This is a genomic window from Acidovorax sp. LjRoot74 (genome assembly GCF_964254355.1).
Taxonomy (GTDB): domain Bacteria; phylum Pseudomonadota; class Gammaproteobacteria; order Burkholderiales; family Burkholderiaceae_C; genus Acidovorax.
On sequence record NZ_CAXUTI020000001.1, the window covers coordinates 5501497 to 5615010 of the forward strand.

Annotated in this window: 99 protein-coding genes (2 of these 99 cut by a window edge); 56 read left to right on the plus strand and 43 right to left on the minus strand. The window is 66.5% G+C overall.

The genetic code is table 11. The features are described 5' to 3' along the window. From ACSQ3O_RS26080 to ACSQ3O_RS26090, 3 genes are all read left to right on the plus strand, one after another. On the plus strand, nucleotides 1-771 hold the end of the coding sequence (locus ACSQ3O_RS26080) for a ParB/RepB/Spo0J family partition protein (protein WP_004883050.1). Its footprint begins 1296 nt before the window's first position; the window shows 771 of its 2067 coding nt (coding positions 1297-2067); the start codon falls outside the window, past its left edge; the stop codon is at nucleotides 769-771. A gap of 810 nt (nucleotides 772-1581) precedes the next feature. Beyond that, a complete protein-coding gene (locus tag ACSQ3O_RS26085; protein WP_004883051.1) occupies nucleotides 1582-1896 on the plus strand; it encodes a DUF736 domain-containing protein in 315 nt (104 codons plus the stop codon). An 87-nt stretch (nucleotides 1897-1983) separates the two neighbouring features. Continuing rightward, nucleotides 1984-2202 carry a hypothetical protein gene (locus tag ACSQ3O_RS26090; RefSeq protein WP_103790875.1) on the plus strand — a complete coding sequence of 73 codons (219 nt, stop codon included), beginning with the start codon at nucleotides 1984-1986 and terminating at the stop codon, nucleotides 2200-2202. On the opposite strand, the gene ACSQ3O_RS26095 is transcribed toward ACSQ3O_RS26090, so the two are convergent. After that, nucleotides 2199-2492, minus strand: a complete 294-nt coding sequence (locus ACSQ3O_RS26095; protein WP_064717570.1) for a helix-turn-helix domain-containing protein — start codon at nucleotides 2490-2492, stop codon at nucleotides 2199-2201. The two genes, ACSQ3O_RS26090 and ACSQ3O_RS26095, sit on opposite strands and share 4 nt — an antisense overlap. A gap of 319 nt (nucleotides 2493-2811) precedes the next feature. Here ACSQ3O_RS26095 and ACSQ3O_RS26100 point away from each other — a divergent pair, with 319 nt between their 5' ends. The 9 genes from ACSQ3O_RS26100 to ACSQ3O_RS26140 all read left to right on the plus strand — a co-directional run bounded on the left by ACSQ3O_RS26100 (nucleotide 2812) and on the right by ACSQ3O_RS26140 (nucleotide 10272). After that, a complete protein-coding gene (locus ACSQ3O_RS26100) occupies nucleotides 2812-3162 on the plus strand; it encodes a DUF2958 domain-containing protein (protein ID WP_028699139.1) in 351 nt (116 codons plus the stop codon). Nucleotides 3163-3505: 343 nt separating this feature from the next. Next, nucleotides 3506-4273: a DUF2285 domain-containing protein gene (locus ACSQ3O_RS26105; protein ID WP_004883055.1), complete on the plus strand. Its 768-nt coding sequence runs from the start codon at nucleotides 3506-3508 to the stop codon at nucleotides 4271-4273. A 112-nt stretch (nucleotides 4274-4385) separates the two neighbouring features. Beyond that, entirely contained in the window at nucleotides 4386-4670 is a 285-nt protein-coding gene (locus ACSQ3O_RS26110; protein ID WP_004883058.1) for a helix-turn-helix transcriptional regulator, read from the plus strand. 26 nt (nucleotides 4671-4696) lie between these two features. Beyond that, on the plus strand, nucleotides 4697-5539 hold the full coding sequence (locus ACSQ3O_RS26115; protein WP_004883059.1) for a replication initiator protein A: 843 nt from the start codon (nucleotides 4697-4699) through the stop codon (nucleotides 5537-5539). Between the two features lie 265 nt (nucleotides 5540-5804). After that, complete coding sequence (gene parA / locus ACSQ3O_RS26120; protein WP_004883061.1) at nucleotides 5805-6443, plus strand: ParA family partition ATPase; 639 nt, start codon at nucleotides 5805-5807, stop codon at nucleotides 6441-6443. After that, nucleotides 6440-6715 (plus strand): hypothetical protein, encoded by a 276-nt coding sequence (locus ACSQ3O_RS26125; RefSeq protein WP_004883063.1) that lies wholly within the window; start codon nucleotides 6440-6442, stop codon nucleotides 6713-6715. Before parA ends, ACSQ3O_RS26125 begins: the two co-directional genes overlap by 4 nt. Further along, nucleotides 6712-7257, plus strand: coding sequence for a DUF2840 domain-containing protein (locus ACSQ3O_RS26130; protein ID WP_004883064.1), 546 nt, complete (start codon nucleotides 6712-6714; stop codon nucleotides 7255-7257). Before ACSQ3O_RS26125 ends, ACSQ3O_RS26130 begins: the two co-directional genes overlap by 4 nt. After that, nucleotides 7254-7853 carry a S26 family signal peptidase gene (locus ACSQ3O_RS26135; RefSeq protein WP_004883067.1) on the plus strand — a complete coding sequence of 200 codons (600 nt, stop codon included), beginning with the start codon at nucleotides 7254-7256 and terminating at the stop codon, nucleotides 7851-7853. The genes ACSQ3O_RS26130 and ACSQ3O_RS26135 overlap by 4 nt, the downstream gene beginning before the upstream one ends. Nucleotides 7854-8289: 436 nt before the next feature. Then, nucleotides 8290-10272 (plus strand): relaxase/mobilization nuclease domain-containing protein, encoded by a 1983-nt coding sequence (locus ACSQ3O_RS26140; protein ID WP_004883068.1) that lies wholly within the window; start codon nucleotides 8290-8292, stop codon nucleotides 10270-10272. On the opposite strand, the gene ACSQ3O_RS26145 is transcribed toward ACSQ3O_RS26140, so the two are convergent. The 4 genes from ACSQ3O_RS26145 to ACSQ3O_RS26160 form a co-directional block, all read right to left on the minus strand. Continuing rightward, complete coding sequence (locus ACSQ3O_RS26145) at nucleotides 10265-11575, minus strand: patatin-like phospholipase family protein (protein WP_023123864.1); 1311 nt, start codon at nucleotides 11573-11575, stop codon at nucleotides 10265-10267. The genes ACSQ3O_RS26140 and ACSQ3O_RS26145 overlap by 8 nt on opposite strands. A gap of 299 nt (nucleotides 11576-11874) precedes the next feature. Continuing rightward, entirely contained in the window at nucleotides 11875-12492 is a 618-nt protein-coding gene (locus tag ACSQ3O_RS26150) for a DUF3313 family protein (protein ID WP_004883071.1), read from the minus strand. A gap of 12 nt (nucleotides 12493-12504) precedes the next feature. Continuing rightward, a complete protein-coding gene (locus tag ACSQ3O_RS26155; RefSeq protein ID WP_004883073.1) occupies nucleotides 12505-12840 on the minus strand; it encodes a DMT family transporter in 336 nt (111 codons plus the stop codon). Between the two features lie 190 nt (nucleotides 12841-13030). Then, on the minus strand, nucleotides 13031-16120 hold the full coding sequence (locus tag ACSQ3O_RS26160) for an efflux RND transporter permease subunit (protein WP_436140962.1): 3090 nt from the start codon (nucleotides 16118-16120) through the stop codon (nucleotides 13031-13033). 82 nt (nucleotides 16121-16202) lie between these two features. On the opposite strand from ACSQ3O_RS26160, the gene istA reads away from it, so the two are divergent. Together istA and istB are read left to right on the plus strand one after the other, a co-directional pair. Beyond that, a complete protein-coding gene (gene istA / locus ACSQ3O_RS26165; RefSeq protein WP_374258795.1) occupies nucleotides 16203-17849 on the plus strand; it encodes an IS21 family transposase in 1647 nt (548 codons plus the stop codon). A 5-nt stretch (nucleotides 17850-17854) separates the two neighbouring features. Then, nucleotides 17855-18619, plus strand: a complete 765-nt coding sequence (istB, locus tag ACSQ3O_RS26170; protein ID WP_374258801.1) for an IS21-like element helper ATPase IstB — start codon at nucleotides 17855-17857, stop codon at nucleotides 18617-18619. On the opposite strand, the gene ACSQ3O_RS26175 is transcribed toward istB, so the two are convergent. From ACSQ3O_RS26175 to ACSQ3O_RS26185, 3 genes are read right to left on the minus strand one after another with little or no spacing between them, the layout of a single operon-like run. Further along, a complete protein-coding gene (locus ACSQ3O_RS26175; RefSeq protein WP_436140963.1) occupies nucleotides 18620-18793 on the minus strand; it encodes a hypothetical protein in 174 nt (57 codons plus the stop codon). A 22-nt stretch (nucleotides 18794-18815) separates the two neighbouring features. Further along, entirely contained in the window at nucleotides 18816-19982 is a 1167-nt protein-coding gene (locus tag ACSQ3O_RS26180) for an efflux RND transporter periplasmic adaptor subunit (protein WP_023123862.1), read from the minus strand. After that, nucleotides 19982-20617: a TetR/AcrR family transcriptional regulator gene (locus tag ACSQ3O_RS26185; RefSeq protein ID WP_022652140.1), complete on the minus strand. Its 636-nt coding sequence runs from the start codon at nucleotides 20615-20617 to the stop codon at nucleotides 19982-19984. Before ACSQ3O_RS26185 ends, ACSQ3O_RS26180 begins: the two co-directional genes overlap by 1 nt. Before the next feature lie 109 nt (nucleotides 20618-20726). Between ACSQ3O_RS26185 and ACSQ3O_RS26190 the strand changes: the two genes are divergently transcribed. The 20 genes from ACSQ3O_RS26190 (at nucleotide 20727) to ACSQ3O_RS26285 (ending at nucleotide 40328) form a co-directional block, all read left to right on the plus strand. Beyond that, nucleotides 20727-22151: an efflux transporter outer membrane subunit gene (locus ACSQ3O_RS26190; RefSeq protein ID WP_028699135.1), complete on the plus strand. Its 1425-nt coding sequence runs from the start codon at nucleotides 20727-20729 to the stop codon at nucleotides 22149-22151. Between the two features lie 74 nt (nucleotides 22152-22225). Further along, complete coding sequence (locus ACSQ3O_RS26195; protein WP_004883081.1) at nucleotides 22226-23170, plus strand: LysR family transcriptional regulator; 945 nt, start codon at nucleotides 22226-22228, stop codon at nucleotides 23168-23170. Continuing rightward, nucleotides 23167-23442 carry an EexN family lipoprotein gene (locus ACSQ3O_RS26200; RefSeq protein WP_004883082.1) on the plus strand — a complete coding sequence of 92 codons (276 nt, stop codon included), beginning with the start codon at nucleotides 23167-23169 and terminating at the stop codon, nucleotides 23440-23442. The genes ACSQ3O_RS26195 and ACSQ3O_RS26200 overlap by 4 nt, the downstream gene beginning before the upstream one ends. A gap of 282 nt (nucleotides 23443-23724) precedes the next feature. Next, a complete protein-coding gene (locus ACSQ3O_RS26205) occupies nucleotides 23725-25740 on the plus strand; it encodes a conjugal transfer protein TraG (RefSeq protein WP_004883083.1) in 2016 nt (671 codons plus the stop codon). Continuing rightward, entirely contained in the window at nucleotides 25737-26201 is a 465-nt protein-coding gene (locus tag ACSQ3O_RS26210) for a ribbon-helix-helix protein, CopG family (protein WP_004883086.1), read from the plus strand. Before ACSQ3O_RS26205 ends, ACSQ3O_RS26210 begins: the two co-directional genes overlap by 4 nt. Beyond that, nucleotides 26198-27265, plus strand: coding sequence for a P-type conjugative transfer ATPase TrbB (gene trbB / locus ACSQ3O_RS26215; protein WP_004883088.1), 1068 nt, complete (start codon nucleotides 26198-26200; stop codon nucleotides 27263-27265). The genes ACSQ3O_RS26210 and trbB overlap by 4 nt, the downstream gene beginning before the upstream one ends. After that, entirely contained in the window at nucleotides 27262-27645 is a 384-nt protein-coding gene (locus ACSQ3O_RS26220) for a TrbC/VirB2 family protein (protein ID WP_004883090.1), read from the plus strand. The genes trbB and ACSQ3O_RS26220 overlap by 4 nt, the downstream gene beginning before the upstream one ends. After that, a complete protein-coding gene (locus ACSQ3O_RS26225) occupies nucleotides 27642-27914 on the plus strand; it encodes a VirB3 family type IV secretion system protein (RefSeq protein ID WP_004883097.1) in 273 nt (90 codons plus the stop codon). The genes ACSQ3O_RS26220 and ACSQ3O_RS26225 overlap by 4 nt, the downstream gene beginning before the upstream one ends. Before the next feature lie 11 nt (nucleotides 27915-27925). Beyond that, nucleotides 27926-30376 (plus strand): conjugal transfer protein TrbE, encoded by a 2451-nt coding sequence (gene trbE / locus ACSQ3O_RS26230; RefSeq protein ID WP_004883099.1) that lies wholly within the window; start codon nucleotides 27926-27928, stop codon nucleotides 30374-30376. Continuing rightward, on the plus strand, nucleotides 30373-31110 hold the full coding sequence (gene trbJ, locus ACSQ3O_RS26235) for a P-type conjugative transfer protein TrbJ (RefSeq protein WP_004883101.1): 738 nt from the start codon (nucleotides 30373-30375) through the stop codon (nucleotides 31108-31110). The genes trbE and trbJ overlap by 4 nt, the downstream gene beginning before the upstream one ends. Before the next feature lie 12 nt (nucleotides 31111-31122). Further along, a complete protein-coding gene (locus tag ACSQ3O_RS26240; RefSeq protein ID WP_004883103.1) occupies nucleotides 31123-31449 on the plus strand; it encodes a hypothetical protein in 327 nt (108 codons plus the stop codon). Then, complete coding sequence (gene trbL / locus ACSQ3O_RS26245) at nucleotides 31446-32810, plus strand: P-type conjugative transfer protein TrbL (RefSeq protein WP_004883106.1); 1365 nt, start codon at nucleotides 31446-31448, stop codon at nucleotides 32808-32810. Before ACSQ3O_RS26240 ends, trbL begins: the two co-directional genes overlap by 4 nt. A gap of 29 nt (nucleotides 32811-32839) precedes the next feature. Further along, the gene (gene trbF / locus ACSQ3O_RS26250) at nucleotides 32840-33544 is read left to right on the plus strand and encodes a conjugal transfer protein TrbF (RefSeq protein ID WP_004883108.1); all 705 of its coding nucleotides are present in this window, start codon (nucleotides 32840-32842) and stop codon (nucleotides 33542-33544) included. Continuing rightward, nucleotides 33541-34533 (plus strand): P-type conjugative transfer protein TrbG, encoded by a 993-nt coding sequence (gene trbG / locus ACSQ3O_RS26255; protein WP_004883112.1) that lies wholly within the window; start codon nucleotides 33541-33543, stop codon nucleotides 34531-34533. Before trbF ends, trbG begins: the two co-directional genes overlap by 4 nt. A 2-nt stretch (nucleotides 34534-34535) precedes the next feature. Further along, nucleotides 34536-35816 (plus strand): TrbI/VirB10 family protein, encoded by a 1281-nt coding sequence (locus tag ACSQ3O_RS26260; RefSeq protein ID WP_004883119.1) that lies wholly within the window; start codon nucleotides 34536-34538, stop codon nucleotides 35814-35816. Further along, nucleotides 35813-36055, plus strand: a complete 243-nt coding sequence (locus ACSQ3O_RS26265) for a DUF2274 domain-containing protein (RefSeq protein ID WP_004883121.1) — start codon at nucleotides 35813-35815, stop codon at nucleotides 36053-36055. Before ACSQ3O_RS26260 ends, ACSQ3O_RS26265 begins: the two co-directional genes overlap by 4 nt. A 386-nt stretch (nucleotides 36056-36441) precedes the next feature. After that, nucleotides 36442-37269, plus strand: coding sequence for an orotidine-5'-phosphate decarboxylase (gene pyrF, locus ACSQ3O_RS26270; RefSeq protein ID WP_436140964.1), 828 nt, complete (start codon nucleotides 36442-36444; stop codon nucleotides 37267-37269). A gap of 48 nt (nucleotides 37270-37317) precedes the next feature. Then, a complete protein-coding gene (locus ACSQ3O_RS26275; protein ID WP_252658008.1) occupies nucleotides 37318-38214 on the plus strand; it encodes a LysR family transcriptional regulator in 897 nt (298 codons plus the stop codon). 150 nt (nucleotides 38215-38364) lie between these two features. After that, complete coding sequence (locus ACSQ3O_RS26280; protein WP_436140965.1) at nucleotides 38365-39339, plus strand: Bug family tripartite tricarboxylate transporter substrate binding protein; 975 nt, start codon at nucleotides 38365-38367, stop codon at nucleotides 39337-39339. Further along, entirely contained in the window at nucleotides 39336-40328 is a 993-nt protein-coding gene (locus ACSQ3O_RS26285) for a succinylglutamate desuccinylase (protein ID WP_436140966.1), read from the plus strand. The genes ACSQ3O_RS26280 and ACSQ3O_RS26285 overlap by 4 nt, the downstream gene beginning before the upstream one ends. Nucleotides 40329-40376: 48 nt before the next feature. Here ACSQ3O_RS26285 and ACSQ3O_RS26290 read toward each other — a convergent pair whose 3' ends face one another. Next, complete coding sequence (locus ACSQ3O_RS26290) at nucleotides 40377-41348, minus strand: EamA family transporter (RefSeq protein ID WP_436140967.1); 972 nt, start codon at nucleotides 41346-41348, stop codon at nucleotides 40377-40379. Beyond that, complete coding sequence (locus ACSQ3O_RS26295) at nucleotides 41345-41785, minus strand: acyl-CoA thioesterase (protein WP_436140968.1); 441 nt, start codon at nucleotides 41783-41785, stop codon at nucleotides 41345-41347. The genes ACSQ3O_RS26290 and ACSQ3O_RS26295 overlap by 4 nt, the downstream gene beginning before the upstream one ends. 321 nt (nucleotides 41786-42106) lie before the next feature. On the opposite strand from ACSQ3O_RS26295, the gene ACSQ3O_RS26300 reads away from it, so the two are divergent. Further along, a complete protein-coding gene (locus ACSQ3O_RS26300; protein ID WP_436140969.1) occupies nucleotides 42107-44086 on the plus strand; it encodes a methyl-accepting chemotaxis protein in 1980 nt (659 codons plus the stop codon). Nucleotides 44087-44136: 50 nt separating this feature from the next. Here the strand turns inward: ACSQ3O_RS26300 and ACSQ3O_RS26305 are convergent, their stop codons facing one another. Together ACSQ3O_RS26305 and exaC are read right to left on the minus strand one after the other, a co-directional pair. Continuing rightward, entirely contained in the window at nucleotides 44137-44511 is a 375-nt protein-coding gene (locus ACSQ3O_RS26305) for a DUF779 domain-containing protein (protein WP_436140970.1), read from the minus strand. A gap of 186 nt (nucleotides 44512-44697) precedes the next feature. Further along, complete coding sequence (gene exaC / locus ACSQ3O_RS26310; RefSeq protein ID WP_436140971.1) at nucleotides 44698-46221, minus strand: acetaldehyde dehydrogenase ExaC; 1524 nt, start codon at nucleotides 46219-46221, stop codon at nucleotides 44698-44700. Between the two features lie 313 nt (nucleotides 46222-46534). Here exaC and ACSQ3O_RS26315 point away from each other — a divergent pair, with 313 nt between their 5' ends. Continuing rightward, nucleotides 46535-48484: a sigma-54-dependent Fis family transcriptional regulator gene (locus tag ACSQ3O_RS26315; RefSeq protein WP_436140972.1), complete on the plus strand. Its 1950-nt coding sequence runs from the start codon at nucleotides 46535-46537 to the stop codon at nucleotides 48482-48484. 47 nt (nucleotides 48485-48531) lie between these two features. Here ACSQ3O_RS26315 and ACSQ3O_RS26320 read toward each other — a convergent pair whose 3' ends face one another. Both ACSQ3O_RS26320 and ompR read right to left on the minus strand, forming a co-directional pair. Then, nucleotides 48532-49929: an ATP-binding protein gene (locus ACSQ3O_RS26320; protein WP_436140973.1), complete on the minus strand. Its 1398-nt coding sequence runs from the start codon at nucleotides 49927-49929 to the stop codon at nucleotides 48532-48534. Then, nucleotides 49926-50669 carry an osmolarity response regulator transcription factor OmpR gene (ompR, locus tag ACSQ3O_RS26325; RefSeq protein WP_436140974.1) on the minus strand — a complete coding sequence of 248 codons (744 nt, stop codon included), beginning with the start codon at nucleotides 50667-50669 and terminating at the stop codon, nucleotides 49926-49928. The genes ACSQ3O_RS26320 and ompR overlap by 4 nt, the downstream gene beginning before the upstream one ends. 244 nt (nucleotides 50670-50913) lie before the next feature. Here ompR and ACSQ3O_RS26330 point away from each other — a divergent pair, with 244 nt between their 5' ends. Next, nucleotides 50914-51888, plus strand: a complete 975-nt coding sequence (locus tag ACSQ3O_RS26330; RefSeq protein ID WP_436140975.1) for an alpha/beta hydrolase — start codon at nucleotides 50914-50916, stop codon at nucleotides 51886-51888. A gap of 67 nt (nucleotides 51889-51955) precedes the next feature. Here the strand turns inward: ACSQ3O_RS26330 and uvrA are convergent, their stop codons facing one another. Continuing rightward, nucleotides 51956-55045, minus strand: a complete 3090-nt coding sequence (gene uvrA, locus ACSQ3O_RS26335) for an excinuclease ABC subunit UvrA (protein ID WP_436140976.1) — start codon at nucleotides 55043-55045, stop codon at nucleotides 51956-51958. Between the two features lie 48 nt (nucleotides 55046-55093). On the opposite strand from uvrA, the gene ACSQ3O_RS26340 reads away from it, so the two are divergent. The 7 genes from ACSQ3O_RS26340 to ACSQ3O_RS26370 all read left to right on the plus strand — a co-directional run bounded on the left by ACSQ3O_RS26340 (nucleotide 55094) and on the right by ACSQ3O_RS26370 (nucleotide 62460). Then, entirely contained in the window at nucleotides 55094-56161 is a 1068-nt protein-coding gene (locus tag ACSQ3O_RS26340) for a helix-turn-helix domain-containing protein (RefSeq protein ID WP_436140977.1), read from the plus strand. A gap of 128 nt (nucleotides 56162-56289) precedes the next feature. Next, the gene (locus ACSQ3O_RS26345) at nucleotides 56290-56688 is read left to right on the plus strand and encodes a hypothetical protein (RefSeq protein WP_436140978.1); all 399 of its coding nucleotides are present in this window, start codon (nucleotides 56290-56292) and stop codon (nucleotides 56686-56688) included. Nucleotides 56689-56842: 154 nt separating this feature from the next. Then, a complete protein-coding gene (locus tag ACSQ3O_RS26350) occupies nucleotides 56843-58021 on the plus strand; it encodes an MFS transporter (protein ID WP_436140979.1) in 1179 nt (392 codons plus the stop codon). 127 nt (nucleotides 58022-58148) lie between these two features. Beyond that, nucleotides 58149-58691: a single-stranded DNA-binding protein gene (gene ssb, locus ACSQ3O_RS26355; protein ID WP_436140980.1), complete on the plus strand. Its 543-nt coding sequence runs from the start codon at nucleotides 58149-58151 to the stop codon at nucleotides 58689-58691. Between the two features lie 352 nt (nucleotides 58692-59043). Continuing rightward, entirely contained in the window at nucleotides 59044-59619 is a 576-nt protein-coding gene (locus tag ACSQ3O_RS26360) for a hypothetical protein (protein WP_137749402.1), read from the plus strand. Between the two features lie 96 nt (nucleotides 59620-59715). Then, nucleotides 59716-60429 (plus strand): Bax inhibitor-1/YccA family protein, encoded by a 714-nt coding sequence (locus ACSQ3O_RS26365; RefSeq protein ID WP_137749403.1) that lies wholly within the window; start codon nucleotides 59716-59718, stop codon nucleotides 60427-60429. Nucleotides 60430-60816: 387 nt separating this feature from the next. Beyond that, complete coding sequence (locus tag ACSQ3O_RS26370) at nucleotides 60817-62460, plus strand: hypothetical protein (RefSeq protein WP_249368358.1); 1644 nt, start codon at nucleotides 60817-60819, stop codon at nucleotides 62458-62460. 119 nt (nucleotides 62461-62579) lie between these two features. On the opposite strand, the gene ACSQ3O_RS26375 is transcribed toward ACSQ3O_RS26370, so the two are convergent. From ACSQ3O_RS26375 to ACSQ3O_RS26410, 8 genes are all read right to left on the minus strand, one after another. Then, entirely contained in the window at nucleotides 62580-66893 is a 4314-nt protein-coding gene (locus ACSQ3O_RS26375) for a cellulose synthase subunit BcsC-related outer membrane protein (RefSeq protein ID WP_436140981.1), read from the minus strand. 87 nt (nucleotides 66894-66980) lie between these two features. Then, nucleotides 66981-69299, minus strand: a complete 2319-nt coding sequence (bcsB, locus tag ACSQ3O_RS26380) for a cellulose biosynthesis cyclic di-GMP-binding regulatory protein BcsB (RefSeq protein WP_436140982.1) — start codon at nucleotides 69297-69299, stop codon at nucleotides 66981-66983. A 65-nt stretch (nucleotides 69300-69364) separates the two neighbouring features. Next, nucleotides 69365-71551: a UDP-forming cellulose synthase catalytic subunit gene (gene bcsA / locus ACSQ3O_RS26385; RefSeq protein WP_137749405.1), complete on the minus strand. Its 2187-nt coding sequence runs from the start codon at nucleotides 71549-71551 to the stop codon at nucleotides 69365-69367. Beyond that, complete coding sequence (gene bcsQ / locus ACSQ3O_RS26390) at nucleotides 71548-72330, minus strand: cellulose biosynthesis protein BcsQ (RefSeq protein ID WP_436140983.1); 783 nt, start codon at nucleotides 72328-72330, stop codon at nucleotides 71548-71550. The genes bcsA and bcsQ overlap by 4 nt, the downstream gene beginning before the upstream one ends. After that, a complete protein-coding gene (gene bcsP, locus ACSQ3O_RS26395; protein WP_436140984.1) occupies nucleotides 72327-72887 on the minus strand; it encodes a cellulose biosynthesis protein BcsP in 561 nt (186 codons plus the stop codon). The genes bcsQ and bcsP overlap by 4 nt, the downstream gene beginning before the upstream one ends. 45 nt (nucleotides 72888-72932) lie before the next feature. Beyond that, nucleotides 72933-73409 carry a cellulose biosynthesis protein BcsD gene (gene bcsD / locus ACSQ3O_RS26400; RefSeq protein ID WP_436140985.1) on the minus strand — a complete coding sequence of 159 codons (477 nt, stop codon included), beginning with the start codon at nucleotides 73407-73409 and terminating at the stop codon, nucleotides 72933-72935. Between the two features lie 339 nt (nucleotides 73410-73748). Next, nucleotides 73749-74870: a tRNA 2-thiouridine(34) synthase MnmA gene (gene mnmA, locus ACSQ3O_RS26405; RefSeq protein WP_436140986.1), complete on the minus strand. Its 1122-nt coding sequence runs from the start codon at nucleotides 74868-74870 to the stop codon at nucleotides 73749-73751. 17 nt (nucleotides 74871-74887) lie between these two features. Further along, entirely contained in the window at nucleotides 74888-75808 is a 921-nt protein-coding gene (locus ACSQ3O_RS26410; RefSeq protein WP_436140987.1) for a LysR family transcriptional regulator, read from the minus strand. A gap of 190 nt (nucleotides 75809-75998) precedes the next feature. Between ACSQ3O_RS26410 and ACSQ3O_RS26415 the strand changes: the two genes are divergently transcribed. The 7 genes from ACSQ3O_RS26415 to ACSQ3O_RS26445 all read left to right on the plus strand — a co-directional run bounded on the left by ACSQ3O_RS26415 (nucleotide 75999) and on the right by ACSQ3O_RS26445 (nucleotide 84145). Next, nucleotides 75999-77090, plus strand: coding sequence for a 4-oxalomesaconate tautomerase (locus tag ACSQ3O_RS26415; protein ID WP_137749410.1), 1092 nt, complete (start codon nucleotides 75999-76001; stop codon nucleotides 77088-77090). A gap of 87 nt (nucleotides 77091-77177) precedes the next feature. After that, nucleotides 77178-78176, plus strand: coding sequence for a Bug family tripartite tricarboxylate transporter substrate binding protein (locus tag ACSQ3O_RS26420; RefSeq protein WP_137749411.1), 999 nt, complete (start codon nucleotides 77178-77180; stop codon nucleotides 78174-78176). A gap of 80 nt (nucleotides 78177-78256) precedes the next feature. After that, a complete protein-coding gene (locus tag ACSQ3O_RS26425) occupies nucleotides 78257-79321 on the plus strand; it encodes a porin (RefSeq protein WP_436140988.1) in 1065 nt (354 codons plus the stop codon). 57 nt (nucleotides 79322-79378) lie between these two features. Beyond that, nucleotides 79379-80329, plus strand: a complete 951-nt coding sequence (locus ACSQ3O_RS26430; protein WP_298455649.1) for a LysR family transcriptional regulator — start codon at nucleotides 79379-79381, stop codon at nucleotides 80327-80329. A gap of 137 nt (nucleotides 80330-80466) precedes the next feature. Next, on the plus strand, nucleotides 80467-81960 hold the full coding sequence (gene tcuA, locus ACSQ3O_RS26435) for an FAD-dependent tricarballylate dehydrogenase TcuA (RefSeq protein ID WP_436141177.1): 1494 nt from the start codon (nucleotides 80467-80469) through the stop codon (nucleotides 81958-81960). Then, a complete protein-coding gene (tcuB, locus tag ACSQ3O_RS26440; protein ID WP_436140989.1) occupies nucleotides 81947-83128 on the plus strand; it encodes a tricarballylate utilization 4Fe-4S protein TcuB in 1182 nt (393 codons plus the stop codon). Before tcuA ends, tcuB begins: the two co-directional genes overlap by 14 nt. Nucleotides 83129-83164: 36 nt before the next feature. Further along, a complete protein-coding gene (locus ACSQ3O_RS26445) occupies nucleotides 83165-84145 on the plus strand; it encodes a Bug family tripartite tricarboxylate transporter substrate binding protein (RefSeq protein WP_436140990.1) in 981 nt (326 codons plus the stop codon). Between the two features lie 33 nt (nucleotides 84146-84178). Here ACSQ3O_RS26445 and bufB read toward each other — a convergent pair whose 3' ends face one another. From bufB to ACSQ3O_RS26465, 4 genes are all read right to left on the minus strand, one after another. Next, entirely contained in the window at nucleotides 84179-85840 is a 1662-nt protein-coding gene (bufB, locus tag ACSQ3O_RS26450; RefSeq protein WP_436140991.1) for an MNIO family bufferin maturase, read from the minus strand. 144 nt (nucleotides 85841-85984) lie between these two features. Beyond that, nucleotides 85985-86278: a BufA2 family periplasmic bufferin-type metallophore gene (gene bufA2 / locus ACSQ3O_RS26455; protein ID WP_171012387.1), complete on the minus strand. Its 294-nt coding sequence runs from the start codon at nucleotides 86276-86278 to the stop codon at nucleotides 85985-85987. A gap of 142 nt (nucleotides 86279-86420) precedes the next feature. Next, on the minus strand, nucleotides 86421-86909 hold the full coding sequence (locus tag ACSQ3O_RS26460) for an NUDIX hydrolase (protein ID WP_137749417.1): 489 nt from the start codon (nucleotides 86907-86909) through the stop codon (nucleotides 86421-86423). 107 nt (nucleotides 86910-87016) lie between these two features. After that, on the minus strand, nucleotides 87017-87940 hold the full coding sequence (locus ACSQ3O_RS26465) for a DMT family transporter (protein ID WP_436140992.1): 924 nt from the start codon (nucleotides 87938-87940) through the stop codon (nucleotides 87017-87019). 131 nt (nucleotides 87941-88071) lie between these two features. Here ACSQ3O_RS26465 and ACSQ3O_RS26470 point away from each other — a divergent pair, with 131 nt between their 5' ends. Further along, entirely contained in the window at nucleotides 88072-88965 is an 894-nt protein-coding gene (locus tag ACSQ3O_RS26470; RefSeq protein ID WP_436140993.1) for a LysR substrate-binding domain-containing protein, read from the plus strand. A 3-nt stretch (nucleotides 88966-88968) separates the two neighbouring features. Here the strand turns inward: ACSQ3O_RS26470 and ACSQ3O_RS26475 are convergent, their stop codons facing one another. From ACSQ3O_RS26475 to ACSQ3O_RS26530, 12 genes are all read right to left on the minus strand, one after another. After that, on the minus strand, nucleotides 88969-89481 hold the full coding sequence (locus ACSQ3O_RS26475; RefSeq protein ID WP_436140994.1) for a GNAT family N-acetyltransferase: 513 nt from the start codon (nucleotides 89479-89481) through the stop codon (nucleotides 88969-88971). A gap of 17 nt (nucleotides 89482-89498) precedes the next feature. Beyond that, nucleotides 89499-90203 carry a riboflavin synthase subunit alpha gene (locus tag ACSQ3O_RS26480; RefSeq protein ID WP_094289742.1) on the minus strand — a complete coding sequence of 235 codons (705 nt, stop codon included), beginning with the start codon at nucleotides 90201-90203 and terminating at the stop codon, nucleotides 89499-89501. A gap of 257 nt (nucleotides 90204-90460) precedes the next feature. Beyond that, on the minus strand, nucleotides 90461-91819 hold the full coding sequence (locus ACSQ3O_RS26485) for an esterase-like activity of phytase family protein (RefSeq protein ID WP_436140995.1): 1359 nt from the start codon (nucleotides 91817-91819) through the stop codon (nucleotides 90461-90463). A 155-nt stretch (nucleotides 91820-91974) separates the two neighbouring features. Then, nucleotides 91975-93345 (minus strand): MATE family efflux transporter, encoded by a 1371-nt coding sequence (locus ACSQ3O_RS26490; RefSeq protein ID WP_436140996.1) that lies wholly within the window; start codon nucleotides 93343-93345, stop codon nucleotides 91975-91977. After that, nucleotides 93342-93863 carry a L,D-transpeptidase family protein gene (locus ACSQ3O_RS26495; protein ID WP_436140997.1) on the minus strand — a complete coding sequence of 174 codons (522 nt, stop codon included), beginning with the start codon at nucleotides 93861-93863 and terminating at the stop codon, nucleotides 93342-93344. The genes ACSQ3O_RS26490 and ACSQ3O_RS26495 overlap by 4 nt, the downstream gene beginning before the upstream one ends. Before the next feature lie 15 nt (nucleotides 93864-93878). Then, nucleotides 93879-95582, minus strand: coding sequence for an FAD-dependent oxidoreductase (locus tag ACSQ3O_RS26500; RefSeq protein WP_436140998.1), 1704 nt, complete (start codon nucleotides 95580-95582; stop codon nucleotides 93879-93881). Nucleotides 95583-95825: 243 nt separating this feature from the next. Next, nucleotides 95826-96818 carry a response regulator gene (locus ACSQ3O_RS26505; RefSeq protein WP_436140999.1) on the minus strand — a complete coding sequence of 331 codons (993 nt, stop codon included), beginning with the start codon at nucleotides 96816-96818 and terminating at the stop codon, nucleotides 95826-95828. Then, complete coding sequence (locus ACSQ3O_RS26510) at nucleotides 96815-100576, minus strand: PAS domain S-box protein (protein ID WP_436141000.1); 3762 nt, start codon at nucleotides 100574-100576, stop codon at nucleotides 96815-96817. The genes ACSQ3O_RS26505 and ACSQ3O_RS26510 overlap by 4 nt, the downstream gene beginning before the upstream one ends. 136 nt (nucleotides 100577-100712) lie before the next feature. Next, complete coding sequence (locus tag ACSQ3O_RS26515; RefSeq protein WP_436141001.1) at nucleotides 100713-102278, minus strand: polyamine aminopropyltransferase; 1566 nt, start codon at nucleotides 102276-102278, stop codon at nucleotides 100713-100715. A gap of 67 nt (nucleotides 102279-102345) precedes the next feature. Continuing rightward, nucleotides 102346-102564, minus strand: a complete 219-nt coding sequence (locus ACSQ3O_RS26520; RefSeq protein ID WP_171012392.1) for a DUF350 domain-containing protein — start codon at nucleotides 102562-102564, stop codon at nucleotides 102346-102348. Between the two features lie 94 nt (nucleotides 102565-102658). Then, nucleotides 102659-104170, minus strand: coding sequence for a DUF4178 domain-containing protein (locus ACSQ3O_RS26525; protein ID WP_436141002.1), 1512 nt, complete (start codon nucleotides 104168-104170; stop codon nucleotides 102659-102661). Nucleotides 104171-104298: 128 nt separating this feature from the next. Continuing rightward, complete coding sequence (locus ACSQ3O_RS26530) at nucleotides 104299-105339, minus strand: SPFH domain-containing protein (RefSeq protein WP_436141003.1); 1041 nt, start codon at nucleotides 105337-105339, stop codon at nucleotides 104299-104301. Nucleotides 105340-105611: 272 nt separating this feature from the next. Here ACSQ3O_RS26530 and ACSQ3O_RS26535 point away from each other — a divergent pair, with 272 nt between their 5' ends. Beyond that, nucleotides 105612-105884, plus strand: a complete 273-nt coding sequence (locus ACSQ3O_RS26535) for a DUF2061 domain-containing protein (RefSeq protein ID WP_298455696.1) — start codon at nucleotides 105612-105614, stop codon at nucleotides 105882-105884. Nucleotides 105885-106121: 237 nt separating this feature from the next. Here ACSQ3O_RS26535 and ACSQ3O_RS26540 read toward each other — a convergent pair whose 3' ends face one another. Both ACSQ3O_RS26540 and ACSQ3O_RS26545 read right to left on the minus strand, forming a co-directional pair. After that, nucleotides 106122-106427: a flagellar basal body protein gene (locus ACSQ3O_RS26540; RefSeq protein WP_436141004.1), complete on the minus strand. Its 306-nt coding sequence runs from the start codon at nucleotides 106425-106427 to the stop codon at nucleotides 106122-106124. Nucleotides 106428-106521: 94 nt separating this feature from the next. Further along, nucleotides 106522-107412, minus strand: a complete 891-nt coding sequence (locus tag ACSQ3O_RS26545; RefSeq protein ID WP_137749459.1) for a LysR family transcriptional regulator — start codon at nucleotides 107410-107412, stop codon at nucleotides 106522-106524. A 230-nt stretch (nucleotides 107413-107642) separates the two neighbouring features. Between ACSQ3O_RS26545 and ACSQ3O_RS26550 the strand changes: the two genes are divergently transcribed. From ACSQ3O_RS26550 to ACSQ3O_RS26560, 3 genes are all read left to right on the plus strand, one after another. Beyond that, nucleotides 107643-109004 (plus strand): aspartate aminotransferase family protein, encoded by a 1362-nt coding sequence (locus ACSQ3O_RS26550; protein WP_137749432.1) that lies wholly within the window; start codon nucleotides 107643-107645, stop codon nucleotides 109002-109004. 29 nt (nucleotides 109005-109033) lie between these two features. Beyond that, nucleotides 109034-109672 carry a DJ-1/PfpI family protein gene (locus tag ACSQ3O_RS26555; RefSeq protein ID WP_137749433.1) on the plus strand — a complete coding sequence of 213 codons (639 nt, stop codon included), beginning with the start codon at nucleotides 109034-109036 and terminating at the stop codon, nucleotides 109670-109672. A 78-nt stretch (nucleotides 109673-109750) separates the two neighbouring features. Then, nucleotides 109751-111268 (plus strand): CoA-acylating methylmalonate-semialdehyde dehydrogenase, encoded by a 1518-nt coding sequence (locus ACSQ3O_RS26560; RefSeq protein ID WP_436141005.1) that lies wholly within the window; start codon nucleotides 109751-109753, stop codon nucleotides 111266-111268. Between the two features lie 111 nt (nucleotides 111269-111379). Here the strand turns inward: ACSQ3O_RS26560 and ACSQ3O_RS26565 are convergent, their stop codons facing one another. Further along, complete coding sequence (locus ACSQ3O_RS26565; RefSeq protein WP_436141006.1) at nucleotides 111380-112651, minus strand: TolC family outer membrane protein; 1272 nt, start codon at nucleotides 112649-112651, stop codon at nucleotides 111380-111382. Between the two features lie 89 nt (nucleotides 112652-112740). Then, a protein-coding gene (locus tag ACSQ3O_RS26570; protein WP_137749436.1) for an HlyD family type I secretion periplasmic adaptor subunit crosses the window boundary here: on the minus strand, nucleotides 112741-113514 show its 3' portion. Its footprint extends 585 nt past the window's final position; only the last 774 of its 1359 coding nucleotides appear in the window; the start codon falls outside the window, past its right edge — the gene reads right to left on this strand; it ends in the stop codon at nucleotides 112741-112743.

Genomic DNA, 113514 nt, shown 5'->3' on the forward strand with positions numbered 1-113514 from the left:
GACGAAGGCGAGGACGACGAGCAGCCCAAGACCGCCGCCATGTCCGACAAGCTGGCGCAGCGGTTGAGCGCCCACCGCACCGCCGCGCTGCAAATCGAAGTCGCCCGGCATCCGCAAGTGGCGCTGGCCGCGCTGGTGCATGGCATGGTGCAGACCGTCTTGCAGGGCAGCCACTACGGCCACGACTTGCCGCTGGGCGTGAGCCTGAAAGCGCAAGACCGGCTGGAAGGCATCGCCCCGGATATACCGGATTCGCCCGCCGCCGTGGCGCTGCGCGAGTTGCAGCAGGTAGCAGGCGAAGGCTTGCCGGAGGACAGCGCCGAACTGTTCGCCGTGCTGCTAGCGAAGTCGCAAGATGAACTGGTGCGGCTGCTGGCGATATCCGTGGCCGTCACGGTGGACGTGGTGACACCCCGCGCCACGCCGCAGCAACCGGGCGCGGAACTGGCGCAGGCTGTCGGCTTGGACATGGCCGCATGGTGGAAGCCCACCAATGAGGGTTATTTCCGGCATGTGCCGAAGGCCGCGATTCTGGAAGCCGTGGAGCAGTACGCCCCGGCGCACGTCACCCGGCTGGCGAAGTTGAAGAAGGCCGACATTGCCAGCGAAGCCGAGCGGCTGGCCGATGGCACCGGCTGGATGCCTGCCATCTTCAAGGCCGAAGGCACCGACGACACCACGGCGCAGGATGCGCCGCAGGCGGTGACGAACGACGAGCCGGAAGCCATCGACAACGACGACGAGCAGCAGGCCCACGCACTCGCCGCCTGACCTTCACCACCACCGAGCGCCCCGGTTTCGGCCGGGGCGCTTCGCTGTTCCATCAGCATCGGCCCCAGGCCGTTCCGCCCTGGTGCCGATGGTCAAAAATCCGGGCGCGGCGGTGGCCGCGCCCGGTTTCCAAGCCCAAAGCCAGAACGCCCCTTCGCCGCCTTCGGGCGGACGGCGAAGGGGCGGCGCACAAGTGACCTTGTGCGCGGGAAACCCTCGAAGCCCATAAGTGCGTCGGCGCACAGCGCCGACGACATTCCGAACGCGCCCCACCGCAATGGACGGGCGTGTGGGGCTACGCCCCGGCTTGCTGCCGCAGGTTGCACGAAAGCGTGCCGTCCTCGACGCTGGCGGTTCGTCGCCTGTACGTCACGAAGGACGGTTCACCGACACGCCGCCCGGCCTTGCAATGGAGCTTCCACGCCACGCCTCACGCAAAGGGCCGCAAGCAGCAGTAGGGACGCTTTCACCTTGTCGCTGGGCATTGTCCTTGCCCGTGTCAGGGCGCAGGCCGGTGAAGCCGTCGCGCGGGGATGCCGAGTCGGCCATGCCTCCATTCGGGAGCGGGCGGCCAGTACGTCCTTGTGTTGTTGTGAATCCTGGCGGTGGCTGGGCTTCATGGCCGCAACCTTCCAGCGAAAACAATTCCCCCTGCGCTGCGCGCATTCCTCGCGGGACAAATTCTTTTCGCTTCCAGGTTCTCCACGGTGTTGCGACCGCTGCGCGGTGCGGCCAGCCCATCCCCCGCCGGACGGATCACAACAAGGACGCACTGGCGCGACCTTGTTCAACCCGAAAGGAGAAATCATCATGGCTAACATCGGCACCTTCACCGCAGAGAAAGACGGCTTCACCGGCCAGCTCCGCACCCTGACCCTCAACTTCAAGGTCAAGCTGGTTCCCAACGACAAGGGCGAGAACGAAAGCGCCCCGGACTTCCGCCTGCAAGCGGCCGGCCACGACTTCGGCGCGGCGTGGAAGAAAACCAGCGAGGCCGGGCGGGATTACCTGTCGGTGGCCATCGACGATCCTTCATTCCCGGCGACGGTCTATGCCCGCCTGATCGAAGGCGAGAATGACACGCACGACCTCATCTGGTCGCGCAGCAAGCCCAAGGCGGCCTGACGGCCGCCCACCGCGCCCCGCCCATTGCGGCGGGGCGCGGTGCTGCTGATCGCAGCATCGCACGCACAGGGTTTCGGCAGTTGCCCCATGTCCCGCATGTCCAAGGCCAGCATTGCATTGGTGATGGTCGAATGGCTCGAAGCCCGTGGCAGTAGGAACAGCATGGCGTGTCGGCGCATTGCGCCGCCGGGCTTTCGGGCTGCGCCCCATGCCGCCAATGGCGTCATGTCCATTCGGCTTCAATCCCTCACGCCTTCGCGCCTGGCGGCGCTGCGCGCTCCGCTTGCGGGCATTCAGACGCGCTAGGGCGCGTCGCGCTCTTTCAGCACGGCCTCGAACTCCTGGCGCACCCGCGCCAGCAGTTCGTCGGCCTTGTGCGTGTCGTCGCCGGCGTAGGCCAGCGTCAACAGCGTCAGCGGATGCACTTCCATGACCTCGCACAGCTCGGTCAGCTTGTGCAGGGTCGGACTTTTCAAGTCGCGCTCCAGCGTACTCATATAGGTGCGGCTGGACACGTCGGAGAACGCTTCCTGGCTCAAGCCTCGCGCCTTCCTGACTGTCCGTATTGCCGTTGCCAATGAGTGTTTCGCTGTCACTAACTTGGTTTCCCCATAAAAACCAAGATGACAGCCCATTGCGCCCTATAGGGCTACAATCTATAGTGTTCATTCATGGCTGAAAGGCCCGCTTTCGTGCTTTTACGGAAATCCGCAGATGCGGATTCCGACAGAACCGGGGAATCGCATCCGTGTCTTTCCGGCTTCCGACAATTCCGCTTCGGCGCTTCTGTTCTTCTACGGATGCGATGGCTTGCACATCGGTGCTTCCACACGAATGCACGGATGCGTTTCGGCAGTTCTGCGCTTCGGCACCAAAGCGCATTCGCGCATCGTCGGTTTCGTGGAGAAGCTGCCCATGACCCTGCCGCTTGTCACCGCTGATGAACGCGCCCGGCTGCTGGCCCACGGCGCGGCGCTCGCCGCTGGTCAGCGGCTCGACCCGCTGCCCGTGGTGCGCTTGTTCACCCCGGACGCGCATGTGACCTGGCTGCTGGTGTCGCTCGACCCGGCGGATGGCGACACGGCCTACGGCCTGATCGACCTCGGTATCGGTATGCCTGAGCTCGGGATGGTCAAGCTGTCCGACCTGGCGGGCATCGTCGGGCCGCGCAAGCTGCCGGTGCGGCGGGATCGGTATTTCCAGGCGGTGCGCCCGTTATCGGAGTACGTCCGGCTGGCGCAGGAGAACGGCGCGATCACGGACTGATGAAAACCAGCGCGGCCTAGCCAGCCGGGGCGCATCGTGACTATTTCAATCTTGATCAAGACCGTGCAGGTCTGAATCCGCATTCTTGCACCGAAGTGGTGCGATCCTGTTGAAAACAGTCCTGATCTTGGGCGCGGGCTGCGGCACGGTGTTCGGTGCTGCGCGTCATTTTCCTGAAGGCGTAGCCGTCGCATTCAGACGATTTCCGCAACACGCAGAGCCAAATGGTCTTGACACCGACAGTTACAGCCTAACCAATTTTGATGACGACCTGATGGCATTTCGATAGTTCCCGCATCGCGGAAATCGTGGCGACGCATCCCAAACAGAGGGAGGTTTCGCCATGACTGATCGCAGCGCCGAACACTGGTATCCGACAGCGGCCTATCTCTACGTTCTGCACCTTGACGGCCCTGCGCTGGCGTGGGAATACCTGCGCCGAAATCCCGACTACCGCCGCGACTGGCTGCGCCGCCGCCGCCGGCCGGACACGGCGCAGGCGTGGGGCCTGCGCCTGCTGGAAGACCCAGCCCTGGATGCGCGCGACGCGCATCCGGCCTGGTTTCCCGATCACGATGCCGTCGTGCAGGTTTACCCGGACGATGACCCGCCACCCGAAGCCCATGCCTTCGAGTTCTGGCGCGTCCCTGGCCGCAAGCAACTGATCCACGACGGCAAGCGCCTGGTGCTGGTGTCGCATTGGCCCGGCTGCTGCCTGCGGCTCGCGCTCGCGCCGGGCCTGGAAGACGGCATGGCCTACCTCTACGCCACCCGCGCCTGCGCCACGCCCTGCGCGCGCTATCGCACGCTCGCGTCCGAGCTGGACGCATTGGCCGTGGCCACGGTTGCCACGCCTGCGGCGGCGGCCCGTTCCAGGCCCACGACGGCCGCGGTGCTGGAACTGCACACCTTGCAGACGCTCGACGCGACCCTGGCGGGCGCGTCATTGCGCGAAGTGGCCGAAGGGCTGTTCGGCGCCGATGCCGTCGCCGCCGACTGGCACAAGGACAGCGCCTTACGTGCCCGCGTGCGGCGGCTGGTACGTCGTGGCGATGCGCTGATGCGTGGCGGCTATCGCCGCCTGGCACAGCTTCCGCCGCCGTTGCAGTAGGGGGGGACGTTTCGCGTCCCCCGTAGATCGTCCCTTAGCAAGCAGCCTCGCTTTCTTGAAAGTGCCTCTAACCGGCCGCGTGGTGTGGCCGGGCTTGATGGAGGTACATCCCATGCGACCCGCTCCCTTGCGGCCTGCCGCCGCTGCTGTCGCTGCGCCTGCGCAGCCCCAACGCTACCTGACCAACGACGAAGCCGCCGAGTACCTGCGCCTGTCGCCACGCACGCTGGAGAAACAGCGCGTGATCGGCGGCGGCCCGAAGTTCCGCAAGTTCGGCCGCCGCGTCATGTACGCGGTGTCCGACCTCGATGCCTGGGCCGACCAGCGCAGCTACGAGGCGACTTCCGACCCGGAATATGCCGAACGCCACGCGGGCGATTACCGTGATGGCCGCTGATCGCTGGCGCGTGGGTGGCCGTCGCCATGTCCAGCCCGCCAGGGCAAGCCTTGCAGCGCGAACAGCTCGACCTGTTCCGCGCGCTGCCGGGCGACATGGCACCCCGCGACAGCCAGGACTTGATGGCCTTTCCGTTCTTCTCGCTGGCGAAGTCGCGGCGTACCGCGCCGATCGACTTCCGCGCCGGCGGCATCACCATCCGCGTGGAGGGTACGCAGGAGCACGGCATCGCAACGATATGGGATGCCGACCTGCTGATTTGGGCCGCCTCGCAGATCGTGGAGGCGCGCGACGCGGGCTTGCGCCCGTCGCGCTGGATACGCGCCACTCCCTACGAGATCCTGCGCTTCATCGGGCGCGGCACGTCTCTCAACGACTACCTGCGCCTGAAAGCCGCGCTCGACCGGCTGCAATCGACCACGGTGGCCACGTCCATCCGCGAAACCACGGGAAGGCGATTGCATCGCTTCTCGTGGATCAACGAGTGGAAGGAACTGGCCGATGCCAGCGGCGTGCCGCTGGGCATCGAACTGATCCTGCCGGACTGGTTCTATGCGGGCGTGCTCGATGCCGCCTTGGTGCTGACCATCGACCCAGCCTATTTCCGCTTGAAGGGCGGGATCGAGCGCTGGCTGTACCGCCTGGTGCGCAAGCACGGCGGCAAGCAGCCGGGCGGCTGGCAATTCGACTTCCGGCACCTGCACCGCAAGTCGGGCAGCGCTGCGCGCTTCTCCGACTTCGCTTACGACCTGCGCGTCCTGGTGGCGCGGCAGTCGCTGCCCGGCTACGTCCTGGGCATCGAGCGAATGCCGGACGACGGACAAGAACTGCTGACCTTCCGGCCCGTGCTGCACACGGCACGGGGATAACTCGTGGAAAAGGTGTGGACGGCCTCGTGCTATCAGGAGTACCGGGTATCGTGCTATCGGGAGTACGCCTATCGTGCTATCAGGAGTACGAAAACGCCGGAAAGCCAATAACGGCGCGGGTTTGCGGCCCCTCTAACTTCCCTAACAAGAAATACATAACTTTTAGTAGAAGCGCGCCGTTTCGGTGGACAACCGAGAAACGGCACGGCGAACAGCGTTTTGCACGGCAGGTAAAGCCCGGCTTTCCAGCAGGGAGGGCCGCGCCATGATCCTCGCTCTGCTCAACCAGAAAGGCGGTGTCGGCAAGACCACGCTCGCCACGCACATCGCGGGCGAACTGGCGATGCGCGGCCAGCATGTCGTCCTGCTCGATGCCGACCCGCAGGGTTCATCCCTGGACTGGACGCAGCGCAGAAGCCAGCAAGGCTTGCCACGGCTGTTCAGCGCCGTGGGCCTCGCACGCGAAACGCTGCATCAGGAAGCGCCAGAACTCGCCAGGCGGGCCGATCACGTCATCATCGACGGGCCGCCGCGCATCGCCGCCTTGGCGCGCTCCGCGCTGCTGGCGGCCGAGCGCGTGCTGATCCCGGTGCAGCCCAGCCCCTACGACCTCTGGGCCAGCTCGGAAATGGTTTCGCTGATCCGCGAGGCGCAGGTGTTCCGGCCGCTGCTCCGCGCGGCCTTCGTCATCAACCGGCGCGTCAGCACCACCATCATCGGGCGCGAGGCGCGGCAATCGCTCGCCGAACAGCCGCTGCCCGCGCTGCGCTCGGAGGTGCATCAGCGCATCGTCTTCGCCGACAGCGTGGCCGCTGGCCGGCTCGCACGCGAGACAGCGCCCGACAGTGCCGCCGCCCGCGAAATCACCGCCCTGGTGGACGAACTGCTGCGGTGGCCGACATGACAGCGCAGCAGCCACCCAACAGCAAACGCACGGGCAAGCGCGTCGGCATCGGCGCACGTCCGCCCGCGAATCCGCACGCCGAGGCGTGGATTCGTCAGGGCGATGCCGACGCGCTGGGCAAAGGCGACCTCTACACGGCCCGCCTCACGCTCGACATCACGCCCGCCATGCGGGCGCGCATCAAGGTGTCGGCCTTCACGCAAGGCGTGACCGTGGCCGACCTGCTGCGCGGCCTGCTGGAGCGGGAGTTTCCGCCGGAGAACACACCATGAACGCATTCGCTTGGCCTGCCGCGAACGCGGCACCGGCTGCGCCGCTGCCTGCGCTTTCGGCACTCGCCGGACAGGCCGGCAATGTGCCGCTGACGCGCGTTTCGCTGGCCTACCTCGAACATCGCTTCAAGCTCTACCTGCGCTTCGGCGAACCGGCGCGCACGCTTCAGCTCGACCGCTGGCGGCGCTGCGCGGTGTTCCTGCCGGGCGCGATGCTCTGCCGCATCCGCTGGCAGGCCAACGACTACGGCACGATCCGCTGGCAACTCATGGTGATGCAGGCTTGCACACCGCTGGACGCGGCGCAGCGCATCCCCGGTGTTCAGCCGGGCGCGCGCTTGCTCCTACACACCGAAGGCGATGCCAACGTGCGCGCCGTGCTGGAGCGCATCGACGGCATCGAGGCGCTGGGCATCGCTGCCATCGACGTGTCGCCGGCGTACTGGCGCACGCTGGGCAACCGTCTTGCGGCTCGCCTTGCGCTGCCCGAATACACCACCGAGCGGCATACCGCCTGGCTGGCCGGGAAGGTGCTGCCATGACCGCCCCGACCACCACACCCAACGCGCCCGACGTGGCGCCGCGTCCTCGCTCACGCCTGCGCGCTCGCATCGTGCTGGCGACACTGGCCGCCATCGGCTTCGCTGCGCTGGCCTGGGCGGCTTTCGTGTCGCCGCTGCCGCGTCTGACCTACAACCCGTCCGACAGCGTGGCGGTCGGCTGGTATCGCATTGACCCGTTCGACCCGCGCACCGCCTCGCTGCCACGTCCGTTGTCCGTGGACAGCATCGTGCTGGTGCCGCTTCCGGCCACGGCTGCCGCGCTCGCTGCGCAGCGCGGCTACCTGCCGACGCGCGTTCCGCTGCTCAAACGTGTGGGCGCGGTCGCGCCGCAACACGTCTGCATCGTCGCCGGTCAGGTACGCATCGACGGCGTGCCTTCGGCCGCCGTACTGCCCGCCGACCGGCTGGGCCGGGCGCTGCCGTCCTTGCAGCTTTGCCGCCGCCTTGAACCGGGCGAACTGCTCCTGTTGAGCGTGACGAATCCAGCATCGTTCGACAGCCGCTATTTCGGCCCGGTCAGCGCATCCGCCGTGATCGGCGTTGCGCATCCGGTGTGGCCGGAGATACGCCCATGATGGCCGCCGATTCGCTGCGCTCTGACGTGCCATCGGGCATGTCGTTCTGCTGGCTGCTTCAGTGTCGCTGCGCCTGTCGTGCCGGTGCATTCGCACCGCACGTCGCGCAGCATCCGGCGCAGCCGTCCAACGTTCAGGCGTCTTGCCTCGAACGCGCCCGGCCTGCGGCCATTGGCGCTTTCGCCGGCGCGCTGTCTGTTCACGCAGCAGCGCCGCCGGGCCGCCGTTGCCTGGAGCGACAGCGAAGGGCAAAGGCGGAAGGCAAGACAAAAGGACGCGGCACCTGGCCGCGTCGAAAGCCAGTCAGCACATGGGGGGAACGCGGCACGGAGCGGCTTCGCCACCGTGCCGCGTTTGGCGCGAGGGTCGCGCCAATGCTGGCATGTCCGCGTGCTTCGCACGACAGGACACGCCCAAGCTTGCGGGGAGCGCAGCCATGACCGACAGCCGCGACGACGACTTTCGCGTGCGCCCCAGCGCCCCGAAGAACCGGGGCAAGGGCCAGGGGCAGAGCTTCGTTTCCAAGGTGCTCAAGCAGGCCGGCAAAGCCAGCAGCGGCAAGTCGGCAGTACGCCGTCCTGGCGCGGCTGGCACCGGCCAGCGGCCCGGCTCTCGGCTCGGACGTGGCCACACGGCGGCGCGCTTCGCCGGGGCGAAGCTAATGCCCATGTCGCGGCGCGTGACCATCAAGACCTTGCTGGTCAATCACCAGCGGGCCAGCCCGCAATCGCTCGCCAAGCACCTGCGCTACATCGAGCGCGACGGCGCGGGTCGCGATGGCGAACCGGGCCGGGGCTACGGGCCACAGGCCGACGAAGCCGATCTGGACGCCTTCAAGGAACGCTGCGCCGACGACCGGCACCATTTCCGCTTCATCGTCTCGCCCGAGGACGGGGCCGAGCTGGACGACCTGCGCACCTACACCCGGCATCTGGTGAGCCGCATGGAAGCCGACCTGGGCACGCGGCTGGATTGGGTGGCGGTGGATCACTGGAACACCGACAACCCGCACACCCACCTGATCGTGCGCGGGCGCGACGACACCGGCAAAGACCTCATCATCGCGGGTGACTACATCGCCCACGGCTTCCGCCATCGCGCCGCCGAGCTGGCGACCGAGTGGCTGGGGCCGCGCACCGAACTGGAGATTCAGCAGACCTTGAGGCGCGAGGTGGAACAGGAGCGGTGGACGAGCCTGGATCGCACCTTGCAGCGCGAGACCGGCGAGGATGGCCGGGTGCATGTCGAACGGCTCAACGAGCCGAGGTTGCAACGCCAGCGCCTGCTGCTGATCGGCCGCCTGCAACGCTTGCAGCGCCTGGGCCTAGCCGACGAGGTGCAGCCCGGCACCTGGGCCATTCATGCCGATGCCGAGAAGACCTTGCGTGCCCTGGGTGAGCGTGGCGACATCATCCGAACGATGCAGCGGGCCATGAGCGGCCAGCCGCGTGAGCTGGCGGTGTTCGAGCCGGGCGACGATGGTCGCAGCCTCATCGGCCGCGTGGCCGCGAAGGGGCTTGCCGATGAGTTGCACGACCGAGGCTATCTGATCATCGACGGCACGGACGGTAAGGCCCACTACGTTGCACTGAACGCCCGCGACGAACTGGCGAACTATCCCACGGGCGCTGTGGTAGAGGTGAAGGGTTCGACTGAGGTGCGCACGGCCGACAAGAACATCGCCTCGCTGGCGAGCGATGGCCTGTACCGCACCGATCATCACCTGGTAATCGAGCAGGGCCGGGCTACGCCCGGACGCGACCCGCAGGAAGTCGTCGCCGCTCATGTCCGGCGGCTGGAAGCCCTGCGCCGGGCTTGCATCGTGGAGCGCGTGGCCGAAGGGCTATGGAAGGTACCGGACGACCTGGCCGAGCGTGGCCGCCAATACGACGCGCAACGGCTGGGCGATGTAGCCGTAGAGCTGAAATCACACCTTCCTATTGAACGGCAGGCCCGCGTCATCGGCGCGACTTGGCTTGACCAGCAACTGATCGGCGGTGGCCGTGGGCTGGGCAACTTGGGCTTTGGCGGTGATACCAAGCAGGCCATACAGCAGCGAGCCGATTTCCTCGAAGAACAGGGGCTGGCACAGCGCCGCGGGCAGCGCGTCATCCTCGCGCGCAACCTGCTGGGCACGCTACGCAATCGGGAACTAGTGCAGGCCGCGAAAGACATTGCGGCGGAAACCGGCCTAGAGCATCGCCCGGTGGCCGACGGGCAGCGCGTAGCCGGTATCTACCGGCGTTCCATTATGCTCGCCAGCGGGCGCTACGCGATGCTCGATGACGGCATGGGGTTCAGCCTTGTGCCGTGGCGGCCGGTAATTGAGCCGCGACTGGGACAACAGCTTGCCGCAAAGGTTATCGGCGGAAGTGCCTCTTGGGAACTTGGACGAAAGCCCAGTATCGGTATCAGTTAGATATCAAGGGAAGCTGAGTACCAGGCGCAGTCTGCTTGGCTGCTGTGATTCTTCTTAGAGATTCAATCAATGCCATAAACTCCTTGGATTGCCTCAGTGCTTCGCCTCCCGCAGTTTGCAGGTCCAAGACATCCGTAGCCTCGATCGTGAAGGCTGTGGGCACGCGCAGCAGCGAATGCCGGATCTTGTCGTCCGGCACGTCGTTCAGACTTACGCTTACTACGTAGATTTCTGCGTCGGCCGCAAAGGGGCTGTCCGCTTGGCCACGGGTGCGGACAATCTCGGAACGCCAGTGTTGCAGGTCGTCGTTAAGCATGGCCAGCGTCACCTGGGTCTCGCGAGCGCCGGCACCGAAGATCAGCGACTCAAGTACTTGCGTCGTGCTGGGAACTCGGTCGCTACTGTCCACTCTCTCGCTCAGTCCTCGTTCGGAGTTCACCGTCACCAACACGAGTCGGCGCAAGCTTCCGGGCTTGACCTCCGAGAAATTGGCGCTCATTGAGCCCGAAGCTACTAGCCGGTCTAGCATCAGACGTACGCCGAGGTTGTCGGAGACACCACCGTCCACGAGGTGGATATAGGGCCGATCGTGCGCATTGAGGTAGCTGTCTATGCCGCTTTGCAGGATGCGTGATCTGTAATTTTGCCCTCTGACAGGCAAAGATCGGAGAGGCGGCGGACAGGTATTGGCGTTGTTTCGCACCGTTACGGGCGACAGCACCAGCGGTACTGCCGACGAGGCCGCCACCGCGAAAGACAGCGGCGTTGCATCGAGGTCGGAACAGATTAGCCGGAATTGCTCGGTGGTGAAATCGAAAGGGGCACCGGTCGTGAGGTCGGTTGCCGTGATCATCAGTTCGGGCGCGCCCGGTCGTCGGCGCACGTCACCAAAGGTGCGGCCTTCAAAAAGTTCGTCCAAGCGTTGAGCCAGGATCTGGCTGCGCCCAAACCAAGGTGAAGTTAGTCTATAAAGACGCTCAGGCCACAGAGCTTCACGTATGAGTCGCCCCTCAAAAGGCACAAGCAGAAAATCCGGCTCGAAACGAGTCAGCGTGGCATCGCCGAAGGCCGCGAAGTGCGCGGCAAGGATGCTGCCCCCCGACACTCCGCTGACCAGGAACACCTGATCCAACAGAGTGGTCTCCTGGCCCTCTAGCGCGAAGCGTGTGGCCTTGAGTTCGCGCAGCACGCCCAGGCCGAAGGCCGCCGCCCGAGCGCCCCCGCCTGACAGTGTCACCGCTACAACCACCGGTTGGTTGACCTCCGACGGCCTGATGCGTTGGTCGTTCTCGGCGAGAGACATTAAGGCGGCGTCGGAAAGTGTCGGGTTGATCCAAGGACGGTAAGTGGAACACCCTGTCAGAACTACCGTTGCCAGCACACCGGCCAAACTCCATCGTGTGAATTTACACACCTCCAGGCGCTTTACCTCTGCAAGCAGCACCACGCAGCGTTTCGAATAGACAAGAACGAGAAACGCCGGCAATTTTGCGACGAAGCAGAGCCACTCCAGAATGCTGCAGACGTTACAAGAACGGCACCCTACGAATCCCCTTGATGAGGCTCCTCGCGATCCGCGCGAAGTTATGGAATAGCAGCTATTCACGAGCCAGCACTTCTCCAAGCGCTATTGATCCGTTCAAGGCAGGTGGTGATTGCAGACTTTGCATGCCCGAGCAGTGTGTAGGAGCCTTTGAAATCCGCGAGAGCGTTGCCGTGCTCGAAGCAGCTAGCAGCAGCCACCCGACGATCTGTTTGTTCATCTACTGCCTCAAACTCCAAACTAGCTCCCCCAGTTGTCACTGGTCCAACAAGCAACGTCGTTAGGGTGTTGACTGCTCTATTGGGCGTCTCAATGGTCGTAATTGCCACACGCACACGTATGCGGCCTGACGATGCGGGAGCTTCGGACTTAGTTTGGAGATGTCGCAGTTCACTGTTGACGTGATCGAGAAGCTCTCGCACTTGCTCAGCTTCAAGCCCACCTATGCGTCCAGTTGCCGTCACTACCTGAGCATCCTCGACTAATATTTCCCGGTAACGACTGGGTTCAAAGCCTGGCGCCTTGAAGAGCAGAACATTTTCGTACTTCGTTTTTCCCAATACATCGTAATCACCAAGAAACCCTGATCGAGTCATTCCGTTTGAAGCACAGCCAGATAAGGTTGCCGTGAGGCCTGCCAGCAGCACAAAATGGATTAATGAAATAGGGCGTTTCATATATATTTTCATTTATCCCATTTTCAGACAGACGATGCCAGCAACAACCAGCGCAATTCCAACCCAACGTATCAAGGAGGCGGTATCGCCGAACACATACACGCCCACGAAAAACGCGCCCAGCGAACCGATGCCGGTCCAGACCGCATAAGCTGTTCCTATGGGGATCTGTTTAAGAGATAACCATAGGAAAAAGCCGCTGGCTGCCATACAGGCAACTGCAATCGCCGGCCCCACGTAGCGCATCGCTGCATTGGCCGCACCCATCTTGAGGCCTAGTGGCCAACCGATTTCGAACAGGCCGGCAATCAGTAGAACCAACCATGGATTCCATGACAACGGGTTCATATATTTCTCCAAATCTATTCAGTGAAAATTGATTATCAAAGCATCAAAGCATCAAAGAATAGGCAGTAGGCGGTCAATTCGCTCTGCTTCTGATTTCTTCTTAAACTCTCTGATGGCGAGAATCTGTCTCCCCGATCTCTCCGGCCACGAGAGAGATCGGGGGAAGCGTGTGGACAGTTACGCTGAGGGATCAGACCGGTTGCACTGGTTGTTGTACCGCCTCGTGACTCCGTTTGCTGCCCGGCCACTTCATTCCGAACAGCACCTCGTAGAGCAACGGAATCAGGCCAAGCGTCACGAGCGTGCCAAGTGCGAGACCACCGATCATGCCGATGGCCATGCCCTTCCACAGCGGCCCCGCAAACAACATCAGGGGCACGAGACCCGCGATACAGGTCACCTTGGTCATCACGATTGGACGCAGCCGCTGCATCGCAGCTCCCACCAGGGCTTCATGTCGGGCGAGACCTTCCGAGAGGCCGTGTTCAATTTGTTCGAGCAGAAGAACGGCGTTGTTGACGATGATTCCGAACAGCGCAAGCACCCCGAATGTCGCCATGAAGCTGAAAGGAGTGCCTGTTGCCTTCAGTGCAATCACGACCCCAATCAACGTGAAGGGAATCGTTGCGAGAATCACGATCAGCTTGCGGAAGGAGTTGAACTGCCAGATGAATAGCAGCAACATCGCCAGAAGAGCGAACGGCATGTAGTGCGTGAGCGATGCATTCGATTCAGCCGATTCCTCAATTTCTCCACCAAGCTCTATGGCATAGCCTGCAGGTAGTTCAATTGCGGCGATCCGAGGTGCGAGGTGATCCACGATCTCTTGCGCGGTGTATGCGGTGTTCTGCCCCTGAACTGTGACTGTACGAATGAGATTGCGGCGCTGGATCACAGACGGCTCGCTAGCGAGCGTGACATCGGCCACTTGCGCCAGGGAAACCGGCTGGCCACCCGACGCTGGATAGATGGTCGTCGAACCAACGTCCGCAGTGCTGCGCCGATCATTGGACGTCCCGCGCATCACGATTGGCACGCTGGTATCGCCATCTCGGATCACAGAGATCGACTGGCCGATGTAGCGGGTGCCAAGCCAGGCAGCTATGTCGTCGGTGGTGACGCCAGCACGTCGCGCACGATCTTGATCGACCCGAACATCGAGACGGCCGACACGGGTATCCCAGTTGTTCTTGATGTTGGCCGTACCTGGCAGCTCCCGTAGCGCGGACTCAATTTTCGCCGCCGCATTCATCAGCACCTCATGATCCGGCCCACTGACCCGGTAGACGGCTGTGCCGGCTTCGGTAGTGCCTAGCGAGAACCGCTGAGGCTCTGCGCGTACATCTCCATGATGCTGCGCGAAGTAAGCCCGAGTTCGGGCAATCACGACGTCAATGTTGGTGCCTGCCTTGACCGTCACGACAAAGTACGCGATGTTCGATGCTGGCAATGGGGGATTGAGCCCAAGGATGAAGCGCGGCCCACCGTCAGCGACGTAGCCAATGTGATCCGTGATTTCGGGGTTGATTTCTTGATCACCGAGCCAGCCGCTCACTTCCTTCACTTTGGCAAGAGTGAGCCGTGAATCCGTTCCAGGGGCGAGCTGCACCGGTATTTGGAATTGAACTCGGTCGGACTTCGGCAAGAAGTCGTATGGCAGTGTCGTGAATCCGTACAGAGCTACGGCCAATGCACCCGTCATCACACCAACGTAGATCGCCTTGTGGTCAAGCACCCACTCAAGCAACTTGCGATAGCCGCGATAGAAGCGTGTGTTGTAGGTTTGCGCGTCATTCGCCGGTTGATGATGCACTTTGGTGAAGTGGTAGCACAGCAGTGGAGTGACGGTCAGACACAACAGCCAAGATCCGAGTAACGTGAGCGCGAGGACAATGACGAGAGAGCGCAGATACTCACTCGTCGCACTCTGGCCGAAGAAGAACGGGGAGAAGGCGATGACGATAACCAATGAGGACGTCAGCAGCGGCAGTGCGAGGGTACGACCCGCTTCGAGACAAGCCTGTTTGCGGTCTTCACCGGCTGCCAAGCGCCGTTCAATGTCTTCGGCAATCACGATGCCGTTGTCTACCAAGAGCCCCAAAGCGATGATGATGGCTGCCATCGAAACACTTTGCAGCTCGATGTTCAGCGCGCGCATCACGATCAGTGCCCCCAGAATGGTAAGCGGCACGATCATCCCGACGATGAATCCTGTGCGCCATCCCAGGAAAAGGACGACGACGCCGAGCACGATGACAATCGTTTCGATCATCACCTGGTTCATCTTGCCCATTTCACGTTTGACGACGTCTGCCTGGAATGTCACATAGGAGAGCTCGAAACCTGCGGGCAGAAGTTTCTCAAGCTCGGCCACACGGGATTTGAGGGCTACGCCGAATTGCTCCACGTTCTGGCCCGAGGTCATGGACACTGCCATCACTACGGCAGGCTGGCCCTTATAGACTGCAGCAGACTCGGGAGGATCTGCAGGTTGTACCTGCACGCGCGCAAGCTCTCCCAGTGAGATTGAAGGAGCAGGCGAAGCACCGCGCGCACCCTGAGCTTGCGCCATCATGATCGGCAACGCGCGCAGCGAAGCGGCGTCGCGAACCTCTCCACTAACAGCCAGCGAAGCGTTGATGCCACCGATGGCGATTTGCCCGCCTGAAAGCACGACGTTTTGTTTAACGAGTTGATCGATCACCCCTTGTGGGGTCAATCCAAGCTGGGCTAGTTTTGGTCGATCAAATTCGAGATAGACGCGCTCTTCCTGCAAGCCGTAGAAGCTGATGCGATCAACGCCGGGAAGCGCGTATAGGCGATCGCGCATCTCTTTCAACGACACACGCATTTCGCCCATGGAGTAGCCCGGCGCGGTCACCGCAATGGAGGCCACGGCAACACGGCCGAAGTCGTCGTTGACAAATGGCCCCAACGTACCCTGTGGAAGCAGAGGCTGAGCATCGGCAACCTTCGCGCGAACGCGCTGCCATATGGGGGCTAGGTCGGTGTACCGCTCCCAGATCGTGACCTGTATGACGGCCCCGCCCGCGCGAACGGTTGTGGTTACACGCTTGACCTCGGCCAGCTCCCGCAAACGCTCCTCGATCGGACGCGCGATCAACTGCTCAACACGTTCGGCTGGCATGCCAGGGTTCAGAACGGCAACAACCGCATCTCGAATCGTGACCGATGGCTCTTCCTGCCCCCGGCGGCCACCCAAACTGCCCCACTTATGGCCACCCAAACTGCTCCACCTGGCCGGGGTGAGTTGACCCATTGATTTCGGTGAGTCAGGCGCCTCAGCTCTGACGTGCAGGACGTAACTTCCACCCCCTTGATCACAAGGGGGGATTCACGAGGTGAACGTCTTGAAGCCACATCTACAAACCACGATCTGGACGCTCCTGCGCGCGGGTAACACCCAGCGCGAGATTGAGCGCCGCACCGGCATCTCCCGCCACACCATCCGCGCCTGGGCTAAGCGCTTTGAGGCCCAGGGCGATCCGCCGCCCCCGTCGCCTGACGATTCAAACTGCCCCGGGGTGGCCACCGACCTGGTTGTGCCCCTGGCCAGCCAAACTGCTCCACCCCGGCCACCGGCTTTACTGCTGGCGCCTGCGCCGGCGGCCACCTCGCTGTGTGAGCCCCACCGCGCCTTCATCGAAGCTCAGTTGCGCTTGGGCCGCAATGCCACGGCCATCTACCAGGACCTGGTCGATGCCCACGGCTTTGCTGCACGCTACAACTCCGTCAAACGCTTCGTGGCGCGCATCCGGGTGCGTGAGCCTGAGCAGTTCGACCGCCTGAGCTTCCTGCCCGGCGAGGAGATGCAGGTGGACTTCGGCGAAGGCGCGCCCACCCGCGTGCCCGGCACCGACCGCTGGCGCAAGCCACGCCTGTTCGTGGCCACGCTTCGGTATTCGCGCCGCAGTTTCCGCCGCGTGGTCTGGAATTCTGGCCAACAGGTCTGGGCCGAACTGCACGAACAAGCCTGGCGCTACTTTGGCGGCTCGTGCCGATACGTGGTCCTGGACAACCTCAAGGAAGGCGTGCTCAAGCCCGACCTGTACGAGCCCGAGCTCAACCCCGTGTACGCCGCCACCCTGGCACACTACGAGGTCGTGGCCGACCCGGCGCGGGTACGTGACCCCAACCGCAAGGGCAGTGTCGAGAATGCCATTGGTCACACTCAGGCCACGGCACTCAAGGGCAAGCGCTTCGAGACCATTGAAGAACAGAACACCTACCTGGAGCACTGGGAGACCAAGTGGGCGGCCTCTCGCATCCACGGCTCAGAGCGCCGCCAGGTACAGGCCATGTTCGAAGAAGAGCGGCCCCACCTGCAGCCCTTGCCCACGCTGCCCATGGCGTACTTCCGTGACGAGCAGCGCACCGTGTGCGACGACGGCTGCGTGCGCGTGGCCCATTGCAGCTACGCCGCGCGGCCGGCGCACATTGGCACCAAGGTGCTGGTGCGCATCTTCGAGCGCCGCCTGGAGATTCGCGACCTACAGACCCAGGCCCTGCTGCGCACGCACACCTTGGCCGAGCGGCCAGGCACCGTGGTGCTGCCCATGGACGAGCGCGTCTTCAACCCCTCCCGCGAGACCCTCCACATCCTCAAGCAGGCCGATGCCATCGGCGTGGACGCCGCCCGGCTGTGCCAGATGCTGTTTGCCATCGAAGGCCGTGTGGGCCAGCGCAAGCTGTGGGGCATCGTGCACCTGGCCGACCGCTATCCACGCCAGATGGTCAACACCGCCTGTGCCCAGGCCATCGACGACGGTGTGCACAGCTACCGCCACGTCAAGGCCATCACCGAACGCCTGGTGGCGCAGGCTCTGGCCCAACTCGATGCCGCCCCGACAGCGACGCAGGCCGCACCCGCGAGCACCACGCAAACGCACGACCTCATCCGCAACCCACAGGAGTACGGCGAACTCTTCGCCATGGCCACAGCGGCCACGACACCCGCCATCACACCTCAAGGAGATTTCTTCGCATGACCGCCATGACCCCCCACGACATCGAGGCCACCCTGCGCAAGCTGCGCCTGTCAGGCATGGCTGAGACCCTGCAGACGCGCCTGATGCAGGCCCAGGCCGCTCAGGAGCCCTTTCTGGATACGCTCTCAGCCTTGCTGCAAGACGAACTCGACCGACGCCACAGCAGGCTGATGGCACGTCGCTTCAAGCTCTCCGGCCTGGATGAGAAGCCCTCCCTGGCCGACTTCGACTGGCGCTTCAACCCAAAGCTGCCGCGCGCAGCCTGCTTCGAGTTGCACACCTTGAAGTTCCTCAGCGAAGGCGCCAACGCCCTGATCGTAGGCAAGCCCGGCACCGGCAAGAGCCACATCGCCAAGGCCGTGGCCTACCAAGCCACCTTGCTCGGTCATGACGTGTCCTACATCGAAGCTGACAGCGAGTTCGCTCGCTATGCGCTGGCCGACGCCGACGAGCGCGCCAGTCTGCTCAAGGGCTGGGTGGCGGCCGACTTGCTGGTGCTCGATGACCTGTTCCTGGCAAGGCGCATCAGCGAGCATGCCGCCGAGTTGCTGCAGGCCCTGGTCCACCAGCGTTACAAGCTGCGCCGCTCCATCGTCATCACCTCCAACCGCGTCGTGCAGGACTGGGGTCGCTACCTGGGCGACGCGACCATGGCCACCACCATCCTCGATCGCCTCATGCACCGCTGCGCCATGCTGGAGTTCGAGGGCAAGAGCTACAGGCTCAAAGAGGCTGCTGCACGCCTGATCATCACCTCAGACCCCGCATAATCACCCCGTCCTGCCTGGAGCAGTTTGACTGGCCAACAGTGGAGCAGTTTGGGGTGGCCATCGGGGTTCCTGCGAAGGGAAATTGAGAAACGTGGCAATGCCGGCAACAAGAATGATGACCGCGGCAAGGTAGGTGAGTCTGCTGGCGCGCAGCGCCATTTCTGTGATCTTCATAGCGAAGTCTTCCTGTAGCGGGTCAGCGTCCGGCCAATTGGGTCGTGGCCTTGAGTGGGGTGACTTGTTGCTCGTTCGTCAGCCAACTCGCGCCAGCCGCGACTACCATCTCGCCGCGCTTCAGGCCGCCCACAACGCGAACGTTGTCGCCGCCTGGCTCGCTCTGGAATTGCACTTCCCGGCGGTGCACCTTCTTTCCGGTCACGTCATATACAAACACTGCGGCTTGTCCTGCTTTCTCACTGAGCACCAGTGCCGAATAGGGAAGCATCAGACGATCTGGTGAGGCATCCTTCGCTTCCGGTGCCTTCAGCAATACTTGAACGGCAGACCCGGGTCGAAGACTGCGCGCAAGAGTAGCATCTTGAGGAACGAGCACGACAGGTAAAAGTGAGCCATTTTCAGCACGCAAGCCGATGCGTTGTACCGAAGCACGAACGGGACTTGCTGACTCGCTCAGGCGCAGTTCGGCGACCTGCCCAATTTTGATATTTGCCGCCTGGGTCGTCGATGCAGTCGCAAGGACTTCTACGCCGCTGCGTAGTCCATCCACTTGAAGCACCGGCGCTCCGGCTGCAATATCTGTGAACGGCAGAGCGAGTTTCTCCGCGACGACGCCGTCGAATGGCGCATGAATGGCGGCCCCCCTTCGCGCACGCTCGGCAAGGCCGAATGCGGCCTTTGCATTGCGCACCTGGCCTTCAGCTGCAACCAACTGTGCTTTCACACTCTCGAATGCAGCCGGGGAGATTACGTTGCCCTCAAGCAGCCCCCTTTGCTGCGTTGTCTGCACGATTCTGTCTGCCAATGCGGCTTCCGCAGCAGCGAGTGTCGCCCGAGCCTGTTCTAGGCGGAGTTGCTCGGGCTGAACATCCAACTCAGCCAGAAGCTGTCCGCGAGAGAAGCGATCTCCCACGTCCACATGAAGCTTGCTGATACGCCCGCCAGTCTCGAACCCCAAGGTACTCCGCTCACTGGAGCGAGCTAGACCACTCAATTCAATGCGATTGGCCACAGAACCTACATCCCCCACCGTGAGCAGCTTGACCGCTCGCGGTGGATCGGAAGCAGGCTCCTTCTGACTACCACAGCCGGCAAGCGATGCGAGCAGAACAAACGCGAGGCCGACTTTCTGCATTTGCCAGGACTGGGATTTAAAGGGAGTGCAAGACACGGGAAGGCCTTTCATCAGCGTTTATCAATAGGGGTGAGTTCCAGTTCGCCGCGGGCGAGCGCCTGGAGGGTGTGCATGAGTCGAGAAAGGTCTTCGGCAGCAAACGTCGGAAAACCCATCATTTCGGCGAGGAAGACTCCGTCCAAGGCAAATAGAACGATTCCGGCGATATCGGTGCCGCGTGGAGATTTGCTCGCGTTCTCGTACTGCCTGCGGTACCAGCCGCGCACAGGCTCAAGCAGCGTGGGGTCTTCAGCCACGGCCGCCAGCAATGCAGCGCTCATCTTTTGCATCCCGCCGTCAGGCATAGCCGAGACCTGGCTGGATAGCCAAGGGTCTGGATCGCCGACGAATGGCAGCTCTCGCTCTTCCTGCCCGCCATCAAACGCCGAGACCTGGTCATCAATCATCGTGAGGAGCAGATCGCGCTTGGTCTTGAAGTGGTACAGGAACGCACCTTTGCTCATTCCTGCCCGTGCAACGACCGCGTCAAGCGTTAGGTGCCCGGCACCTCCCTCCATGACTACGTCACGCGCAGCTTGAAGGATGCGCTCCCGTGTTTGTTGCGCTTTCTTAGAGATGGAGGGGGCTTCAGCGCCGTTGTCCGCCGAATGCGACTCCTCTGGGCTTGATTTCATACGAGTTGCCATGGTGAAACTCCAAAGATGCTTGATTTTTGAACCGTCTGGACGGTATAGTACACGCCATGAACTATGCCCGTCAAGACGGCCTCCTCAATTCACAACCTAGTGGCTCAACATGTCCGATCCCTACGCCCGCCGCGGCCTTACTGCTGTTGCATTCCTATCGATCACGCTTCTCGCCGCGTGCAGCCACTCGCCTCACAGGGTGGAGACATCACGCGTTGAGGTTCCGGCCAAATTCATGAACGAAGCGGGTCTGGCTGTGCAGCAGGTGCCAGCACAAGCACTCCCGGCCGAGTGGTGGACGGCGTACGGTGATCCGCTGATTGACGCGCTGGTGCGCAACGCGCTGGAGCACAACACCGATCTCGCTATTGCAAGAGCGCGGATTGATGAAGCTGTGGCGATCACCCGACGTACACGCGCTTCAATGTTCCCTAGCTTGGCGCTCACGCCCCAAGCAACGCGCGCGCGCGACTTTTCTTTGGCACCGACCATCAGCAGCGATGCCAGGCTTCCGCTGTCGGCTTCATGGGAAGTTGATCTAGCGGGCCGCCTCTCGCATGCCGCTGATGGCGCACGGATGGACGCAGTTGCTGTCGAACAGAACTGGTTCGCGACACGTTGGCAGATCGCCTTTGAGACAGTGTCCGCTGCACTGCAGCAGCGGCAGGCGGCAGAGCTGGAAGATCTGGCAAAAGAGCGACTTCAAGTCGCCGAGCGCCTTGAGCGTCTGACAGAGCAGAAGTTCAAGGCAGGTCAAGCTACGGGCTTTGACATTGAACGCACGCGTTCCGAGGTCATCGCCCTCCGGGTGGAGCAAGAGCAGTTGCGACGCGTACGCGGCGAAGCAACGCATGCCTTGGATGTGCTCGTTGGCCGGATTCCGGGGGCGCTTGGCAGCGGTCCTGCGCTTGCCTCTCTCACCATGCCCGATTGGACTCCCAGAAGCGTGCCAGGCGAATTGCTGCAGCAGCGCCCCGACGTCAGAGCCGCGCAGGCGCGTCTTGCAGCGGCGACGGCGCGATGGAACGCAGCAGAAGGCGAGCGGTTCCCCAAACTTGTGCTCGATTTGAGTGGTGGGCGCCAACGCTTCGAGAACAACGGAACACGTGTGGCAGGGAACATTTTCTCTCTGGGCTTGGGTGTGACGCTTCCGATCTTTGACGGTGGAGCAATACAAGCGGGAATCGACGAGGGCTCAGCACGCAGTCGCGGCGCACAGGCTGACCTGGAACGCACGGTTTTGCTTGCGCTTCAGGATGTGGAGAACGCTTATCTGGGCTGGCAGACCCAGCGGACTTCTCTGCAGCATCAGGTCGATGGTCTTGTCGTCGCTGATCGACTCCTTGACCGCAGTCGACGCCTCTTTGAGGCGGGACAGGTGGATGCGACCGTTGTTGCAGAAGCGGAGCGTGGCACCTTGTCCCAGCGAGCGGCTCTGGTCCGTGCTCGCGCCGACGCAGCCGTGCAATGGGGTGTTCTCGCTAAAGCGCTTTCTGGTTCGCCAGAGCATGTGAATCTGCAATCTTCACCCTGAGTCCTTGAGTTGGAAGAACGCAGCATGGCAGCGAGTTTTAAATACTGAATAGATCGACGATTAGTAGGGGACGCATGGAAATTCGACATCTACGTTGTTTTATGGCGCTCGCCGAGGAACTTCACTTCGCTCGCGCCGCTGCGAAACTGCATATTGAGCAGTCCCCACTGTCTCGCACGATCAAAGAACTCGAAGAGGAGTTAGGAGCACAGCTCTTTATTCGGAACACGAGAAGCACGCGTTTGACACGAGCTGGGTTGATGCTCATGGAGCACGCACCTCGGGTGTTCGCATCCTTGCAACAGGCGCGGGACTGCGTGAAGGCAGCAAAAAATGGCTTTCATGGACAACTCCGCGTCGCCTTGTCAGACGGCGCAACACTACTGTGCTTACCAGCCCTATTGGCGTTGTGTCGCGAGGAGGAGCCCGAGGTTGAGATTCGCTTTTTTGAGGTGCCACTATCCCAACAAATCAAAGGATTGCACGACGACCTGTATGACGTCGGCTTTGCACAGTCCGACGACGTAGGTGATGGAATCGTCGCACTTCCCGCGTGGACTGACACGCTTATGGTGGCGCTGCCAGCTCGGCATCCGTTGCTGGCTCTTAAGCGAATTCCATTGGATGAACTGCTGCGCTACCCGCTAGTGCTATCTGATCCTCAAGTGTGCGAGGGCCACGCCAAGCACATTGAGCGAGTACTTAGCCGGGCTGAAATGCAGCCTCTAGTTGCCGAGCGGGTTACCACTTTCGACCTGATGATGGCGTTGGTATCTGCCGGTTTTGCACTCGGACTTACAGGGGCTGCACACATTGCAGCCTCCCGAGAGCCAGGAGTCGTGGCGAGGCCGCTTTCGACACGCGTACCACCTTTGACGACCTATCTACTCAGACTTGAAGGCGATCCGTTTGACGAGCTTGCGCGCTTCATTCAGCGAGTACAGGCCATCGAATTGCCAGAGTTTCTCAGGTCAACAAAAAGCCGAAATCCCGATCTTCCGGAGGAATTGATGCCATGAGACTCGCCATCACGCTCGTCGCTGCAATGCTAGTCGCATGCGGTCAATCTGATAAACCGCACAAAGCCACTAGTGCAGAAAAGAAAACCCCGACAGTAGAAGAGCTGGTGGCAGACCCGGAACAGCTCAAGAAGTTGCGCCAGCAATGCAAGACGGATCGGCCTACTTTGGGCGAACTGCTTTGCAACCGGGTAGCGGAGGCAACACGTAAGCGGTTCTACGGTGACGGAAAAACGCCATACACACCGCCCAAAGAATCCCCCAAATTCTGAAATTCAGCAATTCAGCAATTCAGCAATTCAGCAATTCAGCAATTCAGCAATTCAGCAATTCGCTAGTCTGCCTGAATCTTCTGTTCGGCACGCTGATATTCGCCGGCGCTTACGGAGTCACTCCCTGGCTAGACACAGCGCGAATTCATTCTTTCTTATCGACCTTTCTGCCCCAAACGGTCTTTGACCGGCACTAAGCCAGCACCGATCCTGACGCCTGCGGCACATTTCTAAGCCGCGTTTCCCAAGGGAATCAGCGTAGGAGAGATTGGAGGCGGGGCTATGCAAGGTACGAATGTGCTGTTCGGTCAGATAGCCGTGGTATTCGGCATCGTGATCGCGGGTGTGTGGGGCGCCACACAATGGACGGCAGCAGCCCTTGGCTATCAGGTACGCCTTGGCTCCCCCTGGTTTGATTTCCTCGGCACACCGATCTACCTCCCGTGGAAGCTGTTTGAGTGGTGGTTCTTCTTCGATGCCTACGCGCCACGCGTTTTCGACACGGGCGGTGCCATAGCGGGTGGCAGTGGCTTGCTGGCGGTGGTGGTCGCAGTCTGCATGTCGATCTGGCGCTCTCGTCAATCACGCCTAGTCACGACCTATGGCTCGGCACGCTGGGCAAGTACGGAGGACATTCGCAAAGCCGGCCTTACGCAGCCGATCGGCGTGTTCCTCGGTCAGCACGATGGCAAGTACCTTCGGCATGAAGGCCCGGAACACATCCTCACTTTCGCGCCCACGCGCTCAGGCAAAGGCGTCGGCCTTGTGGTGCCGACGCTGCTTTCTTGGCCTGCATCCGCCGTAGTCCACGACATCAAGGGCGAGAATTGGCAGATCACCGCAGGTTGGCGCTCACGCTACTCACACTGCCTGCTGTTCAATCCGACCGATGCGAAGTCGGCGGCCTACAACCCGCTGCTAGAAGTTCGGCGCGGCGCACATGAAGTGCGTGACGTACAGAACATAGCCGACATTCTGGTCGATCCAGAAGGCGCGCTTGAGAAGCGCAACCATTGGGAGAAGACTTCGCACGCGCTGCTGGTCGGGGCCATCCTGCATGTGCTCTACGCGGGCGAGGACAAGACGCTGCGCGGCGTCGCCAATTTCCTCTCCGATCCGGCCAGCCCCTTCGAGCTGACCTTGCACCGGATGATGACCACACAGCACCTCGTGAACGTGGAAGGTGGTGGCCCGCATCCAGTCGTCGCTTCGGCGGCGCGCGAAGTGCTCAACAAGTCGGACAACGAGCGTTCCGGCGTGTTGAGCACCGCCATGTCGTTCCTGGGCCTCTACCGCGACCCCACGGTGGCCGAAGTCACCTCGCGCTGCGACTGGCGTATCGCCGACCTGATCGCGTCCGAGCATCCGGTGTCGCTTTATCTGGTAGTGCCACCTTCGGATATTTCGCGGACGAAACCGCTCATTCGCCTGATCCTCAACCAGATCGGCCGACGGCTCACCGAATCGCTCGACGGCAGCGACGGCATCGAACGCCGCCACAAGCTGCTGCTGATGCTCGATGAGTTCCCGGCGCTGGGCCGCCTGGACTTCTTCGAGACGGCGCTTGCCTTCATGGCGGGCTACGGAATCCGCAGTTTTCTTATCGCCCAATCGCTCAACCAGATCGACAAAGCCTACGGCCAGAACCATTCGATTCTGGATAACTGCCATGTCCGCGTGACGTTCGCCACCAACGATGAACGCACTGCGAAACGGATCTCCGAAACGCTTGGCACCGCTACCGAACTGCGCGCGCAGCGCAACTATGCCGGGCACAGATTGGCACCGTGGCTGGGGCACCTCATGGTGTCGCGGCAGGAGACGGCCCGCCCGCTACTGACGCCCGGTGAAGTGATGCAGCTTCCGACTGAGGAAGCTGTGGTGATGGTGTCCAGCGTGGCACCGATCAAGGCCAAGAAGCTGCGCTACTACGCCGACGCGAATTTCAAGAACCGCGTTTTACCGCCGCCTGTGCTCGCGGCCGGGCAATACGCGGACGCGCCACCGGCCCGGCCCGACGACTGGAGCGGCCTATCGATCCCAGCCGTGTCAACGGTCCGGGCTGCGGGCCTGTCCGGCGATGGCACAGGCACCGCCGATGACGGCGGCCCACGCCGACAGCCGGAGCTATCCGAAGTCAGCGAATACAGCCCCGAACCGCTGCTCGCCGGCCATGACCTGACTCTGCTCGATGACGACGACGACCTGCCGCTGCCGCTTCCCGGCCAGCTCGACCCGGCCATGCAGCGCACGGCCCGGCTGGCTTCCCTCGACCCCAACGACGGAATCGACTTATGAGCCAATACCGCCTCAATCTGTTCATTCAGCCCGAGCACGCCAAGCGTCTCGAAGAACTGGCCGCCAAGAAAGGCGTGTCCAAGTCGTCCATTGTCGCGGCGGCGCTCGCGTCGTGGCTATCGCCCGATGCTGGCGACCAGCGCGAGGCGGCCATCGCCAAGCGGCTCGATCGCCTGTCGCGGCAGGCCGAGCGCATGGAGCGCGACCAGAACATCCAGATCGAAACACTGGCGCTGTTCATCCGCTACTTCCTGACCGTCAGCACCCCGATTCCCGAAGCCCATCAGGACGCAGCTCGCGCCCAAGGCAAAGCGCGTTTCGAGCAATTCGTGGAGCGGCTCGGCCGCCACCTGCTGCGTGGCCGCAGCCTGGTGCGCGACGTTGTGGAAGAACTGCACCCAGACCCGGCGCGAATGGATGACGCGGAGGCACTGGCTGAAGCGCAGGAGCGTGCCTCATGAGCGCCATTCCGCAAACCCCGCCCGAACTCTCATCCGCCGCAACCTCTCTGGATCGCCGTATCCAGATGCTGCGCACGGCAATGGGGCCAGTCATCGCCGCTGCGCTGGCCGACCCCGACGTGGTGGAAATCATGCTCAACCCCGACCGCACCCTATGGGTGGATCGGTTGTCATCGGGCCGCATGCCGCTGGGCGTGGAGCTGTCCCAAGACGATGGCGAACGCATCATCCGGCTGGTGGCTGCGCACGTCGGCGCAGAGGTGCATCGCGGGCGGCCGCTGCTGACCGCCGAGCTGCCCGAAACCGGCGAGCGGTTCGAGGGCATCTTGCCGCCCGCAGCGCCCGGCCCAGCCTTCGCGCTGCGCAAGCGCGCCGTGAGCATCATCGGGCTGGATCGCTATGTGGCCGACGGCATCTTGACCACAGGCCAGGCCGAGTTCCTGCGCCGCGCCGTGCGTGAGCGCCAGAACATCCTGATCGCCGGGGCGACGAGCAGCGGCAAAACCACACTCGCCAATGCCTTGCTTGCGGAGATCGCCGCCACGGGCGACCGCGTGCTTGTGCTCGAAGACACCATCGAGCTGCAATGCGCAGCCCGCGACCATGTGCCGCTGCGCACCCGCGCTGGCGTCGTGTCTATGACCGAGCTGGTGCGGGCCACGATGCGCCTGCGCCCCGACCGCGTGATCGTCGGCGAGGTACGCGGCGGCGAAGCCCTGGACTTGGTTAAGGTGTGGGGCACCGGCCACCCCGGCGGCATCGCCACCATCCACGCCGGTTCCGCGCTGGGCGCGCTGCTGCGCCTCGAACAGTTGATTCTTGAAGTGGCGGTGAACCCACCGCGTGCGCTGATCGCCGAGGCGGTCAACGTCGTGATCCACATCGCCGGGCGTGGCCGCAAGCGCCGCGTCGAAAGCATCGCCCGTGTCGTCGGTTTCGACGGCACCGGCTATCGCCTGGCGGACGCGCTGGAAACACCGTTTCCCGAGCTGATGCCGGTTCCTCTCGCAGCCGATGCCGCTGCGCCTTCCTCGTCCCTTGACCTACCTGGAGAACTGCCATGACGCAGATGCACGTTCACGCTTTCCGTAATTCCGTAAATCCGGTTTCAACCATCGCACGCCTGCGGCGGCTGGCCGGCCCCGCGCACCACGGCCTGCTGCTGGCCGCAGTCATGCTGATGACGGCGGGCACGGCGAAGGCATCCGGCTCCTCGATGCCGTGGGAAGGCCCGCTGCAATCCATTCTGGAGTCGATTCAGGGGCCGGTGGCACGCATCGTCGCGGTCATCATCATCATCGCCACGGGCCTCGCGCTCGCCTTCGGCGACACGTCGGGCGGCTTTCGCAAGCTGATCCAGATCGTGTTCGGTTTGAGCATCGCGTTCGCCGCGTCCTCGTTCTTCCTGTCGTTCTTCAGCTTCTCCGGCGGGGCTGTCGTATGAGTGGCCCGGATAGCTTCGCGGCCGGCTTCGAGGTGCCGCTACATCGCTCGCTGACCGAGCCGCTCTTGATGGGCGGCGCACCGCGCACGGTGGCGATTGCCAACGGCACGCTAGCCGCTGCCGTCGGGCTGGGCCTGCAACTCTGGATTCCTGGCGTAGTGCTCTGGATCGTCGGTCACTCGCTGGCCGTGTGGGGCGCGAGGGTCGATCCGCAGTTCATGCAGGTCTTCGCCCGGCACATCAAGCACAAGCCGCTGCTGGACGTGTAGGAGACGCCGCCATGCTTAACCTTGCCGAATACCGCCAGCGGCCCGCCTTGCTGGCCGACTGGCTTCCCTGGGCTGGGCTGATCGCGCCGGGCGTGGTGCTGAACAAGGATGGCTCGTTTCAGCGCACGGCGCGCTTTCGCGGGCCTGATCTGGACAGCGCCACGCAGGGCGAATTGATCGCCACGACGGCACGGCTAAACAACGCGTTGCGCCGGCTGGGTTCGGGCTGGGCGCTGTTCGTGGAAGCCGAGCGCCAGTCGGCCGCGGACTATCCGCATTCCGACTTTCCCGAACCGCTGTCCTGGCTGGTGGACGAAGAACGCCGCGCTGCCTTTGAGGAATCGGGGAACCACTACGAAAGCAGCTATCACCTGACGCTAGCCTATCTGCCGCCGGAGGAATCCCGCGCTCGTGCAGCCAAGCTGCTCTACGAGCACGCGCCGGGCGATGGTGTGGACTGGCGCGGTCGGCTTGACGCCTTCCTGGCAGAAACGGATCGGGTTTTCGACCTGCTCGATGGCGTGATGCCAGAAATCGTCTGGTTGGACGATGCCGCGACGCTGACTTATCTTCACGCCACGGTGTCCACGCGGCGCTACCGGCTGGCCGTGCCCGAGGTGCCTTTCCACCTCGACGCACTGCTGGCCGATTCCGCCCTAGTCGGCGGCCTTGCGCCCATGCTGGGTGACCAGCATCTGCGCGTGGTGTCGGTGCGGGGCTTTCCGACCTCGACCTGGCCGGGCCTGCTGGACGACCTCAATCGCCTGGGCTTTGCCTATCGCTGGAGTACCCGGTTTCTCTGCCTCGATAAAGCCGAGGCGGAAAAGGAGCTGGGCCGCCTGCGTCGCCAGTGGTTTGCGAAACGGAAGAATGTCATTGCGCTACTGCGCGAAACCATCTTCCAGCAGGAATCGCCGCTGGTGGACACGGATGCCAGCAACAAGGCGGCCGACGCGGATGCCGCCTTGCAAGAGCTTGGCAGCGATCAAGTCGCCTTCGGCTACCTCACCGCCACGGTGACGGTGTTCGATGACGACCCTGCCGTAGCCGACGAAAAGCTGCGCATGGTGGAACGTGTCATCCAAGGACGTGGCTTCGTCACCATCCCCGAAACCTTAAATGCAGTCGATGCGTGGCTGTCGTCCATACCAGGCAATGCCTATGCCAACGTGCGCCAGCCCATCGTCTCGACGCTGAATCTGGCGCACATGATGCCGGTGTCCGCCGTGTGGGCTGGGCCGGAGAAAAACGCCCATCTCGACGGCCCGCCGCTGATCGTCACGCGCACGGATGGCGCGACGCCGTTCCGGCTGGTGACGCACATCGGCGACGTGGGGCATACGCTGGTCGCGGGGCCGACGGGCATGGGAAAATCTGTCCTGCTGGCGATGCTCGCCTTGCAGTTCCGCCGCTATGGCGGCTCGCGCATCTTCGCCTTCGACATGGGGCGATCCATGCGGGCGACGGTGCTGGGCCTGGGCGGCGAACACTACGACCTCGGCGCGGACGGCGCCATTGCCTTTCAGCCCTTGGCCCGTATCGACAGCGAAGGCTATCGCACCTGGGCCGCCGAGTGGATCGAAGGCCGCCTGCTGCATGAAGGCGTGACCGTCGGCCCCGACGAGAAAGCCGCCATTTGGTCGGCGCTCGGCAGCCTCGCTGGTGCGCCGGTGGAGCAGCGCACGATGACCGGGCTTTCGGTGCTGCTGCAATCGAACGCGCTGCGGCAGGCATTGTCGCCGTATGTGCTGGGCGGCGCGCACGGCAAGCTACTGGATGCCGACCGCGACCGGCTCGGCAGCGGCGACGTGCAGGGCTTTGAGATGGAAGAGCTAATGCACAGCCCCGCCGCCGTGCAAGCGGTGCTGCGCTACTTGTTCGCCCGCTTCGATGCACGTTTCGACGGTGCTCCCACGCTGCTGATTCTCGATGAAGCCTGGCTATTCCTTGATGAACCGTCCTTCGCGGCACGCATCCGGCAATGGTTGAAAACTCTGCGCAAGAAAAACGTGTCGGTGATCTTCGCCACGCAGTCGCTTGCCGACATCAAGGATTCGACCATCGCGCCCGCGATCATCGAAAGCTGCGCGAGCCGGATTTTCTTGCCCAACCCGCAGGCGACCGAGCCGCAGATTCGCACGGTCTACGAGGGCTTTGGCCTCAACAGTCGGCAAATCGAAATCGTCGCCACCGCGCAGCCCAAGCGCGACTACTACTACCAATCGCGCCTGGGCAATCGTCTGTTCGACCTCGACCTGGGGCCAGCCGCGCTCGCCTTCTCGGGCGCATCCACACCGCAAGACCAACGCGACATTGACCGAGTGCTGACGCAGGCCGGCGCTCCCGGCTTCGCCGGTGCGTGGCTACGCCATCGCGGCCTCGATTGGGCCGCCGACCTGCTGCCGTCCTCGCCGTCGGCGGCTTCTTTCCTCGCTACTCAACCCCTGGAGATTTCGCCATGAAGACCCGTGTACTTTCCGTTTCGCTCGCCGCCGCGCTGGCCGGCTCGCTGATGCTCGCTCAGCCAGCGGCGGCGCTCACTTTCGTTGATCCCGTCAACTTGGTGCAGAACACGCTGACTGCCATCCGCACGCTGGAGCAGATCAACAACCAGATCAACCAGCTCCAGAACGAAGCGCAGATGTTGATGAACCAGGCGCGCAACCTGGCGAATCTCGACTTCAACATCGTCAACCGGCTGCGCTCGACGCTCGCCACGACTGAACGCCTGATTGCCGAGGCGCAAGGGCTGGCCTACGACGTGCAGAGCATGGATGCCACGTTCTCGCGCCTGTACCCGGAGCAGTACGCCGCCACCATCAGCGGCGACCGCATGGCACAGGACGCACGCGAACGCTGGAAGAACACGCTCGACGGCCTGCACACCGCGATGCGGATGCAGGCGCAGGTGTCGCAGAACCTGACGCAAGACGAAAGCGCGCTGGCCGACCTCGTGAGCCAAAGCCAATCGGCCACGGGTGCGCTGCAAGCGATGCAGGCAACGAACCAGCTTCTCGCCTTGCAGGCCAAGCAGTCCATCCAGGCCCAGCAGCTCCAGATCACACAAGACAGGGCGGCCTCGCTGGAGCTGGCGCGGCAGGCAGCGGCCACCGAGCGCGCCCGCGAAGTGCGGCGGCGCTTCCTGGGCACCGGCACGCCGTACACACCGCAGTCCGTCAACTTCTACAACAACTGACGGGAGGCGGCCATGCGATGCGTTCCTGTCCTGCTGGCCGTGCTGCTGACCGCATGCGGCCAGCAGCCGGCTGAAGACCTGACCGCCACCTTGGCCGCCGATCCCGTGCGGCTCAAGGCGCTGCGCGCCCAATGCGCAGCCGACCGGCAAACCGCAGGCGAAGACACCTGTCGCGCCGCTGCCGAAGCCTTCCGGCGGCGCTTCTTCACCGGCCAGACTGGGCCGGACGAATACCGGACGCTGGCAGAACTGCCGCCGATTCCGGCGAGTTTCGACACGCCAACCGACGACGCGCCGGAAGGTGATGCGTCGCTCGCCGCTGCGGAGGACACGCCATGAACGACGTAACGATCATCGACAGATTCCTCGATACCTTCTCGCGCTACATCGACTCCGGTTTCGGTCTGCTGCAAGGCGAAGTCGCGTTCCTGACGGCCACTCTCATTGTCATCGACATGACCATTGCCGGTCTGTATTGGGCCATGAGCCATGCGACCGGCCAGGGCGAGGACGTGATCGCCAAGCTGCTGCGCAAGGTGCTTTACGTCGGTGCCTTCGCCTACATCATCGGTAACTTCAATTGGCTGTCGAGCATCGTGTTCCGCTCGTTCGCCGGGCTAGGCATCACCGCCACTGGCTCGGCCATAACGATGGAGAACTTCTTGCAGCCGGGTCGGCTTGCCAAGACCGGCATCGACGCCGCTGCGCCGATCCTCGACCAGATCGGTGACATGGCCGGCTTCCCCGAAGTGTTCGTGAACCTCGACCCCATCGTGGTGCTGTTCATCGCTTGGCTGGTGGTGATCCTCTGTTTCTTCGTGCTCGCGGTTCAGCTTTTCATCACGTTGATCGAGTTCAAGCTGACCACGCTTGCCGGCTTCGTCTTGATCCCGTTTGCGCTCTGGAACAAAACCTCGTTCCTCGCGGAAAAGGTGCTCGGCAATGTGGTTTCGTCAGGCATCAAGGTCTTGGTGCTGGCGGTAATCGTCGGCATCGGCTCGGGCCTGTTCGCGGAGTTCCAGGTTCATCCCGACGAGCCTTCCATCGACCATGCGCTTGTCGTGATGCTGGCTTCGCTTGCCTTGCTGGCGCTGGGCATCTTCGGCCCCGGCATCGCCACGGGCCTTGTGTCCGGTGCGCCGCAGCTCGGCGCGGGTGCGATGGCGGGCGCTGCCGTCGGCGCGGTAGGCACGGGTGTTGCCATCGGTGCCGCCGCGACCGGCGTGGGCGGTGCCGTCATGGCGGGCGCACGCATGGCCCCGGCCGCCGCAAAGCTGGCCGGGAGCGGCGCACGCGCCGCCACGTCGGCGGCCAGCAGCGCCAAGTCCGCATTCCAGGCCGGTTCCGCCGCTGCGGGCGGCGGGGCTAAAGGCGCGGCTGCGGGCCTCGGCAATGTCGCCAAGACCGGCGCGCAAGCGGCAGGCCGCCGAGCTGCATCGGGCGCTTCCGCTGCCGGTCAGAAGGTGGCCGACTCCTTCCGGGCAGGATGGAACGGTGCGGATGTCGGCGCTGCCGGTTCCGGCCAGGCCGCCGCAGGCGAAGGCGCAGCCAGCGCGCCGAAGCAAGAGCAACCCGCCTGGGCAAAGCGGATGCACCGCCGCCAGCAGATCACCCATGCCGCAACCACCGCAGCCCACACGCTGCGCAGTGGCGACGGCGGCGGCTCAGGGCAAGGCCCAAGCCTGCGCCCCGATGCGTGACCCGATACCTGACCACCAAGGAGAACCCTATGCGATTCAAACGCCCGCAGGTGCGCTATGCCGACACGCCGCAGCCTGCCACCCCGTACCAATCCGCCGCGCAGGTGTGGGACGAGCGCATCGGCTCGGCCCGCGTCCAGGCCAAGAACTGGCGTTTTATGGCCTTCGGCTGCCTCACGCTTGCGCTGCTGATGGCCGGTGGCCTGGTGTGGCGCTCGGCGCAGTCCATCGTCACCCCTTACGTCATCGAGGTCGATCAGTCGGGGCAGGTGCGCGCCGTCGGCGAAGCCGCCACGCCGTACCGGCCCGCCGATGCGCAGATCGCGCACCACCTGGCGCGCTTCGTGACGCTGGTGCGCTCGCTGTCTATCGATCCCATCGTGGTGCGGCAAAACTGGCTGGACGCCTACGACTACACCACCGACAAAGGCGCGGCGGTGCTCAACGACTACGCCAGCAAGAACGATCCTTTCGCCCGTGTTGGCCGCGAGTCGGTGACGGTGCAGATCACCAGCGTGGTACGCGCCAGCGATGCCTCGTTCAACGTCCGTTGGACGGAGCAACGGTTCATCAACGGTGCCCCCGCCGGGACCGAGCGATGGAACGCGGTGCTTTCCACCGTCCTGCAAACCCCGCGCACCGAACAGCGCCTGCGCAAGAACCCGCTGGGTATCTACGTCAACGGCCTGTCGTGGAGCCGCGAACTGGATTCTTCTGAAGGAGCCAAGCCATGAACCTGTCTTTCCGCTTATACGCTTTCGCGCTGACCGTGGTGGCCCTGTCGGGCTGCGCTTCGCAGGGCAAGCCGCCTCCGTCCATTTCGCTCGATGAGCCGGTGCAGGCACAGCCGCTGCCGGAGCCGCCTGCTCCAGTGGAAGTCGTCGCCATGCCCGAGCCGCTGGCGCTGCCAGCGCAGTTGAAGCCGCTGCACGAGTTGGACGCGGCCCCGGCTAAGCCGGAGCCGGCCGATGAGAAGGTGCGCGTTTCCCGTGCCAATGCCGAGGCGCGCATCGCGCCCACGCGCGAGGGCTACGTCAATGCGATTCAGGTGTGGCCCTTCACCGATGGTGCGCTCTACCAAGTCTATGCCGCGCCGGGACGCGTGACCGTGGTTTCCTTGCAGCCGGGCGAGGAACTAGTGACGGTCGCAGCCGGCGATACCGTGCGCTGGATCGTCGGTGACACGTCCAGCGGCAGCGGCGACGCGATGCGCATCAATGTGCTGGTCAAGCCCATCCGCTCAGGCCTCAAGACGAATTTGGTCATCACCACCAGTCGCAGAACATACCTGCTGGAACTGACCTCGACGGAAAAGGCATGGATGGCGTCGGTGTCCTGGGACTACCCAAAAGACCGGATGTTGGCCTTGCAGCGCCAGTCGCAGGCGGCTAGCGCCGCCGCACCGGTCGATACCGGACTGTCGCTGGAGAAGATCCGCTTCCGATATTCCGTCTCAGGCAGCAATCCGCCGTGGAAGCCGCTGCGCGCCTTCGACGATGGCGAGAAGGTCTATATCCAGTTCCCGCCGGGAATCGCCCAAGGCGAGCTGCCACCGCTGTTCGTCATCGGCGCGCAGGGCGACGGACAACTGGTGAATTACCGTTTTCGCTCGCCTTACTACATCGTGGATCGGCTGTTCGGCGCGGCCGAACTGCGCCTGGGCGGCGACAAGGGTGACGTGGTGCGTATCGAACGCACGGATGGCTTGGCGCGGAGGAACTGACCATGAGCCAGGACGACACTCCCGACCTCGCCACGCCGCATGCGGGCAAGGTGGCACCCGAGGCAGTTGCGCTGCGCGCCCAACCGCGCCCGGTCACGCGCCTGAACCGGCGCACGCTGGCCATCCTCGTCGGCGGTCTCTCGGTCGCTGTGCTCGGCGCGCTGATGTGGTCGCTGCAACCGCAGCGGCGCGGTGCAGGCGAGCAGACCGAGCTTTACAACGTCGATCGCGTCTCGAAGTCCGAAGGGTTGGACGCGCTGCCGGCGGACTACTCGAAGCTGCCGCCCCCCTTGGCGGCATCCGTGCCGGAGTTGGGGCCGCCGCTGCCAGGCGATCTTGGCCCGGCCATTGTGAAGTCGCAGCAGCCGGTGACGGCCGCCTACGCGGCCCCCGGCAACGACCCCAACGACGCGTTGCGCAAGGAAGCCGAAGCAGCAGCGGCATCGGCGGTGTTCTTCCGCTCTGGTTCGCAGAAGGCCGCGCCGGTGGCGCAGACACAGGTAGCCGCTGCGCCGGGCTTCACCGCCAATGCGGCCTTCGACCCGCTGGCGGCCGGGCCTGCGTCGACGGCGGCCCAGCCCGCCGACCCGACCGCCGTGCAGAACCGGCAAGACCAGAAAGAGGCATTCCAGAAAGCCGGAACCACGGAAGCCCGTGATTCCGGCAACCTGACGCTGCCGGCGTCGCCGTATCAGGTCATGGCCGGAACGGTGGTCGCCGGGGCGCTGGTGACGGGCATCAAGTCGGACTTGCCGGGCGATGTGATCGCCACAGTGACGGAGCCGGTCTATGACACGGCTACCGGCAAGTTCCTGCTGATCCCGCAGGGGTCACGCATCCTGGGCAAATACAACAGCCAGGTCAGCTACGGGCAGAGCCGCGTGCAAGTGGTGTGGAACCGGATCATCCTGCCCGACACGTCTTCGCTCAAGCTCGACAACTTGGCCGGCACCGATCCGGCCGGCTACGCCGGCTTGGAAGATGATGTGGATTGGCATTGGGATCGCGTCTTTGCCGGTGCGGCACTGACGACGCTACTGGGCATCGGTGCCGAACTGGCTGCGCCGGAGAACCGGCAGGACGGTGATCGCGTCATCATCGCCGGCCGCGATAGCGCCCAGGACAGCATCAATCAGGTCGGTCAGGAGATGACCCGGCGCAACCTCAACATCCAGCCCACCTTGACGGAGCGCCCCGGCTTGCCGGTTCGCATCATCGTCAACCGCGATCTGGTGCTGCGGCCGTACCAGCCACTTTTCTTCAACAGGGGGACTTCGCGATGACGACGCGCAAGCTACGGCTCGGGCCGCTGCCGAAAACGGAATCCACGAAGCTGACTTTTGCTTGCCCGGCCAGCCTGAAAGCCGACCTCGACCGCTACGCTACGCTGCACGCGCAGACCTACGGCGAGGCGGTCGATGCCACGGTGCTAATTCCGCACATGCTAGAAGCCTTCATGGTCGGAGATCGGGGATTCAGGAAGGGAGGCGCGGGCAAGGCCGCGCCGCCGAAGCCAAGCTGATGATGCCGGTTTCCGCTGGCGGCCATCCCTCAAACGCGCAGCCCAAGGCTGCGCGTTCTTCATTCTGGAGGACGGCGACCGATTGGGCTATGAAGACCAAACGCGGCTACCGCCTGCAGGCAACCGCCCCCGATGCAGCACGCTCGGGCTTTCTACCGCGAAGCTCCTATGTGGCTCCCAGCCCACAACGCCACAGCCCCGCAAGGCGGCCCGAAGTAGAGCCAAACCCGCACCCCATATAGACTTCCGGCCATCAGGCTGATTTCAACAATCGCTTGACTGCGGACATTTTTTATGCCTGCAGGACCGTTGGCAACCCGCCCACACAGCGCGTGCTGCAGCCCCCAGGGGGATACCCAGGGACCCGCCCACTAAAATCACGCCCCATGAACTTCACCGACATGCTGCGCGGCGCCACGGCGCAGAACAACTCCCTGCTGTGCGTGGGCCTGGACCCCGAACCCACCCGCTTCCCTGCGGGCATGCAGAGCGACCCGCGCAAGATCTATGACTTTTGCGCCGCCATCGTGGACGCCACGGCCGACCTGGTCTGTGCCTTCAAGCCCCAGATTGCCTACTTTGCCGCCCACAGCGCCGAAGACCAGCTGGAGCGCCTGATGCAGCACATGCGCGCCAATGCGCCGCAAGTGCCTGTGATCCTGGATGCCAAGCGTGGCGACATCGGCTCCACCGCTGAACAATACGCCAAGGAAGCCTTCGAGCGCTATGGCGCCGATGCGGTGACGCTGTCGCCCTTCATGGGTTTTGACTCCATCGAGCCCTACCTGGCCTACCACGGCAAGGGCGCCTTCCTGCTGTGCCGCACCTCCAACCCGGGCGGGGACGACCTGCAGAACCAGCGCCTGGCCAGCATCGAAGGCCAGCCGCTCATGTACGAGCATGTGGCCCGCCTGGCGCAAGGCCCCTGGAACAAGAACGGCCAGCTCGGCCTGGTGGTGGGCGCCACCTACCCGCAGGAGATCGAGCGCGTGCGCGCCATCGCGCCCACGCTGCCCCTGCTGATCCCCGGTGTGGGCGCCCAGGGCGGCGACGCCGCCGCCACCGTGCGCGCCGGGCTGCGCAACGACGGCCCCATCATCGTGAACTCCTCACGCGCCGTGTTGTACGCCTCCCCGGGTGCGGACTTTGCGGCCGCAGCGCGCACCGCCGCCCAGCACACCCGCGCGGTGCTTGAAGCCTCGCGCAGCCGCTAAGCACCACGCGCCATCCTTCCCCAGCCCCCGCAGCCACACCACACGCCCATGCAGCTCAAGTGGCTGGAGGACTTCATCGTGCTGGCGCAGGAGCGCAGCTTCACCCGCGCCGCCGAACTGCGGCACGTAACGCACCCCGCCTTTGGCCGGCGCATCCGCGCGCTGGAGGCCTGGGCGGGCACGCCGCTGGTGGAGCGGGGCGGGGGGCCCGTCACCCTCACGCCCGCCGGGCAGAGTTTTCTGGACACCGCCGGGCAAATGGTGCGCAACCTCACGCAGTCGCACGAGGAGCTGCAGAGCCTGGCCGGGCGCCAGGCCCGCACCGTGACCCTGGCCACGGGCCGCACGCTGGCGCGCACCGTGGTGGCCGACTGGCTGGTGCGCCTGCAGCCCATCCTGCAGGGCGGCGAGCTGTGCATCCGCACCCGCGCGCTGGCCGACACCGTGGCCATGCTGGAGCGCAGCGAGGCCGACTTCTCCCTCGTCTACCACCACCCCACGCTGGCCGTGCGCCTGGACGCGCGCCAGTTCATGCACGTGACCGTGGCCTCGGACCGGCTGGTGCCCGTGTCACGCGCCACCGCGCAAGGGCAGGCGCTGCACCGCTTCGGGCCCGACGCCACGCGCGTGCCCTACCTGGCCTATGCCCCGCAACTGGCCCTGGGGCGCCTGGTGGAAGACCACCTGGCCCAGAACCCGCACGCGCCCCGGCTACAGCGGGTGGTCGAATGCGACTCGGCCGACGCGCACTATGAATATGTGCAAAAGGGACTGGGCGTGGCCTGGCTGCCCTGGTCCATGGTGTTTGCCGACTGCCAGGCCCAACGCATGGCCCTGGCGGGCGATGCGCGCATGGAGGTGCGTTTTGACGTGCGCCTGTACCGCCCCAAACGCCGTCTGGGCCCGCTGGCCGAAGCGCTGTGGAAGGCACTGGCGCAGCGCTGAAGCCGGGCCCGACCTCCGGGCACAGACGCAGGGTTTTCATCAGGGCACCGAACAGAATTGGCAAGACCTGGTGCCATTTCGGCACCAGACCAGCGCCAGGGGCTTCGCACAATCGGGCCACAACCCCCCGATCCACGACGAGGACACCCCATGCAACCCACACTCCCCCTGCGCCGCGTGGCGCTCCTGTGCGGCCTGGCCCTGCTCGGCGCGCCTGCGCTGGCGCAGGACGCTTACCCCAGCAAGCCCATCACCATCGTCGTGGGCTACCCACCCGGCGGCAGCACCGACCTGACCGCGCGCACGGTGGCCACTGAGCTGGGCAACAAGCTCGGCGTGCCAGTCGTGATCGAGAACCTGGGTGGTGCCGGTGGCGCGATCGGCGCGCAGAAGGTGGCCAACGCCGCGCCCGACGGCTACACCCTGCTGGTGGGCGCCAACAACGAGATCGCGATCAACAAGCTCGTGACCAAGAAGGTCAAGTACGACATCAAGGACTTCACCGCCATCGGCCTCATTGCCTCGCAGCCGCTCGTGCTGGTGGCCTCCACCGGGGCGGGTGTCAAGAACATGGCGGAGTTCACGCAGAAGGTGTCCAAGAACCCCGGCAAGTTCAGCTACGGCAGCTCGGGCGTAGGCACAGCGTTGCACCTGGCGGGCGAGGCCGTGAAAGAGCAGGGCAAGCTGTTCATGACGCACATCCCCTACCGGGGCGTGGCGCCACTCACCAGCGACCTCATGGGCAACAACTTGGAGTACGGCGTGTTCGTGCTCTCCAGCGGCCTGCCGCACATCAAGAGCGGCAAGGTGATTGCACTGGGCACCACCGAGGCCAAGCGCTCGGCCACCACACCCGACATCCCCGCGCTGGCCGAGTCGCCGCAGTACAAGAACGTGGACATCAGCGTGTGGTTTGCGCTCATGGGCCCCGCCAACCTGCCCAAGCCCGTGACCGACAAGCTCAAGAAGGCGCTGGCCGACAGCCTGCAATCACCGGACTTCCGCAAGAAGATGGAAGCCAGCGGGTCCACCGTGGCCTCGCCCACCGTGAACATCGACCAGTTCCTGGTTACGGAAGTGGCCAAGTACAAGAAGATCGTTGAATTCGCCAAGATCGAAGAATGAACCCCACCGACCTCGCCCCCACCGCTGTGCCCCCCCTGGTGTTTGAACTGCCTGCCCCCGACATCAGCGCCTGGCGCGCTGGCAACACCGGCACCGAAGGCGTGTGGCATTTCGACTCGGGCCGGCCCGGCCGCCACGTGATGATCAGCGCCCTCGTGCACGGCAACGAGCTGTGTGGCGCCTGGGCGCTCAAGGGCCTGCTCGAAGCCGGTGTGCGCCCTGCGCAGGGCACGCTCACACTCGCCTTCTGCAACCTCGACGCCTTCGACCGCTTCGACCCCGGCAACCACGATGCCTCGCGCTTCACCGACGAAGACCTCAACCGCCAGTGGATCGACGCGCGCATCGATGCGGCCGACACCAACGAACGCCGCCGCGCCGCCGCGCTGCGCCCGTGGGTGGCGCAGGCCGACTGGCTGCTCGACATCCATTCGATGCACGAGCCCTCGGCACCGCTGCTGCTCACCGGCATCCAGCCGCGCAACCGGGCGCTGGCGCGTGCCATGCGCTCGCCCGAATACACCGTGGTGGACGCGGGCCACAAGGACGGTGTGCGCATGCGCGACTACGGCCGGTTCGGCGACCTGGACGACAACGGCACCCGCTCGCTGCTCATCGAATGTGGCTTCCATGGCGACCCGGCCAGCCGCGCCGTGGCGCAGGACCAGTGCGTGCGTTTCATCGAGCAGTCTGGCGCCCTGAGCGCCGACGCACTGGCGCAGCAGCTGCCCGGCTGGCGCCTGCCCGACGCACCGTGCCAGTGGGCGCTGGAGGTGACCGGCCCCGTGGTCGCCACCAGCAGCGCCTTCCGGTTTGTGGCGCCGTACACGGGCCTCGAAGTGTTCGAGAAGGCGGGCACGGTGATTGGCGACAACGACGGCGTGCCGGTGGTCACTCCGTACGACGACTGCGTGCTCGTCATGCCCTCGGTGCGCCAGGCACGTGCCGGGGTGACCGTGGTGCGCTTTGCGCGGCGCCGGTTGCTGTAGGCAGTACTGTCGTTGTTTGCTATCTAGTTGATAGCTACTAAGGCGTGTTCAACTGGCGCTACCGGCCATTTTGGCTTGTAGTCGGGGCCCCAGCACCACACAGGCCAGCGCGGCCACCACCAGCGCAATGCCTGCCCACTGCCAGGGCGCCACGCCCTCGTCCAGCAGCAGCCAGCCTGCGGTGAGGCCCACCACTGGCACCGCCAGACTGAAGGGCGCAACGCGGTTGGCGGGGTAGCGCTGCAGCAGGTTGGTCCATAGCGCGTAGCCCACGATGGTGGCGGCCCAGCCCAGGTAGGCCACCGCCGCCCACGACAGCAGCGGCACGCTGGCCAACGTCTGCCACTGCAGCCAGCGCGCGGCGTCGGGGTCGAACAGGGCGGACAGCGCCATGAACGGCAGCACCGGCACCAGGCTGCTCCAGATCACAAAGGCCAAGGGGTCAAACCCCGGACTGTGCTGCTGCGCCAGCCGCGCCACGATGTTGGACGATGCCCACATCGCCGCGCCGCACAGCGTGAGCAGCAGGCCCGCCAGTGTGGTGGCCGCCGCCCCCCCCACGCCGGAGCCCGGGCCCACATAGTTCATAGCAAAACACACCAGCCCCAGTGCGGCGAGCCCCATGCCCACGCGCAGCGGCAGCCCCGGCCGCTCGCGCAACAGTGCAAAGCCCAGCAGCGCCGTGAAGAACACCTGGGTTTGCAGCAGCACGCTAGCCAGCCCAGCCGTCATGCCCACCTTGAGCCCCATGAACAAAAAGCCGAACTGCCCCACACCCTGGAACAACCCGAACAGCAGCACCCAGCGCCAGTGCATGCGCGGCGGACGGACCAGCAGCACCAGCGGCAGCGCTGCACACAGGTAGCGCGCAGCGCCCAGCTGGAAGGGGCTGAAGCTGCGCAGCCCCCACTTCATCGCCACAAAGTTCACGCCCCAGAGGATCACCACCACCAGCGCTGCGAGCAGGTCGCGCGCACGCAGCGGGCTGGTGGCGGATGCGGCCTGTGCAGCGCCGCTCATTGCGCCGCGCGCGCTGCGTCGATGTGCGCCTTCACGCGCTGGGCCAGCGCAATGTCACCGGGGGTCTCGGGGCTCCACTTGTCCACGGTACGCGGCTGGTCGCTGGCATCCACGGCGGTGTACACGGCCACGCAGTGCACCACGTCCTCCAGCGGTGCGCCGTGCACTGCGCCGCTGCGCACTTCCATGGCCAGGCACATGCTGGTGTCGGTGGTGTAGGCCAGGCGCGCGTGCACCTCCATCAGGTCCCCCGGGCGGATGGCGCGCACAAAGTGGGCGCCGCCCACAAACTCGGTAATGCAGGCGCCCTTGGCCCAGGCGCTGGCGCAGGCAAACCCGGCTTCGTCCACCCAGCGCAGCACCGTGCCGCCGGGGATGCGGCCTGCCTGGGGCAGCGTGGTCTGGGACGCCAGGAAGCGCAGGGTGGTTGAGTGCATGCCGGGGCTCCAAAGGATGGGGAGGCGTTCATTATTCTCCAGCGCCCCGGCTGCCGTAGCCTCCACCCGTCCCCGAACGCAGCCCAGCGCTCGCGATGCGGCCGCGTGGGCGAAGCTCTGCGCCACTTGACCTGAGTCAAAACCCTACTGCAAACGCGTCCCTACATTGAGAACCATTCCGTTTGGCCCTCGGTGCCGGTGGGACGATTTTCCCATTCGATCGTCCTCAGGTTCACAGGGGCCGCCCTCCAGTCGGCGGTGCCGACACCCGCCCCTGGGGCCTACTCTAAAGCGCACGCCGTGTGGCCTGCGTCCATTGCCATGTCATTGCTTCACCGGTTGAACCTGCTCGAAAAGTTCCTCATCCTGGGGACCATCGGGCTCATGATGAGCGCCCTGCCCACGTATCTGGTGGTGCGCGACTCCCTCCACGCCATCGACCACGCGCGCCTGGAGGCGCAGGGCGTGGCCCCCGCCCAGGCGCTCACGCTGCTGGTGCAGCGCATGCAGGTGCACCGGGGTCTGTCGGTGGGCATGCTGGGGGGCGACGAGTCGTTGGCCGCCCGCCGCCCTGCCGCGCGCGATGCGGTCAACACCGCGCTGGACGACGTGAGCGCCCGCTTTGCCGCCGCCAAGGTGCCCGCCGCGCAGATGGCGGCCTGGACCCAGGCGCAGCAGACCTGGCGCACCCTGGAGCAGGCCGTGGCCGCGCGCAGCATCGAACAGGCGCAAAGCACCGCGCAGCACACCCAGCTCATCGCAACGCTGTTGCAGCTCAATGAGTCGCTGGTGCATGCCTATGGCCTGCAGATCGACCCCGAGGCCGACACCCACGCGCTGGTGCAGGCCTCGCTGGGCCAGGCCCCTATGCTCGGCGAAAAGCTGGGCATGCTGCGCGCCCAGGGCGCCAGCGCCTTGGGCAAGCGCGAGCTCACGTCCCAGGGCAAGGGTCAGCTGCTGGTGCTGCAGCAGCGCGTGGCCGAGCTGCAGGCCGACACCTTCCGTGGCCTGGACCGCGCCCTGCAGGGCAACCCCGATCTGCAGCGCGCGCTGGGCAGCAGCGTGCAGGCGGTGCAGGGCCAGATCCAGCAGTCGCTGCAGATGGCCGAACGCGACGTGATCAACGCCACCGAGCTGCAGCTGGCCTCCAAGGATTACTTCGACACCTTCACCCGCACCATCGAGGCGCTGAACGCCCTCAACAACCTGTCGATGGCCAGCCTGGACCAGGCCCTGCAGGCGCGTGTGGCAGGGCTGCAGCGCAACCTGCTGTGGGTGGCACTGGCCCTGGTGCTCACGATGTCGGCCACCAGCGCCATGGCCCTGGTGTTTGTGCGCTCCATGACCGGGCCGCTGTCGCAGGCCGTGGCACTGTCGCGCGCCGTGGCGCAGGGCGACCTGAGCGGCGCGCCCATCCCCCATGGCACGAACGAGGTGGGCCAGCTGCTGCAGGCGCTGCAGCAGATGCGCAGCCAGCTCACGCAGGTGGTGCGCCAGGTGCGCAGCGGGTCAGAGAGCGTGGCCACGGCCAGCGTGCAGATTGCCCAGGGCAACACCGACCTCTCGGCCCGCACCGAGAGTCAGGCCAGCGCGCTCGAAGAAACCGCTGCGTCGATGGAACAGCTCAACGCCACCGTGCGCCAGAACGCCGACAGCGCCCAGCAGGCCAGCCAGCTCGCCGCCAGCGCGAGCACCGTGGCCACCCAGGGGGGCGAGGTGGTGGCCCAGGTGGTGGACACCATGCAGGGCATCAACGCCGCGTCGCAGAAGATCTCGGACATCATCGGCGTGATCGATTCCATCGCCTTCCAGACCAACATCCTCGCGCTGAACGCGGCCGTGGAAGCCGCCCGTGCAGGCGAGCAGGGCCGGGGCTTTGCCGTGGTGGCCAGCGAGGTGCGCAACCTCGCCGGGCGCAGTGCCGAGGCCGCGCGCGAGATCAAGACCCTCATCAGCGCCAGCGTGGAGCGCGTGGAGCAGGGCACGGCCCTGGTGGACCGCGCAGGCAGCACGATGACCGAGGTGGTGGCGTCCATCCGCCGCGTGACCGACATCGTGGGCGAGATCAGCGCGGCCAGCCACGAACAGTCGCTGGGCGTGGCCCAGGTGGGCGAGGCCGTGACGCAGATGGACCAGGTCACGCAGCAGAACGCGGCCCTGGTCGAAGAAATGGCTGCCGCCGCCAGCAGCCTGCAGAACCAGGCCGAGGACCTGGTGCAGGTGGTGTCGGTGTTCCGCCTGGGGGGTGATGGCAACCCCACCGGCGGCATCGGTGGCGCTGGAATGCTACGACTTCAATAGCTACAAAAGCATACTGGTCGCGCGCAGGCGGCCATTTTTGTTTGAGACTTTCAGGCCACAGGCGGGGCCATGCCCAGCGCATCCAGCTCCGCCGCCGTGAACACTCGCGAGCGGGTGTGAAAGGCCTTGCCCTCGGGCCCCTCCAGCGAGAAAGTGCCGCCCGTGCCTTCGATCACATCGATGATGAGCTGCGTGTGTTTCCAGGTCTCGTACTGCGCGCGCCCGATGTAGAAGGGGCATCCTCCTATGTCGCCCAGGTACACGTCGCCCGCACCCATGGTGATCTCACCCGGCAGGTAGCAGTTGGCCGCGCTGTTGTCGCAGCAGCCACCCGACTGGTGGAACATCAGATCGGGCCCATGTTTGGTTTGCAGAAAGGCCACCAGCTCCAGCGCGGCGGGGGTGGCGATGACTTTTTCGACCATAGGGTGTCTCCAGCGTGCGATGCAAAAAGCAAACGCTGCCAGTTGGAAGAACGAGCCGCGTCAGTAGAAACGTTTCCAGCGGCCCACAAACCGTCCCTGGCTAGGCACCTCCGTCGCAGACAGTGGCAGCGCCACGGCCAGACGGAGCAACGACACCAGGGGCGGTTTTTGGGCCGCCACCCCAGATCAGAAGAAGCCGAGCTTGTTTTCGCTGTAGCTGACGAGCAGGTTCTTCGTTTGCTGGTAATGGTCCAACATCATCTTGTGCGTCTCACGCCCGATGCCCGATTCCTTGTAGCCACCAAACGCCGCATGCGCGGGGTACGCGTGGTAGCAGTTGGTCCACACCCGCCCGGCCTTGATCGCGCGGCCCATGCGGTAAGCCACGTTGCCGTTGCGGCTCCACACGCCCGCGCCCAGGCCATAGAGCGTGTCATTGGCAATCGCCAGCGCTTCGGCTTCGTCCTTGAAGGTGGTCACGGCCAGCACGGGGCCGAAGATTTCCTCCTGGAAGATGCGCATCTTGTTGTGGCCCTTGAACAGCGTGGGCTGCACGTAGTAGCCGCCTTCCAGGTCGCCACCCAGGTGGGCCTGGCCGCCACCGGCCAGCACTTCGGCGCCTTCCTGCTTGCCCAGGTCGAGGTAGCTCAGGATCTTGGTGAGCTGCTCTTTGGAGGCCTGCGCGCCCATCATGCTGTCGGTGTCCAGCGGGTTCTGGTGCTTGATGGCGGCCACGCGCTTGAGCACACGTTCCATGAATTTGTCGTAGATCGATTCCTGAATCAGTGCGCGGCTGGGGCACGTGCAGACCTCGCCCTGGTTGAACGCGAACAGCACCAGGCCTTCAATCGCCTTGTCCAGGAAGGCATCGTCCTTGTCCATCACATCGGCAAAGAAGATGTTGGGGCTCTTGCCGCCCAGCTCCAGCGTCGCGGGGATGAGGTTGTTGGCGGCTGCCTGCGCGATCACGCGGCCGGTGCTGGTGGAGCCGGTGAACGCAATCTTGGCGATGCGCTTGCTCTGCGCCAGCGGCATGCCCGCCTCGCGACCAAAGCCGTTGACAATGTTCAGCACACCGGGCGGCAGCAGGTCGGCAATCAGCTCCACCAGGATGAGGATGGAGATGGGGGTGGACTCTGCGGGCTTGAGCACCACGCAGTTGCCTGCGCCCAGGGCGGGCGCCAGCTTCCACGCGGCCATCAGGATGGGGAAGTTCCACGGGATGATCTGGCCCACCACGCCCAGCGGCTCCTGGATGTGGTACGCCACGGTGTTCTCGTCGATGTTGGAGAGGGCGCCTTCTTGCGCCCGCACGCAGCCCGCAAAGTAGCGGAAATGGTCCACGGTGAGGGGGATGTCGGCGTTCAGCGTCTCGCGGATGGCCTTGCCGTTGTCCACGGTTTCGGCGTAGGCCAGGCGCTCCAGGTTTTCTTCGATGCGGTTGGCGATCTTGAGCAGGATGTTGGCGCGCGTGGCCGCATCGGTCTTGCCCCAGGCGTCGGCGGCGGCGTGGGCGGCATCCAGTGCCAGTTCGATGTCTTCGGCGGTGGAGCGTGCGGCCTGGGTGTAGACCTTGCCGCTCACGGGCGTGATGACATCAAAGTACTGGCCCTTGACGGGGGGCACGAATTTGCCGCCGATGAAGTTGTCGTAGCGGGGCTTGTAGGTGATCTTCGCGCCAGCGGCGCCGGGGGCTGCGTAAACGGTCATGAGCGTTGTCTCCTGAGGTTGTTGTGGACATCGGGCGGGCCGCATGGGCAATTCCGATGCCACACCCCTACTCAAAACACATGCCAGCCTGCGCCCGGGCGTGGGCCGTTGATTTCATTGACTTTTGGGCCGCCCCCACCGCGCCCACCTGTCGCAGCGGACACCCCCGCGCTGTGCCGGGCCGCGACACCTGTCACGAAATGGAACAGTTGGCGCCCGGCTTGCGCCCCCGCCCTTGCCCCGCGCCGTGGGGCCCGCCATACTGGCCCACACACCACAAGCGGGCCGCCCTGAGCCCGCACGGAGACAAAGCGTGCGCCCCAACACCTCCCCCGTCGCCCTGCGACAGGCCCGCCAGCACCTGCTGGACTCTGGCCAGTGCCCCAGCGGCCTGGTGGACGAGCGCCTGGCGCGCTCCTGGTCGCGCAGCCTGGCGGCGGGCCTGGTGCCCACCGGGCGGCCCCAGGGCATCGACCACCCCAGCAGCGGCACGCTACGCCAGGTGCTGGCCAGCAACCCCGAGCTGCTGGCGCACTCGCGGCCGGTGATGGAATACCTGTTTGAACAAGTGCGCCACAGCCAGAGCGTGGTGGTGCTGGCCGACCGGCGCGGCATGCTCATGCACACGCTGGGCGACCCGGTTTTTGTCGGCAAGGCCGAGCGCGTGGCGCTGACCAGCGGGGCCTCCTGGCACGAGGCGCACCGGGGCACCAACGCCATCGGCACGGCCCTGGCCGAGGGCTGCGCGGTGGAGGTGCATGGCGGCGAGCACTACCTGGAGCGCAACGGCTTTCTCACCTGCGCGGCCTCGCCCATCCTGTCGGCCACGGGCGACCTGCTGGGCATCCTCGACATCTCGGGCGACTACCGCAACGGCCACGCGCACGCCCTGGGCCTGGTGAGCACGGCAGCCCGCATGATCGAAAACCGCCTGCTGGCCGCCACCTGCAAACGCAACATCCGCCTGCACCTGCATCGCGACCCGGAGGGCATCGGCAGCGTGGCCGAAGGCATCGTGGCCGTGTCGGCCGACGGCTGGATCGTGGGCGCCAACCGCGTGGCCCTGGCCCAGCTGGGCCTGCACGCGGGCGATGTGGGCGCCACCTTGCTGGAGCGGGTGCTGGACGTGCGGCTCGATGACCTGCTCTCGCACCACAAGCGCCGCCCCCAGCAGCCCCAGGCGGTGCGCACGCCCCAGGGCGGCCTGCTGTTTGCCCAGGTGCAAATGGACGCCGCTGCGTGGGTCACCCCATCGTCCTCCGCCCCCGCAGCCCGCGCCACACCCGTGCAAGACGCGCTGGCCCAGCTGGACACGGGCGACGCGCGCTGGCGCAGCGCCGCCGACAAGGCCCGCCGCGTGGTGGGCAAGCCGATTGCGGTGCTGGTGCAGGGCGAGTCGGGTGTGGGCAAGGAGGTGTTTGCGCGCGCGCTGCACGCCAGTGGCCCGCGCTGCGATGCGCCCTTTGTGGCCATCAACTGCGCAGCGATCCCTGAGCACCTGATCGAATCCGAACTCTTCGGCCATGTGGCCGGTGCCTTCACCGGTGCGCGCAAGGAGGGCCACCTGGGCCGCCTGCGCGAGGCCCATGGCGGCACGCTGTTCCTCGACGAAATTGGCGACATGCCGCTGGCCCTGCAGACCCGCCTGCTGCGCGTGCTGCAGGAGCGCAGCGTGACGCCCGTGGGCGCCAGCAAGGCCGTGCCGGTGGACTTTGCGCTGGTCTGCGCCACACACAACCAGCTGCTGCAGGCGGCCGAACAGGGGCGCTTTCGGCAAGACCTGTACTACCGTATCAACGGCCTTACGGTGCAGCTGCCCGCGCTGCGCGAGCGCAGCGACTTCGTGGCACTGGCGCAGCGCCTGCTGGCCGACCTGGCCACCGAGCAGGGCCTGGGTTTTGAGGTGCAGGTGGCGCCCGATTTGCTGGCCCGCCTGGCCGCCTACCCTTGGCCCGGCAACCTGCGCCAGCTGGCCAACGTGCTGCGCACCGCCTGCGCCATGCTGGCCGAGGGCGAGGACACCCTGGGCTGGGACCACATGCCCGACGACCTGGTGCAGGCGCTGACGGCGGCCCCGACGCCGACGCCTGCACAGAGCGAAGCCACCGCCCACCCGGTGCCGCTGAACCTGCAGCAACTCTCCCAGGCCGCCATCGACCAGGCGCTGCAGGCCGCACGCGGCAACATGTCGCAGGCGGCGCGCCAGCTGGGCATCAGCCGCCAGACGCTGTACCGCAAGCTGGGCGGGCGCGTCACCCCATAGTTGTTGATTTAACAGCTATTATTTTGATAGCTACCGAGGCAATACCATCAGGCGGTAGCGCCCTTTTTTGCCTGAACCGGCAACACCAGCCGCGCGCGCAGGCCCTGGCCGGGCGCACTGTGCAGCTCCAGCCGCCCGCCGTGGCTGCGCGCCACGCGCTCCACGATGGCCAGGCCCAGCCCCGCGCCCGGCGCGCCTGACCGCGCCGCCCCATCACCGCGCGCAAAGGGCTGGCGGATGCGGTCGAGGTCTGCGGGGGCAATGCCCCGGCCCTGGTCCTGCACCTCCAGCCACACGCTGTCGGCGTCGGCGCCCGTGCGCAGCACCATGGGCGGCGCGCCGTGGCGCCAGGCGTTTTCCACCAGGTTGTCCAGCGCGCGGCGCAGGGCCTGGGGACGCACGGGCACGTCGGGCAGGGGCGCCAGCTCCAGGGGCAGTGCGCGGCCGTGGTCGGCCTGGGCCTCGGCCACGGCCTGGGCCAGGTCGTTGAGCGATGCGCGGGTGGGCGCCTCGGCCTCGGCGCTGCGCGCAAACTGCAGGAACTGGCCGACGATGCCATCCATCTCGTCAATGCTGCGCGCCATGCTGGCGGCCAGGGGCGCATCGATCTGTGCGCCCGCAATCTCCACCCCCAGGCGCAGCTTGGTCAGCGGCGTGCGCAGGTCGTGCGACACGCCCGCCAGCATCAGCGCCCGTTCGTGGTCGGCAGCGGCCAGGCTCTGCGCCATGTGGTTGAAGCTGCGGGCCACGGTGGCGATTTCCTCCGGCCCGGCCTCGGGCAGCACCGCAGGGGCCTGGCCCTGCGCCAGCTGGCGCGCGGCCCCCACCACCTGGGCCAGCGGGCGGTGGATGTGGCGCTGCAGCCACCACGCGCCCAGCAACGCCAGCAGCATGCTGGCCAGCGTGGCAGCCAGCCAGGCGCCGGTGAAGGCGCGTGTGGGGAACACGCTGGGCAGGTGGAGCCAGTAGTCCGCCCCTTCATGAGCCACGCGCAGGGCCAGCACGCCGTGGCCGTCGCGGCGCCACAGGGGCTCGCGCTTGCCGTCCTCAGCCCCCTCCGCACCCAGTCGGCGCGACACGGCCAGCACAAACTGCCGCTCCAGCGGCGACAGCAGCGCCCGCCGCACCGCGCCCCCCTCGGGCCCGGCAGGGGGCGTGTCCAGCGCAGCCTGCCGGTTGAAGGCCTCGACAAACGCCACGCGCTGCGCCGGGGGCAGTGCCTGCAGCCCCGCACGCAGCGCGGCCACGTTGCGCGCCACACCATCGGCCGCCTGGGCAATGCGGGGCTGAGAGATCAGCTGCCGCACCAGCACGGCCGCCACCAGCTGCCCCAGCACGATAAGCGCCGCCATCAGCAGCAGGTTGCGCCCGAGCAGGCTGCGCGGCCAGAGCCCCCGGCCACGGGGGGGCGCAGTGGGAGCCGTCGGATTGGTGTGGGCCGTCATGGCGTGCCACCCCCAGCCGGCGCGGCACCGTCGGGCACAAACACATAGCCCACGCCCCACACGGTGCGGATGTGGCGCGGCTGTGCCGGGTCGGCCTCGATGAGCTTGCGCAGCCGCATCACCTGCACGTCGATGCTGCGGTCGGTGGCGGTGTGGTCGGGCCCATAGGCCAGTGCAATGAGGCGGTCGCGCCCCAGGGGCCGGTGGGGCTGGCGGGCCAGGGCCTGCAGCAGCGCAAATTCACCCGTGGTCAGGGGCAGGTCTTCGCCGTGGCGCTGCAGCCGCCGCTCGTCCAGCCACAGCGTGAACGCGCCGAAGGTGATGCAGCCGCCCGCCTGGCGCGGCCCGGTGTGTGCGCCCAGCAGGCGCTGGCGGCGCACCATGGCCTGGATGCGGGCCAGCAGCTCGCGCGGGTTGAAGGGCTTGGGCAGGTAGTCGTCGGCGCCCATCTCCAGGCCCACGATGCGGTCCACCGGGTCGCCGCGCGCGGTGAGCATCAGGATGGGAATGGTCTCGCCCTGCGCGCGCAGGCGGCGGCAGATGGCCAGGCCGTCCTCGCCGGGCATCATCACGTCGAGCACCAGCACGTCAAAACGCTCGCGCTGCAGCAGCGTATCAAGCGGGCCCGCGCCATCCACCGTGCGCACGGTGTAGCCCTGGTCGCTCAGGTAGCGCTGCAGCAGCGCGCGCAGCTCGGGCTCGTCGTCGGCAACCAGGATCTTGGCGAGGGTGTCGGTCATGGGGCGGGGGTTCTCGGCCAGGCAGGCCACAGGCCCGATGGTACGGCGCGCCCCGCCACGCCCGGGCAGCCCCCCCGCAGCGCCAGGGCCGGGGTGATGACAGCCTGTGACAAGCCCTGCGCGTTTGTCATGCTTTGTCATCATTGGGCGCGGCGCTGCAACGTTGGGCACATCCACCGGTGCGACAGTGGGGCATCGGCAGCACCAGGCCGCAGCCCCCACCACTTTTGCAGGAGTTTTGCCCATGCCCACGGCCCACCGCACCTTGTCCCTCGTCGCCGCCCTGGCCCTGGCCGCCACGGCCTGCGCCCAGGCCCAGCCGTCCGACGCACCCCAGGGCGGGCGCCTGCGCGCGCTCATCGCCCAGAAGCAGGCCCAGGCACAGGCCGCCGCGCTGCCCACCGGCGTGCAGCGCATTGCCGATGTGCCCTATGGCACCGACCCGGCGCAGCGCATGGACGTGTATGTGCCCACCAGCCCCACCACAGGAACCAACAGCCTGCTGGCCAGCGCCGTGCGCGCGCCCGTCATCTTCATGGTGCATGGCGGCGGCTGGCGGCATGGCGACAAGGCCATGGGCCGCGTGGTGCAGGAGAAGGTGAACCGCTGGGTGCCCAAGGGCTTCATCCTCATCTCCATCAATTACCGCATGCTGCCCGACGCCCCTGTGGCCGTGCAGGAGCGCGATGTGCAGGCCGCCCTCATGGCCGCGCAGCAGCGCGCTGGCACCTGGGGCGGCGACCCGGGCCGCTTCATCCTCATGGGCCACTCGGCCGGCGCGCACCTGGTGGCCTTGCTCAATGCCCGCGCGCCGCAGGCCCTGCGCGAAGGCGCCTGGCCCTGGCTGGGCACGGTGGTGCTCGACAGCGCGGTGATGAACGTGCCCGCCTATATGCGCGCACCCCACATGCCGCTGTACGACGACGCGTTTGGCGCCGACCCGGCCTACTGGCGGTTGCTGTCGCCCCTGCACCAGTGGACGGCGGGCGCCCCGCCGGTGCAGATGGTGTGCTCCACCGAGCGCGCCGACCAGCCCTGCCACCAGGCCGAGGCCCTGGCCCGCCATGTACACAGCCTGGGCGGCCGCGCCGAGGTGCTGCCACAGGACCTGAGCCACGGCGAGATCAACGCCCAGCTGGGGCTGGAGAGCCCCTACACCCGGGCAGTGGAGGCCTTCATGGGCTCGCTGGATGCCGAGGTGGCGCGGCGCCTGCCATGAGGCATCGTGTCAAAACTATCATTTCGATAGCTTAAAAAGCAAGCCCAACGCGCGAAAACGGCCTTTTTTATTGCAATTTTGACTGCAGGTACGGCGCCAGATACCGCCCCGTGTGGCTGGCGGGGTTGGCCGCCAGTTCCTCGGGCGTGCCCACACCCACCACGGTGCCGCCACCCGCGCCGCCTTCGGGGCCCATGTCGATGAGCCAGTCCGCCGTTTTGATCACATCGAGGTTGTGCTCAATGATCACGATGGTGTTGCCCGCATCGCGCAGCTGGTGCAGCACCTTGAGCAGCAGGTCGATGTCGGCAAAGTGCAGCCCGGTGGTGGGCTCGTCCAGGATGTAGAGCGTGCGGCCGGTGTCGCGTTTGCTCAGCTCCTGCGCCAGCTTCACGCGCTGCGCCTCGCCGCCGGAGAGCGTGGTGGCGGCCTGGCCCAGGCGGATGTACGACAGGCCCACATCCAGCAACGTCTGCAGCTTGCGGGCGATGGTCGGCACATCCTTGAAGTAGGCTGCGGCGTCTTCCACCGTCAGCTCCAGGATCTGCGCAATGTTCTTGCCCTTCCACTGCACTTCCAGCGTCTCGCGGTTGTAGCGTTGGCCGTGGCAGATGTCGCAGGGCACGTACACGTCGGGCAGAAAGTGCATCTCCACCTTCACCACGCCGTCGCCCTGGCAGGCCTCGCAGCGGCCACCGCCTGAGGATTGCGACACGTTGAAGCTGAAACGACCCGGCCCGTAGCCGCGCTCCTTGGCGGTGTTGGTCTCGGCCATCAGCTCGCGGATGGGGGTGAACAGGCCGGTGTAGGTGGCGGGGTTGCTGCGTGGGGTGCGGCCAATGGGGCTTTGGTCCACGTTGATGACCTTGTCGAAATACTCGATGCCCACGATCTCTTCGTGCGCGGCAGGCTCCTCGTGTGCGCGGTGAATCTGCCGCGCCACGGCGGCATACAGCGTGTCGTTGACCAGCGTGCTCTTGCCCGAGCCCGACACCCCTGTCACGCAGGTGAGCAACCCCACGGGGAAGTCCACCGTCACGCCCTTGAGGTTGTTGCCCGTGGCGCCCACCACGCGCAGCGCCTGCACGGCACCCTGGCGTGCATGGTGCTCGGCCATGCGCTCGGCGCGGCGCTTGCTGGCCTCCGTCTGCGGAAAGCGGGACTTGGCTTTGGCCTCCACCACGGGCGCAGGCTGGTCCAGCACTGGCAGCCAGGGCGTGCGGCGCTGGGGTACGGCAATGGTGCGCGTGCCCGACAGGTACTGGCCGGTGAGCGACTGCGCATTGGCGCGCACTTCGTCGTAGGTGCCCTGCGCCATCACCCGCCCGCCGTGCACGCCTGCGCCCGGGCCCATGTCGATCACATGGTCGGCGGCACGCATCATGTCTTCGTCGTGCTCGACCACGATCACGCTGTTGCCGATGTCGCGCAGGTGCTGCAGCGTGGCGATCAGCCGGTCGTTGTCGCGCTGGTGCAGGCCGATGCTGGGCTCGTCCAGCACGTACATCACCCCCGTCAGGCCCGAGCCGATTTGCGATGCCAGGCGGATGCGCTGCGCCTCGCCGCCCGAGAGCGTTTCGGCGCTGCGGTCCAGGCTCAGGTAGTTCAGGCCCACGTCGTTCAAGAACTGCAGGCGCGTGGTGATCTCGCGCACCACCTTGTCGGCGATCTCGGCCTTGGCGCCCGTGAGCGTGAGCGCCTGGAACCAGCCATGCGCGTCGCTCAGCGTGGCATGGCTCACTTCATAAATGGCGCGGGCCTGTTCGCCCTCGCCCACCTTCACATGGCGGGCCTCGCGGCGCAGGCGCACGCCGTGGCATTCGGGACAAGGCTGGGTGCTGCGAAAGCGTGCCAGGTCTTCGCGCACCACCACCGAGTCGGTCTCGCGGTAGCGCCGCGCCATGTTCGGCAGGATGCCTTCAAACGCATGCTTCTTGGTGTAGACCTTGCCCTTGTTGGCGCCGCTGTCCAGGATGTAGCTGAACGCGATCTCGTCCTCGCCCGAGCCATGCAGCACGGCGTGCTGCACCGTGGCGGGCAGGGTTTCGAAGGGCGCCTCCACATCAAAGCCGTAGTGCCGCGCCAGGCTCTCCAGCATCGCAAAGTAGTAGCCGTTGCGCCGGTCCCAGCCCTTGATCGCGCCGCTGGCCAGGCTCAGCGTGGGGAAGGCCACCACACGCGCCGGGTCGAACACCTCGCGCTGGCCAATGCCGTCGCACGCGGGGCAGGCGCCCATGGGCGAGTTGAACGAGAACAGGCGCGGCTCCAGCTCGGCCAGCGAATAGCTGCACACCGGGCACGCAAATTTGCTGCTGAACAGGTGCTCCTGCCCCGTGTCCATCTCCAGCGCCAGCACACGGCCGTTGCCGTCATGGCCGCCCACGCGCAGAGCGGCCTCGATGCTTTCGGCCAGGCGCTGCTGCAGGTCGGCGCGCACCTTCACGCGGTCGATGACCACGTCAATATCGTGCTTCTCGGTCTTCTTGAGCGCGGGCAGGTTCTCGTGCTCGTAGATCTGGCCATCCACCCGGAAGCGGATGTAGCCCAGCGCCTGCATCTGCGTGAAGAGTTCGGTGAACTCGCCCTTCTTCTCGCGCGCCACGGGGGCGAGGATCATGAGCTTGGTGTCCTCCGGCAGGGCCAGCACGGCGTCCACCATCTGGCTCACCGTCTGCGCTGCCAGCGGCAGGCCATGGTCGGGGCAGAACGGCGTGCCCGCGCGGGCGTACAGCAGGCGCAGGTAGTCGTGAATCTCCGTCACCGTGCCCACGGTGGAGCGCGGGTTGTGGCTGGTCGCCTTCTGCTCGATGGAAATCGCTGGCGACAGGCCCTCGATCAGGTCCACATCGGGTTTATCGAGCCGCCCGAGGAACTGCCGCGCATAGGCCGACAGGCTCTCCACATACCGCCGCTGGCCCTCGGCATACAGCGTATCAAACGCCAGGCTCGACTTGCCCGAGCCCGACAGCCCGGTGATCACCACCAGCTGGTTGCGCGGGATGTCGAGGTCGATGTTCTTGAGGTTGTGCGTGCGCGCGCCACGGATGCTGATGCGCTGCTCGCGCAGGGCGCGGGCGAGGTAGACACCATCGGCGGATCGGTCGTCGGCAACGGGGGGAGGGGTCACGGGCGGGCTCGGTGCAGGAAAACCCACCATGATAGGTCACCCGCCCTTGGCGCGCAGCCCCCACATAATGGGCGCGCCATGACCGCCCCGCAGCCCCTGCCCTCCACCCTGTTCACCACCGACCAGCAAGCCGGTGAGGCCCGCTTTGAGGCATGGCGCAACAGCATCTCGGTGGTGTTTGACGTGGCGCCGCTGGCGCCGGAAGGCATTGCGGCGTTCCAGGCGTCGGTGCAGGCCACCCATCTGGGGCATTTGCTGGTGGGCGATCTGCACTTTGCGGGGCAACAATTTCTGCGTTCGCAGCCCCGGGTGGTGCGCGACGGGCTCGACCACTACCTGGTGCAGTGGTACCGCACGGGCGGCTTTGTCGGCCAGCGTGATGGCGGCACGGACCTTGAGGTGCGCCCCGGCGACATCGCCATCCTGGACCTGGGCCGCACCCTGCGCACCTTTGCACGCCCCTCGCATGTGATGACCCTGATCGTGCCGCGCGAGCTGCTCCACGAGGCCCTGGGGGTGCGCGACTCTGACCTGCACGGCACGGTGCTGCGCGGCGGCTCTGCACTGGGCGGCCTGCTGAGCGACCACCTGCTGTCGCTGCAGCGCCGCCTGCCCGGTGTTGCGCTGGACGACGCCCCCGCCGTCGCCCGTGCCAGCGTGCAGATGCTGGCGGCCTGCGTGTTGCCCAGCACCCACACGCTGCACTGCGCCCAGGGCGCCCTGGAGGGTGTGACGCTGCAGCGCATCCAGCGGCACATCCACCGCCACCTGGGCGCGGACCTGAGCGCCGATGCCCTGTGCCGCACGTTTGGCCTGTCGCGCAGTGCGCTGTACCGCCTGTTTGAACCCCTGGGTGGGGTGGCCCACCATGTGCAGCAGCGGCGGCTGCTGGCGGCCTACCATGCACTGGCCAACCCGGCCAACCACCGCCTGCGCGTGGCCGAGGTGGCAACGCGGGTGGGTTTTGCGAGCAATGCCCATTTCAGCCGCGCCTTTCGCACGGCGTTTGGCATCGCGCCGTCGGATGTGCGGGCCCCCGGTGGCATGGGCGCCGGGGCGGCCCGCCAGCCCGGGGCACAGGGCAGTTCTGCCGAGTACGCAGCCTGGGTGCGGGGCCTGCAAGGGGTGGGCGCCGCCGTCGGCTGATCCTCTCCCACGCCCACCGAGGCCGGGCAGAGGTGGGACACAAGGTCAACAAAACGCAAACGCAGGGGCAAACCACGGCCGAGCGCCGCCCCTAGCATGGGCCAAGCCCTGCGCTACCGACCTGCCCCATGCCCCCCGCCATTGCCCCGTCGCCCCCGCCACACCCCCGCCGCAGTGCATGCACCGCCTTGTATGGCCGACCCCGGGCCGGGGCGGGCGTGCCCGCCCTGGTGGTCCTGTGCGTGGCCCTGGTGGCAGGGGCCCGGGCCGAGACCCCACCAGCGTCCCCACCGCCCCTTGAAAACACTACGGTCGCCCTGCTGTCCACCCCCGAAGGCTCGGCAGCTGGGGAGCCCCGTGCGCTGAAGGCACCCCAGGCAAGCGGTGGCCCCCGGTCGCACAACGGCTCCCACATCCCCACCCCCATCGACAACCCGTGGGCGCTGGGGCTGCTGGCCGCCCTGGCCGCCTGGGTGGTGTGGATGGATCGGTGGATGGATCACCCTCCAGGGCGGGACAAACACTGAAAGCCCGAGCCGCCGGGTCGGCTCTGATCGGCAGCCCGGGGGCCAATGGGCGAAAATCCCGCTTTTGCTTTTTTGGGCCTTAGCGCACACCGTGCCGGATTCTTCCTCCCTGCCAGCCGCAGCTGCCCCGCAGCCTTCTGCCCCTGCTACCCCCATGACCGCGCTGGAGCGCCGCTCCAGCGTCAGCCTGGCCCTCATTTTTGCGCTGCGCATGCTGGGCCTGTTCCTGGTGCTGCCCGTGTTTGCGCTGGAGGCCCGCAAGTACCCCGGGGGCGACGACCCGGCGCTGGTGGGCCTGGCCATGGGCATCTATGGCCTGACGCAGGCGGTGCTGCAGTTGCCACTGGGCATGGCGTCCGACCGATTCGGCCGCAAGCGGGTGATCGTGCTGGGCCTGCTGGTGTTTGCGGCGGGCAGCTTGCTGGCGGCGCTGGCCGATTCGCTCACCGGGCTGCTGCTGGGCCGCGCCTTGCAAGGCGCGGGGGCGGTGTCGGCCGCCGTCACGGCCCTGCTGGCCGACCAGACGCGGGACGCCGTGCGCACCAAGGCCATGGCGCTGGTGGGCGGCAGCATTGGCCTGATGTTTGCCGTGGCGCTGGTGCTGGCGCCCGTTCTTGCCGCCCGGATCGGGCTGGCGGGGCTGTTTGGCCTGACCTGTGCGCTGGCGCTGGCCGGTGTGGCGGTGGTGGTGTGGTGGGTACCCCCCGAACCTGCCCAGCACCAGAACGCGCCCCGGGGCCGCTTGGCCGATGTCTGGACCCAGCCCGACCTGCTGCGCCTGAACCTGGGCGTGTTTGTGCTGCACACGGTGCAGCTGTCCATGTGGGTGGCCGTGCCTGCCATGCTGGTGCAGGCGGGCTTGGCCAAGGACGCGCATTGGCAGGTGTACCTGCCCGCGGTGGTGCTGTCGTTTGTGGCCATGGGCGGCCTGTTTGCGCTGGAGCGCGCGGGGCGCCTGCGCGCGGCCCTGCTGGGGGCGATTGCCCTGGTGCTGGTGGTGCAGGTGGGGCTGGGGCTGCTGGCAGCCAGTGGGGTGCCCGCCACGCTGTGGGTACTGGGGCCGCTGCTGTTTGTGTTCTTCTGCGGCTTCAATGCGCTGGAGGCCAGCCAGCCCAGCCTGGTGTCGCGCATGGCGCCGCCGCAGCTGCGTGGTGCGGCACTGGGCACCTACAACACCCTGCAGTCGCTCGGGCTGTTTGCGGGGGGTGCCCTGGGCGGCGCACTGGTGAAATGGGCCGGAGCCCCCGGGCTGTTTGCCACCACCGCCGCCCTCACGGCCTTGTGGCTGGTGCTGACCTGGCCGCTGCGCCCCGTGGGACGCGGCGGGCACTGACACCGGCGCCCACGCCCGGCCGGGGCGTGCCCCTTTCACCCCCCGGTTGCGGCACAATGGCGCGTTTGGCGCCCGGAATCCCTCTCCAAATCCGGCGCTTTCCTCCTTTTAAGGCAAAGACAGCACCATGGCATCCGTAAACAAAGTCATCATCGTCGGCAACCTGGGCCGCGACCCTGAAATGCGCACTTTTCCCAGTGGCGACCAGGTGGCCAACGTGACGATTGCCACCACCGACAAGTGGAAAGACAAACAATCCGGCGAAATGAAGGAAGCCACCGAGTGGCACCGCGTGGTCTTCAACGGCCGCCTGGCCGAAATCGCCGGCCAGTACCTGCGCAAGGGCTCGCAGGTCTATGTGGAAGGCAGCCTGCGCACGCGCAAGTGGACCGACCAGAGCGGCGTGGAAAAGTACAGCACCGAAATCCGTGCCGACCAGATGCAGATGCTGGGCAGCCGCCAGGGTATGGGTGGCGGTGGCCAGCAAGGCGGCGGCTATGACGACGGCTATGGTGGCGACCAGGGCGGCTACGACCAGGCCCCGCGCCGTGCAGCCCCTGCACCCCGGCCGATGGCAGCGCCCGCGCCGCGCCCCGCCCCCGCACCGGTGGCCCAGGCCCCGCGCGCAGCGTCCGGCTTTGACGACATGGACGACGACATTCCGTTCTGATCCCCCGACAACGCGTCGAACCCCAGGCCCACACCCGCAAGGTGTGGGCCTTTTTCTTTGGGCGCTGCACTTCAAAACGTAGCAACTCGCAACAAGAATCACTTCGCAGGGCACGGAAAAACAGCGTGCCAAACAGCGCGCTCCCTGCGCCGTCCGCGTGCTTTTACACCGGAGCACAGGCGCGCCACTTCTCCAATGTGTCCAGTGCGGCAGCGCCGCCACGGATCAACAACTTCTTACATTCGATACGGAAATTTCGCAGATCATCGCGGCCTTGCTCGCAAAGAGGCGCAAAGCCCGGCGGCAAGCAGTTACCAAAAATCAATATTCCAACTGAAGAGAGAGGGTTGCCATGCCTGGATTCGTCCGCAAGATTCTGATTTTCATCACCGGCTATGCTTGGCTGCTGTTGCTGGCCGGGCCCGGCCTGATCGGGCTGTCGGTGTACAGCGGCTGGAAGGCCGAGGGGGACCACGCCTACGTGGCACGCGAAAGCCTGCAGACCGTCTCAGGCACCGTGACGCAGGCGGCCGAGGTCACCGTCAAGCGCAAGCGCCGCTCCACCAAGCATTACTACGAGATCAGCGTGCAGCCTGACACCGCTGGCGCCGAGGTGCGCAAGCTGCGCATCGACTACAGCACGCCGCAGCAGCTCGTTGGCAACCTGATCGATGAAAAGGTCACCGCCTTGGTGGACAGCAGCGATCACGACCTGGTCTATGAAGTGTCGGCAGGCGGAGCGACCGTCATCAGCTACGACACCACCAAGCAGCGCCTGCAGGCCGAGGCCACGTCGTCGGCCCAGTCTTTCAGCGGCGCAGGCACCTGGGTCCTGGCGATCCTGCTGACGCTGGTGGGCGCGGCGGGCGTCTGGTCCAACCGCAAGCTGCGCGCGGCCGACGAGGCCCAGCAACTGGCCGCCGCCTGACGGCCACACCCCATAACAAAGAGAGGGAGGGAGGGGCGCCCACGTGGCGCTCCTCCTGAGTTTTTTGCACAAGCAAATCCAAAGGAGGACCGCACCATGAACCCCAACGCACTTTCACCGCAGACCCCGTCCGGCGCGCCCATGGAGCGCCGCGACTTCATTGTTTCGACCTACAAGCACCTGGGCGCGGCCATGCTGGCTTTTGTCGTGCTGTCGGCCGTGCTGATGATGAGCGGCTTTTCCAACGCCACGGCCAAGATGCTGATGGCCAGCGGCAACAAGTTCATCTGGCTGGGCGTGATGGGCGCCTTCATGCTGGTGGGCTGGCTGGCCTCCCACCTGGCCGACAACGCCGAGAACCCCCAGACCCAGCTCATGGGCCTGGGCATCTATGTACTGGCCGAGGGCCTGATCTTTGCGCCCATGTTCGGCATCGCCCAGCTCGTGGCGCCCGGCGCCATTGGCGCGGCGGGCTTCATCACGCTGCTGCTGGTGGGCGCGCTCACCTGGACGGCGTTCTCCAGCAAGACGGACTTCTCCTTTCTGGGCGGCATCCTGAAGGTGGGTGGCCTGGTGGCGCTGGGCACCATCGTTGCGGGCGCCATCTTCGGCTTCAAGCTGGGCATCTGGTTCTCGGGGATCATGGTGCTGTTTGCGGGCGCCTGCGTGCTGTACGACACCTCGCGCATCATCCACGACTACCCCGCCGACCGCCCCGCAGGCGCAGCACTGCACCTGTTTGCCTCGATTGCGCTGATGCTCTGGTATGTGCTGCGCATCCTGATCAGCCTGGCCACCAACGACGACTGAAGCCACGGCAGCGCCGGCGCCGGGCGCCTGCAGTCAAAAAGCCGGAGTCCTCCATGGGTTCCGGCTTTTTGCATTTGAGCCTGCGAAATGTGAATAAAAAATGGCCTCTGCGCGCGACCAGTATTATTTTTAAGCTACCAAATACATAGCAATTGAATTCCTGCAGGCGAAGAGGCAACCCGCCGCACTCCACGCCCCAGGCCGCGCCAGCCACTGCTGGCACAATTCGACACAGTCAGGCGACTCCCTCCTGCGCCCGAATGGGCCTTGTGGACCCGTGCCGATGGCCGCAGGCACGCAGCATGCAAGCCTTGCACCACGGTCCACGCCACGGCGGGGCTGGCGCCTTCTTCCCATCACCACCTACTGACCCTGTCTTTGTCCAACATGCGTAGTCAATACTTCTGGTTTTCCTTGGCCTGTGCCGCGCTGCTCGCCAGTTGCGGCGGGGGTTCGTCCGATGGCGGAGACGTGGGCCCGGCCCCCGGTGTGCAGCAGTACCCCGGCGGCGTGTGGGAAGGCACGGTGGGCACAGGCGCAGCGCAGCGCCAGGTGGTGGGCTACATCGACCCAGGCCCACAGGGCACCGGGGGCGAGTTCTACCTGGCCCGCGAAGCCCCGGGCGCAGCAGGTTTTGATGCGCTGTACGGGCGCCTGAACGTGAGCGTCACGTCGGTGCTGGCCACGGGCGTCACGTATTTCTCGGTGCAGGACGGCAAGTTCGCCACGGGCCTGACCCTGCGCGGCACGGCCTCGAACAGCGGCAAGATTGGCCGCACCGATGCCATCAGCGGCAACTACAGCGACCCGGTGCAGACGGCCGCCGCCTCGGGGGCGACGGTGCCGCTGAAGCTGGCGTACAGCAGCCTCAACTTCCACACCGCCAGCCCCAGCCTGATCGAAGGCACCTACCGGGGCACGGGCCTGTTTGGCGGCGGCTGGGTGCTGACCGTCACGCCCCAGGGCCAGCTCTCGGGCCGCATCGGCGGCTGCCTGGCCACGGGCTCGGCCACGCCGCGCGCGGCCGGTTCACCGCTGTACTCGCTCACGATCAATCTGTCGGGCGACACCACCTCCTGCGGCGCCACGGGCACGCAGCAGTCCGGCATTGCGGTGCTGCGGTACGACGCTGCCGGGGTGCCCAACGGCATCTGGGCGTTCACACGCAATGCCACGGGCACCGACAACACCTACACCCTCAACGGCATTGCCGACCCGCGCACCACCGTGCCGCCGTCGGCCACGCCGCTGTCGGTGGCAGGCAACTGGCAGGGTTCGTTCACCCTGCCCACGGGGGTGATTGGTGACACCACGGTGTGGGGCAGCGTGCTGCCGGACGGCGGCCTGTTCTTCTATACCAACAGCAGCCTGGACCACAACGCGCTGTATGGCCGACTCATCCGCTACGAGAACAACGCCACAAACAACCGCTTCGTGACAGCGAACGACGGCGTGTTCTTCAACCGCCTGCTGGGCAACACGGGCACCTACAACGAGGCCGTGCTGATCGATGGCACGCTGCAAAGCAGCAACGGCTCGGGCAACGCCAGCCTGTTCAGCGGCAGCTTCAGCTACCCCACGCAGCCGGGCGGCTTCCCCACGCGCTTCAGCGTGACCCCCGACCCTCTGTACGCCCTGCCTGCAGGCAAGGTTGCCACCACGGCCATGATCGTGGGCACCTACAAGATGGCGGGCACGGGCTTCGGCGGGGACACCACAACGCTGAAGGTGTTTGCCGACGGCGCCATCACCGGCCTCACGACCAGTGGCTGCGAGGTGGCGGGCAAGCTGCTGGGCGAACTGGGCAGCGGGCTGAATCTGTACCGCGTTGAGGCGTTTGGTTACCTCAAGAGCCCCAACGGCCCCATCACCTGCGAGCTGGCATCGGGCCCACCCCAGTCCGGCTCGGCATCGGCGCAGTTTGATGCCAATGGCAACGTGATCGGCCTGCGCATCCTGACCGCCGGGCTCTCGGTGGCAGGCACCCGGGCACGCACGGTGTTTGTGGGCGCCAAGCAGGTCACGCCGTAAAGGTCCAACTCCCCGCCCCTGCGGCGGGGGGTTGAGCCAAAAGAAAAGGCCCGTTGCGCACACCGCGCAACGGGCCTTTTCTTTGGATGTGGGCAGCCGGGCCGAAGCCCGGGCCAGGCTCAGTTGCCGTAGGGCGAGCGCAGCGGGTTGACCGGGAACACCTGCAGCCCGTTGTAGGGCTGGAAGGCGTAGCGCACATACAGGCCACCCGCAAACTCGCGGTAGTTGCGCGCGTTGTTGAGCGCCAGGTGCCCCCCCAGGAACACCTGCGGGTGCATCTGGTACTCCATGGCCGCGCCCAGGTTGTAGCCCAGGCCGGTGCGCGACTGGCCGGGGTACATGGCCGTGGCGCCGGTTTCGCCAAACGCCAGGGCATCGCTGGCCGCGAGCACGGCCGCGGCCTGGCGCGAGGGGCTGTTGGGGAAGTAGGGGGCCGCGTCTTCCTTGAAATACTGCACACCCACCGAGCCCTTGAGCTGGTAGGACAGGCGGCCATTGCGCTGGGCCCATTCCACAGGGAGCCCAAAGGACACGAACTGCTGGGGACTGAAATAGCCCCCATGTCCCGCCGTGAAGTAACGCAGGTTGCGCTGGTAGGACAGCCCGGTGAAGCTCATCCCAGCGGTCAGGTCGGCGTTGGATGTGCGGTGCACATGCCAGTACATGCCGCCGCCCAGCTCGGCACGCGCATTGCTGCGCACGCGCGTGCCAGTGAGGCCGTGCAGGGAGCCATAGCCGTACAGGCCCAGCTCGCCGTCATCCCAGGTCATGTCCACACGGCCACCCGTGGCCGACACGCCACCCCAGCGGTCGCCGGTGCGGGCGTCCTGCGCGCCGGCAAACGACAGCAGGCTGTCGTTCACAGGGCGGCGCGACAGGTCCACGGCCATGGTCAGCTGGTCATTGATGGGCATGCGGTAGCGCACACCACCCGTGACATCCGCCTGGCCAAAACCCAGCGGGGTGCTGCCGATGTCGGCCTTGAGCCCACCGGATTCGTAGCCCACGCTCACGCCGATGCCGCTGTCGCTTTGTGAACCCGGCGCGCGCAGCGGCATGTCGAGCGCCGTGACGGGGCCGCCGCCAAACCGGCTCAGGGTGCCGTAGGGCGTGCCGGGCGAGCCCGCGCTGGCCCCGGTGGGCGTGACGCCCAGGATCAGGTGGCCATCGCCCACGCTCATCTTGAGCTGCACGGGGGCTTCGATCTCGGACAGCTGGCTCATGCCCGCCTCGCCCTGGCGCGCACGTGCCGCGATGCCCACCGAGAACGTGGAGATCTGGCTTTGCTGCACCTCGCGCAGCTCATCGCGCACCGTGCGCGGGCGTGTCGGGTCGGGCACGGTGCCCAGGGTGCCTGCGGTGGCCCAAGCGGAGGGCTGTGGCGCCACGGCCGCTGCACGCTGCGCCGGAAGGGCGGAGGGCAAAGGCATGCCTCCATAGCCAACCGGGGCCTGCTGTGCAGGTGCGATGTACCCCATGGGCGCGGCCGGCGCCACGGGCGCGGCAAGCCCTGAGGCCGAAGCGGCGGGTGCAATACGCGCTGCCGGTGCAGTAGCGGCGCGGGAGGCCGTCCCGGCGCTGCGCTGGCCGTTGGCTGTGGGGGCCGGTGCAGTGGCCAGCGCCGGGCTGGCCACTTCCGGGTAGTAGCTGGCAGGGGTCATGGGCGGCGCCTGCAAGGGCAGGGGCAGCGCCTGGGCGAAGCGGTTGGCCCCGGCCGGGTCGGGGATGAAGAGCCCCGCCGGTGCATTGCTGCGGGCCGCAGGCTGCGGCGCGTACTGCATGGGCGTGTAGCCCACGGGGGAACGCGCTACCGCTCCGCCGGGCGACGCCGCCAGGGGCACCGACAGGCCGTTGTTCGGGCGCTGCTGGCCAGACGCACGCTGTGCAAAAGGGTTGCCTGCGCGCGCAGGCCCTGCAGCCACACCGCTGGCGGCCAGCACGGCATCGCGCTGGGCGTTTTCGGCAGCCACGGCAGCCGTGAAGAATTCGGTGGCCTTGGTGTTCTTGCCCTGCGCGCGGTAGAGGCGCCCGGCCGCCGTCAGCACCTCGGGATCGCGCGGCGCACGCGCCAGCGCCACGGACAGCAGCGACTCCGCATAGGCGTAGTCCTTGGCCCCTGTGGCCATGGCCGCTGTCTGCAGCAGCAGGGGCACGTCAGTGGGCGAGCGCTCCAGCAGGCGAGCGTACAGCGCCTGGGCGGGCGCGTAGTCGTTGTTGGCTGCATACATGCGGGCCAGGGCCGTCATCGCCTGGGGCTCGTCGGGCTGCTCGGCCAGCAGCGGAGCAATGGTGTCGTAGGCGGCCACCAGGTCGCCCGCCTCGCGCAGGCCGTCGGCCTGGCGCACGATGTAGGCGCGGCGGATATCAGCAAAACTGCGGCGCTCGCGTTCGCTCATGGGTGAGTTCTGCAGCTGGCGCAGGATGCCCGACAGCTCCACGTCCTGCTGGGTCTTGAGCAGCGTGGCCGCGTACTGCAGCCGCAGCCCCACATCGGGCCGAGGCGTGCGCGCCAGCACCTGGCGCACCATGCCCAGCGCGCGCTGCGGCTCGCCCGCATCGGCATAGGCCAGGGCCAGTGCGCCCAGCAGCTCGGTGTCCTGCGTGGCAAACGATTCGGCCTGGGCCAGGGTGGCCAGCGCTTCAGACTGCCGGCCCTCCGCCGCCAGCACCGATGCGGCAGCCGCCTGCACATGCACCCAGACCCGCTTTTGCAGCGCGGCGATGTCGCGCGTGCGGTGTTTTTCAGGAATGCGGTCGAGCAGAGCCAGGGCGCCCGACCAGTCGCTGGCTTCGGACGCCAGCAGCGCGCTGGCATAGAGCGCCTCGGGCATGTTGGGGTTGGAGAGCAGCAAACCGTCCATCACGCCCCGGGCCTCGGCCACGGCGCCCAGCCGCAGGTACAGGCGGGCAAGGTCCAGGCGCACCCAGGGGCTGGCGGGGTCGTTCAGCAGCGCGTCTTCCAGCGCCGCGCGCGCGGCCGCGAGGTCGCCGCGCTCCGTGGCGGCGCGGGCCTGGCCCAGGGCCTGCGCAGCGCGCAGGCGCCCCAGGGCACCCACCTTTTCCTGCTGTGAGGGCGAGAGCTTCTCGACCAGTGCCAGCGCCTCGGCAGCCTTGTTGTTCTGGGCCAGCACGCCCACCAGGCCACGCACGGCATCCGGGTTGTCCGCCTGGCGCGCCAGCACCCGGCGGTAGCCCGCCTCGGCCGCGTCATACTGCCCGGCCTCTACAAGCAGGTCGGCCAGGTCGGTCTCGGCCGTCACTTCGGCGGGATTGAGGCGCACGGCCTGCTCCAGCGTTCGGCGCGCGGCGGCGGTGTCGCCCCGCTCACGCTCGCTGGTGGCCTGTTCGACCAGGCTCCAGTAGGTGGCGCTCTCCAGCGCCTGCTTCCAGCGGGCGGCCGAGCCCGCGCGCGAGGCACGCTCCAGCAGGCCCCGGGCGTCGGCAAAACGCTCCTGGCGCAGCCGCAGGACCCCCAGGCCACCAAGGGCATCCCCATCGCTGGGACGCGTTTCGAGCACCTGCAGGAACGCAGCTTCTGCCGCGTCCAGCTCCCCATCCTCCAGCGCCTGGAACCCGGCGGTGGTGCGCAAGCGCAGCGGGTCTGTCGCCACCGGGCGGGCGGCGGCCTGGCTCTGTTTTTGCAGGTTCTGGGCCTGGGTCAGACGTGTCTGCACGGCGGTGTCGCCGGGGTTGGCACGCAGGAATTCCTGGTACAGCGGGATATCGGCCGAGCGGTTGCCGGTCCAGGCCAGTGCTTTGCGCCAGCTTTCCGTCGCGGCCTTGCCCACATCGGGGCGGCCCGCCAGGCGCGCCAGCTGCGCGATGCCATCGCGGCGCGTGGATTCGCGGTAGGTCAGGTGCTGGGCCAGGGCCAGTGCGATCTGCGGGTCTTCGGGCGACTCCTGCGCCAGGCGGCTGAGGCCCCGGCGGGCTTCATCCCAGCCACCCGCCGTGGCGCCCAGGGTCTGGTAGTACTCCAGGGCCAGCGGCCCGGTGGGTGGGCGCTCACCCAGCGCAGCCTGGTAGGTGCTCAGCGCCTGGCTGGCCTGGCCGCTGCGGGCCTGCTGGCGTGCGGTTTCGATCTGGGGCGCGCTGCGCCCCGTGCGGATGGATTCCTGCAAGCGGCTCACCAACGGGCTGCGCGGATGGGCCGCCTGCAGCTGCGTGAGGTAGCGCTGCGCGCCTTCGGGGCGCTGGGCGTTGAGTTCGGCCAACGCCATGCCATACAGGGCCTGGGCGTTCTGGGGGTTCAGGCGCAGCAGCTTCTGCCAGGCCTCTCCCGCGCGTTCAGTGTCACCGCGCTCCTGCCAGTACTGCCCCTGGTCCATCAGGGTCTGTTCGGCCCCGGTTTGCGCCCAGGCAGCAGCCGGTGCCATCAGCGAGGCCAGCAGCCCCATGGCGAGTGTGTGGTGGTGACGACGTTTGGAGGACATGCCTTCCTTCTCCTGCGAGTCTCCCGGCCACCGGGGCCGGGAGGGTGTTGCGTGATTCCGACTCAGCGGGGCGTGCCGGGCACGGCCTCAGCCCTTTTGCTTCAACCGGGCGCGTGCGCGGGCCCGCAGCGACAGGTACATGATGATGGCCACCAGCACCGCGGCCGACACCCCCAGCACAATCAGCAGCAGCGGATTGCGCGAGAGGTACCACTGCGCATACAGCAGCGGTCCCAGCTTGCCCACATGGTAGTTTTTCTCGGCCACCAGGCTGTCCACCTGTTTGCCCCGGATCACCGTGGTGCTGCCCTGCACCTTGGTGACCGCATCGGCATCGAGCAGCGCATCCATCACCTGGCCCAGGCCCGCAGGCTGGTTGCTGGCCACCAGCACCACGCTGCGGCCGTTGCGCAGGGGCGATTCAAACCCCGCAATGAACGCGTCCGTGCTGCTGCTGGAGAACGCCACCTGGCTGCGGTGTGCGCGGGTGCCCGATTCATCCTCGAAGCCCCACCAGCGCAGCACCCGCTGGGCCAGGTCAGCCAGCTGGAAACTCTTGGCCTCGCCCTGCAGCGCCGCCGGGATGGCGCTGGCCCATTGCTTGAGCAGGGGCTGATTGCCACCACCCGAGGAAATGACCAGCAGATCCTTGTCGCTCAGGCGCTCGACCTGCTGGGCCTGCGCCACCGTCACGCCCAGCGCCGGGAACCCCGTGACGCGGCCCATGATGCCCATGAGGCCCAGGTAGGTGCCCAGCTCCTGCACACCCGGCCTGTCGGGCATGACCACGGCCGACTCCGACAGGTCGGCCATGCGGGTGAACGGAAAACCGGCATTGCCGAACGCGGCCAGGTCCGGCATGGCAATGAAGTGCGGGAAGCCGGAGATGTCGATGGTCGAATCGGCCTCCACCGAGCCCCGCACGTTGTCCAGCGGAACGTCCTTGCAGGCGCCCTGTTTGACCACGTCGTAGTAGTAATGCATCTGCAGCTGCGACTGGGCGGGCAGCTTGAACAGCGGGATGTGGAGTTTCTCGCGCTCAGGCACCGTTTCACCTGCAGGCATCACCTTGGTGAACCACCGGTCCAGCGTACCTTGTTCTTCATGGTTCACGGCCCGCAGGGGCAGCGAGCGCAGGAACTGCTGGTTCACGTTGATGTTGAGCGTGGACTTGTCGGCGTTGGGGCGCGGGGTGTAGCGGTAGCGCAGGTCCACCGGGATGCCCTTCTCCCGCCAGCCGAACAGGTCGGGCGGCAGGAAGAAGTTCACACGGATCAGGTCGGGCGAATAGCCGGACACATTGAGCGCCTGGGCCTCAGCCAGTTCGCCAAACTTCACGGGCCGGTCGCTGGCCAGCCAATGGGGGGCGTCGTAGGGCTTGCGGGGCTTGAGTTCGGTGACCTCGGTGATGCGCGCAAGCGGGCCGGACAGGGCCGAGGAGCCAATCGCCAGCGCCTTGGCCGCCACGGCCAGCTCGGCATCGTCGCGCCCCATGACCAGCAGCAGCTTGCCGTTGCGATCGCCCGGATGGCTCACCACCGCCACCGTGGGGCCCGAGATTTCGGGCAGCACCAGGCCTGCGGGCGCCTGCGCCCTGCCGGCCACCATCACCACGGCGTTGCCGCGCGGGGGCAGCTCACCGATGAGGGACGGGAACTTCGCGCCACGGAAACCCGCCAGCGCACCAAACCAGGACGACATCGTGCCCGCCGCCTGCAGGGTGCCCGCATTAGGCGCTGCATTGAACACGATGGGGAGTTCGAGCGGGCGCACGTCCCGGCGGTCGAAGAAGGGCTGGGGCAGCAACGCCAGGTCGTTCGTCTGGGCCACGGGGGCCACGGTCAGCTCCAGCACGCTGTCGTTGCCGATGTTGGCCCACAGGCTGGAGTGCAGCGGGTCTTCGCACTCCATGGTGTAGTGGCCGATGAGCTGCAGGTTCAGCCGGTTGAACTCGGTGATGAGGCGCGGAGGAATGCTGATCTCGCGCTGCAGGTTCTCACCGGCTTGCTGCGTGGTCACGGGAATCGTCGCCGCCACCTGCTCGTTCACCAGCACCTTGATGTGCGACAGGTTGGTGAGCAGCGCGGGCGAATACGAATAGTTGAGCTTGAGCTTGGCGCCAACGACCACCTCATCGTTGCGCACGCTGAAGGCCACGCCACTGGTGCCATCCACCCCACGCAGCTGCAGCGGAAACAGTGCGCCCAGCTCTTTGAGGCTGGCCCGGTGCACACGCACGCCCGACTCGGCAGGTGGCACGGCTGCAGGGGCCGGTGCAGCCACGGGGGCAGGCGCGGCCGCCAGCTGCGAAACGGGCACAGCAGCGCCTGTCAGCACCAGGGCCAGCATGGCAGGCAGCATGCGCAGGCGTGGCAGCCGCGCTGTCGGATGTCGTGTGGAAATCATGGTGAGGAAGGCGTCTTTGGAAACAGGAAAGGCTGAGAGGGTGTTGTGCACGCGCTAGCGGGGGGCTAGCGGGGCTTGAGGGACTTGAAGGCCGTGGTGGTCAGCTGCCCCATGCCACGCAGCCCGATCACGATCACGCTCTTGAGCGAGCGCAGCGGCTTGTCGCGCTGGCCCGTGCCCCAGGTGGCGATCCAGGCATCGGCGCGCGCAAAGGTCAGCGAGGCGAGTTCGGCCTGCTGGTGCAGGCTGAGGTTGTCGAACTTCACACCCAGGCGCCCCTTGCCGCTGAACGTGACGATGGCCGGGAAGACACCCTCTTCGTCCGAGCGGAACAGCGACACCGAGAGGCTGCTGCCCATGGGGATGTCCACATCGGGCGGCACGGCCAGCCCCAGGCCGTGTTGCGAGAAATCTTCGGTCTTGCACACCAGGGTGCGGCCGTTCTCGAACCGGATCACTGCCGGCAGGCTGGCCGCCACGCGCGGCGTGCCCCGGATCTGGCGCGTCTCGCTGGCCACGGCCACGCTGGCCCCCAGCAAGATGATGTTGTAGACCGTCCAGACCATGTTGATGACCAGGGTCGTGGTCTCGTCACCGGCCGACGAGAACAGCTTCCAGACTCCAACTGCCATGCCCACCAGGTTGATCAGCAGCAGCACCACATAGGGGCGGGCGATGGTCCAGTCAAAGTAGGCTTTCTCGATCACCCCGCCCTTGGCCGTGACGTTGAACTTGCCGAGCTTGGGGTTGATGGCGGCCACCAGCACGGGCCGCATGATGTACCAGGCCAGCACCGATTCGTACACCTCGTTCCAGAACGAATGGCGGAACCGCCCTTGGATGCGGGAGTTGGTCACGCTGGCATGGGCCAGGTGTGGCAGGGCATAGGCCGTGATCATCAGCGCGGAGGCCTGGAACACATGGGCCCCAAAAAACAGGTAGGCCAGCGGCGCTGTCAGAAACACCAGGCGCGGTAGCCCGTAGAAGAAGTGCAGCATCGCGTTGAGGTAACACAGCCGCTGGCCAAAGTGCAGGCCCTTGCCGAACAACGGGTTGTCGGTGCGCGCGATCTGCGCCATGCCCCGCGCCCAGCGGATGCGCTGGCCCACATGGCCCGACAGGCTCTCGGTGGCCAGGCCCGCAGCCTGCGGCACTTCGAGGTAGGCGGTGTTGTAGCCCAGGCGGCTGAGCTTGAGCGCAGTGTGTGCGTCTTCGGTCACGGTCTCCACCGCAATGCCGCCCACCTCCAGCAGTTCCTTGCGGCGGATGATGGCGCAGGAGCCGCAGAAGAATGAGGCGTTCCACAGGTCGTTGCCGTCCTGCACGATGCCATAGAACAGCTCGCCCTCGTTGGGCATGCGGTGGAAGGTGTCCAGGTTGCGCTCGAAGGGGTCGGGCGAGAAGAAGACGTGCGGCGTCTGCAGCATCACCAGGTTGGTGTCCTTGAAGAACCAGCCCATGCACACCTGCAAAAAGGAACGCGTGGGAATGTGGTCACAGTCAAAGATCGCGATGTACTCGGAGTGCGTGACCTGGAGCGCCGCATTGATGTTGCCCGCCTTGGCGTGGTGGTTGTTGTCGCGGATGAGGTAGCCCACGCCCAGCTCTTCGCAGAACTCGCGGAACTCGGTGCGGCGACCGTCGTCGAGCACGTACACATGCAGGCGGTCGGCGGGCCAGTCCAGGCTCATGGCCGAGAACACTGTCTGGCGCACCACTTCGAGCGGCTCGTTGTAGCTGGGGATGAAAATGTCCACGCTGGGCCAGGTACTCACGTCGGCCGGCATGGGCACCGGGCGGCGCTGCAGTGGCCAGGCGGTCTGGAAGTAGCCGATGAGCAGCACCGCAAAGGCATAGAGCTCGGCCAGCACCAGCCCATAGCCAAAGGCTGCATCCATCCAGTGGGTGAAGCCGATGGTGTCGGTAAAGCGCCAGTAGATATAGCGAGACGAGGCAGAGATCGACAGCACGATCATGGCCAGCGTGGACAGGCGCCCCGGGGTCTTGCTCAGCAGCAGCGCCGCCCCGAACGAGCCCAGCGAAAACAGGATCTGCCCTTGCAGGTCCAGCGGCACGCTGATGACCAACCCCATCAACAGGGCACTGAACACCACCGCCACCACGCGGGCCGTGGGGTGTTGCCAGATCTCCCAGCCCGTGATGGCATGCACCACAGTGCGCCAACGCGCCTGCGGACTGTGGGAATTGGCGTCGGCGACTTCGTCGGCCTGGGGGCGCTGGTCCACGCTCATCGCGCGCCCCCTGGCAGTGGCAAGCCCAGGCGCTGCGCCAGCACCAGCGCACATTTGCGCAGATCATCGGCCGCCTGGCCATGGGTGTCGTACTCCAGCACGCTCTGGTCATAGGCCAGGGCCTCGCGCACCGCCTGGTCTTCGTGGATCACACCGATCAGCCCGTCGCCCAGGCTGTCCTGCATCACCCGGGTGATGTCCTTGGACAACTGGCGCGCGCCATCGGCCTGGTTCAGGACATGAAGGGTTTCGGCAAAGTCGGGGCGCGGTGTGCAGTAGGTGTGCACCAGACGCTGCATCAGGGCCAGTGCGGCATACGAGGCCGCGTCGGGCAGGTTGACCACCACCACCACCTGGGCCGCTGTGAGTGCCTGCTGCATATAGGCCGAAGGGCCGGGAGGCGTGTCGATGAGCACCAGTGCATCGGGTGGCAGCTCCAGGCTTTGCAACTGCTGCGCCAGCCAATCTGGGTGGGCCTCCAGGTGCCGCTCAAAGGCCACGCGATCGGCCTCGTTCACCACACCGTAGGGCAGCACATGCACCCCCGAGGGGCTTTGTTGGCAAACCGAACCCCAGCTGTCACCCGACAGGCTGGCGCGGGAAACTCCCGCGAGTGCGCCCGGGTCAGCACCGAAATGCAGACCCAGCGCATTTTGCGGGTCCAGGTCCACCACCAGGACCGTGGGCACCCCCAGGCGGTGCAGGGCCGTGGCCAGGTTCGCGGTCAAAGTGGTTTTGCCCACGCCGCCCTTGGCCGAAACAACGGAAATCACCTTCATGGCTGGCCCTTGCGGGGCTGCCAGGCGGCAGCGGGCCGGGGTTGTGGCTCTCCGGCCAGGCGTGCAAACACCGACGGAAGGTCTGCGGGCAGAGGGTCTTGTGGCGCAGCGGGCTCGTCACGCAGCGCTGGCGCTGCAGATCCGCGCAGACCGGCCAAACCGACCAGGGGGGAACGGGATGCGAGCGCGGAGGAAGGCGCGCGGGGCACTGCCGCCTGGGCTGGCGCCATCGCCGGGGCAGGGGTAGGCGCGGGTTCTGGCAGCGTGGTGGGCATTGGCAGCGGCGCCGGGCGTTCGCTGACGGGCTGCATCCAACCCGCAGGAGCGGGCGCGCTGGCGGCAGGCGCGGGCGGGTTGTGCGGAACGGGGGCCGTCAACCCGCCGGGGCGCCGGTCCACCGCGGGCACATCTGCCGCTACGGCGCCCCGAACGGCAGACACCAGCGGCCAGCGTTCGCTGGAGCGCTGGTGCTCCTGTTTGCGGGCCAGCTCCTGGTAAGGGTCGGCCTTGCCGCCAAACTGCTGGAAGAGGTTCACGATGTCGTCAGATTGCTTCACGGGTCACCGCCAATCGCATAACGTGGGAAACCGAGCCCGCAGGGCTCAGCGTGCCAGCTGGAAGTGGACGCAGCCCCAGGCATCCGCAGGAGCGGACTGGGCCACGCGGAGCTGGGCGGCGCCAGCCTGTTCGAACCAGCTCTGGTAGACCCCTTCCAGGAAGCCCCCGGACCATGCGGCATGGCCCGACCCGAAGGCCGCCGACAAGGGAGAAAGGTCGTGGTGAATGTCCAGCTGCGCCGCTGCCTGCTGCAGGCGGACGCCCCCCCAGCCGATACGGTCCCACACAGCCGCCATGCTGCTCTGCAGGTCATCCAGGGTGGCACACGCGGGCAGGGGGTGCTCGGCGGCAAACCGTGCTCCCACCCGAAACATCAGCGCGCGCAGATCCTCAGGGGGCAGCGCGGCTGCAAACTCTGCCGCCAGGGCCTGCAGGAACCCCCTCCATTGCACTGAACATTGCTGATCGATGAGACGTTGGGTGATGTCGGGGTTGGTAGGCAGGGAAGCAGTTGAAAACATGGCGTGCGCACGAGCAAGCATCGGGCCCGGTTCAGCGGCCCTCGCGGGGGTGGACTCAAGGGAGATACCCCATGCATCGTCTGATACATGTGGTTTCAAACAGTTTGTGCGGAATTCTAGGAGGCTTGCCCCGAAAAATAACCCTTCGGTCGCCAAACCAAAGGTCAACTTCGTTCAACGGCGCCATCCATGCCGATGGGTGTGGGTGCAGTACCACACAAAATAATTATCAACTATCGAATAGGAATTTCAATAGTTTTTACAACCACCTCTACATCCCTGTCACCAACCCAGGCGACCCCTCATCCGGCTAGCCCACCGCACCAGGAAGCAACAGGATCAGTCAGAGACGGCGGACTGGATCACCCCGCCCCCCAGGCACACGTCGCCGTCATACAGCACCGCACTCTGCCCCGGGGTGACTGCCCATTGGGCCTCCGGGAAAGCCAGTGCAAAGCCCTCGGGCACAGCCTCCAGACGGCAGGCCGCGTCTTGCTGGCGGTAGCGCGTCTTGGCGGCGTAGGCACCGGGCGCCGGGGCCTGGCCCGCGCACCAGCTAACGTCTTGCGCCACCAGGCGGTGTGACAGCAGCCAGGGGTGGTCATGCCCCTGCACCACCCGCAGTGTGTTTTTCTCCAGGTCCTTGCGGGCCACAAACCAGGGCTCGTGTGCGCCACCGCCCCGCTGAGCGCCTTTTTCCTTCACCCCGCCAATACCCAGCCCCTGGCGCTGGCCCAGGGTGTAGAACGACAGGCCCACATGCTGGCCCAGCTTGCGCCCCCGGTCGTCCAGGATGGGGCCGGGCGCGTGGCTGATGTAGCGGTTCAAAAACTCGCGGAACGGCCGCTCACCGATGAAGCAGATGCCCGTCGAGTCCTTCTTCTTGGCATTGGGCAGGCCAATTTCCTCGGCGATGCGACGCACCTCGGTCTTGTGCAACTCGCCCACCGGGAACAGGGTCTTGGCCAGCTGCGCCTGGTTGAGGCGGTGCAGAAAGTAGCTCTGGTCCTTGCTGGGGTCCAGCCCCTTGAGCAGTTCGTGCAGGCCCGTGACCGGGTTGTGGCGCACGCGTGCGTAGTGCCCCGTGGCAATCTTCTCGGCGCCCAGGCGCATGGCGTGGTCGAGGAAGGCTTTGAACTTGATCTCGGCATTGCACAGCACATCGGGGTTGGGCGTGCGGCCCGCCTGGTACTCGCGCAGGAACTCCGCAAACACGCGGTCCTTGTAGTCGGCCGCAAAGTTCACATGCTCGATCTCGATGCCGATCACATCGGCCACGGCGGCTGCGTCCACGAAGTCGATGTTGGACGAGCAGTATTCGCTGTCGTCATCGTCTTCCCAGTTTTTCATGAAGATGCCGACGACCTCATGGCCTTGCTTTTTGAGCAGGTGGGCGGTCACGGCCGAGTCCACGCCGCCGGAGAGGCCGACGACGACGCGCTGTTTGGTGGGTGCTGTCATTGCCCCGATTGTATTTTTCAGGCCACCGTCGCCTTGCGCGGGCGCACAGAACGCGTAGCAACCAAGAGGTCATACAGCTGCTGCGCGGCCGGCGAGAGGGTTTTGCCTCGCCGCTTGATGAGCCCCATCTGCCGCGTGACGATGGGCTCCACCAGCGGAATGCTGACCAGGGTGGGGTGGTCCTTGCCCGGCATGGCCAGGCTGGGCACGGCCGCCACGCCCAGGCCCGCCTCCACCAGGCCGAGCAGCGTGGTCACATGCTTGGCCTCGTACAGGCACTGCGGCCGGTCGGGCACGTTGGCCAGCGCCAGGTCCATGAGCAGGCGGTTGCCCGAGGTCTTGCCCACCGACATGAAGTCGTGCTGGCCCAGCTCGGCCCAGCTCACCTTCTTGCGCCGCGCCAGCACATGGTCGCGTCGGCAGGCCGCCACGAAGCGCTCAGCCAGCACAGGCTTGAATTCGATCTCGGCCTCCTGGCTGCCGATGAAGTTCAGGCCGAAGTCCGCGTCGCCCTGCGCCACGGCCACCAGCACCTCGTTGGCGCTGGCGTCGTGCACTTTCACGCGGATCTTCGGAAACCGCTCGTGGTAGCGCTTGACCACCTGCGGCAGAAAGTAGTACACGGCCGAGGGCACGCAGGCGATCGTCACCTCGCCCATGCGCCGCGCCGCCACATCGCCCAGGCCCATGAGCATGCCGTCCAGGTCGTCGAGCCACACACGGGTCTTGCGTGCAAAGTCGCGGCCCACGGCCGTGAGCGTGACGCGGCGCGTGGTGCGATCAAGCAGGCGCACGCCCAGGGCTTCTTCGAGCTTGTCGATGCGGCGGCTGAACGCGGGCTGCGACAGGTGAATGGCTTCGGCCGCCGCACGAAAGCTCTGCAGCTCGGCCACGGCCGCAAATGCCTGGATGTCGGCTAGGTCGAATTTGTTGTTCATCAGGGCGTTCTCCAAGCGCTATTCAGGGTGTTTTCAGCGTTGCATGCCGTGCATCAAACGATCAGAACATTGCAATTCACGGCCGTGATTGGAGCATGTACAAGCCGCCTGAGCCTATTGCACAGCATGCATCAATCATTGCCAACAATGCAATTCACAGATCAGCGATGGCGCCGCACCATGCCGACCCATGAGCACCAACATTCCTTGCGTTCTGATGCGTGGCGGCACCTCCCGGGGGCCATTCTTTCTTGCCGACTGGCTGCCACGCGACCCTGAAGCCCGCGACCGCACCCTGATTGCAGCCCTGGGCTCGCCGCACGAGCTGCAGATCGACGGCCTGGGCGGCGGCAACTCGCTGACCAGCAAGGTTGCCATCGTCTCGCGCTCCACGCAGCCTGACTGCGATGTGGACTACCTGTTTGCCCAGGTCAGCGTGCAGGAGGCCCGCGTGGACACCAGGCCCAACTGCGGCAACATGCTGGCCGGTGTGGGGCCCTTCGCCATCGAGCAGGGACTGGTGCCCGCTGACCACAAGGGCCAGACCACCACGGTGCGCGTCTACAACGTGAACACCCGCTCCCGCATCGACGTGCAGGTGTGCACGGCGGGTGGCCAGGTGCACTACGACGGCGACGTGCGCATTGACGGCGTGCAGGGCACGGCGGCCCCCGTGCTCATGAACTTCCTGGACGCCTGGGGCGCCGTCACCGGGCAGATCTTTCCCACCGGCCAGCGCATAGACACCATCCAGGGCCTGCAGGTCACCTGTATCGACGCAGCGCAGGTGATGGTGCTGGTGCGCGCCACTGACCTGGGCCTGCGCGGCGACGAGACACCCGCCGAACTGGATGCCAACACCGCCTTGCTCACCCGACTGGAGGCCCTGCGCCTCGAAGCCGGCCAACGCATGGGCATGGGCGATGTGACGCACAGCGTGCTGCCCAAGCCGGTGATCGTGTCCCCAGGCACATCGCCGGGCAGTGTGGTGTCGCGCTACTTCACCCCCCACCAATGCCACCGCTCGCATGCCGTGACAGGCGCCATTGGCGTGGCGGCGGCCTCGGTGCTGCCGGGCACGGTGGCCACCGACGAACGGCATGCACCCAGCGCCGGGCTGCGCCGCGTGGAGGTGCAACACCCGGCAGGCCGCATCCAGGTGGAGGTGGAGCTCAGCGAGGTGGATGGCCAGTTCAAGCTGGTGCAGGCAGCGCTGGTGCGCACCGCCCGAAAGATTCTGGAAGGCACGCTGTTCGTTCCTGAAAGCGCTGCGGCGCACTGAGTGCTCTTCCAGGCGCTGCTTGCGCAGCGCCCGTTCAAAGACTTCAACGATTTCGACGATTTCAACCATTACGACAGGAGACAAACCATGACCCGTTTCATTCACTCCACCACGCGCCGCACAGCGCTGGCCACGGCTGCGCTGGCGCTCGCCTCCAGCGCCTTCTGGGCCGCCGGCACCGCCCACGCCGCCTACCCAGACAAGCCCATCACGCTGGTCGTGCCCACGGCTGCGGGCGGCGGCAACGACGGCATGGCGCGCGTCGTGGCCATCAAGCTCTCCACCCTCCTGGGCCAGCAGGTCATTGTGGAAAACAAGGCCGGAGCCAATGGCGCCATTGCGGCCGAATACGTGGCGCGCTCCGCACCGGACGGGCACACCATCCTGTTCGGCTACATCGGCACCCATGGCATGAGCCCCGCGCTGCAGAAGCTGCGCTACGACCCCATCACGCAGTTCGAGCCCATCGGCATGGTGAGCTACTCGCCCACGCTGATGGTGGTCAACCCCAAGGTGCCTGCCAAGACGGTCAGCGACTTTGTCGCGCTCACCAAGGCCAAACCCAACGACTTCAACTACGCCTCGGCGGGCAACGGCACGGCCCCGCACTTCTCGGCCGAGATCTTCAAGCTGGAAAGCGGCGCCCAGATGGCCCATGTGCCCTACCGGGGCGCGGCGCCCGCGATGAACGACACCATGGCCGGGCAGACGCAGGTGATGTTTCCCAGCCTGTTCTCGGCCTACCCGCACGTCAAGAACGGCAAGCTGCGCGCGCTGGCCCTGGCCGGGCCCAAGCGCTCGTCGCTGCTGCCCGATGTACCCACGCTCGAAGAAGCAGGCGTCAAGGGTGTGGAGATCACCCAGTGGTATGCACTGTTCGCACCCGGTAAGACGCCGCGCCCCGTGATCGACCTGCTCAACAAGACCCTGAACACCGCGCTGGCCGACAAGGACGTGGTGCGCCGCATCGAGGAACAAGGCGCCGTGGTGGACACCAGCACGCCCGAGCAACTGGCCCTGACCGTCAAGCAGGAACTCGCCAAGTGGAAGGGCGTGGTGCTGAAAGCCCAGCTCACACCGGACTGACCGGTGCCTGAAAGGGAGGCCAAAAGGGCAACGTGGGCACCACGCTGCCCATCCGTACATATCAACAACAGGAGACATGCATGAAAACCATCGTGGCGGCAGCTTGCGCCGCATTCGCCGCCCATTGCGCCATGGCGCAGACCGCTGGCGTGACGCTGTACGGCGTGGTGGACCTGGGCGTGCGCAACGGCAGCGGCCTGTCCGCGTCCAACGCGCCAGCGGCCGGGTCCACCCAAAGCCTGGGCAGCGGCATCCACACCACCAGCCGCTGGGGCCTGCGGGGCAGCGAAGACCTGGGCGGTGGCGCCAAGGCGCTGTTCAACCTGGAGAGCGGGCTCAACGCCGACACCGGCGCACCCGCCAATGCCAGCAAATACTTCGACCGCGCATCCTGGGTGGGCCTGCAGGGCGGCTGGGGCACGCTGGCCCTGGGCCGCCAGACCACCACCCTGGCCGACGCCATCTCGCCAGTGGACCCGCTGGCCATGCGCTTTGCCAGCTTCAACCCCAACATCGGCGTGACGGCGCTGAGCCAGCACGGCCTGGGCATCGAATACGGCAGCGCGGGCGCCAACTCAGGCTCGTACCGGCTGGACAATTCACTGAAGTACACGGGCCGCTTCGGCGGCTTCACGGCGCGCGCGATGTGGGGCATTGGCGAAGTCGCATCGCAGGCCTCGGCCCTGTCGTCACGCGGCGTGGGCCTGGCCTGGGCTGCCGATGGCTTGGTGGTGTCGGGCGCGTACCAGAGCTTCAACGACGTGAACAAGCGCTCACTGGACGGTAGCACCCTGGGCGCCGCATACCAGTGGGGCACGGTGCGCCTGGCCGCCAATGCAGGCCGCAACAAGGCCGAGACGGCCGCAGGCCGCTTCACCGTGCAGCGCGTGTTGTCGGCCGGTGGTACCTGGGCGGCCACACCCTGGGTGGACCTGACAGCGGGCTACTACAAGGTGGACCGCTCGCGCACCGGCGCTGCCGATGACGGCTACGGCCGCCTGGTGGCGTTTGCCGAGTACAAGCTCTCGCGCCGCACCAAGGTGTATGCCGAGCTGGACAACACCCGCTGGCGCAACGGCTTCCAGGGCGCGGTCAACAAGGCGACCGCCACCGGCATCTCCGCCGGTGTGGTGCACACCTTCTGAGGCGCAACGCGGGGCGCGGGTGCACCGGCACTGGTGGGACTGTGCGACCATCGCCCCATGGAACTGCGCCAGCTTCGCTACTTCGTCCGCATCGTCGAACTCGGCTCCATGGGCCGCGCTGCGCTCGACCTGCAGATGGTGCAGTCGGCCCTGAGCCAGCAGATCAGTCGGCTCGAGGGTGAGCTGAGCACCCGGCTTCTGCAGCGCACCAGCAAAGGCACTGTGCCCACCGAAGCCGGGCTTGCGTTCTTCCGCGAGGCGCAACTCACCCTGCGCCACGCCGACCAGGCAGCGCGCGTGGCGCGACAAGCCCGGCTGTCGGGCACCGTGAGCGTGGGCCTGGCGCCTACCACCGCCTCGGTGCTGGGCGTGCCGCTGATGCGCGCCATGCGCGAGCGTTACCCCGATGTGCGGCTGCACATGGTCGAGAGCCTGTCGGGCCACCTCTCCAACATGCTCAACGCGCGCCAGCTGGACCTGGCCGTTTTGTTCGACACCCAGCCCGCGCGCCGCTGGAGCGTGCTGCCACTGCTGGAAGAGCGCCTGTTCCTCATCCGCAGCGCCCACGGCGGCGCCAGCACCTTGCCCGCCACACTGCCCCGGCGCCTGCGCCTGGCCCAGCTCAAGGCCGAACCCCTCATCCTGCCCACCGGGCCGCACGGCCTGCGCAGCCGCATCGACGCCGCCTTTGCCACCGCCAAGGTGGTGCCGCAGGTGGCGATGGAGATCGACTCGCTGGCGATGCTGATGGACGCGGTGAACGCGGGCCTGGGCAGCACCCTGCAGCCCTGGGCGGCCGTGGGACGCTACCCCGATGCCAGCGCCCGTTTTGACCTGGCGGAGTTGGCCGATGCGCCTGCCAGCCGCCCGGCGGCACTGTGCAGCCTGTCGGACGATGAACTCTCACCCGCCGCCCTGGCCACGCGCGTGGTGCTGGCAGATTGCGCACGCAGCCTGGTGCAGTCGGGCACGTGGGTGGGCGCCACACTCGCGCCGCCCCTGCCTTAGAACAGCCCCTCACAGGTCCAACACCGTGCCAAGCCATCACGATCCGTGATGGCCCCTTGCCCGTTCGGGCCTGCCCACACCGGGGCGAAATTCCTACAGTGGCGCCCAACCCCACGAACGGAAGCTCCCCGGTGCCTATCCCTCCCACTCCATCAGTCCCCGCGCCGCCCCCGGTTGATGTGCTGGTCATCGGCGGTGGCAACGCCGCCCTGTGCGCCGCCCTGATGGCGCGCGAAGCGGGCGCCAGCGTGCTGCTGCTCGAATCGGCCCCGCGCGCTTGGCGCGGCGGCAACTCGGCCCACACCCGCAATCTGCGCTGCATGCACGATGCGCCGCAAGATGTGCTGGTCGATACCTACCCCGAAGAAGAGTTCTGGCAGGACCTGCTCAAGGTGACGGGCGGGCTGACCAACGAACACCTGGCGCGCCTGGTGATCCGCGCATCGTCGAATTGCCGCCCGTGGATGCGCCGCCACGGCGTGCACTTTCAGCCCGCGCTGGCGGGCACGCTGCATGTGGCGCGCACCAATGCATTCTTCATGGGCGGCGGCAAGGCGCTGGTCAATGCCTACTACCGCAGCGCGGAGCAGCTGGGCGTGCAGATCCGCTACGAAGCGCCCGTGGAGCGCATCGAGATGGAAGGCCGCCGCTTCATCGCCGCGCACTTGGCGAACGGCGAGCGCATTGCCGCCAAGGCCTGCGTGCTGGCTGCGGGCGGCTTTGAATCGAACCGCGAGTGGCTGCGCGAAGCCTGGGGCCAGAACGAACGCGGCGAGTGGCCTGCGGACAACTTCCTGATCCGCGGCACGGCGTACAACAAGGGCGTGCTGCTCAAGCACCTGCTCGACGACCATGGCGCCGACCGCATTGGCGACCCCACGCAAGCGCACATGGTGGCCATCGACGCGCGCGCGCCGCTGTACGACGGCGGCATCTGCACACGCATCGACTGCGTGTCGCTGGGTGTGGTGGTCAACCGCCATGGCGAGCGCTTCTACGACGAGGGCGAGGACTTCTGGCCCAAGCGTTATGCCATCTGGGGCCGTCTGGTGGCGCAGCAGCCGGGGCAGATTGGTTACTCCATCATCGACAGCAAGGCCATTGGCCGCTTCATGCCGCCCGTGTTCCCAGGCGTGAAGGCCGACACCCTGCCCGAGCTGGCGCAGAAGCTCGGCCTGCCCGTGGACACGTTCATGCACACGCTCGATGCCTACAACGCCGCCTGCCGCGTAGGCCAGTTTGACCACACCACGCTGGACGACTGCCACACCGAAGGCGTGGCGCCCGCCAAGACGCACTGGGCCCGGCCCATCGACACCGGGCCGTTCTATGGCTACGCGCTCAAACCCGGCGTCACCTTCACCTACCTGGGGCTGCACACCGACGACACGGCTGCCGTGCGCTTTGACAACCAGCCCAGCCCCAACCTGTTTGTGGCGGGCGAAATGATGGCGGGCAACGTGCTAGGCAAGGGCTACACGGCCGGTGTGGGCATGAGCATCGGCACCGCGTTTGGCCGCATTGCGGGCACACAGGCGGCACGTGCCGCCTTGGCATCAAAACAGGGCTTACCGCCTGATGGCATTGCCTCAATAGCTATTAAATCAGGAGCAAACCATGCAAACGCTTGAGGCCCTGGCACGCGACGCCCGCGCGCTGGCGAACGGTGATGTCGTGCTTTCGCCCCCCGAAACCGAGGTGGCGCGCCAGCTGCAGATCTGCAACGCCTGCCGCTACTGCGAAGGCTTTTGCGCCGTGTTCCCCGCCATGACGCGGCGGCTGGAGTTTGGCAAGGCCGACATCCACTTCATCGCCAACCTGTGCCACAACTGCGGCGCCTGCCTGCACGCCTGCCAGTACGCGCCACCGCACGAGTTTGCGGTGAACATTCCACAGGCCATGGCCCAGGTGCGCGGCCAGACCTATGCCGACTACGCCTGGCCGCCCGCGCTGGGGCAGCTCTACCAGCGCAACGGTTTGACCCTGGCCCTGGCGCTGGTGGCGGGGCTCACGCTGTTCCTGCTGCTGGCCGTGGTGCTGCATGGCCAGGGCATCGCCGCGCTGTGGCAGGCCCCGGTGGGCGGCTTCTACGGCATCTTCCCGCACAACCTGCTGGTGGGCCTGTTCGCACCCGTGTTCTTGTTTGCCGTGCTGGCGCTGGGCCTGGGCGTGCGCCGCTTCTGGCGCGATGTGACGCCCGCGACCAGCGGCGCGGCGCTGAGCGCCCCCGCCACGGCCGAGGCCACCGATGCCGTGCTGCGCCTCAAGTACCTGGACGGCGGCCACGGCGATGGCTGCCACAACGAGGACGATGCCTACACCCTCTCGCGCAGGCGGTTTCACCACCTCACGTTCTACGGCTTCATGCTCTGTTTTGCGGCCACCAGCGTGGCCACGCTGTACCACTACCTGCTGGCACTGCCCGCGCCCTACGACCTGCCCAGCCTGCCCAAGCTGCTGGGCGGTGTGGGCGGCATCAGCCTGGCGATGGGCACCGCAGGCCTGTGGCGGCTGAACCTGCGCCGCCACCCACAACACGGCGATGCCGCGCAAAAGCCCATGGACCGCGCCTTCATCGCCCTGCTGTTCCTCACCGCCACCAGCGGCCTGGCACTGTGGGCTGCACGCGGCACCGCTGGCCTGCCACTGCTGCTGTGCCTGCACCTGGGCGCGGTGATGGCGCTGTTCGCCACCATGCCCTACGGCAAGTTTGCGCACGGCATTTTCCGCACCGCTTCGCTGCTGCGCCATGCGGTGGAAAAGCGCCAGCCCAACCCTATCGGCCTCGGTTCCGACTGATCGCTGCACCCCACCATCCACGATGAAGGAGACCCCATGAAAAAACGCACCCTCTTGATGAGCGCACTGGCACTCGCCACCGCTGCCGCGACGCTGTCTGGCGCAGCCCACGCGCAGGATTTCCCGCCCAAGAAGCCCGTCACGCTGGTCGTGGGCTTTGCCGCAGGCGGAGCGGCCGATGCGGCGGCGCGGCTCATCGCCAAGAAGCTGGGCGAAAACATCGGCCAGTCGGTGGTGGTGGACAACAAGGGCGGCGCGGGCGGCAACATCGCGCACCAGTTTGTGGCCAATGCAGCCGCCGATGGCTCGATGCTGCTGCTCGGATCGGTGGGGCCGCTGACCATTGCGCCACACCTGATGAAGCTGACCTACGACCCCTTCAAGGACCTGGCCGCCGTGTCGGGCGGGGTGAACTTTCCGAACGTGCTGGTGGTGCACAAGGGCGCGGGCGTGAAGACGCTGGCCGAGTTTGTGCAGCTGTCCAAGAAGAAACCCGGCAGCGTGGACTTTGCCTCCACCGGCGCGGGCTCGGCATCGCACCTGGCGGGCGAACTGTTCAACCAGCGTGCGGGCATCGACATGACCCACGTGCCCTACAAGGGCGGCGCCCCGGCCTTGCAGGACTTGCTGGGCGAGCGCGTGACCTCGTACTTTGCCGCACCGCCCACCGCGCTGCCGCACATCGAGGCCGGCAAGCTCATCCCCCTGGCTACCACCGGCCTCACGCGGCCCTCGTACATGCCCAACATCCCCACCGTGGCGGAGGCGGGCTACCCGGGGTTTGAAGCGCTCAACTGGTACGCCTTCGTGGCCCCCGGCAAGACGCCGGTGCCGCTGCTGGAGCGCTGGAACCAGGAGATCGTGAAGGTGCTGAACGACGCAGGCGTGAAGGAGGCACTGAACAAACACGGCCTCACGCCCCAACCCACCACCCGTGCGGAACTCACGGCCTTCATGAAGAAGGAATCGACGCAGTGGGCCACCATCATCAAGGAGCGCAAGCTCACCGCAGAGTGACCCGCCGCGACGGGCCCGGCGCAGGGCCGGGGCCTAGCTGTGCGGCCCCAAGGGGCAGGCCCCACCATCCCGGCGCACCAAGCCATTGTTCAGCAACTGCGCGAGCCAGGGCCCCAGAACGCTGGCATCACCGCTCCACTGGCCCGCTTCGAGCAATGCGGCACAGGCATCTTGCACCGATGCTCCCGCATGCAGGTAGCCGAGCCAGGCCGCCTGCGCGCCCTCCACCGTCTGGAAGTGCGGCTGGTGGCCCTTACGCCAGACCAGCAGCGTAGCGGGCGCGGGCAAGGCGGTGGACTCGGGCACGTCATCGTCTGCATGAATGGCATTCCACAGGCTCACCACGTTGGTCGTCACGGTGCGCAGCAAGGCGCTGGGGTGCAGCACATCGGCCCGGGTGGTCCAGTCGCCGTAGGTGGGGGCGCTGTCCAGGTCCAGCACCGCCATATCCGCTGTGTCAAACCGGGTGCGCAGGTCCCAATCGAGCTGGGCCAGCTCGTGCAGCTCGGGGTTGTCTGGATAGGCGGTGCGCAGCGCATGCACCAGACCGTCACCGTACCGGTTCAGGCTGCGCGTGCAGGGCGGGTGGGCCACGGCGTAGTCGCGCGCATGTGTTTCGAAGGTGTCGGAGCCCATGTAGAGAGCCGTCTTGGCATAGGTGTCGGCCAGCACCTCGGCCAGCCGCGCGCGGTAGGCGTGGTGGTAGATGCGCAGGCGGCCGGTGATGGGATCTTCGGTGGTGCTGGGCGGTAGCGCTTCTGCCAGCACGCAGTCGGCAAAGTGGCGCTGCACTGCGGCCAGTGGCAACGGGTCCGCCGCTGGGGCCCAGGCCATGGCCACAGCGGTGGCGGATTCAGGCGAGGCCACATGCTCAGCCGCTATGCGCCGCGCCGTCGCCATTTCATCGAGCAGCTCGGCCAGCGGCGGGATGTGGTCGTCGCGCTCGATCATCGCGGCCACGGCGCCAAAGCGCTGGCAGGCCTGGGCGTACAGATTCCACACAGGCTGCGCCACCGGGTGGTCGTGCGTGTCGATGATGTGGTCGCCGTTGTTGCTGTGCCCGGCCAGGTGGATCTGCTGCACCCGGTGCGCAGGCAGGGCATGCAGGTAGGTCAGCGGGTCAAAGCCATGGTTCACGCTGCTCACGTAGATGTTGTTCACATCCACCAGCAGCAGGCAGTCGGCCTCTTGCGCAATATGGGTCAGAAACTGCCACTCGCTCGCACTGTCGTGCCGGTAGCGGATGTAGCTCGATACGTTCTCCAGCACCAGCCTGCGGCCCAGCACGTCCTGCGCACGGCGGATTTGCGCAATCACATGCCGCGCAGACTCGTCGGTGTAGGGCAGCGGGTAGAGGTCGTGCAGCTGCTCGGGGCCGGGGCCTGTCCAGCACAGATGGTCGGACACCCACAGCGGCTCGATGCGGTCGGCCAGTGCCTTCACGCGCAGCAGATACGACAGATCCACGCCCTGCGCTGCGCCAATCGACATGGCCACGCCATGCATGGCCACAGGGTAATCGCGCCGGATGGCATCGAGCACCGCCAGCGGCTTGCCGCCGTCGATGAGGTAGTTGTCGGTGATGATTTCCAGCCAGTCCAGCGGCTGCTGGCGCGCGAGGAAATCGGCGTAGTGCTGCGTGCGCAGCCCCAGGCCAAAGCCAGTGCCGCGCGTGGCGATGGGTTCGTATGCCATGACTCAATCAAAGGGGGCGCATCGGCCGAGTGCGATGCAACTGGCGCGCCCCAAGGCGAGCACCGCCGCGCAAGGGCCGCCCCGCCGCGCTGGCGGTGTCCCCCTGGGGGGATGGCGCGCAGCGCCTCAGGGGGGCTTCTTGCCTTATCCCTTGATATCGCCGATGGTGCCCTTTTCCATGAGGCACTGCGCGGCCGTCTTGGCCTTGAAGCCGTGGCCCTTGCAGGCGTTCTGGCCCTTGCAGCTGTGCTCGGCGGTGGAGCAGTCGCTGTTGCCCTTGCAGTCGTGCACGTTGTAGCAGTGCACCTTGTCGTTGGCGGCAACGGCCGCGCCCTTGGAGCCCTTGGGCGCATCGGCCGCAAAGCTGGTGGACGCCAATGCCAGCAGGGCGGCAGACAGGGCGAAAGAGGCGGTGGACTTGGCGTGGGTGGACAGCATGGTGGATGACTCCGTAAACGTTGAGGAACAAATCAAGCGGGTAGATCACGCAACACAGTGCCGCGCTCTCTGCCTGGTAATTCGCTCCCCGCGCTTTGCGGGTTACATGCAGTCCAGAAAAATTTTGCGTTGGAACCCAGCGCTACTGCGCTGCGGGTTCCGTCACCGAAATATCGGTGTGCACCAGGGTCAGCGGAAAGCGCTGGCCCGCCAGATAGTCCTCCAGGCAGCGCAACAGCAGGGGGCTGCGATGGCGCTCGGGGCAGGCTCGAATTTCGTCGGCCGTGAGCCACAGCGTGCGCACGATGCCGGTATCGAGCGTGCGCCAGTCGTGGTGCGTGCCCAGCGTGCCCGCAAACGCAAAACGCATGTAGGTGAGGTCATCGCCCGTGCGGGTTTTGGTGAAGCGGTTGAGGTACACACCAATCAGCGCCGTGGGCTCGAAGTCGTGGGCCGTCTCTTCCAGCACCTCGCGCGCGCAAGCCTGGATGGGCGACTCGCCCGGGTCCAGATGGCCTGCAGGGTTGTTGAGCTTGAGGCCGTCCGTGGTTTCTTCCTCGACCAGCAGAAAGCGGCCGTCGCGCTCGATGAGCGCGGCCACGGTGACGTTGGGTTTCCAGCGGTGGGGCATGGCGCGCATTATGACCATGCCGTGTGACGGCGGGGCAGCGCTCACGCCTTCTGGGGCCACTCCACCCCGCCCGCCGTCGCCCGCGCCATCGGGTGGCAGGCCGCGCATCAGCGGGCGCCGCTCAGCGCCACGGGTGCCGCTGGCACGGGCCGCAACACCAGCCACAGCGCCGCACCAATCAGGCCGCCGCCCGCCACATGGGCCAGGGTCGCGGGCTCGCCCAACAGCAGCCAGCCCCAGGCCACGCCAAACAGCGGGATCAGGAAGGTGACGGTGAGCGCCTTGAGCGGCCCCACATCGGCAATCAGCCGGAAATACAGCACATAGGCCAGGGCCGTGCACAACAATCCCAGCGCCAGCAGGGCACCCCACACCGGCGCCGGGGCCGCCAGCCAGGCCGTTGCGGCGGCGGGCTGGCGCAGCAGCTCCCAGGCCATCACCGGCACCAGGACCAGCACAGCCCCCATCTGGCTGCCCAGGGCCACGATGCGGCTGTCGAGCCCCCCGCGCTCGGTGATCCAGCGCTTGGTGAGAAACCCCGCCAGCCCATAACAGGCGGTGGCCACCAGGCAGGCCCCCATGCCGCCCAGCACCTCGGGCGTGAGTGCCACCGGCCCGGCCTGGGCCAGCACCGCCACGCCCGCCATGCCCAGCACCATCCCACCCACACGCGCCGCCGTGATGCGCTCACCAAACGCCAGCGCCCCGATGAGCACGCCCATCAGCGGTGTGGTGGCGTTGAGGATGGCGCTGTAGCCCGCTGGAAGGCTGCGTGCAGCCATCGCAAACATCAGGAAAGGGATGCCCGAGTTCACCACCCCCAGCACCAACGTGGCGCCCAGCTTGCCCCCAAACCGCGGGCGCAAGCGCAGCACCAGCAGCAGCAACGCCAGCCCCGTGGCACCAAGCAGCACCCGGGCAAAGGTGGTGGGCAGGGCGCCCAGCACGGGCGCGGCAACGCGCATCAGCAAGAAGCTGCCGCCCCAGAGGGCTGCCAGCAGAAGGAGTCGCAGGAAACTGGGCAATGGCATATCGGCACCTGGAAAGTCAGTCAACAGGAACAAGAGAACATGCGGTGTATTGTTGAAACTGCGTTGATTTCTAGCAAACGATTTATCCTCTACAACTGTTTAGCAGCGATGAACAGTTTGGGGCCGTACCGATGAAACTCCCTCCACTGATTGCCGTGCGTTTTTTCGAAGCCACGGCGCGCCACCGCAGCGTGCGCGAGGCTGCGCGCGAGCTGCACGTCACGCCCGGGGCGGTGTCGCAGCAAGTGCGGCGCCTGGAGGATTTCCTGGGCTGTGCGCTGTTTGAGCGCCTGCCGCGTGGCCTGGCCCTCACCCCCGCAGGCATGGACTACCAGGCCGCCTGCGGCGAGGCACTGGCCCGCATTGGCCACGCCACAGCCCGGCTGGCCGCCGGTGCACGCCGCGTGGTCCGGGTGAGCTGCACACCCGACTTCGCGGCACGGTGGCTGGTGCCACGCCTGCAGCTTTTTCTGCAGCACGCGCCCGAGCTGGATGTGCACGTGAACAGCACCCACCGCGCGGTGGACCTGCTCGCCGAGGACATGCATTTCGCGGTGCGCCATGGCATCGGCCCCTACCCGGGCCTGCACGCAGAGTGGCTGCTGGACGACGACCTGGTGCCCGTGTGCAGCCCGCGCCTGGTGGCGCCCCGCCTCTGGGCCCAGCTGGCGGACATCACCGGCCCCCGGCTGCTGCACGACGGGCAACGCGACGACTGGCGCCTGTGGTGCCACACCCAGGGCCTGGCACGGGTGGACAGCGGCCAGGGTGTGGTGTTTGCGGGCGCCAGTGGTGCCGTGGAGGCAGCCCTGGCGGGGCAGGGCTTTGCACTCGTAACGCGCACCAAGGTGGCACGGGCCCTGGCCACCCGCGCCCTGGTCGGCCTGCAGGCCCCACGGGTGCCAGCGCCACTGGGCTACCGCCTGGTCTACCGTCCCGAGGCCCTGATCGACCCTGCGCTGCGGCGCTTTCGCGACTGGGTGGTGGACGAGGGCGCGCAGGCCGAAGGCATCAGCGCGGGGTGACGGCTACAGCGCTGCCGCCAGGCTGCGCACCATGTAACACGCGCCCTCGCCATAGGTGGCCAGGCGCTGGCGCTGCACAGCGTCCTGCAGCACCTGCTGCACATAGCCGTGGCGCGCCCAGTAGCCCTGCGAGCCCTGTACCGACACCAGCGCCGTGTGGCGCAAGCCCTCTTGCTGAGCACGCTCCCACAGCGGCGTGAGCAGCGCCTGCGCCAGCCCCTGGCCCGCGCGGGTGGGCAGCACGGCCATGTCGTGCAGGTACAGGGTGTCGGCTGATGATGTGGCTTCAAAGTCGCCATGCAGCGGAGTGACCTTGCCACACACGCTGCGGTAGGCCGCCAGGTAGGCGCACACCGTGCCGCCCTGCTCCAGCACCAGCGAGCAGTTGGCGGGGCTGGCCAGGCGGCGGGCAAACACCTCGCCACTTTCTACAAACCCTTCGCCATAACAGGCCAGTTGCACGGCCAGCAGGTCGGCCAGATCGCTCAGCGCCAGCGGGCGCACCACCACGGACATGGGAGAGCTTCGCTGGGTCAGTGCGGCAACACGGGGGCCTGCACAAAGTCGTCGAGCGACAAGCCCTTTTCTTTCAGCAGCGCCTCCAGCACGGGCTGCAGGCGGCCCAGGCTTTCCTGCACGGCCTCGCGCACGGTGTCCACCACCACCTGGGTGCTGCGCTCGATCTCGATGTTCAGGCGGTCGCCCACCTTTTTGTTCTCAAACACGGTGGCGCGGCGGGTCTCGGGGATCATCCAGATCTCAAACCAACCCTCTTGCCGGTTCACCTCGGCCACCGTGAGGCTGGCGCCGTGGATGGCGATGTAGCCCTTGGCAAAGATGTAGCGGCGAAACGCCTCGGGCACGGCCACGCGCCACACCAGGTTGTTGTCGAACTCGCGGCGCTCGATGAGTGTGCCCGTAAAGTCCACATGGCCCGACAGCGGGTGGCCGCCGATCTCGGCGCCGTCCTTGGCCGCGCGCTCCACGTTCACACGGTCGCCCTGCGCGTAGCTGCCCAGCGTGGTGATGTTCAGGCTCTGCAGCATCACGTCGAAGTTGGCCTGCGTGGGCGACAGGATCTCGGTCACCGTGAGGCACACGCCATCGGTGGCCACGCTGGCGCCAATGGCCAGGTCCTGACAGAAGCCCTCGGGAAAATCGAGCGTGAACGTGCGCAGCCCTGCGCGGTCGTGGATGGCGGCAATGCCTGCCGTGGCTTGGACGATGCCTGTGAACATGGTGGCGCGGCTTCCGGGTACGTTGGAACGGGAACCGGGAATTTTGCCACCCGCAGCATTCAAAGGTGTCCCAAGGGTTGGAGCCCCCACACACCGGTCTTAACGAGGCCTCGCACCTGCCCGCAGCGCCCAAAACTGGCACGACCCAGCCCGGGGCAGCCGAGCAAGGGCCGCCCCGCAGCGAGGGCTGCGTCCCCCTGCCCGCGCGCAGCGCGAGAGCGGGGGGGAAGACGCGAAGCGTCTCAGGGGGGGGCCTCTTACCTTGCGCGCAGCAGCTCGCCCACTTCCAACAACACCAGCTCGTTGTCATCCGCCTTGTTCGGGTCGCGGCTGCTGCTGAAGGGCAGGTTGTTGTCATTGCCCACCACGATGTGCGTGCCGTCCACGATGTCCACGTTCTCGATGGTGAAGAACGGGAAGGTCAACACACCATTGTTCAGCGGCTTCTTGGCCAGGCGCTTGGGGTCCTGGATGTTCATGAGGTCGATGTAGCCCACCTTGCGGATCTCGCCGCCCACGTTGGCGTCGCTCATCTCCACCTTGTAGACGCGCTTGAACTTGGCCAAATCGTGGAAGCAGTCCGTGCGTTTTTGGTCTGCAGGGCAGGCCTTGTCGGCCGTGCCTTCGCCGTTGTCGCGCTCGATGATGAGGCCCGTGGTGGCATCGATCATGTTGAAGTCGCCAATGGCGTGGTGGTTGGCCTCCAGCACGTACTTCCAGTGGCGGCCGGTCCATTGCTCGGTCTTCACATCAAATTCGAGCACGCGCAGGTACTGCTTGCCGCCCAGGTTTTCGTAGGCCTTGGCGTTGTCGTTCCACAGCGCGCCTTCAAGCAGCGCGTAGAGCTTGCTGCCGTCCTTGCTGGAGGCCATGCCTTCGTAGCCCTTGGAGCGCTTGACTTCAAAGGGCGTGGGCTTGGCGTCGGGTGCGCCGGGCATGAGCACGCCGGGCGCGTCGGGCGAGCGCACGACCTTGCCGTCCACCTGCGTCTCGAAAACCGCCAGCACCTTGCCGTTCAGGTCGGCCTTGATGAGGAAGGGGCCAAACTCTTCGCCGATCCACAGTGCGCCACCGGCGAACTGGAAGCTCTCGGGGTCGAAGTCGGCGCCGGTCAGGTAGCGCGTGGCCGTGCCTTCGTGGGTGATGCGGAAGGGGATCTTCTTGTCGGGGTCGTGCAGGAAGAGGGTCTTGAGGCGGTTGAACTGGCCCGACTTGAAGTCCACGGTGTAGTGGCTCAGGTGCAGCATGAAGTCGGGCGAGTTGGCCTTGGAGCCCGCGCCGTTGTCGGTGAGGATCCAGAACGAGCCGTCGGCCATGCGCTTGATGCCCGAGTGGCCCTGGATGGGTTGGCCCTGGAAAGGCAGTGACACGCCGGTGTCGCGGCCGCCCGACTGGCCCATCACGCTGCCCACGGCGTCCACGCGGCGCGGGGTGGTGAACTTGCCCGCCACCTGCAGGTCTTGTGGCGCGTCTTTGGGCGCAGCAATCACGGTGAGGGCGGGCAGCACGGCGTGGCCAGCCAGGGTGGCGGGGTAGGCCTGCTGGGCGATGGCAGGGGAAGAAGCGGCGGCGCAGGCCAGCGCGGCACAAGCGGCCAGGGCAGAAAATCGGGACATGGTGGCAGGGGCAAAAAAGTAAAGCGGCCACGATGCCTCCGGCGCGTGACGGGGCTGTGACGGCCATGCCGCTGGCTTGGCGGGCAGGGCTCCGGGAGAGCTATCATTTTTATAGCCACTTAGGCTTGCCCATCAGGCGCAGGAGCCCTTTTCGATCAGATCAGACGCTGCACCGCCTGGCGCCGCCACACACCATGGAAGTACAGCCCCTGCAGCACCATTGCACACAGGTAAGTGGCGGGGTACGCCGCCCAGGTAGCGACCAGGCCCCACTGGCGGCCCAGCACCCAGCCCAGCGGCACGATGAGGCAGGCCAGGCAGCCCAGCGAGATGAGCGTGGGCACCAGCACCGTGCCGCTGGCGCGCATCACGCCCGAATACACGCTGGCCAGCCCAAAGAACACTGCGCCCCACACGGTGATGCGCAGCACCTGCCCCGCGATGTCGATCACCCGCGCATGGGCCACAAACAGGCCCACCACCCAGGGCGCTGCGGCAAACATCAGCACGGCCAGGCCGCCGGTGAGCCACAGGTTCATGCGCATGCCGGTGCGCGTGACGGCCGCCAGCTGCTGGCCCTGCCCCGCGCCAATGGCCTGGGCCGCAAACACCGACGACGCCATGGCCACGGCCATCGCCGGGAACAACACGTACGACATGACCTGGCTGGCTGTGCCCCAGGCCGCCGTGGCCGCCGCGCCATGGGCATTGACCAGGCTGAGCAGGCCCAGGTCGGCCAGCGATCCGGTGATGAAGAACAGCCCCGTGGGCACGCCCAGCCGCACCAGGGTGCGCAGCAAGGCTGCATCGATCCGCAGCTGCGCGGCCAGCGCCCGCGTGGGGGCCAGCACATGGGCGCAGCGCCGCAGGTGCCAGGCCGTGTAGCCCAGCGAGCACAGCGTGGCCAGCAGCAGCGCGGCCACACCGCCCAGAATGCCCAGCGCAGGGAGCCCCAGGGCAGGCACGCCCCGGATGAACAGCGGCGCACACACCAGCGTGACCGACAGCGACACCACCAGCGCACGCAGCGGCGTGACGGTGTCGCCCGTGCCGCGCAGCAGCGCGGCCGTGAGCATGGAGGTGAACAGCACGGGGAACAGCAGCACCATCCCCCGCGCATAGGCCACCGCCTGGGGCAACACATCGGCCGGCGTGCCCAGCAGCAGCATCAGGGGCTGCACGGCCACCAGCCCCACGGCAGCCAGCACTAGGCCCAGCAGCACCCCGGCGCACAGCGTGGTGCCCGCCACCGCATGCAGGCGCGCAGGGTTGCGCGCACCAAAGGCCTGGCCCACCAGGATGGACGCCCCCGTGCCCAGCCCGAAGATGAAGGCGCTGAGCAGCAGGAACAGCGGCATGAACGAGGCCACGGCCGCGAGCGGGCCCGCGCCCAGCAGCCGCCCCACGTAGATGTGGTTCACCGTGCCGGTGAGTGCCTGCAGGATGTTGCTGAGCACCAGCGGGCCCAGGAAGACAAGGAAGCGCCGGTCGAGCGAAGGCGATGGGGGCGATGGAGGCGTTGTCATGGCGGCGGGTCCGTCAGGGGCCAAGGATCGGAGGCGCCATGGATGGTCACCCGCGTGCCGACCACCACCCGGTCAAACAGGTCGATCACATCGGCATTGGCCATGCGCACGCAGCCGTGCGACAGCGGCACGCCCATCGCGCAGTCATCGGGGCAGCCGTGGAGGTAGATATAGCGGCGCAGCGTGTCCACCGCACCACCTCGGTTCAGGCCGGGCTCGCAGCCGGTCAGCCACAGGATGCGGGTGAGGATCCAGTCACGCCCCGGATGGGCAGCAGCAAGTTCGGGCGAATACACCTCGCCCGTGGCGCGCCGGCCCACGAACACCGTGCCCGGCGCGCAGCCTGCGCCCACCTTGGCGCGCACGCGGTGCTGGCCGCGTGGAGTGCAGCCGCTGCCGTTGCGTTCGCCCACGCCGTTCAGCGCGGTGGAGATGGTGTAGCTGCGCTCTGTGGCCCCGCGCACCACCAGGTGCAGCCGCTGCTGCGCCACGTCGATGTGCACTTCGGGGCCTGCCATCCCTGCCATCGGGGGTCAGCCTGCGGCCACCAGGCCCGCGCCGTGCCCGCGCGTGAAGGCTTCTTCAAACACCGAATAGCCCGACCAGTCGCTGTGCGCAAATGCCAGCCGCGCGGTGCGGGGGGTGGGGATCCACGCCGATTGCTCTGCATTTGATAGCTGCTTGCGCTTACTGGATGCGCGGAGAAGGCCAATTTGGCTCAAATATTCCAGCACCCCGGGTGTGGGGATGGCCATGGCGTGGCCGTAGCGGGTGATGTCCACGCGTGTGGCGCGTTCGCGCAGGTCGGGGTGGGGCACCGAGAGTGCGGCCAGCGCGGCATCGGCCCAGTGCTGCCAGGGCTGGGTGGCCAGCTGCTGGCGGCCGTCGGCCAGGTCGCCCAGCGCCTGGTAGTAGGTGAGCACGGTAGGGCCCGCGAGCGTGGCGCGGGTGTCCAGGCGCTGGTGGCCTGCGTTGACGTAGCCCAGGCCTCCGGCCGAGGGGTCGGCATAGAGCACGTTGTCCCACGCGGGCGCGGCGCCGGGGTGGTCGGCCAGCGGGCTGCCGATGTGGATGTTGGTCACCAGCCAGGGCGTCCACTGCAGGCGCTGCGCCGCGCCGGTGAGGAAGGCGGGCGGCTGCTGCACCACGCGCGCCGCCAGCAGCACAGGCAGCGCCACGATGCACTGCGGCGCCACCCAGCGCTCCACGTTGCCGGTGCTGTGGTTGAGGGCGTCCACCTCCACGCCATGGCGGCCTTCGGTGATGCGCAGCACGCTGGTGGCGGTGCGCAGCTGGCCCTGTGCACGCAGCGGCTCGGCCAGGCGCTGGGTGATCCAGCCGTTGCCCTCGGGCCAGGTGAGCACGCTTTCGCGGGCTTCGTCCGGGGCCTCGCCGGGGGCATGGAAACCATGGCGGCTGGCAAAGTAGTGGATGCCCGCCCAGGCCGACACCCGGTGGGCGCCCGCACCATAGTCATCGCGGCAGCAGTAGTCGAGGTACCAGCGCAGATGCACGTCATCGAGCCCCTGCGCTGCCAGCCACTTATCAAAAGTAATAGCGTCCAGCGCTTGATGGGCGCGCGCAAGCGGCTGTTTTTGGCTCCATAGCTTGAGCGCAGGCATGGCAAACCGGGCGGCGCGGGCCTCGGCGTCCACGGCGCGGGCAAAGCGGCGGTACTGCGCCAGCGTGGCCTCGCCCACGCCGTGCACGGGCAGCAGGCCCTCTTGCCATTCGCCGTCAAAAAACAGGCGCTCCTGCGGGCTGTGGCACAGGTGGCGTTCGTCGTACTGCCAGCGCCCGGCCACGCGGCGGCGCACGCCCAGTTCTTCGAGCAGGGCCTGCACCTCGCGCGCGTCGTCGCCGGGCACGGGCAGGTAGTGCGCGCCCTGCGGGCAGGGCAGGCCGCCCACCACCGTGCCCCGGCTGTTGCCGCCGGGGGCGTCTTCCAGCTCCAGCAGCGCAAAGTCGTGCACGCCCGCCAGCCGCAGCGCGCGTGCTGCGGCCAGCCCGGCCACACCACCGCCCGCAATGATCACCTGCGCACGCCGCACCACGGCGGGTGCAGACAGGTTGCCGGTTTTCAGCAGGTCGCGCAGCTGGTGGCCGCGTGTGATGTCGATGCCGGTGAAGCCGCCCAGCAAAGGCGCTGCGGCGCGCTCACACCCGCCCAGGGCGGCCGTGGCCAGGGCGGCAGCGCCCGCCACAAACTGGCGGCGCTGCAGGGTCCATGCGGTCATGCCATCGTCTTTCACACCTTCTTGCACCTTCTTTTTCTTTCTCATGCCGGTGCACGTTCAAAAATACAAGTCCGTTCACGCTGAGCCTGTCGAAGCGCCGCGCGAGGCGGATGAAACCGGCGCGGCCCGGGCCAGCGTCCCCGTGCAAGGGCCGCCCCGCTGCACCGGGGGCGTCCCCCTCCGGCCTTGCGCAGCAAGGCGAGAGAGGGGGAAGGCGCGAAGCGACTCAGGGGGTGTTTCACTTCAATCGGCCCAGCGCGCACGCACTTCCAGCAGCTGGGGCAGCAGCGGGGCGAACAGCAACACCAGGGCAGGGTCGAAATGCTGGCCCGCCTGGGCGGCGATGTGGTCCAGCGCCGCCTGCACGGGCCAAGGCTCCTTGTAGGGGCGGCGGGTGGTGAGGGCGTCAAACACGTCGGCAATGGCCACGATGCGCGCCGACAGCGGGATGGCCTCGCCCGCCAGGCCCCGGGGGTAGCCGCTACCGTCCCACTTTTCGTGGTGGGCCAGCGCAATCTCGCGCGCCAGCTGCAGCACCCCGGCCGAGTGTTCGCCAATGATCTCGGCGCCGATCTCGGGGTGGCGGCGCATGGTGGCCCACTCGTCGGCATCCAGCGGGCCGGGCTTGCGCAGCACGGCGTCGGGGATGCCGATCTTGCCCACGTCGTGCATGGGCGCGGCGTTGAGCAGGTCTTCGGCCCAGGCCGGGCTGCAGCCTGCGGCCAGCGCCAGCAGCTGCGCGAAGTAGCTCATGCGGATCACGTGCATGCCGGTTTCGTTGTCTTTGTATTCGGCCGCGCGGCCCAGGCGCTGCACGATCTGCAGGCGGGTCTCGCGCAGCTCGTCCAGCCGCACCAGCGACAGGTGGGTGCGCACGCGCGCGCGCACCACGGGCGGGCTCACGGGCTTGGTGATGTAGTCCACCGCACCCGCATCGAACCCGGCGGTTTCATCCTGGCTGTCGGTGAGGGCGGTGATGAAGATCACCGGAATGGCAGCGGTGGCGGCATCGGCCTTGAGCGTGCGGCACACCGCGTAGCCGTCCATGTTCGGCATCATGATGTCGAGCAGCACCAGGTCGGGCCGCTGCTCGCGCGCCACCTGCAGCGCGCGTTCGCCGTCGGTGGCAAACAGCAGGCGGTAGTCGGCCTGCAGGATGTGGCGCAGCACCTGCAGGTTGGTGGGTTCGTCGTCCACCAGGAGCAGGCGGGGCCGCAGGTCGGGGGTGGGGTTCATACGGGGTTCTCCGTGGGCGCATCGATCCAGTGCGTGCGCAGCTGCTGCAGCTGCGCCAGCGCCTGGTCGAAGTCAAAGGTGTCGATGGCTTCCTGCAGCCGCTCCATGGCATCGGCGGGCAGCAGCTGCGCCAGTTCGTCCAGCGGCGGCTGGGCCAGTTCGGAACGGGCCAGGGCCTGCTGCAGCGCCTGCGCGGCCGCATCGGCCTGGGCGCGCTGCGCAGGTGCCAGGGGCATGTGCTGGCCCACGCCGGGGGCGGATGCCGTGGCGGCGTCCAGCTCCTGGGCCAGGGCCTGCTGCACGGCCAACAGGGCGGCGGGCAGCGCGGGCACCAGCGAGCCCAGGGCGGTGCGGTCCAGCGTGTGGGCCGCTTCTTCGATGCGCTGGGCCAGCGTCTGCATGGGCGCCAGCGCCAGGTTGCCCGCCGCCCCGCGCAGGCGGTGGGCCAGGGCGCGGGCGCCGTCCATATCGTGCCGGGCCACCAGGGCCTGCAGGGTGGCGGGGGTGGCCTCGTAGTCGCCCACAAACCGGGCGATGGCGTCGCGCAGCAGCGCGCGCTGGCCCCACAGGCGGGTGCCGCGCTCCCAGTCGATGGCGGTGTGCGCCTGCGCCGTGGGCGATGGCACGGGGGCCAGGCTGGCCAGCGAGGACGCCGCCGTCAGCGCGCCCCAGCCCGATGTGGCGGGATCGGGCTGCAGCTTGAGCACGCGGGCGATCTCGCGGAACAGGCGGGCGGGCTCCAGGGGTTTGCTGGCAAATCCGTCCATGCCCGCAGCGCGTGCGTTGCGCCGGTCCTGCTCCAGCACGCTGGCCGACAGCGCGATCACGGGCACGGGTTTACGGCGCTGCTCCTGTTCAAACGCACGCATGCGGCGCGTGGCCTCCAGGCCGTCCATGCCGGGCATCTGCAGGTCCATCAGCACCAGGTCAAAGCGGCCTGACTGGAAAGCCGCCACGGCCTCTTCGCCGTCGCGGGCCACGGTGGTCTGGTGGCGGCCCTTGTCCAGGTGGATCTGCAGCAGCTCGATGTTGGCGGGCACGTCATCCACCGCCAGGATGCGCAGCGGGGGCAGCTGCACCGCATGGCTGGTGGTGGCCACGGCCTCGGTGGCCTGGCCCAGGGGCAGCGGCAGGCACACGGTGAAGGTGGTGCCCACACCCAGGGTGCTGCGCACGCTGATGCTGCCGCCCATCAGCTCGACCAGCTGGCGCGAGATGGTGGTGCCCAGGCCGGTGCCGCCAAACTGCCGGGTGGTGGAGGCATCGGCCTGCGCGAAGGGGTCGAAGATGCGGTCCAGGTGCTGGGCGGCGATGCCGATGCCGGTGTCTTCCACCTCCACCACCAGGGTGCCGTCCCGGTAGTCGAGCCGCAGCAGCACATGGCCGCGCTGGGTGAACTTGAGCGCATTGCCCAGCAGGTTAAGCAGCACCTGCTGCAGCCGCAGCGCGTCGCCGCGCAGGTAGGGCGGCACCTGCTCGGTGGTGAGGCACTGCAGCTCCAGCCGCTTCTTGGCGGCGTGGATGCGCAGCGAGGCCAGGATCTGGTCGCACACCTCGGGCAGGGAGAAGTCGGCGATCTCCAGCTCTACCGCGCCTTTTTCGAGCTTGGCCGTGTCCAGGATGTCGTTGAGCAGCCGCAGCATGGAGCGCGCCGAGTGCTGCACCGTGCCCAGGTGGCGGCGCTGCTGGGCGTCCATGGGGGTGTCGAGCAGGGCCTCGGTGAAGCCGATGATGGCGTTCATGGGCGTGCGGATTTCGTGGCTCATGTTGGCCAGGAAGGTGCTGCGCGCGGCGGCGGCCTGCTCGGCGCGGTCCTTGGCGGCGCGCAGCTCCTGCTCCATCGCGCGGCGCTGGGTGAGGTCGGTGGCAAATTTGACGACCTTGAAGGGCCTGCCCTGGGCGTCGAAGATGGGGTTGTAGGTGGCCTGGATCCAAATGCGCCGCCCGTCCCGGCCCAGGCGCAGGTATTCACCGCCGTCCAACCGGCCTTCGCGCAGCTGCTGCCAGAACTCGGCGTAGGCCGCGCTCTGGGCGTAGGCGGGCTCGCAGAACATGCGGTGGTGCTGGCCCACGATCTCGTCGAGCCGGTAGTCCATCAGCTCTCGGAAGTTGGCGTTGGCGGTGATCACATGGCCCTGCAGGTCGAACTCGGCCACGGCCAGCGCGCGGTCGATGGCGCGCACGGTGCTCTCAAACTCGGCGTTGCGCTCCTTGAAGCCGGTCATGTCCATGATCACGCCGTCGATCCACTGCACCTCGCCACCCGCGCCCACCACGGGGCGGCCGCTTTCAGACACCCAGCGCATGCGGCCCTGGCGGTCCACCAGGCCAAACTCCACGTGGTAGGGGCGGCGCAGCGCGATGGCGGCCGACACCTCGTTCCACAGACGCGGCACCTCGTCGGGCACCGTGAGCTGCGTGAAGTTGACGCGGCCTTCCAGAAAGTCCTCCGGTGCCCAGCCTGTGAGCGCCGTCACGGCGTCGCTGATGAAGAGCATGGTCCAGTCCGCGTCGTAGCGGCAGCGAAAACTCACGCCCGGAATGTTGTCCATCAGCGAGCGCAGGCGCTGCTCGCTGTCGCGCAGCTCCTGCTCCATGGCGTGGCGCTGGCTCAGGTCGCCGATGAAGCCCACAAACAGCGGGTCGCCATCGAGCTGCACACGCCCCACCGAAATGCGGATGGGCACGGTGCTGCCATCGCGCCGTACCGCCCGCACCTCGCGGCTGCTGCCGCCCACCACGCCGCCGCCCTGCCCGCCCAAGTAGCGCTGCAGGTAGCCGTCGTGCAAGGCCCGGTCGGGCTCGGGCATGAGCATGGACACGTTCTGTCCCAGCACCTCAGCAGCGGGCCAGCCCAGGATGTGCTCGGCCGCCGCGTTGAACGACTGCACCACGCCCTGGGCGTCGATCATCACGATGCCGTCCACCGTGGTTTCGGCAATCGCACGCAGCCGCGACTCGCTCTGGCGCACCTTCATGAACATCTGCCGGTAGCGCAGGCCCGCATTGATGGCCACCACCAGCAGGCCGATGACCACAGCCACCACCGCCACGGCCACAGCGAGCGAGGTGCTTTCGGCAGCGGCCAGCAGCTCCAGTTCATCGGGTGCGTCGGTGAACCGCAGCGCCGCCATGCCCGTGTAGTGCATGCCCGCAATCGCCAGGCCCATCACCGCCCCGGCCGCGCTGTTCAGGTACAAGGGGCGCCACTGCACCACACGCTCCAGCCCGAAGCGCACCCACAGCGCCACGATGGCCAGCAGCACCGCCACCAGCACCGAGGCCACAAACCCCCAGGGGTCGTAGCGCATTACCGTGGCCCACTGCGAGGCGGCCATGCCGATGTAGTGCATGGCGCCAATGCCCGCACCCACCAGCACCCCGCCCACCACCAGGGCCATGCGGCCGACCGTGCGGCGCATCAGGAGCCCCAGCGCAATCCACGAGGCGAGCACGCTGGGCAGCATGGACACCACCGTGGTGGCCGCATCAAATTGCCCGCGCGCGCACACGGCAAAGGCCAGCATGCCAATGAAGTGCATGGCCCAGATGCCCCCGCCCAGCGCCAGTGCGCCCGAGCCCCGGGCCATCTGGCGCATGAAGCCAGTGTCCGCCCGCCGGGCCAGTGCCGCCATCTGCAGTGCCAGCACCGAGGCCAGCACCGCCATCAGCACCGACAGGGCCACGAGCCAGGGGTCGTGCTGCGCCCACAGCAGGGGGTAGGCCGGGGCGTTGGAGAGAAAAAAGGAGTCCAGCATGGGGTTCGCCTGCGGCAATCAGGTCATCGCGCGGTGTTTGTCCGGGATTGTGAGGCCACCAGGGGCGGGACAAATCCTCCAATTCCCTCAGAACCTGCGCCCGCCCACACAGGGCACGCAAGCAGGTGCCAGCCGTTCAGTGCGCCACGACCTTGCCCCACTCGCGCTCATAGGTGTGCACCAGCGCCTGGTTGGACAGGCGGTTCACCTCGCCCGGCACACGCGCCATGTCGAGCGGAAAGTCGAACAGCAGCGGCAGCGTGTCGGCGCCCATGAACCGCAGGCCCTCCGGCAGCGCCTCGGGCACGCGCCAGGGTCGGCGGCTGGCGATGATGAAACCCCACTCGCCAAAGCTGGGCACATGCGCGTGGTACGGCGCTGTCGAGAGGCCCACGGATTCGATGGTCTGGACCACCGTCCAGTAGCTTTTGCGCGCCACCAGGGGCGAGGTGGTCTGCACCACCGCATAGCCACTGGCGGCCAGGCGCTTGTCCAGCAGCGCATAGAAGCTGTTGGTGTAGAGCTTGCCAATCGAGAAGTTGGTGGGGTCTGGAAAGTCCACCACGATCACATCGAACAGCTCGTCCGGCGCGCCCTGCTGCAACCAGCCAAACGCATCGGTGTTGACGATCTTCACCCTCGGGTTTTGCAGCGCATGGCCGTTGAGCTGCGCCAGACGCGGGTTCTCGCTGAAGATTTTTGTCATCGCCGGGTCCAGTTCCACCAGCGTCACGGACTCGACCGAGGGGTACTTGAGGATCTCGCGCACCGCCATGCCGTCGCCGCCGCCCAGCACGGCCACGCGCTTGGCGGCGCCGTGGGCGGCCATGGCGGGGTGCACCAGGGCCTCGTGGTAGCGGTACTCGTCGCTCTCGGAGAACTGCAGGTTGCCGTTGAGGTAGAGCCGGTGCCCCGAGCGCCCCTGGGTGACCACAATGCGCTGGTAGGGCGATGCCGTGCTGAACACGATGCGGTCCTGGTAGAACTTGTCCTCGGCAAAACTCGTGATGTGCTCGGCCCCCGCCAGCCCGGCCAGCAAGATGCCCAGCACCATCACGCAGGCCACCAGGTGTGCCTTGAGCCGCCGCAGCTCATGCCGGAACAGCCACACCGCCCACAGCGCCACGGCCGCATTCATCACCCCGAACAGCAGCCCGGTGCGGATCAGCCCCAGTTGTGGCACCAGGAGCAGCGGGAACGCCATCGACACCGCCAGCGCGCCCAGGTAGTCGAACGTGAGCACCTGCGAAACCAGGTCCTTGAGCGCCACGTTGCGCTTCAGGATACGCATGACCAGCGGGATCTCCAGCCCCACCAGCGTGCCCACCATCAGCACCATGCCGTACAGCAGAAACCGGAACGCGCCAGGCGTGTAGGCGTTGGCCAAAAAAAGTGTGGCCGGCAGCGCGCCGCCAATCAGCGCGACCAGCAGTTCGATGCGCAGGAAGTGCGCAGGCAGCTGCCGCTCAAAGTACCGCGACAGCCACGAGCCCACGCCCATGGCAAACAGGTAAGTGCCGATGATGGTGCTGAACTGCAGCACCGAGTCGCCCAGCACATAGGACGCCAGCGCCCCTGCCGCCAGCTCGTACAGCAGCCCGCATGCGGCCACGACAAAGACGCTGATGAGCAGGGCGATTTCGATGGGGCGGGGACCGGTCGGAGCGGCCGGGGCCTCGGGCGGGGAGGCAGAAGGGGTCAAGTCAGGTTCCAAGGCGGTCACCAGCGCGCGCCTGTGGCAGGCGCGGCATCAGGCTGCGGGCAGGGGGTCAGTGGATCGCTGCCGCCACGATGATGCTGATGCCCAGGCACATCGCGGCCACCACCAAGCCCAGGGCCTGGTTTTGTTTTTCAACAATCTCACGCCACAGGTCGTAGGGCGTGATCTTGTCCACGATGACAAAACACAGCCAGAAGATGATGACGCCAATGACGGCGTAGAGGATGGACCCGAGAAACGCTGCGGGTTTGAGCCATTCGAATCCCATCATGGTGTGATCTCCTTGGAAGGGTTGTCTGTCTATTAAAAAAGGGACGGGGCCGGGCGGTGCGCCTGCGACTTGCTTGCTTATTTGCTTGTTGCTACTTGTGGCTGCCGCCGGACGAGTACCCGCCATACGAGCCCCCCGAGCTGCGGTAGCTGGATGAGGAGCAATTCTCTACCCGGGGGTCGCAGCGGCTGCACCGGCTGAGCAGCAACAGCAGGATGAGGATGACGATCGCAAGCAGGATGATGGTGCCGCAGCCCAGGCCGGACTTGGCCACAAAAGGCCCCGGGTCGTCGCGCTGCAGCACGTCCTTCTTGTCTTCGAGCTTGAAGGCCTTGGCCACCGTGTCGCTGGACAGCTTGTCGCCCGCAGACCAGGTGATCTCGTTCGGGCTTTGCTCCATCGAGAGCAGGCCCTTGCTGCTGGCAAAGTCGCGGTTGGTGGTTTTCTGCCCGCGCGTGACCTGCCAGTAGAACTCGCCCAGCACATAGGTGGTCTCGGCCTCGTAGGTGTACTTGAGGTCGTACTTGGTGCCCATGTAGGTGGCCGAGCGGCCCGTGGCCGCCATCTGCGGCGCGCCGGTGGTGGGGCGCACCATGCTCCAGCCTTCTTCCGAATCGACGAGGAACGCAAAACCGCGCTTCTGGTTGTAGAGCAGGTACTCGCTCCAGCCAAAGTGCTCGTCGTCGCCGGGCTCCACGCCCATGCGGTGCTGAAAGCCCACCACCTGCCAGTGCACACCCTGCAACTGGCCCTTGCTGCCCAGAGGGATCAGGGGCTGCACGGGCTCGTCCTGCTCGGCCGAGAGCAGCTCACCGCCCACGCCGCTATCGAGGCTGATGATGCTGGCGCACGAGCCGCAGGTGATGCTCTTGGAGGTGGACAGCTGCACCTGCACCGGCGCACCGCAGTGCGGGCAGTTGAACTGGCGGCCTTTTTCGTCCTTCGCGGATTCGTCTTTCAGGCCCTTGAGCTGCAGGTCTTCGAGCAGTACGGCGCGGCCGCGCTCGACGTTGGGCGGGGTGTGGCCATAGTCGATGCTGACCACTTCGCCATCGGCACTCCTCAACTCGACCATGCCAAAGGGCTGGCCCAGCGGTGGCAGCTTGGGCAACTCGCCCTGGGCCGAGATCAGTTGCGCCTGGCCGGTGTAGGCCACGCTGTAGGGCTTGCCGTTGATGGCCGTGGTGGTGCCGATGCGGAAGCGCTCGGGCGCGGGCATCTCACGGCCCGGGTCGATGGTCCGGGTGAAGACATAGGCGCCGTTGTCCTCGCCCAGCGTGGCCAGCGTGCCATCGTTCAGGAAGGCGGCCCACTCGGTCCACGTACCCGCATCGCCCTTGTACTGCAGGCGGCCGATGAGGGTGAAGGGCTCCTCTTTGCCGTCGAGCTGGATGCGCCCGCTGGCCATGAGCTGCAGCGGGCTGTGGTCGTCGAACAGCTCGGCCATCTTGCCCAGGCGCGTGAGCACCTCGCCGCTGCGCACGACGGTGCTCTGGCAGTAACCACACACGGCGTGCGTGGACTGCGCGCTCTTGAACTCCACCGGCGCGCCGCAGCCAGGGCAGGGCGCGCGGTAGTAGCGCTGGGTGGGGTCGGTGGCCATCGTGTGGAGTGTCCTGCCTGCGCCGCATCACGCGGCTTTGGGGCTTTTCAGGCCCTTGCGCGCGTCCCTCCTGCGAAGACAGCTATATTTATGATAGCAATTGAATCACCAGGTGTGTGGCACCTTTGTCAGACCAGCTTCTTGAGCAGCTCGGCCTTCTTGGTGTCGAACTCTTCCTGCGTGAGGATGCCCTTGGACTTGAGGTCGCCCAGCTTCTCCAGGGTGGCCATCACTTCTTCGGGCTTCACGCCCACCGGAGCGGCTGCAGCCTGCGCTGCGGGGGCCGCCGGGGCCTGCAGGCCTTGCTGCAGGTTCTGCGCCAGCACCTGGCCCAGCGCCACGCCCGCGCCCAAGCCCATGGCATCGCCCGCAATGCCGCCGCCGCCACCGCTGGCTTCGGCAAACTTGGGGATGGCCTGGGCCGTCTGGTACTGCATGAACTTGGCCATGTCGTTGCCCACCATGCCCATGCCGATCTTCTGGTCGAGGATCTTCTGCAGCTCTTCGGGCAGCGAGACGTTCTGCACCGTGAGGGACTCGATCAGGATGCCCAGCTTGGCGAAGATGGGCGCGAGTTCCTTGGTCAGCGCATCGGCAAACATGACCTGGTTGGCCGCCAGGTCCAGGAACGGCAGGCCGCTGCCCGCAATTGCGTTGCTGATGTTCTGCAGCACCAGGCCGCGCAGCTGGCCTTCGAGGTCGGCCACGGGGTAGGACTCGCGCGTGCCCGAGATCTCGGTGTGGAACAGCTTGGGGTCGGCAATGCGGAAGGCATAGTTGCCGAACGCGCGCAGGCGCACGGCACCGAAGTCCTTGTCGCGGATCGTGATGGGCTGGGGCGTGCCCCACTTCTGGTCGATCTGCTGGCGCGTGCTGAAGAAGTACACATCGCTCTTGAAGGGGGACTCGAAGAGCTTGTCCCAGTTCTTGAGGTACGTGAGCACCGGCAGCGTCTGCGTGGTGAGCTTGTAGGTGCCAGGGCCAAACACGTCGGCCACCTGGCCCTCGTTCACAAAAATCGCCATCTGCGATTCGCGCACCACGAGCTGGCCACCGTTCTGGATTTCCATGTCGCGCATGGGGTAGCGCCAGGCCAGCGTGCCGTCCCCCTCCTCGGTCCACTGAATGATGTCAATGAACTGTTTCTTGATGAAGTCCATGAGGGCCATGTGTGCTCCCAAAGCAAAAGAAGGGGTTGAAAAGAGCGGCCATCATAGCAACGGGGGCTTTGGTGGCCGCGGCTTTTTTCAGCCCTTGAACGTGAACTAGTTCACACGCAGAACCAGTCTGTTTGGGATAGGCGCCTTGGCGCTTCGCACAGCGTCATTGGATAGCGGCTATCTGCGCTTTAGCGATGATCAATTGGCCTTTGCTATTGCGAATCACTACCATTTCTCCATCGCTGCACACCCCCCGCAGCCTGAAGAACAAGGAACCCGCCATGTCCCACATCCGCCGCGTTGCCCGCCAGAACCAAACCATGCTGATGAAGACGGGCAGCTACTACCTGATCCACATCTGCGTGGCCGCCCTGGTGGCCTATGCCGTCACCGGCAACCTGTGGGCTTCGCTCACCCTGAGCCTGCTGGAGCCCACGGTGCAGGCGGTGGCTTTCTTCTTTCATGAAAAGGCGTGGGACCGGGCGGGTCGTCGCGCTGCACGTCAAAGCGCTACTCCATCGCACAGCAGCAGCCCCGCCATCCAAGGCACCTGAACAACCTCACGACAAGGAGCACCACCATGTACGCCATTCCACTGCGCAGCCGCACCGCCACCGGCTTGGCCTTTCAACGCTGGCTGGTCCAGCGCCTCGCGGGGCTGGCCCATGGCGGCTGAGCCCGCTTCAGTGCCTTGAGGCTGGCCTCAGAAACAACCATGCCCCGTCTGGCGGGGCATGTGGGGATGGGGTGAGGCGGTGCGCAGAGAAGAGAACCGCTGGACAAGCCTCGGCTCAGGCTTTCACATCCAGCAAGGAGCCCATCATTTCGTCCTGCGTTTTGATGGTCTGCAGATTGGCCTTGAAAGCGTAGGTGGCGGACATCTGTTCCACCGCTTCCTGCTCCAGCGCCACGCCCTTGGCGTCCTGTTCGCGCTGCACGGTGGCGCGCACGCCGGCGCTTTCGGCCACTTCTTTTTGTGCAACCACCTCGCGGCGGTAACCGGGGGTGTTCATGTTGGCCACGTTGTTGGCCGACGCGTCCAGCCGCAACTGGGCGGCCTGAAGGCCTGAACTGCCGATGGAGGAAATACTGGCCATGGGCGCTGCTCCCGATGTCACACAATGTTGCAAAGAAGGTGAATTGTCCGCCTCGCCACGGCCGCTGGCAAGCCACAGCCCCGCAATGCCCCTGTCAGCGACCGGGGCGGTGCGCGTCTTCCAGGCATTGCGCAAACGCCTGGGCCGCGCGGGCGGGCGCGGGCGAGCGGCGCATCAGGCTCACAAACTGGCAGTGGTAGTGGAACAGCGCCGGGTTCACCGCCTGCATGCGGCCCTGGCGCTCAAAGGCTTCGGCGTAGTGGTCGGGCAAGAACCCGAGAAAGCGGCCCGACAGGATCAGCGTGGCGATGGACTCCTGGTCAAACCCCGTGGCCGCGCGCTGCAGCCGGGCTTGGTGGCTCAGCTCCATGTTGGGCGAGTGGTAGCCCAGCCCCGCAAACTGGTAGCCGCGCACCGCGTGCCAGTCGGCCGGGGGCGCAGCCGCCCCGAACAGCGGGTGGCCCGCTCCGCAATACAGCAGCATGGTCTCGCCAAACAGGTCGGCGTAGGCCAGGCTTTGCGAGCTGCGGTGCGCGGGGATGATGCCTACCTGATAGCTGCCGTCGATCACGCCGCGCTCGATGGCGTTGATGGAGCCCACATGCAGCTGCAACTGCACATCGGGCGCCTGGGCGGTGAAGGCGGCAATCGCCTCGCCAATGCGGGCGGCAGGGTTGCTGGCGGTTTTGTCGAACACCGCCACGGCCAGCTGCCCGCCCATGCGCGAATGGATGTCGTCCACGCTGTCGCGAAAGCTGCGCACCGAGGCCAGCAGGCGCAGGGTTTCGTCATACACCCGCTGCCCCTCGGCCGTCAGCGCAAACCCCGCCCGCCCCCGGCGGCACAGCGTGAGGCCCAGGCGGGCTTCCAGGTCCTTGATGTGGCGGCTGACGGTGCTGGTGCCGATGTTCAGTTCCAGCTCGGCGGCCGACATGCCGCCGCACTCCACCACGCTCTTGAAGACCTGCAGAAGCCGCAAGTCCATGTCGCTGAGCTGGCCCAGCACGGCGCGGTGTTTGCCCGGTGCGGCAGGCACGGAGATTTGGGGGGTTGGAGCGGGGTCTTTTACTTGCATAAATCGTCAAGTAAACATTGATATTGGATTATTTGAGAGATTAACAGGCGGCGCAACAATGCCCTACGTCAAGCCCCAGGCCGCTGGGGCAACTTTGCTTTTCTCGCCCTTTTGTCGCCGCCTTTGCACTGGAGAACCCCATGAGCTTCGTCAACATCGAAAAACCCGCCGCTGGTGCCGAAGGCCCCCGCATGGACGCCGAGTGGCTGGACGCGCACTGGATGCCGTACACGGCCAACCGCCAGTTCAAGGCCAACCCACGCATGATCGTGGAAGGCAGCGGCGCCTATTACACCGATGCGGACGGTCGCAAGATTTTTGACGGCCTCTCAGGCCTGTGGTGCGCGGGCCTGGGCCATGGCCGCCGCGAGATCGCCGAGGCCATCGGCAAGCAGGCGATGAAGCTCGATTACGCACCCGCCTTCCAGTTCGGCCACCCGCTGGGGTTTGAGCTGGCCAACCGCGTGAAGGAGCTGACGCCAGCCGGTCTGGACTACGTGTTCTTCACCGGCTCGGGCTCCGAGTCGGCCGATACGTCCCTCAAAATGGCCCGCGCCTACTGGCGCGCCAAGGGCCAGGGCACCAAGACGCGCCTCATCGGCCGCGAAAAGGGCTACCACGGCGTGAACTTTGGTGGCATCTCGGTGGGTGGCATCGTGGCCAACCGCAAGCTGTTTGGCCAGGGCGTGGAGGCCGACCACCTGCCCCACACCCAGCCACCCGCAGGCTCGTTCCACAAGGGCATGCCGCCCACGGGCAAGGAGCTGGCCGACCGCCTGCTGGAAGTGATTGCGCTGCACGACGCCAGCAACATCGCTGCCGTGATCGTCGAGCCCTTCTCGGGCTCGGCCGGCGTGGTGATTCCGCCGGTGGGCTACCTGCAGCGCCTGCGCGAGATCTGCACACAAAACAACATCTTGCTGATTTTTGACGAAGTGATCAGCGGTTTTGGCCGCAGCGGCGCCTGGACGGGTGCCGAGGCCTTTGGCGTGACGCCCGACATCCTGAACTTTGCCAAACAGGTCACCAACGGCGCGCAGCCACTCGGCGGCGTGGTCGCCACCAAGGAGATCTACGACACGTTCATGGCCGCAGGCGGGCCGGAGTACATGCTCGAATTCCCGCACGGCTACACCTACTCGGCCCATCCTGTGGCTTGCGCAGCGGGCATTGCGGCGCTCGACATCCTGCAAAAGGAAGACATGATCGGCCGCGTCAAAGCGCTGGCCCCGTACTTTGAGAACGCCGTGCACAGCCTCAAGGGCGCCAAGCATGTGGCCGACATCCGCAACTTTGGCCTGGCGGCAGGCTTCACCATTGCAGCGCTGCCCGGCGAGCCCGCCAAGCGCCCGTACGAGATTGCGATGAACTGCTGGAAGAAGGGCTTTTATGTGCGCTACGGTGGCGACACCATCCAGCTGGCACCGCCCTTCATCAGCACCCAGGCCGAAATCGACCGCCTGATCAGCGCACTGGGCGACGCCCTGCAAGAAACCGCCTGAGCGTCCTTCGCCAGCCTGTCAGCCCTTCCATGCGCATTTCCATCCTCACCTTCGACGCCTTCAACGACCTCGACTCGCTGGTGGCGTTTGGCATGCTCAGCCGCATCGCGCTGCTGGGCGACACAGACTGGCAGGTGCGCATTGCGAGCCCCACGCCGCGCGTCACGTCCATGAACGGCCTCACCATCGACGCGCACGAAGACCTGAGCCAGTTGGCCCAGGCCGATGCGGTGCTGGTGGGCAGCGGCATGAAGACGCGTGAGGTGGCGAACACCCCGGCGCTGATGGAGCAGCTGCGTGCGCTGAACCCTGAACGCCAGTTGCTGGCGGCGCAGTGCTCGGGCACCTTCCTGCTCAGCCGCCTGGGCCTGCTCAGCGGCACGCCCGCCTGCACGGACCTGACCAGCAAGCCCTGGGTGGTGGAGTCGGGCGTCGATGTGGTGCCCCGCGCGTTTGCGGCCCACGGCAACGTGGCCACGGCGGGCGGTTGCCTGGCGTCGCAGTACCTGGTGGCGTGGCTGCTGGCCCGCCTCAAGGGGCTGGACGCGGCGCGCGAGGTGCTGCACTACTTTGCCCCGGTGGGCGAAAAGCAGGAATTCATCGACCGCGCCATGGCCCACGTGCTACCAACGCTGAAGGCCCAGGCAGCGGCACCCGCAGTGGCATAGACAGCGTATTTACTCACTTTTTATAGCTATCAGCACACACCCAGTGCGCGGAAACGGCAATTTTTCTTTGAAATCACCATGAACCACGACAAGAACGTCACCACCACCATCGGCCACCTGATCGACGGCAAGCTCGTTGCAGACACCGAGCGCACGCAGCCGGTGTTCAACCCCGCCACCGGCCAATCGACCACCAGCGTGGCGCTGGCCAGCAAGGCCACGGTCGAAGCGGCGATCGCCTCCGCCGAGGCCGCCTTCCCCGCCTGGCGCAACACGCCGCCTTTGAAGCGCGCCCGCGTGATGAGCAAGCTGAAAGTGCTGCTCGAAGAAAACGCCGACAAGATCGCTGCCCTGATCACCGCCGAGCACGGCAAGGTGCTGGCCGATGCGCACGGCGAACTGCAGCGCGGCATTGAAAACGTGGAGTACGCCAGCTACGCGCCCGAGTTGCTCAAGGGCGAGCACAGCCGCAACGTGGGCCCCAGCATCGACTCGTGGTCCGAGTTCCAGGCGCTGGGCGTCACCGCGGGCATCACGCCCTTCAACTTCCCGGCCATGGTTCCGCTGTGGATGTGGCCCATGGCCGTGGCCTGCGGCAATACCTTTGTGCTCAAGCCCTCCGAGCGCGACCCCAGCAGCACGCTGTTCATCGCCCAGCTGGCGCTGGAAGCCGGCTTGCCGCCCGGCGTGCTGAACGTCGTCAACGGTGACAAGCTGGCCGTAGACACGCTGCTGCAAGACCAGCGCGTGAAGGCAGTGAGCTTTGTGGGCTCCACCCCCATCGCCGAATACATCTACAGCGAGGGCTGCAAACACGGCAAGCGCGTGCAGGCCCTGGGCGGCGCCAAGAACCACGCCGTGCTCATGCCCGACGCCGATGTGGACAACGCCGTGAGCGCGCTGATGGGCGCAGCCTACGGATCATGCGGCGAGCGCTGCATGGCCATCCCGCTGCTGGTGGCGGTGGGCGACGCAGTGGGCGACGCCGTGATTGCGGGCCTCAAGACCGAAATCGCCAAGATGAAGGTCGGCCCCGGCACCGACAACAGCAACGACATGGGCCCGCTGGTCACCAAGCCGCACTTCGAGAAAGTGAAGGCCTATGTGGACAGCGGCGTGGCCGAGGGCGCCACGCTGGTGGTGGATGGCCGCTCGGTGAAGGTCGCCGGTCATGAAGAAGGCTACTTCCTGGGCGCCTGCCTGTTCGACAACGTCAAGCCCGGCATGAAGATCTACCAGGAAGAGATCTTCGGCCCCGTGCTAGGCGTGGTGCGCGTGAAGACCCTGCAGGAAGCCATGCAGCTCATCAACGACCACGAGTACGGCAACGGCACCTGCATATTCACCCGCGACGGCGAGGCCGCCCGCTACTTCACCGACCACATCCAGGTCGGCATGGTCGGCGTGAACGTACCCCTGCCCGTGCCCGTGGCCTACCACTCGTTTGGCGGCTGGAAACGCAGCCTGTTCGGCGACCTGCACGCCTACGGCCCGGACGCCGTGCGTTTCTATACCAAGCGCAAGACCATCACGCAGCGCTGGCCGTCGGCTGGCGTGCGTGAGGGGGCGGTGTTCAGCTTTCCGAGCAGCCGCTGAGCGCGGGGCGCCACAGCGCTCCAGACGTTGCACAGAACTTATTCACGCGCTGGCCCCCTGCACCTCACAGAGCAGGGGGCTTTTTCTACTCGCCGCTCCCGCAATGTGGACTCAGGGCGCCTTGAGCAGTGCATTCACAGCAGCAATGCTGCCATCCCGATCCCCGCCGGCCAGGGCCTGGAGGCGCACACAAGACACCAGGTAGGTATAACGCGCCCGGGCCAGGTCGCGCAGGGCCAGCTCTTTTTGCTGCTCTGCGTTCAGGATGTCCACCAGGGTTCTGGCACCACCCTCAAACGAGCGGCGGCTGGACACCACCAACTGCGTGGCGGACCGTGCAGCCTGCTCCAGCGCCAGGATGCGCAGGCGGCCTTCGCTGACCCCCCGGAACTCGGTGTGGATGCGCAGGCTGAGGTCCCGGCGCGCCGCCTCCAGCAGTTCGCGGGCCTGCACCTGCTCCGCCACCGCCTGGCGCACCGTGGAGTTGACATAGCCACCCGCAAACAGGGGCATGTTCAGCTGCAGGCCGATCACGCGGTTGGTATAGCTGGAGCTGGGCGTGGTGACGTTCTCGCTGCCACTGCGCGTCCATTGGGCCACGGCATCCAGCGTAGGGAGATGCCCGGTGCGGGCCTTCTCGATCTCCAGCCGGGCCACATCCAGCCGCGCTTTCTGTTGCCGGATTTCAGGACTGCTGTCTTCTGCCAGGGCCAGCCAGTCCTGCACGCTGCGCTGTTCGGGCGTCCAGGCTGCGAACTTGGCCTCATCCAGTGGGCTGAGCGCCTCCACTGGCTGGTTGACCAGTGTCTCCAGCTGGCGGCGCGCGTAGTCCAGCTGCTGCCGTATCTCCAACTCCTGCGCCACGGCCATGTCCAGTCGGGCCTGGGCTTCGTCGATGTCGGTGCGCGTGCCACTGCCCGCCACCAGCAGCTTGCGCGCGGCGTCCAACTGGGTGGTGGTGGTGTTCTTCTGCGCACGCGCCAGGGCCAGCTGGTCTTGCGCCAGCAACAGCTGCAGGTAGGCGTCGGTCACGCGCACTCCCAGGCTCTGTAGCTCCCGGTCCAACTGCGCGCCCACTTCAGCGCGCATCTGATGGGCCTGCTCCAGCCCTACCGACAGTGACTTGCGGTAGACAGGTTGGCGCAGGGTCAAGGTGGCGTTGTGGCTGGTGTAGTTTTCATCCACGGTCACCGACCGGCCCAGGACGTTGCGTTGCGTGTTGCTCAGGTCGTTGCGGTTGCGAGCTGCGCTGAATGCCACATTGGGGTAGCGCATGGCCTTGGCCTGCTCTACCCGCTCATCCCCTACATCGGCGGCCGCACGGGCGGCTCGAATGGTGGCGTCCTGCTGCAATGCCGCCTGGTATGCCTGCTGGAGGTCCATGGACCAGGCAGGTCCTGCGCATACCACCAAGACGGAGAGCGAAACCGCCCGCAAGGCGTTCGACGGCGAGGAAGAAAAAGCTAGCATGCTCACTCTTCCTTCAGGGAACCCGACACACGCTTGAGCAAGGGGCCCAGCAGATAGGTCAGCATGGTGCGCTCGCCGGTCTTGATGACCACCTCGGCTGGCATGCCTGGCTGCAAGTGGCGTGCGCCCAGCGTCTTCATACCATCCGGCGTGACCTTGACCCGCGCAAGGTAATAGGTCTGGTTGCTTTGTGCATCCGTCAGCAGATCCCCAGAGACCGAGGCCAGCTCTCCCTGCACCACAAGTTGCGGCGAATGGGCAAACGCGCTGAAACGCACATCGGCATGCAGGCCCGGGCGCACCTTGTCGATCAGGTGGGGGGCAATACGGGCCTCCAGCACCAAAGGCTCATCAGGAGGGACGATGCCCATCAGCTGCTGCCCCGCCTGGACCACCGCCCCCACGGTCTGCACCGCAAGGCCCACCACCTGGCCAGTAGCGGGCGCACGGATTTCGGTGCGATCCAGATCGGCCTTCAGCGCGGTGAACTTGTCGGCATCTGACTGCACCTCCCGCGTGATGTCTGCAAGGTTCGTCTCCACTTCCTTGCGGTATTCCTGCTGCCGGGCCAGGGCCCGCTGGCGCATTTCCCCGACCGTGCGCTGCGTGCGCGCCGTGTTGCCCAGCAACTCCGTGATGGCCAGGTTGGAATCGGCCACCATGCGTTCGAGTTCCAGTTGCCGATTGCGGGGGGAGTAGCCCTCCTTGACCAGCTCGCGCGTATGGCGCAGCTCCTCTTCGAGCGATGCCAGTTGCCCACGTCGGCTGGTCAGCAT

Bases quoted from the DNA above. Each gene is read 5' to 3' on its own strand.
- ACSQ3O_RS26485 (WP_436140995.1), bottom strand. From the start codon at position 91,819: ATGTCCCGATTTTCTGCCCTGGCCGCTTGTGCCGCGCTGGCCTGCGCC.
- ACSQ3O_RS26225 (WP_004883097.1), top strand. From the start codon at position 27,642: ATGAGTGGCCCGGATAGCTTCGCGGCCGGCTTCGAGGTGCCGCTACAT.
- ACSQ3O_RS26360 (WP_137749402.1), top strand. From the start codon at position 59,044: ATGCCTGGATTCGTCCGCAAGATTCTGATTTTCATCACCGGCTATGCT.
- ACSQ3O_RS26525 (WP_436141002.1), bottom strand. From the start codon at position 104,170: ATGGCCACCGACCCCACCCAGCGCTACTACCGCGCGCCCTGCCCTGGC.
- ACSQ3O_RS26415 (WP_137749410.1), top strand. From the start codon at position 75,999: ATGAGCACCAACATTCCTTGCGTTCTGATGCGTGGCGGCACCTCCCGG.
- ACSQ3O_RS26555 (WP_137749433.1), top strand. From the start codon at position 109,034: ATGCGCATTTCCATCCTCACCTTCGACGCCTTCAACGACCTCGACTCG.
- ACSQ3O_RS26285 (WP_436140966.1), top strand. From the start codon at position 39,336: ATGAACCCCACCGACCTCGCCCCCACCGCTGTGCCCCCCCTGGTGTTT.
- ACSQ3O_RS26295 (WP_436140968.1), bottom strand. From the start codon at position 41,785: ATGCACTCAACCACCCTGCGCTTCCTGGCGTCCCAGACCACGCTGCCC.
- ompR (WP_436140974.1), bottom strand. From the start codon at position 50,669: ATGACCGACACCCTCGCCAAGATCCTGGTTGCCGACGACGAGCCCGAG.
- bcsQ (WP_436140983.1), bottom strand. From the start codon at position 72,330: ATGAAGGTGATTTCCGTTGTTTCGGCCAAGGGCGGCGTGGGCAAAACC.
- ACSQ3O_RS26290 (WP_436140967.1), bottom strand. From the start codon at position 41,348: ATGAGCGGCGCTGCACAGGCCGCATCCGCCACCAGCCCGCTGCGTGCG.
- ACSQ3O_RS26280 (WP_436140965.1), top strand. From the start codon at position 38,365: ATGCAACCCACACTCCCCCTGCGCCGCGTGGCGCTCCTGTGCGGCCTG.
- ACSQ3O_RS26520 (WP_171012392.1), bottom strand. From the start codon at position 102,564: ATGGGATTCGAATGGCTCAAACCCGCAGCGTTTCTCGGGTCCATCCTC.
- ACSQ3O_RS26195 (WP_004883081.1), top strand. From the start codon at position 22,226: ATGGAAATTCGACATCTACGTTGTTTTATGGCGCTCGCCGAGGAACTT.
- ACSQ3O_RS26350 (WP_436140979.1), top strand. From the start codon at position 56,843: ATGACCGCGCTGGAGCGCCGCTCCAGCGTCAGCCTGGCCCTCATTTTT.
- ACSQ3O_RS26545 (WP_137749459.1), bottom strand. From the start codon at position 107,412: ATGGACTTGCGGCTTCTGCAGGTCTTCAAGAGCGTGGTGGAGTGCGGC.
- tcuB (WP_436140989.1), top strand. From the start codon at position 81,947: ATGCAAACGCTTGAGGCCCTGGCACGCGACGCCCGCGCGCTGGCGAAC.
- ACSQ3O_RS26135 (WP_004883067.1), top strand. From the start codon at position 7,254: ATGACCGCCCCGACCACCACACCCAACGCGCCCGACGTGGCGCCGCGT.
- ACSQ3O_RS26480 (WP_094289742.1), bottom strand. From the start codon at position 90,203: ATGTTCACAGGCATCGTCCAAGCCACGGCAGGCATTGCCGCCATCCAC.
- ACSQ3O_RS26530 (WP_436141003.1), bottom strand. From the start codon at position 105,339: ATGGCCCTCATGGACTTCATCAAGAAACAGTTCATTGACATCATTCAG.
- ACSQ3O_RS26105 (WP_004883055.1), top strand. From the start codon at position 3,506: ATGACTGATCGCAGCGCCGAACACTGGTATCCGACAGCGGCCTATCTC.
- ACSQ3O_RS26260 (WP_004883119.1), top strand. From the start codon at position 34,536: ATGAGCCAGGACGACACTCCCGACCTCGCCACGCCGCATGCGGGCAAG.
- ACSQ3O_RS26330 (WP_436140975.1), top strand. From the start codon at position 50,914: ATGCCCACGGCCCACCGCACCTTGTCCCTCGTCGCCGCCCTGGCCCTG.
- ACSQ3O_RS26125 (WP_004883063.1), top strand. From the start codon at position 6,440: ATGACAGCGCAGCAGCCACCCAACAGCAAACGCACGGGCAAGCGCGTC.
- ACSQ3O_RS26375 (WP_436140981.1), bottom strand. From the start codon at position 66,893: ATGTCCTCCAAACGTCGTCACCACCACACACTCGCCATGGGGCTGCTG.
- ACSQ3O_RS26185 (WP_022652140.1), bottom strand. From the start codon at position 20,617: ATGGCAACTCGTATGAAATCAAGCCCAGAGGAGTCGCATTCGGCGGAC.
- ACSQ3O_RS26495 (WP_436140997.1), bottom strand. From the start codon at position 93,863: ATGGCAGGCCCCGAAGTGCACATCGACGTGGCGCAGCAGCGGCTGCAC.
- ACSQ3O_RS26300 (WP_436140969.1), top strand. From the start codon at position 42,107: ATGTCATTGCTTCACCGGTTGAACCTGCTCGAAAAGTTCCTCATCCTG.
- ACSQ3O_RS26205 (WP_004883083.1), top strand. From the start codon at position 23,725: ATGCAAGGTACGAATGTGCTGTTCGGTCAGATAGCCGTGGTATTCGGC.
- uvrA (WP_436140976.1), bottom strand. From the start codon at position 55,045: ATGGTGGGTTTTCCTGCACCGAGCCCGCCCGTGACCCCTCCCCCCGTT.
- ACSQ3O_RS26475 (WP_436140994.1), bottom strand. From the start codon at position 89,481: ATGTCCGTGGTGGTGCGCCCGCTGGCGCTGAGCGATCTGGCCGACCTG.
- ACSQ3O_RS26155 (WP_004883073.1), bottom strand. From the start codon at position 12,840: ATGAACCCGTTGTCATGGAATCCATGGTTGGTTCTACTGATTGCCGGC.
- trbF (WP_004883108.1), top strand. From the start codon at position 32,840: ATGCGATTCAAACGCCCGCAGGTGCGCTATGCCGACACGCCGCAGCCT.
- exaC (WP_436140971.1), bottom strand. From the start codon at position 46,221: ATGACCGTTTACGCAGCCCCCGGCGCCGCTGGCGCGAAGATCACCTAC.
- ACSQ3O_RS26470 (WP_436140993.1), top strand. From the start codon at position 88,072: ATGAAACTCCCTCCACTGATTGCCGTGCGTTTTTTCGAAGCCACGGCG.
- ACSQ3O_RS26535 (WP_298455696.1), top strand. From the start codon at position 105,612: ATGTCCCACATCCGCCGCGTTGCCCGCCAGAACCAAACCATGCTGATG.
- bcsA (WP_137749405.1), bottom strand. From the start codon at position 71,551: ATGAGCGTGGACCAGCGCCCCCAGGCCGACGAAGTCGCCGACGCCAAT.
- mnmA (WP_436140986.1), bottom strand. From the start codon at position 74,870: ATGACAGCACCCACCAAACAGCGCGTCGTCGTCGGCCTCTCCGGCGGC.
- ACSQ3O_RS26090 (WP_103790875.1), top strand. From the start codon at position 1,984: ATGTCCCGCATGTCCAAGGCCAGCATTGCATTGGTGATGGTCGAATGG.
- ACSQ3O_RS26345 (WP_436140978.1), top strand. From the start codon at position 56,290: ATGCCCCCCGCCATTGCCCCGTCGCCCCCGCCACACCCCCGCCGCAGT.
- ACSQ3O_RS26465 (WP_436140992.1), bottom strand. From the start codon at position 87,940: ATGCCATTGCCCAGTTTCCTGCGACTCCTTCTGCTGGCAGCCCTCTGG.
- bufB (WP_436140991.1), bottom strand. From the start codon at position 85,840: ATGGCATACGAACCCATCGCCACGCGCGGCACTGGCTTTGGCCTGGGG.
- ACSQ3O_RS26275 (WP_252658008.1), top strand. From the start codon at position 37,318: ATGCAGCTCAAGTGGCTGGAGGACTTCATCGTGCTGGCGCAGGAGCGC.
- ACSQ3O_RS26425 (WP_436140988.1), top strand. From the start codon at position 78,257: ATGAAAACCATCGTGGCGGCAGCTTGCGCCGCATTCGCCGCCCATTGC.
- ACSQ3O_RS26210 (WP_004883086.1), top strand. From the start codon at position 25,737: ATGAGCCAATACCGCCTCAATCTGTTCATTCAGCCCGAGCACGCCAAG.
- ACSQ3O_RS26340 (WP_436140977.1), top strand. From the start codon at position 55,094: ATGACCGCCCCGCAGCCCCTGCCCTCCACCCTGTTCACCACCGACCAG.
- ACSQ3O_RS26365 (WP_137749403.1), top strand. From the start codon at position 59,716: ATGAACCCCAACGCACTTTCACCGCAGACCCCGTCCGGCGCGCCCATG.
- ACSQ3O_RS26240 (WP_004883103.1), top strand. From the start codon at position 31,123: ATGCGATGCGTTCCTGTCCTGCTGGCCGTGCTGCTGACCGCATGCGGC.
- ACSQ3O_RS26510 (WP_436141000.1), bottom strand. From the start codon at position 100,576: ATGCTGGACTCCTTTTTTCTCTCCAACGCCCCGGCCTACCCCCTGCTG.
- bufA2 (WP_171012387.1), bottom strand. From the start codon at position 86,278: ATGCTGTCCACCCACGCCAAGTCCACCGCCTCTTTCGCCCTGTCTGCC.
- ACSQ3O_RS26490 (WP_436140996.1), bottom strand. From the start codon at position 93,345: ATGACAACGCCTCCATCGCCCCCATCGCCTTCGCTCGACCGGCGCTTC.
- ACSQ3O_RS26145 (WP_023123864.1), bottom strand. From the start codon at position 11,575: ATGTCTCTCGCCGAGAACGACCAACGCATCAGGCCGTCGGAGGTCAAC.
- ACSQ3O_RS26100 (WP_028699139.1), top strand. From the start codon at position 2,812: ATGACCCTGCCGCTTGTCACCGCTGATGAACGCGCCCGGCTGCTGGCC.
- ACSQ3O_RS26410 (WP_436140987.1), bottom strand. From the start codon at position 75,808: ATGAACAACAAATTCGACCTAGCCGACATCCAGGCATTTGCGGCCGTG.
- trbE (WP_004883099.1), top strand. From the start codon at position 27,926: ATGCTTAACCTTGCCGAATACCGCCAGCGGCCCGCCTTGCTGGCCGAC.
- ACSQ3O_RS26370 (WP_249368358.1), top strand. From the start codon at position 60,817: ATGCGTAGTCAATACTTCTGGTTTTCCTTGGCCTGTGCCGCGCTGCTC.
- ACSQ3O_RS26550 (WP_137749432.1), top strand. From the start codon at position 107,643: ATGAGCTTCGTCAACATCGAAAAACCCGCCGCTGGTGCCGAAGGCCCC.
- ACSQ3O_RS26460 (WP_137749417.1), bottom strand. From the start codon at position 86,909: ATGCCCCACCGCTGGAAACCCAACGTCACCGTGGCCGCGCTCATCGAG.
- ssb (WP_436140980.1), top strand. From the start codon at position 58,149: ATGGCATCCGTAAACAAAGTCATCATCGTCGGCAACCTGGGCCGCGAC.
- ACSQ3O_RS26190 (WP_028699135.1), top strand. From the start codon at position 20,727: ATGTCCGATCCCTACGCCCGCCGCGGCCTTACTGCTGTTGCATTCCTA.
- ACSQ3O_RS26420 (WP_137749411.1), top strand. From the start codon at position 77,178: ATGACCCGTTTCATTCACTCCACCACGCGCCGCACAGCGCTGGCCACG.
- ACSQ3O_RS26160 (WP_436140962.1), bottom strand. From the start codon at position 16,120: ATGGGTCAACTCACCCCGGCCAGGTGGAGCAGTTTGGGTGGCCATAAG.
- ACSQ3O_RS26130 (WP_004883064.1), top strand. From the start codon at position 6,712: ATGAACGCATTCGCTTGGCCTGCCGCGAACGCGGCACCGGCTGCGCCG.
- ACSQ3O_RS26085 (WP_004883051.1), top strand. From the start codon at position 1,582: ATGGCTAACATCGGCACCTTCACCGCAGAGAAAGACGGCTTCACCGGC.
- parA (WP_004883061.1), top strand. From the start codon at position 5,805: ATGATCCTCGCTCTGCTCAACCAGAAAGGCGGTGTCGGCAAGACCACG.
- ACSQ3O_RS26430 (WP_298455649.1), top strand. From the start codon at position 79,379: ATGGAACTGCGCCAGCTTCGCTACTTCGTCCGCATCGTCGAACTCGGC.
- ACSQ3O_RS26180 (WP_023123862.1), bottom strand. From the start codon at position 19,982: ATGAAAGGCCTTCCCGTGTCTTGCACTCCCTTTAAATCCCAGTCCTGG.
- ACSQ3O_RS26500 (WP_436140998.1), bottom strand. From the start codon at position 95,582: ATGACCGCATGGACCCTGCAGCGCCGCCAGTTTGTGGCGGGCGCTGCC.
- ACSQ3O_RS26200 (WP_004883082.1), top strand. From the start codon at position 23,167: ATGAGACTCGCCATCACGCTCGTCGCTGCAATGCTAGTCGCATGCGGT.
- ACSQ3O_RS26505 (WP_436140999.1), bottom strand. From the start codon at position 96,818: ATGAACCCCACCCCCGACCTGCGGCCCCGCCTGCTCCTGGTGGACGAC.
- ACSQ3O_RS26540 (WP_436141004.1), bottom strand. From the start codon at position 106,427: ATGGCCAGTATTTCCTCCATCGGCAGTTCAGGCCTTCAGGCCGCCCAG.
- bcsD (WP_436140985.1), bottom strand. From the start codon at position 73,409: ATGTTTTCAACTGCTTCCCTGCCTACCAACCCCGACATCACCCAACGT.
- ACSQ3O_RS26445 (WP_436140990.1), top strand. From the start codon at position 83,165: ATGAAAAAACGCACCCTCTTGATGAGCGCACTGGCACTCGCCACCGCT.
- ACSQ3O_RS26140 (WP_004883068.1), top strand. From the start codon at position 8,290: ATGACCGACAGCCGCGACGACGACTTTCGCGTGCGCCCCAGCGCCCCG.
- bcsB (WP_436140982.1), bottom strand. From the start codon at position 69,299: ATGATTTCCACACGACATCCGACAGCGCGGCTGCCACGCCTGCGCATG.
- ACSQ3O_RS26110 (WP_004883058.1), top strand. From the start codon at position 4,386: ATGCGACCCGCTCCCTTGCGGCCTGCCGCCGCTGCTGTCGCTGCGCCT.
- istB (WP_374258801.1), top strand. From the start codon at position 17,855: ATGACCCCCCACGACATCGAGGCCACCCTGCGCAAGCTGCGCCTGTCA.
- ACSQ3O_RS26265 (WP_004883121.1), top strand. From the start codon at position 35,813: ATGACGACGCGCAAGCTACGGCTCGGGCCGCTGCCGAAAACGGAATCC.
- ACSQ3O_RS26560 (WP_436141005.1), top strand. From the start codon at position 109,751: ATGAACCACGACAAGAACGTCACCACCACCATCGGCCACCTGATCGAC.
- trbJ (WP_004883101.1), top strand. From the start codon at position 30,373: ATGAAGACCCGTGTACTTTCCGTTTCGCTCGCCGCCGCGCTGGCCGGC.
- pyrF (WP_436140964.1), top strand. From the start codon at position 36,442: ATGAACTTCACCGACATGCTGCGCGGCGCCACGGCGCAGAACAACTCC.
- ACSQ3O_RS26150 (WP_004883071.1), bottom strand. From the start codon at position 12,492: ATGAAACGCCCTATTTCATTAATCCATTTTGTGCTGCTGGCAGGCCTC.
- ACSQ3O_RS26565 (WP_436141006.1), bottom strand. From the start codon at position 112,651: ATGGACCTCCAGCAGGCATACCAGGCGGCATTGCAGCAGGACGCCACC.
- ACSQ3O_RS26220 (WP_004883090.1), top strand. From the start codon at position 27,262: ATGACGCAGATGCACGTTCACGCTTTCCGTAATTCCGTAAATCCGGTT.
- ACSQ3O_RS26320 (WP_436140973.1), bottom strand. From the start codon at position 49,929: ATGACGGCCCACACCAATCCGACGGCTCCCACTGCGCCCCCCCGTGGC.
- ACSQ3O_RS26175 (WP_436140963.1), bottom strand. From the start codon at position 18,793: ATGAAGATCACAGAAATGGCGCTGCGCGCCAGCAGACTCACCTACCTT.
- ACSQ3O_RS26115 (WP_004883059.1), top strand. From the start codon at position 4,697: ATGTCCAGCCCGCCAGGGCAAGCCTTGCAGCGCGAACAGCTCGACCTG.
- trbG (WP_004883112.1), top strand. From the start codon at position 33,541: ATGAACCTGTCTTTCCGCTTATACGCTTTCGCGCTGACCGTGGTGGCC.
- trbB (WP_004883088.1), top strand. From the start codon at position 26,198: ATGAGCGCCATTCCGCAAACCCCGCCCGAACTCTCATCCGCCGCAACC.
- trbL (WP_004883106.1), top strand. From the start codon at position 31,446: ATGAACGACGTAACGATCATCGACAGATTCCTCGATACCTTCTCGCGC.
- ACSQ3O_RS26305 (WP_436140970.1), bottom strand. From the start codon at position 44,511: ATGGTCGAAAAAGTCATCGCCACCCCCGCCGCGCTGGAGCTGGTGGCC.